Raw genomic sequence first — 107,106 nt, 5'->3', positions numbered from 1 at the left:
TCGATTAAAGACACTTAAGCGGTTAATGTATGGTCGAGCAAGCTTTCAAGTCTTGGAAAAGCGAGTATTGTATCACCTGTAATTATTTTCAAAAAATAATCAGTCAAGACGTAATAGGTTAGAGGCTAACTCCCCGTTTTCGCGTAAGAACCAGTTTTATGATCATTTTTTTAGTTTTATGATCACTTTTCGGAATTTATGAGCGGAATCCAACGTTTATGATCACATTCTTGAGTTTATGAGCGAAATCCCATGTTTATGATCACTTTTCGATATTTATGAGCAATCTCCCTATACTTGGAGGTGTTTTCACCAAAGACTCCTGCTGAATCCGTACATTGGGAAAACGTCCAAAGCTGCAGTTCCATCCTGTCGAACCTTCAAATTTTTTAAACAAAAACCTTGCGCACACCCACACAATTTGATAAGATTAACTCATATGATTCATATACGACTGACATACACGGGTCGTGTAAGGCATCTGTCTTTTACTGGGAAGGCGAGAGCTAACCAGAATAAAAACTCTGTACCAGATGGTCCAGGGCGAGAGGAGAGAGACCGATGAAAGCAGGAATTCACCCAGATTACAAACTATCAACTGTTTCGTGTTCATGTGGTAACACATTCGAAACAGGTTCTGTCAAAGAAGACATTAAAGTAGAAGTTTGTTCAGAATGCCACCCATTCTACACTGGACGCCAGAAATTTGCTGCAGCGGACGGACGTATCGACCGCTTCAACAAGAAATATGGCTTCAAAGAAGAAGGCAAGTAAGAACGGCTTTCCAGTTCCCGTCCGGTGCATTGCGCCGGGCGGGAATTTTGATTTAACTGAATTCAATAGAAGTCCATCACCTCTATCAAGAGCGGGTGATGTGCGAACTTTTTCCTCTTAACGGTGAGGGTTCGAACCTCGGCTGAATTCAGTTAAGGAAAGGCACCCAGATTACGCCGCCTCATGTCGCATCAGCTGCGTAACCGATGCGTAATCCGGGTGCAATTCACCTAAGGCGTAATTGATCGAGCACTACTCCTTATTTTCAAGATAGACGAAAGGGGATTCACCATGTACGTTTCCATGCAAGGCGGATGGGTTGAAGTCATTTGTGGAAGTATGTTCTCCGGGAAATCGGAAGAACTCATCCGAAGAATCCGCCGCTCTCAATTTGCCAAACAAAACATTGCTGTATTCAAACCTGAACTCGACAATCGCTACGCCGAAGAAGCGGTCGTCAGTCATAACGGGACAACCGTTATTGCGATGCCTGTCGCCTGTTCCGCAGATATTGTGACGCAAGTGACCGACGACTGCGACGTCATCGCAATCGACGAAGCTCAATTTTTCGATGACGGGATTGTCGATACCGTTATGGAACTTGCAAATCACGGTTTCCGTGTGATTGTAGCCGGGCTTGATCAGGACTTTCGGGGAGAACCATTCGGTCCGATGCCAAGACTGATGGCAATTGCGGAAATCGTTACGAAACTGCAAGCGGTCTGCACCGTGTGTGGTTCTCCTTCAAGCCGGACGCAACGTCTCATCAATGGAAAACCTGCAGGATTTGATGATCCTATCATCCTGGTCGGGGCGTCCGAAGCATATGAACCAAGATGCCGTATGCATCACGATGTACCAAAAGGGATTTCCATCCAAATGCACGCAGAATAACGACCCGCCAAAGAGACAAGCTGCCTGGCAGATTGTCTCTTTGTTTGCTTTTTCCTAGAGTAACGTTTCCATACAAAGGACTTGCACTACTTGAGCTGTATATTTGCGAGCACGAATGCCGTACAATAACACTAAGACCAAACTAATTAGAGGTGAATCGATTATGTATGACAGACTCCAAGCCGTTGAAGACCGATACGAACGATTGAACGAATTGCTGAGTGATCCTGATGTCGTAAGCGACTTGAACAAACTCCGTACGTATTCCAAAGAACAATCGGACCTCCAGGAAACGGTGGAAGCCTATCGGGAATACAAACAAGCAACAGAAGCAAGGCAGGACGCCAAGGAAATGCTTGAAGAATCGATAGATGCTGATATGGAAGAGCTCATCAAGTCCGAACTCTCCGAGCTTGCGGAAACCATTGAAACACTGGAAGCGCGTCTGAAACTATTGCTCGTACCGAAAGACCCGAATGATGGCAAGAACGTCATCATGGAAATCCGCGGTGCCGCAGGGGGAGACGAAGCTGCATTGTTTGCTGCGAAACTTTACCGGATGTATAGCCGATTTGCAGAACTCCACCACTGGAAAATTGAAGTGATGGACTCAGCACCGACCGAACTGGGCGGTTTCAAAGAAATCATTTTCATGGTCAGCGGTAATGGTGCATTCTCCAAACTGAAATTTGAAAATGGTGCACATCGGGTCCAGCGCGTTCCTGAAACTGAATCTGGCGGTCGTATCCACACATCCACTGCAACTGTAGCCGTACTGCCTGAAGCAGAAGAAGTTGAAATAGAACTGCATGACAAGGACATCAGGACCGATACATTCGCTTCATCCGGTCCCGGTGGCCAATCCGTCAACACGACCATGTCTGCAGTCCGTCTCACTCACTTGCCAACAGGCATCACCGTCTCGTGTCAGGATGAAAAATCGCAAATCAAAAACAAAGAGAAAGCAATGAAAGTCTTACGTGCCCGCGTCTATGATAAATTCCAATCCGAAGCGCAAGCGGAATACGATGAAAAAAGGAAATCGGCTGTCGGGACAGGAGATCGCTCTGAACGGATCCGTACGTACAATTTCCCGCAAAATCGCGTTACCGATCACCGCATCGGGTTGACCATTCAAAAATTGGATCAGATTATCGAGGGGAAAATGGATGAATTGATCGAAGCGCTGACGCTTGAAGACCAAGCTCGCCGGTTAGAAAGCATGGAAGCCAATGACTGAAACGATCCATCACGCACTAAAAGCGTTGGAAGCTGAGCTTGCCCATGAACAACTTGACGTCAACGCAGCGTTCCTCCTGCTGGAGCACGTAACGCAAAAATCCCGGGCATCTCTTCTTGCAGACTTGCGGGAACCGCTCACTGAACAGCAGCAACGTCAATTCGAATCACTCGCATCAGACTTGTTAACCGGCAAGCCGATCCAGCATATCATTGGCGAGGAATGGTTTTACGGACGACCGTTTAGCGTCTCAAAAGACGTACTAATCCCGAGACCTGAGACGGAAGAACTCGTTCAAGGTGCTTTGCATCGGGCATCTAGGTTATTCAGAAACAAGCCGGTACAAATTGCTGATATTGGAACAGGAAGTGGAGCAATAGCAGTGACATTCAAGCTTGAATACCCGAATGCACACGTCACCGCAACGGATATCAGTGAAGCTGCGCTTACTATCGCTCGAAGGAATGCAGAGCGGAATGATGCAAGCATCACCTTTTTACAAGGGGATTTAGCGCAGCCGCTAAAAGACGGGAAATGGGATATCATTTTATCCAATCCACCCTATATAGGTCGCGACGAAGCGTCATCCATGTCGTCCACTGTATTGGATTACGAACCGCATGGAGCACTTTTCGCTGATGAAAATGGACTCGTACTCTATCGAAAGCTTGCAGAAACACTTCCTGAGATGATGAAGAAGCCTGCATTGATCGGGCTGGAAATCGGCTATCTGCAAGGGGCGGAGGTGCAACAACTCTTTCAACATGCTTTCCCGAAAAGCAAGATTGAAGTCGTCCAAGACTTGAACGGAAAAGATCGAATGATATTTTGTGAGATTCAGTGAATAAACCCCTCCTAACCTGTCAACAATGAGGTCAGGAGGGGATGACATGTTACCAGATTATCCACAGTTCGCACAACAACCAACATTAACAATTGAACCGGACCATAAATGGAGAAAACGTCTGATTGCTCTCGTAGAATTCATTCTAATACTTGTGATGCTTCAATCGATTCTCACACTCTTTCAAGAGCACACGAGTGACGAGCCGATTCGTTATCGTATTCTCGCGCACTCGGATGCCCCGGCAGATCAAGCGATCAAAGTTCGGATTCAAGAAGAAATCGAGCCGATGATTGCAGGTGCAATTGCACGGACGACTACTGAAGCAGAACTGCTAAAGGAACTTGAAAGTCTTGAAGCTGAGATGTTAGCTGCAGCAAACTTGCATTCTCCGGATCGCGTCGTTACTCTTGAACGTAAAAATGCTCTGTTCCCAGCAAAGAGGGTAGGCTTTGAAATTTTTCCTCAAGACGTATATGAGGCATACGTATTAACGATCGGAAGCGGACGTGGAGCGAATTGGTGGTGTTCCATTTTTCCAAAAGTGTGTTATGCAGAAGAAGAAGAAGCTGTAGAGAGTGATGGAGAGGTGAAATTCTTCGTGTGGGAGTGGATAACTTCTTGGTTCGAATAAAGTTACCCACTGATGATGTGGATAACTTTTACGAAAGCGTTGAAAAGGAGGATGAAAATATGAACACCCAAACGGTGAAAGTGGATAAAGGTGTGGATAATGACAATAGTTATCAACAAACTGTGGATTGTTTAAGAAATGGAGGTCTTGTAGCGTTTCCGACAGAAACTGTCTACGGACTTGGTGCACTTGCGACGGATCCAGACGCAACAAAAAAGATTTTTGAAGTAAAAGGCCGCCCATCTGATAATCCACTGATTGTACATATAGGAACTAAAGAGGAAGTAAGCACATATGCAGCAGAAATCCCTGACAGTGCCCTCCGATTGATGGATGCATTTTGGCCCGGCCCCCTTACGTTGATTTTCAATGAAAAGCCAGGCCTCATTGCGGAAAATGTCACAGTTGGAAGAGGGACGGTCGGGTTGCGTATGCCGGATCATCCGGTTGCGCTGCAATTGTTACGACTTCTAGGAGCCCCTCTCGCTGCACCGAGTGCAAACCGAAGCGGAAAACCGAGCCCGACGAAAGCGAGCCATGTCGCGAGGGATCTGGATGGAAGAATTCCATTTATACTAGACGGTGGTGCAACAGGAGTCGGAGTGGAGTCGACTGTCATCGATATGACAACAACGCCCCCTGAAATTTTGCGTCCCGGTGGTGTAACCGTTGAAATGATTGAAGCGGTCATCGGTCCTGTCCGATCGGAATCGCATGCAGAAGAGGCGGATGCACCGCGTGCTCCAGGTATGAAATACATGCACTATTCACCCGACGCACCCGTTTGGTTGATTGAACCCGATCAGAACCAGATTGAACAAGCTATACGCGCTTTAACGGATAAAGGACTGAAAGTTGCAGTCATCGGGCCTGATGAGCTGGAATCGAATAAGCCATCCTGGTATTTTGCAACGGGTGCCTATGCGGATCCGAGTCAGTTGGCTGCGCATCTATATGATGCCCTCCGCAATTGTGATGAAACGGAAGCGGATGTGATATTGGCAGTCGAATCCCCTTCAGAAGGCATGGGTGCAGCGGTGATGAACCGACTGAAAAAAGCTGCAGACGGAAAACGGTTTTTGGTTTAAGCAACCGGATTTTTCGATTCGAGTGCCGAAACACATTAAATAAATTTCGTGCATGGCCTCCCCGGGCGCCGCATAAGATGGACTGGCGTAAACTTCGGGGAGGTTCTTCTATTGATAGAAATCATTGCGGCTAGTGTGACAACAATTGATATCCTCGTCATCTACACATTGCTGCACGTTCGAAAAAGGAAATGGCTGATTGCTCTGTGGACAGCGTTCTTGAATGTCGCGTTTCCTCTACTTGGATTTATGGCTGGAGAACTATCTGCCCAACTGTTTTCTGAATGGAGCGGAATTCTCTCGAGTATCCTGCTGGGGCTGATCGGTTTACATATGATACTGCAAGAAGATGACCCGAGTGAAACGAAAGTGACGGGTCCTCTTCTGATTGCTGTTGCAGTTAGTTTAGACAGTTTTTCTGTAAGCATGTCTTTTGGATTAATGCATTTGAATAAATGGCTTTTCATCGTATCAACTGGGGTGATGTCTTTAGTTCTTTCTTACTTTGCATTAAGGATGAACGTGACAATGACGCCACATTCTAGAACGGGTTTACGGCGATTAGCCGGAGTTGTCTTAATCGTTATGGGGATATTGTCATGGATTTCTTAAAAAACTGTTTCGATTTCGGGACAAATCGGTTATGATGAAGATAGGTGATTGTGATGAATATTTGCTTTATTTGTACAGGGAATACATGTAGAAGTCCGCTTGCGGAAGGAATATTGAAATCGAAGCAGCTAGAAGGCGTTTCGGTTCGTTCAGCGGGTGTTTATGCAACAGATGGCGCGCTCATTTCCAGTCATTCCCGCAACCTTTTAGAGGAGCACGGAATGCCGGTGACGCCCACGTCTCGACGTTTTACACAACAGGATTTGGAGTGGGCAGATCTGATACTTACCATGACGGTTTCACACCGGGATATGCTCCGCAGTGCTTATGCTGAGCAGGCAGACAAAATAGTGACATTGAAAGAGTATGCTGGCTCCGCTGAATACGATGTCCAAGATCCATATGGCGGAAATTCCGCCGTTTATCAACAGACTTTTGAAGAGCTGTCCGACCAGATTGATGTGCTAGCGCGCAAGTTAATGGGGGAACACAGATGAGAGAGACAAAGAAAAAGTTCGGATTGAAGTGGAAATTGGTCATATTTGTGACAATACTAGCGATAGTGACGTATTCAACAAGCGCAGTATTCATTAACATCTTACAACCGCAATTCTTCCCGAATGCGAATCCGATGTGGTTCGGAATCATGACCTATGGAATGGGGATTTTTTGGTCTGCGGTGCTCGCAGCACTTTTCAGTACAATCTTAACGAAACCGCTCCATCAGCTCGAACAGGACGCGATGCGTATTGCTGACGGGAAAATCGGTACAGATATAGCACTCCCGAACTCGTCTGATGAAATCCGTTCTGTAGCGGAAGCGTTTCAGCAAGTGGTTGTCAACTTACGAGGAATTGTTGGACAGATTGAAACCAATTTCGAAAAAACTTCCCGCTCCGTAGATGTTTTGCATAACGAAACAGGCTCTGCTTCGAACCAAGCCGATGCGATTGCCTCAACCATTATTGAAATCTCTTCGGGGGCAGAAGCATCCGCCATCGCAATCCAGGAAACGGCAGAAGCGATGGAAGATATCCGTACACTCGCTTCCGACGTCAATAATCGTGCCGATCAATCGTCCAAGCAGTCGAACGACATGCTTGCTGAATTGAAACGGACTACGGATGCCTATCGGACACTTGTGGATGGAATTCGCGACATGTCCACACAAAGTGAAGACTCCCTTTCTACGATCCGGGACCTCGATAGAAATGCCCAGAAGATTGGGGAAATCGTTCAGCTCGTCGGCAACATCGCGAATCAGACAAACTTGCTGGCGCTGAATGCGTCCATTGAAGCTGCTCGTGCAGGGGAACACGGAAAAGGTTTTGCTGTAGTCGCAGAAGAAGTGCGGGTGCTCGCAGATGAAAGTGCAAAATCCGTTCAAATGATCGGAGGTCTCGTCAGCACTATTCAAGCTGACGTCACGAAAGTCGTAAAAGAAATGGAAGCGCAAGTTAAAGCCGCCGCTAAAGAAGCTGGACGAGCAGATGAAACGAACAAAAGTATCATTGCGATGGCAACGACTGTGACGGATATGGCGGGTTCCATCACTGGGATTACAGAACTTGTGGAACATCAGCTCAGTAAGATTGAACAAACCGCTCACCAGTCGCAAGAAGTCGCAGCGATCGCAGAAGAAACTTCAGCAGGTGCCGAAGAAGTACAGGCGGCTACCGAAGAACAAGCGCATTCAATCGAACAGACAAGCGTCTTGGCGAGCGAACTAAAAGGTCAATCCGAAGCCCTTTATGAGGTCATCCGCCAATTCGATACTTCCAAATAATAAAGTCGGCTACGTGCCGGCTTTTTTGTATGGATAAAATTCCATCGAATCAAGAATTACACAGGTGGAATTTGTCCGGAAACAGAAGAATCTCCCACATTGCTTCATGCTGTGTTTTTCCGATGAAGAATGATAGAATAAGTTGTAAGTATATTAAGAAAAGAGGGACGCACATGAAACTCGCGATTTCTTCAGATCATGGCGGGAACAACTTGCGCCATGAAATCAAACAACTACTAACGGAACTAAACATTGAATTTGAAGACTTCGGTCCGGAATCGGGTCAGTCCGTCGACTACCCGGACTACGCAGCAGCTGTAACAAAAGGGGTCGCATCAGGAGAATTCGATAAAGGCATCCTTATCTGTGGAACCGGTATCGGCATGTCCATTGCGGCCAATAAAGTAAATGGCATCCGCTGTGCGCTCGTCCATGACGTATTCAGCGCTAAAGCGACAAGAGGCCATAACGATTCAAACGTTTTGGCAATGGGAGAACGTGTTATCGGCCCTGGACTTGCCCGCGAAATCGTCCAAACCTGGTTGGAAACACCGTTCGAAGGCGGGCGACATGAGCGCCGCATCGAAAAATTGATGAACCTCGAAAACAACTAAGAAAGCGGGGAAGAGACATGGATGCGTACATCTTATGGAGACTGCAGCTGGAACAAACACTTGCAGAACTGGCGGAATTGGCTCCGCCATTGCCGGGAACCCTTTTTGTCGTAGGTTGTTCGACATCTGAAGTGGCAGGCAAAAACATTGGAACGGCAGGTGCACTCGAAGTAGCCCAAGCGCTCTACGAACCTCTCGTTCAATTCGCTTCAACCTACCAGCTGCACCTCGCTTTCCAAGGGTGTGAGCACATAAACCGCGCTCTCACGATTGAGCGAAAAGCAGCGGAAAAGTTTGCGTTTGAACCAGTGTCTGTCGTGCCCGTCCGGACAGCAGGCGGTTCAATGTCCGCTTATGCTTACGAGCATTTGGATGATGCGGTCGTCGTCGAATCCGTCCGTGCAAACGCCGGCATCGACATAGGACAGACCTTGATCGGCATGCATTTGAAGCCGGTCGCAGTACCCATCCGCACATCCGTTAAACATATTGGTGAAGCAGTCGTTACCTGTGCAACCACTCGTCCGAAACTCATCGGCGGAGTCCGCGCGCAGTACGAATAACTCAAGGTCTACAAGCTTTGAGAATGTAAGACTACTAGACGCTAAAGGGGAAATGAACATGGATTTGAGCAATGTGAAACGCGAAGATAGTGCTGTTTTTGAAGCAATAATGGCAGAAAAGAATCGACAGAACGCTAATATCGAATTGATTGCATCAGAAAACTTTGTCTCTGAAGCGGTCATGGAAGCACAAGGTTCCTACTTGACGAACAAATATGCAGAGGGCTATCCAGGTAAGCGCTATTATGGCGGCTGCGAACACGTCGATGTCGTCGAAAACATCGCACGCGACCGAGCGAAAGAGCTATTTGGTGCAGCTTATGCAAACGTTCAAGCACACTCCGGCGCTCAAGCGAACATGGCAGTCTACTTCACAGTACTCGAACCAGGAGACACCGTCCTAGGTATGAACCTCTCGCACGGCGGTCACTTGACACATGGAAGTCCCGTAAACTTCTCCGGAAAATTATACAACTTTGTTGAGTACGGTGTAAGCGAGCAGGACGAGCGTATCAATTACGAAGATGTCCGTCAAAAAGCACTCGAACATAAGCCGAAGATGATCGTAGCGGGTGCAAGTGCATACCCACGCGAGATCGATTTCAAGAAATTCCGTGAAATTGCAGATGAAGTCGGTGCATTCCTTATGGTAGACATGGCGCACATCGCTGGACTTGTTGCAGTCGGTGAACATAACAGCCCAGTGCCGTACGCGCATTTCGTGACGTCCACAACACACAAAACATTGCGCGGACCACGCGGAGGACTCATTTTAGTCAACGAAGAATTTGCAGAGCAATATGGTAAGAAAATCGATAAAACCATCTTCCCGGGCGTACAAGGCGGACCATTGATGCACGTCATCTCTGCGAAAGCGGTTGCATTCGGCGAAGCGTTGAAGCCTGAGTTCAAGACATACATTCAACAAGTGAAAAAAAATGCAGTAGCTCTAAGTGAAACACTTGTTGCTGAAGGCATCGACATCGTTTCTGGCGGCACAGACAATCATTTGCTCCTTTTGAACTTGACAAGCCTAGGTTTAACAGGAAAAGTGGCAGAGCACGTATTGGATGAATGCGGAATCACTGTTAATAAAAATACGGTTCCGTTCGATAAGGAAAGCCCGTTCGTCACATCTGGTATCCGGATCGGTACACCAGCAGTGACATCACGCGGTTTCAAAGAAGACGACATGAAAGAAGTCGGCGCAATCATCGCGAAGCTCTTGAAAAACCACGAAGACGAAGCGGTAAAAGAAGAATCGAAAAAACGCGTCAAAGCTTTGACAGACCAGCATGCATTGTATGCGTAATGGTTAATGCGGCCGCCATCTCTATGATGGCGGTTTTTTGTGCGAAAAAGTGAGAAGGCTTAACTCAGTGGATGGCGACCAATATTGCATGATCGCAGCGGAGTTGTGTCCTGTTATCGACAAATTCGGTTAGGTGTCGGAGAAAATGTAGCGAGTGTCGGAGAAGTCGAGATGACTGAACGAGAACCTGTCGTCGATGCTGGTCAATCCGGTCTAAGTGATTGAGAACGCAAAAACACGCCCTATGGCGGAGCCGGAAGAGGTGGCCCTCCTGAAACAAGCGAAGCGCTACCAATAAATCCCTAAATAAAGTGGGATAGTGTCCCGTTATCGACAAACTTGGCTAGGTGTCGGAGAAAACGTTGTGAGTGTCGGAGAAGTCGCTGTGACTGAACGAGAATCTGGCGCCGATGATGGCCAACCCGGTCTAAGTGATTGAGAACGCAAAAACACGGAATAAGGCGGAGCCTAAAGGGATAGCCCTCTTGAAATAAGCGAAGCGCGACCAATAAATCCCTTAATGCAGTGGAATGGTGTCCCGTTATCGACAAACTTGGCTAGGTGTCGGAGAAAACGTTGTGAGTGTCGGAGAAGTCGCTGTGACTGAACGAGAATCTGGCGCCGATGATGGCCAACCCGGTCTAAGTGATTGAGAACGCAAAAACACGCCCTATGGCGGAGCCGGAAGAGGTGGCCCTCCTGAAATAAGCGAAGCGCGACCAATAAATCCCTTAACGCAGTGGAATAGTGTCCCGTTATCGACAAACTTGGCTAGGTGTCGGAGAAAACGTGGTAAGTGTCGGAGAAGTCGATGTGACTGAACGAGAATCTGGCGCCGATGATGGCCAACCCGGTCTAAGTGATTGAGAACGCAAAAACACGCCCTATGGCGGAGCCGGAAGAGGTGGCCCTCCTGCAATAAGCGAAGCGCGACCAATAAATCCCTTAACACAGTGGAATAGTGTCCCGTTATCGACAAACTTGGCTAGGTGTCGGAGAAAACGTGGTAAGTGTCGGAGAAGTCGCTGTGACTGAACGAGAACCTGGCGTCGATGATGGCCAACCCGGTCTAAGTGATTGAGAACGCAAAAACACGCCCTATGGCGGAGCCGGAAGAGGTGGACCTCTTGAAACAAGCGAAGCGCTACCAATAAATCCCTAAATGAAGTGGAATAGTGCCCCGTTATCGACAAATTCAGCTAGGTGTCGGAAAAAATGTGGTAAGTGTCGGAGAAGTCGCTGTAACTGAACGAGAATCTGTCGCCGATGATGGCCAACCGGGTCCAACTGATCGAGAACACAAAGTCACGGTAGATGGCGGAGCCTAAAGGGATAGCCCTCCTGAAATAAGCGAAGCGCGACCAATAAATCCCTTAACGCAGTGGAATAGTGTCCCGCTATCGAAAACCTTGGCTAGGTGTCGGAGAAAATGTGGTAAGTGTCGGAGAAGTCGCTGTGACAGAACGAGAACCTGTCGCCGATGATGGCCAACCCGGCCCAACTGATCGAGAACACAAAAACCTTGGCTCAGCAACCGTGTAAATCTTCCGCGAATTCCAAACTTCATGCCAAGCAACCACTTGCGCCGTCATTCTGGTATACTGTATTGGATAAAGTAAAAGGAGCGATTCTAATGGCTAAAGTACACGTATTCGATCACCCGCTCATCCAGCATAAACTTACATTCATCCGCGACGTTAACACAGGAACAAAAGAATTCCGCGAACTTGTAGATGAAGTTGCAACATTGATGGCTTTTGAAATCACACGAGAGCTGCCCCTCCAGGAAGTAGACGTGGAAACGCCGGTTTGCATGGCGAAATCGAACGTACTTGCAGGGAAGAAACTCGGGATTGTTCCGATTTTACGCGCAGGCATTGGAATGGTGGATGGGATTCTGAAACTGATTCCTGCAGCACGAGTGGGGCACGTCGGTTTATTCCGCGACCCTGAAACGCTTCAACCGCACGAGTATTTCGTAAAGTTGCCGTCGGACGTTTCCGAACGTGAATTGATCGTCGTGGACCCGATGCTCGCTACAGGCGGAACGGCAGTGGAAGCTGTCAATTCTTTGAAAAAGCGGGGAGCTAAGCACATTAAATTCATGTGTCTGATTGCTGCACCTGAAGGCGTAAAAGTATTTACAGATGCACACCCTGACGTGGACGTTTACATCGCTGCACTCGATGAAAAACTGAACGATCACGGCTACATCGTACCAGGACTCGGCGATGCCGGGGACCGTTTGTTCGGAACCAAATAATTGGGGAAGGCGTGAACACTTTGAAACGTAAATGGAAAGTAATGACGATTTTTGGAACGCGTCCGGAAGCCATCAAAATGGCACCGCTCGTTCTTGAATTGCAAAAGCATGAGGAAGAAATCGAATCGATTGTCACTGTAACGGCGCAGCACAGGGAAATGTTGGACCAAGTGCTGAAAACGTTCGGCATCACACCTGATTTCGATCTTAACATTATGAAAGATCGTCAAACTCTTATCGACGTCGCAACGCGTGGTCTAGAAGGACTTGACGGAATCATGAAAGAAGCACAACCCGATATCGTACTCGTTCATGGGGACACGGCAACGACATTCGTTGGCAGTCTCGCAGCATTTTATAACAAAATCGCAGTCGGTCACGTCGAAGCAGGTCTTCGTACATGGGACAAGTACTCCCCATATCCTGAAGAGATGAACCGTCAGCTAACGGGCGTTCTGGCAGACCTTCATTTCTCACCAACTGAGAAATCTGCGCAAAACCTTATTAATGAAGGGAAGCCGGAAGATCGTATATTCATCACGGGGAATACAGCAATCGATGCGTTGCATACGACTGTCGACGACACGTATACACATCCGATTTTCGAAAAACTCGGTGATGACCGTCTTGTCTTACTTACAGCGCACCGTCGTGAAAACTTAGGGGATCCGATGCGCAACATGTTCCGCGCCATCAACCGCCTGCTCGAAAAACACGACGACATTCAAGTGATCTATCCTGTCCACATGAATCCTGCAGTTCGTGAAGTCGCAGACGAATTGCTCGGAAATAACGACCGGATTCACTTGATCGAACCGCTTGAAGTTGTGGACTTCCATAACTTTGCAGCGCGTTCACATATTATCCTGACTGATTCCGGTGGCATCCAAGAAGAAGCACCTTCACTCGGGAAACCGGTTATTGTGCTGCGTGATACGACGGAACGCCCGGAAGGAATCGATGCAGGAACGCTGAAACTTGCAGGAACCGACGAAGATACGATCTTCAAGTTGGCAGACGAACTTTTGTCGGACCAAAACGCTTATGAATCCATGTCGAAGGCATCCAATCCATATGGAGATGGCCACGCATCTGCACGGATCGTGGAAGCCTTGAAAAAATATTTAAGCGAACAAACAAAATGAATTGAATAAAAGACAGTGAAAAAGCAGAGGCTGACAGTCCTCTGCTTTTTGAGGTTGAATCACGTACCCGTGGTTTTTCACTTTCTTCTATATCGAGATTGAATGAAATAGTGATGAAACTCCATACCGGGATGATAAGTCTTTGCCTCCAAGCTCAGAAAGCGATTCATGACACTTGGAGTATTTTCGATTAAGCGATGTTAAAAACACATCGCTCTCAAACAATAACATCGAAATTGTCTGGAAAATCCGCGCTCGAAAACTAGGGGAATCCCTAATTTTCAGAAATACGGTGATTTACTAGGAAAGTGTGACGATTGTTTGACAGTCCCTATAGTTTGTGAAGAATTTCACGGGAATCAATTGACATCAAAATATCGCTATTGTATGCTTACAGAGGGTAATAATGATAGGGTTTATACATAGATAAATCAGCTAAAACCGCTTGATTTTTTGGCTAAGTTCTATCATCACTCGTAGCCTATCGCACTAAAGTATATGGGCATCAGTGCGATACGTTGGACAACGTGTCCTGGTGAACGCCAAGCAGGCGGCACTTTTCTTACCATTCTTAGTCCCGGTACTTCCCGAGACATCTGATCAGTAAGTGGTTGCCGTACAACTCGGACAAGCCTATGCGCACCAACCTGCGAACCCGCTCATTGTTCGGCTTCTAAACCAAAAGCCGAGCGTTTCAGTTTCTAACTAAACTTATCGTAATAGGAGACTCACCTACCATGCAGACAATGCAGGAAATTTTCACAAGGCAAAAGAGGGCTCTATTTTTTTTGCTCGCATTGCTGATTCTAGGCTGGGCCTTTACGGGAGCGAAGGAGATTTTTGCCGGCCTTTTGCTGGGATTACTCTTCGGATTGTATAATTTTTGGATACTTATCCGTAAAATGGAGCAATTCGACAAGAAACTGGATCAGGGCAAAAAGGTTTCGCTCGGTTCGGGATTGCGTTTCGCTTCCGGAGTGGCTGCGGCCGCCATCGCGATGTCGATGCCAGAATACTTCAATCTGATCAGTACTGTGATTGGTTTGATGATTCCATATGCCCTATTGCTGGCCGATAGGATTTTTTACCATGTGAAGCATCATTCTTAAACTGATCACAAAAGGGAGGTGAACGAAACGTGGAACATGAAAATCCGGAACTTGTCCTCTTCGGTATAAGCTTCAACCCGGCTAACATTATGATGCTCTTCGTCACGTGTCTCATCGTTTTCATCATTGCTGTCCTATCTACACGGAGAATGCAGATGAAACCGACAGGCATGCAGAACTTCATGGAATGGATCATGGACTTCGTGAAGGGGATCATTAAAAACAACATGGACTGGAAAACAGGCGGCCGTTTCCACGTACTCGGCATCACGCTTATTATGTTCGTGTTTGTTGCCAATATGCTCGGTCTGCCATTCTCTATCCAATGGGATCATCAGTTGTGGTGGAAATCACCAACAGCCGATCCAGTCATTTCATTGACATTGGCAGCTACTGTCATAGTCTTGACGCACTTCTATGGGGTGAAGATGCTCGGTATGAAGGGATATCTCAAAACTTATATCCAGCCGATGCCATTCTTGGCACCACTGAAAGTCATTGAAGAATTTGCAAACACGTTGACACTCGGTCTGCGTCTTTACGGTAACATCTTTGCGGGTGAGATCTTGATCGGACTTCTCGCAACACTTGCTGCCGGCAGCTTCGGCGGTTTCATCGGAGCAATCGTTCCAGCACTTGCTTGGCAAGGGTTCTCGGTATTCATCGGGGCAATCCAAGCATTCATTTTTGTTATGTTGACGATGGTTTATATGTCGCACAAAGTGTCGGCGGACCACTAAACATAAAACCCGCTTGCGGGAATACGCACTACCAAACTAAACAATACTAGGAGGAAATAACACTATGACAGGTTCATTAGGTCTATTAGCAGCAGCTATCGCAGTTGGTCTTGGCGCACTCGGCGCTGGTATCGGTAACGGATTGATCGTTTCACGTACAGTTGAGGGGATTGCTCGTCAGCCAGAAGCACGCGGCGTTCTTCAAACAACAATGTTCATCGGTGTTGCATTGGTTGAGGCATTGCCAATCATCGCTACAGTTATCGCTTTCATCGTCATGAACAAGTAATTCAGTCAGAACCGAACCAGGTAGTTAATGAGTTGGATAGGGCCTGGGCTGCTTAGCGGTCTAGCCAGCCTGTATGACTCCCTCTGTTATCTAACCACTTTATAAGAACTTTAAACAATGGCGAAGAATGGAAAATGATCGATCCTTCGCCATTCGTTTATGTCAGCGTATATCGGGCATGTCATATGCTCGAGCCAATCATTCTAACCAAAACGTTTGTAGATCAGACGTAAGTTTTTGAAGGGAGTGAAACAATCGTGTTTTTGGATACCTTCGTCCTCTTGTCAGCAAACGCTGACTCGGGATTCTTAGCCAGCCTGAACCAAAGGCTGAACTTAGGTGATATCATTGCAACAGTGTTCTTCTTCACTCTTCTCATGCTTCTATTGAAGAAATTCGCATGGGGCCCGTTGATGGGGATCATGGATCAGCGTGCTGAAATGATTGCCAATGAAATCGAAGCGGCTGAACAAAGCCGTCTAGACTCACAGAAATTGTTGGAAGAGCAACGCGCTCTTTTAAAAGAAGCACATACAAATGCACAATCAATCGTTGAAAATGCAAAAAAGCAAGGCGAAGCTCAACGCGAAGAACTCATTCAAACGACACGCGCAGAAGTGGGCCGTATGAAAGAAAACGCAGCGCTTGAAATCGCAACAGAGAAAGAAAAAGCAATTGCGGCTGTCCGCGAAGAATTCGTATCTCTTTCAATCATGGCAGCGTCTAAAGTACTCGGTAAAGAAGTATCCGAGGAGGATAACCGCGCATTGATCGAAGAAACGATTGTGAAGGCAGGGGAAGGCCGATGAGCCGTTCTATCGTAGCGGAACGTTATGCAACTGGGTTGTTCAAAGCAGCTCAGGAGCAAGGCGTCTTGCTCGCAGTCCACACTGACGTTCGAGAGCTCCAAGCAGCACTCAGCGGAAACAAAGGCTTCGAGGAGCTTATGAGCTTACCACAACTGTCATTGACCAAAAAACGGGAATTGATCGCTAACATCCTGCCAGGTGCGCAAGAGTTACTGCTCAATGCACTGTACGTGATGCTCGATGCGGATCGTATGGATGAACTTAGTGACGTTCTTGAAGATTTCCATCAGTTAGCGAATGATGCTTCGGGTGTTGCGGAAGCGACAGTCTATGCAATCCGTCCTCTGACTGAACAGGAAGAAACAGCGATTTCCAGCGCGTTTGCTCGCAAAGTAGGCAAACAGTCGCTTCAAATTAAGACAATCATTGAACCGCAATTGATCGGAGGCATCCGCCTTCAGATCGGAAACCGAATCTTCGACAGCAGCATTAGCAGCAAGCTTTCTAAATTGCAGCGTACGTTGATCGGTTAAAATCTTGAAAGATGAGGGGTGACATACATGGGCATCAAAGCTGAAGAAATCAGCACACTGATTAAGCAGCAAATTGCTGGCTATCAGTCTGAGATGGAAGTTAGCGAAGTAGGTACTGTTCTCGCAGTAGGTGACGGTATCGCCCGTGCTCATGGTCTCGACAATGTCATGGCCGGAGAACTTCTTGAGTTCTCTACAGGTGTACTTGGTATGGCACAAAACTTGGAAGCGAACAACGTAGGTATCGTTATCCTTGGGCCATACAAAGACATTAAAGAAGGCGATGAAGTACGTCGTACAGGCCGTATCATGGAAGTTCCAGTTGGAGAAGAATTGATTGGACGTGTTGTCAATTCACTTGGGCAGCCAGTGGATGGACTAGGTCCGATTCATACTACAAAAACTCGTCCGATTGAAAGCCCAGCGCAAGGCGTTATGGCTCGTAAATCGGTTGATGAGCCGCTTCAGACAGGTATTAAGGCGATTGACGCACTTGTACCGATCGGTCGTGGACAACGTGAATTGATCATCGGTGACCGCCAGACAGGTAAAACTACTGTAGCGATCGATACAATTCTTAACCAAGCAGATCAGGATATGATTTGTATTTATGTAGCAATTGGTCAGAAAGAATCTACAGTTCGCGGTGTTGTTGAAACGCTTCGTGAAAACGGCGCACTAGACTACACAATCGTTGTAACTGCATCGGCTTCTCAACCATCGCCACTTCTTTACCTTGCTCCTTATGCAGGTATTACAATGGCTGAAGAGTTCATGTTCCAAGGCAAGCACGTTTTGATCGTTTATGATGATCTTTCAAAACAAGCTGCTGCGTATCGTGAGCTTTCCTTGTTGCTGCGCCGTCCTCCAGGTCGCGAAGCATATCCAGGAGATGTATTCTACTTACACTCTCGTTTACTCGAGCGTGCTGCAAAATTGAACGACTCCCTAGGTGGCGGTTCAATTACAGCATTGCCATTCGTTGAAACACAAGCAGGCGATATTTCTGCATACATTCCAACGAACGTAATCTCCATAACGGATGGTCAGATCTTCCTTCAATCGGATCTATTCTTCTCAGGCGTACGCCCAGCGATCAACGCTGGACTTTCCGTATCCCGTGTAGGTGGATCTGCACAGATCAAAGCAATGAAGAAGGTTGCAGGTACACTGCGTCTTGACCTTGCTGCGTTCCGTGAACTTGAAGCGTTCTCTGCGTTCGGATCAGACCTTGACCCGGCAACGAAGGCGAAACTTGACCGTGGACACCGTACTGTTGAAGTCTTGAAACAAGACTTGAACAAGCCGGTTAAGGTAGAACACCAAGTCGTAATCCTTTACGCACTTACTCGTGGATTCCTTGACGATATCCCAGTTAAAGATATTCTTCGCTTTGAAAGTGAAATCAATATTTGGCTTGAAAGCAACCACACAGACGTATTGGAAACGATCCGTACTACGAAAGGTCTTCCTGCAGATGATGTATTTGCAGCGGCTATCAACGAGTTCAAAAAGAACTTCGCGGTTTCAGGACAATAAGTTAAGTAACGGATTACGGGACTAAAACATAAAGGTGGTGAATAGCCAATGGCCTCATTACGCGAGGTGGAACAACGCATTAAATCGACGAAGAGTACACGTCAAATCACGAAAGCGATGCAAATGGTCTCTGCTTCAAAATTGAGCCGTGCGGAAGCAAACGCGAAGAAATTCGTACCGTATATGGACAAGATTGAAGAAGTGGTTGGATCCATCGCTTCTGTGACTCAAAACTCCGGACATCCGATGTTAGTCACTCGCCCAGTCAAAAAGACGGGATATATTATCGTCACATCTGACCGTGGACTTGTTGGAGGATACAACGCCAACATTCTGCGTAAAGCGAAACGTGCAATCGAAGCGCGCCATGCATCTAAAGATGAAATCGTGCTCTTCGTAATCGGAAGTAAAGGAACTGAGTTTTTTGAACGTCTCGGATTCAACGTACAAGAGAGCCTTGTCGGTGTGACCGATCACCCTTCGTTCGAAGAGATAAAAAACATCGCGAATAAAGCTGTTGGCATGTTCACGGAAGGCAATTACGATGAGTTGTACCTTTATTACAACCATTTCGTCTCCGCCATCTCCAACGAGCCGACGGAACGGAAATTGCTTCCGCTAACTGATCTTGAACCGTCTGGAGTGAGCTCGTCATATGAATTCGAACCTTCTGCTGAAGTGATTCTTGAATCCTTATTGCCGCAATATGCGGAGAGCCTCATTTTCGGAGCGGTCCTTGACGGGAAAGCAAGCGAACATGCTTCCAGTATGACTGCGATGAAGACTGCTACAGATAATGCTACTGATTTGATAGATGACTTGACGCTTGTATTCAACCGTGCCCGTCAAGCTGCGATTACCCAGGAAATCACTGAAATCGTTGCCGGCGTTGCAGCGCTCGAATAGGCGTAACGAAAACGAACGTACCAGTACGACAGGAGGGAAAAGCATGAGTAAAGGACAAATTCTTCAGGTAATGGGTCCAGTTGTTGACGTTCGCTTTGCGGATGGACAACTTCCAGAGATCTACAACTCCCTGAAAGTCCAAATCAATCGCCCGGGTGCTGAAGCGGAAACGCTCACACTTGAAGTGGCCTTGCACCTTGGAGACGATTCTGTACGTACGATTGCAATGTCCTCTACAGATGGTTTGAGACGCGGCGAAGAAGTAATAGATATGGGCGCGCCAATCTCAGTACCTGTTGGAGACGTTACTCTCGGACGAGTATTCAATGTTCTTGGTGAGGAAATCGACCTTGGAGCGCCGTTAGCGGCAGATGTCCAGCGTGATCCGATTCACCGTGAAGCACCATCATTTGAATTCCTTTCTACGAAAGTGGAAATTCTTGAAACGGGTATTAAAGTTGTTGACTTACTTGCTCCTTACATCAAGGGTGGTAAAATCGGTCTCTTCGGTGGTGCGGGTGTAGGTAAAACCGTTCTCATCCAGGAATTGATCAACAACATCGCACAAGAGCACGGCGGTATCTCGGTATTCGCTGGTGTTGGAGAGCGTACTCGTGAAGGAAACGACTTGTACTATGAAATGACGGACTCAGGCGTTATTAAGAAAACGGCGATGGTCTTCGGTCAGATGAACGAGCCACCGGGTGCGCGTATGCGTGTTGCCTTGACTGGTTTGACAATGGCGGAGCACTTCCGTGACGAACAGGGCGCTGACGTTCTGCTCTTCATCGATAACATCTACCGTTTCACACAAGCCGGTTCTGAAGTTTCTGCCTTGCTCGGCCGTATGCCATCTGCGGTTGGTTACCAGCCGACATTGGCGACTGAAATGGGTCAGCTGCAAGAGCGTATCACTTCAACTAACAAAGGTTCTGTTACATCGATCCAAGCGATCTATGTACCAGCCGATGACTATACAGATCCAGCTCCTGCTACGACGTTTGCTCACCTTGATGCAACGACGAACCTTGAGCGTAAACTATCTGAGATGGGTATTTACCCAGCAGTGGATCCACTTGCTTCAACTTCACGCGCTCTTAGTGCGGATGTTGTCGGTAAAGAGCACTATGATGTTGCGATGCAAGTACAACAAACATTGCAGCGTTACCGTGAACTTCAAGATATCATTGCAATCCTAGGTATGGATGAGTTGAGTGAAGATGACAAGCAGATCGTTGATCGTGCTCGTCGTGTTCAGTTCTTCCTGTCACAAAACTTCCACGTTGCCGAGCAATTCACGGGCCAAAAAGGTTCGTATGTGCCGGTTGCTGAAACTGTACAAGGCTTCAAGGCAATCCTTGAAGGCAAATACGACCACCTTCCTGAAGATGCATTCCGACTCGTTGGACGTATTGAAGAAGTTGTGGCTAAAGCGAAAGACATGGGCGTAGAAGTCTAATATAAGGGACCAGGAGGGGAAATTATGAAGATAAAAGTTAATATCGTCACTCCCGACGGCCCTGTCAGCGAAACTGAAGCGGATATGGTGATAGCTGTTACCGAAACCGGTGAGCTTGGTATTTTACCAGGACACATCGCGATGGTAGCGCCACTTGAAATCGGCGCACTTCGTCTGAAAAACGGCAATTCAACAGAACACGTGGCAGTAAACGGCGGCTTCTTGGAAGTCCGTCCGGATGTTGTCACAGTGCTTGCGCAAAGTGCGGAACTTGCTTCCGGCATTGACCTGGCACGTGCTGAACTTGCAAAACGTAAGGCAGAAGTTGAACTCCAGCAGACTTCGAACAAACTGGAGCGTCAAATGGCTGAACTTAATTTACGTAGGGCCATTAACCGTATTAATGTATCCGGTATGTAATGCGGATACGACCGAATCGGACAGAGGAGATTCTTCTGTCCGATTTTTTTAAAACGCTGACAAAAAACGTACTTCATCGGAAGAAGTACGCATCGGGAGTAGATGTCTATGGACGCACTAGGCGTGAATCCATTATTAGCACTCGGGTCACATATTTTTTTCATCGGTGTCTCATTTTTTGCATTGCAAGCGATAATGCCTCAAGCGATCATCCGTAAAAATCGCGTATTTCAAACACAATTACTATTTATTATGTTGAGTATTGCCATCGGATCTTTGGTATCAAATTTCTTTTTAGACATATCCTATTGGTCGGGAAGACTTCCTTTCATCTTTGGATGATCCGTCTTATCGCCGCGAAGACAATCGATGCCTCTGGGGCAATGAGACGAATCACTACATTATAATTTGATGAGAGAGGTTTACCCAAATCATCACAAGGGAACAAAATTGAATGTAACCTTTACGTAATACGGCAGTAATAAATAAATTGTAAAATACCCACACAGGACATCCCGCCTGTACATAATTTAGACTACAGCTATCTTTTGTCGGAAAGGGTCACAATGGCGCTTGTGAATTAATTCGTGCCGTTGTACAATGGACTGAGTTTGGATGATTTTTTACTAGTATAATTTATTGATTTTTGGATATGTAACTCTGTCACGTATGAGAACGAATTATAACTTTGAGTCGGAGGGGCTTGTTTTGGATAAAATTATTATTAATGGTGGACGACAGCTGCACGGTACAGTGCGGGTAGAAGGAGCTAAGAACGCAGTGCTGCCGATACTCGCGGCCGCGTTGCTTGCGTCTGAGGGCGTCAATGTCATCCGCGAAGTACCTAATCTATCGGATGTTCGCACAATTAATGAAGTACTTAAGAGCTTATATGCAAAAACTGAATATAAACCTGAAATTGGCGAGCTGATCATTGATTCCAGAGAGACACTTACAAGTGAAGCGCAATTCGAATACGTTCGCAAAATGCGTGCATCCATTCTAGTAATGGGACCACTTCTTGCGCGCAATGGCTTTGCACGCGTAGCAATGCCGGGAGGCTGTGCAATCGGATCACGTCCTATTGACCAGCACTTGAAAGGCTTCGAAGCAATGGGCGCGGATATTTCGTTTGGCCACGGTTTTGTTGAAGCACGCGTTAAAAATGGTCTTCAAGGTGCAAAAATCTATCTTGACTTCCCAAGTGTTGGTGCAACTGAAAACATCATGACTGCTGCTGCACTTGCAAACGGTACGACATTGATCGAAAATGCGGCTAAAGAGCCTGAAATTGTTGACCTTGCGAACTTCATCAACGAAATGGGCGGCAGAGTCATCGGTGCTGGAACAGATGTTATCCGTATCGAAGGCGTTGAAAAATTAGTAGGTGCTGTTCACAACATCATCCCGGACCGTATCGAAACGGGTACATTCATGGTGGCTGCAGCGATTACAGGCGGAGACGTGACGATTGAAAATGCATTACCTGAACACAATGCTGCATTGATCTCTAAGCTGCAAGAAATGGGCGTTGTCATTACTGAACTCGATGAAGGTCTTCGCATCACAGCGCAGCATCCATTAAAGTCGGTGGATCTGAAGACAATGCCACACCCTGGTTTCCCTACAGACATGCAGTCACAAATGATGGCACTCATGTTGAAATCAGAAGGTACGGGTGTGTTAACAGAAACAGTATTCGAAAACCGGTTCATGCACGTGGAAGAATTCCGTCGAATGAATGCGGATATCAAAATCGAAGGACGTTCTGTTATCATGAACGGACCTTCAAATCTTCAAGGAGCTGAAGTGGCAGCAACGGATCTTCGGGCTGCAGCTGCACTCATCCTTGCTGGTCTTGTTGCAGAAGGCGTTACGAGAGTCACCGAACTTATTCACTTGGATCGCGGCTACGTCAACTTCCATCAGAAACTGAAAGCACTTGGCGCAGATATCAGCCGTGTCTCTAGCGAATCTGAAACAGCAGATTCAGAAGCTGTGCATTCATAATACCGAGCAAAGCTGTCCCTTACACGAGGGGCAGCTTTTTTGCGTATAGATTCGAATATGAAAATCCGGGGTATTTGAAATATCCTGTCGATTCGTGTCATAAGAGATTAAGAATAGGAGGAAGTCAAAAACATTCTCATAATTGATTGAAAGAGAACATACCATACAACATGGACAAACGACTACTAGTAGTATTCATCATTTTCCTGTTTTTTATACCTGTACTTCTAAACTTGAAGTACAACAGACCACTAGACGCCAAGCCACCCGCGGAAATAGCTTGTGAGACCGAAATTACAGTAGAAGGAGAGGACAAGCCGCTGCCGCTCGAAGAGTATATCATCGGAGTTGTCGCGTCTGAAATGCCAGTCGCTTACTCATTGGAAGCTCTTAAAGCACAAGCGATTGCAGCACGCACATATGCACTCAAAGAGACGGCAGAAGGCACAAAACCGATCGGTCGGAGCGTGACAGCACAAGTCTATTCCAACGAAAAAGAACGTAAAGAACGCTGGGGGAAACAGTTCAAAGAAAACGAACTGAAGATACGAAAAGCAGTTGAAGAAACAGCGGGGTCCGTCATCGTACACGACCAAGAAATGATTACCGCCATGTTTTTCTCAACTTCAAATGGCCAGACGGAAACCGCTGAGAACTTCACAGGCAATCCAATCCCATACTTGCAAAGTGTGGATAGCCCGGACGAACAAACCGTTTCTGAAGAAGTCGAACGGACACTCAACATGCCTCTTGCCGAGTGGAATGAAAAACTGGGAACTGCTTGGAAAGAAGAGGACTTCCGTTCGCTCCAGCTCGTTCGGAATGAGACAGGACGTGTGCAGAGCGTCATCTCAGGGGAATTTGAAACAAGCGGCCGCGAAATGCGGGAAAAGCTGAAACTGCCTTCCACCGACTTCAATATTGGGTTCGATGTGACAAACAAAATCGTACACATCACGACGAAAGGTTACGGCCACGGTGTCGGCATGAGTCAAAATGGTGCAGAGGCTTATGCAAAGAAGGGATGGACTGCAGAACAGATTGTCAAACACTATTATACCGGCACGGAAATAAAATCTTTTGAAAAATCGAAAGAGGAATGTTTAAAAAATCCTTAACTTGCAGAGAATAGCGAGTGAGGTGATCATAAATGAGAGAAGAAAAAAAACCGAACGCCCCTTCTCAGAAAAACAAGAGCACGAAAAGCAACTGGTTCTGGCCATCAATCTATGCAAGTTTCGCCCTGCTGTTCGTTGGAATGGTATGGGGATATAATGCATTGACGAAACCAGACGCCGGTGAACAGGCCGCTGTAGACAAAGAAAAGCCACAGGACGAAGTCACGTTGGAAACAAATGCAGCAAACGAACAACTGAAGTATCCGTTTGATGAAGAACTTCTTGACCAAGTTGCGATTATCCAGGACTTCTATGACGCAAAAGCCGATGCAGCTAGTCGAGAAAACGCACTCCTCGTATTTAAACAGACATACGTTACAAACGAAGGTGTGTCCATCGCGGTGGACGGGAAACCGTTCGAAGTGGTCGCAGCGATGAGCGGGAAAGTGGAAAAAATCGTCTCCGATCCATTCAAAGGCAGTGAAATCATCATTTCCCACAAGGATGGATTGAAAACGATCTACCGTTCCGTCACTGGCATTCTCGTAAAAGAGGGTGACGAAATCCAGCAAGGTGAAGCTTTAGCAATGACAGCAGAAAACGAATGGAATCCACAAGCAGGCGTCCACTTGCACTTCGAAGTCCTAAAAGATGATGTCGCTGTGAATCCGCGTTCCTTCTTGGCCTTTTAAATAACTCTTTGAGCCAACCTGCCTCCCTCCCGGCAGGTTTTTTTGTGCGCGTAAGCCGGATGTGATTAGGAATCTTGTGAAAGTGATCTTAAAACCGGATGAGCGCTCATAAAGCATGGGAAGTGATCATAAAACCCGGAAAACGCTCATAAAGCATGGGAAGTGATCATAAAACCCGGAAAACGCTCATAAAGCATGGGAAGTGATCATAAAACTCAGAAATCGCTCATAAAGCATGTAAAGTGATCATAAAACCTGGGAAGCGCTCATAAAGCATGTAAAGTGATCATAAAACCTGGAAAGTGATCATAAAACTCGGAAATCGCTCATAAAGCATGTAAAGTGATCATAAAACTCAGCACGCGCTCATAAAGCATGGAAATCGCTCATAAATCCCGGAAATCGCTCATAAATCTCCACTGAAACAGCAATAAATTCCGCCTTACTCCAGATCAAAATGTGATACCCTTCCCAATAAGCGAAGCGCACCCGATTCATCCAATCCCATTCCTCAGGTGAATTGTGTCCTGTTATCGAGAAACTCCATAAAGTGCCGGAGAACCCTAAGAACTGATTGGTAAAGTGCACTTCAAGATCGAGAACACGCGCCACGTGTCCTACAAAATCCCATAACTGATCGATAACGTGCCCGCGCAGAAAGAACACCTCTACATTCAAAAGGAATAGCCTGCCGCCCCTTCGCATACAGTGAAAGAACAAATGGATTGACGGGAAAGGAAGAGGGTGTGCACGAACAAATTCGGAGACGCTGCGTACGTCTCGGCAACCTGCTCATCGAAACCGGTCTCACTGTGAGAGCGCTCGCAAAAGCGACGGGCTACTCAAAAAGTACAGTACACAAAGATCTGACAGAGCGCCTGCCTAATATTGATGCCCAATTGTCAGAGGAAGTTGCGAAAATTTTGGCCTATCACAAATCGATCCGTCATTTGCGAGGCGGCGAAGCGACACGTCAAAAATGGAAAATCGAACAGCGCAAATTGAATGAGACAGCAGCAACAGAGACGGACTAGCGACTCACGCAGTCCGTTTTTTCTATGGAGACAGTAAAAACCGGAGTTAGCTTCCTATAACCGTGGCAACGCACGAAAATAGCGATTTTTTATGTTCTTTTTCGGAACACTGTGATAAAATGTTAAGTTAGGAGAACGTGTAAACGTACGAGATAACGCCTGAACGAATGGAAGGGGCAGGGATGAGATGTTTGCGAAAGATATCGGCATTGACCTGGGAACAGCTAATGTTTTAATACATGTAAAAGGAAAAGGGATTCTGCTTAACGAGCCATCAGTTGTTGCAGTCGACACGAAAACACGTACATTAAAAGCGGTTGGAGAAGAAGCAAGGCTGATGATCGGACGGGCCCCTAGTAATATCCAGGTAATACGACCATTGAAACACGGTGTCATTGCTGACTTCGATAGTACAGAAGCGATGCTGAAAGGTTTCATTGATCGTCTGAATGTCAAAGGCTGGTTTTCTAAACCACGCATCTTGATCTGCTGTCCCACTGACGTCACTAGCGTTGAACAGAAAGCCATCAAAGAAGCCGTCCAGAAATCGGGCGGTCGGCAAGTTTTTCTTGAAGCCGAACCGAAAGTAGCTGCAATCGGAGCAGGAATGGACATTTATCAACCAAGTGGAAATATGGTGATTGATATCGGAGGCGGCACAACAGATGTCGCGGTTCTTTCCATGGGTGACATTGTCACATCCGAATCCATTAAGATCGCAGGCAATACGTTCGATCAAGACATCATGAATCACATAAAGAAACAACATAAGCTATTAATTGGCGAAAGGACTGCGGAAAACATCAAAATGACCGTCACTTCCGTATTCCCGGATAGCCATAATGACGAAATGGATATTCGAGGGCGTGATATGGTTTCAGGTCTTCCTAGAACGATCACAGTCCATTCAAAGGAAATCACGAAAGCGATGGAAGAGTCCATTGCGTGGATCCTTCATTCAGCCAAAAATGTTTTGGAGAAAACACCTCCTGAACTTTCTGCGGATATTATTGATAGGGGCATCATCTTAACTGGCGGCGGTGCACTTCTTCGAGGACTGGACCAACTGCTGGCAGAAGAGTTGAAAGTACCTATTTTCATAGCAGACGATCCACTTGGCTGCGTCGCTAAAGGGACAGGAATTATGCTGGATAGCTTAGACAAAAAACGGAATCGTTCTTAATCTGTTTGCCACTGGATCATTTGCAACATACCTAAAAAGGAGGCGGGGCACATGTTCCGTGGATTTTACACAGCAGGTTCAGGAATGATTGCGCAGCAGCGCAGAACAGAATTACTCTCTAACAATATGGCCAATGCCAACACTCCAGGCTTCAAGACAGATCAGTCATCGATCCGGTCTTTTCCTGAAATGTTCTTATCCAACTTGGAAGCAGCCAAAGTGCCCGTCCAAAATAGCTTTCAGATGAAAGGCTTGACCCCGATCGGCGCACTGTCCACGGGAACGTATATGCAAGAGACCATGCCGCTGTTTACACAAGGACAATTGCGAGAGACAGGACTCACGACAGATATTGCCCTTGTAGACGGAACCTTGCCAGTCAATCCGGAAACAGGCAACACGGGTGCTGTCTTCTATACGCTGGAAGGCTCCGATGGTGAACGCGCGTACACGAAGAACGGAAACTTCGCGCTGAATCCTGAAGGATATCTGACGACACCTGCCGGGAATTATGTCCTCGATGAAGACGGGCAGCGCATCCAGTTGCCGAACGATGATTTCCAAGTGACAGAAGAAGGCATCATCAAGTACGGTGAAACGGAAGCAGCCGCTCTTGGAATCAGTTACGCAGCGAATCCGGAGACGCTCGTAAAGCGTGATAACGGCCTGTTTTATGCTCAGCAAGACTTGCCGGACGCAAATGCCGCGCAGGGTGTCAGCTATTCATTCCAACAAGGGTTCGTCGAGCAATCCAACGTGGATACATCGCGAACGATGACGGACATGATGACTGCTTACCGAGCATTCGAAGCCAATCAGAAAGTGCTTCAAGCCTATGATCGCAGTATGGAAAAAGCGGTATCGGAAATCGGTCGTGTCAATGGATAATTGCAAGCTTCGCATAAGCGGAAGGAGTCAAACTAAATGATTCGTACGATGACGACAGCTGTCAATACGATGAACCAGCTGCAAAATAATCTGGATATCATCGGCAACAACTTGTCTAATATAGGAACACACGGTTACAAAGCCAATCAGGCAAGCTTTCAGGAAATGCTGTATCAGCAATTCAATAACGACAAAGCGGACACAGCGCCGCGTCAGTCCCCTGAAGGGATCCGTTACGGCGTTGGAGCGATGCTTGGTCAAACGCAGATGAACTGGAAAGTGGGTACACTGCAGCAGACTGGAAGAAACCTCGACTTTGCACTCACTGAACCGAAAAACTACTTCAATGTGATTGTACAAGGTCCAGACGGTCCGGAAACGGTGTATACACGTCAAGGGAACTTCTACCTTACGCCAGGTCAAGGAAACCAAGTAGCACTCGTTGACGGCGAAGGAAATGCAGTAGCAGACCGTGCAGGTAACGGTATCACCTTCAAAGGTCCTGTAGATTCGATTGAACTGAAGACGGATGGTACGTTGGTTGCCCGGTCTTCAAATGGAGCAGAGCAGACTGCTGAAATGGCAGTGACACTAATTGAACGGCCCAACCTTATGACACGACTAACCTCGACACATTTTACACTTCCGACTAACCTGGAAGAATTGAATGTAACGGAAGCCGATATTTTAACAGAAATTACGGGCCCGGAAGTCGGTATACAGCAAGGAGCTCTTGAAGGGTCCAATGTTGACTACCAAAAAGAAATGACAGACCTCATCAACGTGCAGCGAGCGTATCAATTCAACTCGCGTACGGTTTCGATCGCAGATCAGATGCTCGGTCTGGTCAATAATATCCGGTGAGCGAAGTGGGGAGTAATGATATGACAGTTGAAAAAGGAAATCCTGATATCCAGTCCCGCGCGTCTTCCGAGCCGCATGAACCCGCTGCAAAAAGTCGGACAGCCCAGGCAGCAACGGTTCAAGCCGCGTCGGACAATGAGCAAGTAACACGGAGTAAACGAAAAGCCCGAGCGGAATCTGGACAAACTGAAGATACTACACAATTAACCCGGACTAAGCGTAAAGAAACAAGCCAAACAGAAGAAACGACGGAGACAAAACCGGTCCGCTGGGTACAAGTGCGTATTCTTCCGATTTATGTACGCGTCATTCTGGTGATCTTATTGTTGGCAGTTGCTGCAGTAATCGGTGCTCTGATCGGTTATAGTGTACTCGGTGATGGAACTGCAAGCGGAATCTTCCAAAAAGATACGTGGATGCATATTTTTGATATCATGAATGGAAAAGAGAAGTGAATAATAGATTTCAGGGGAACCTAAAAGGAGAATCACTATGCTGACAGCTGAACAAATCCAAGCAATCATTCCGCATCGTTACCCATTCCTATTGGTCGATCGAATTCTCGAACTTGAAGAAGGCAAGCGTGCGGTGGGGATTAAAAACGTAAGCATTAACGAAAACTACTTCAACGGTCACTTTCCAGGATATCCGGTCATGCCGGGTGTGCTGATTGTAGAAGCTTTAGCTCAAGTAGGGGCTGTGGCGATTCTTCAAAAAGAAGAGAATAAGGGTCGCCTTGCATTTTTTGCAGGAATTGATAATTGCCGATTCAAACGACAAGTTGTTCCTGGAGACGTCATCCGTCTTGAAGTGGAAATCACACGCATGCGTGGTTCAATTGGTAAAGGTAAAGCAACCGCAACCGTTGAAGATGAAATTGCATGTGAAGCGGAAATCACATTTGCACTAGGCGCCAAAGAGTAATTGTCAGTTAAAAGTTGCGTCTGACAGAAAAATCCGCTAAAATTTTACATAGTGTGTTTACACACTTTGGCAAGTGCGGAATTGCACAACAAGCCAATCAAGCATGCAGTCGATATAGCATGTACATCGTGGGAGGTACTAAACGAGTATGTTCAAAAGTCTTTCACCCAATTTGAAGAGCAGCATCACGAGGTCTATTACACAGACCTTTGAACAATACATGACAGAAATCGAATGGGATCCGGATCGCTATGACATGGCAGATTTCATGAAGCGCTGGAGTGAGTATATTACAGAAAAAGCGCTCTGGTATGAAAAAATTCCGAATGATGTCAAACATGCCACTCAATTCCACGAGGAAATTGCAGGCCGTATCAATGAAGTCATTCAGAAAGTGCTAAGTGAGCCGCCGTCAGAAGAACAGATTGCTACCATTCAACAAATGCAGGAAAAGCACAATACGAAATACGTCTATGAGTGTAAGGCGGAAGCGGCATTCGTCGAAGCGGAACTCAAAAAACGTTATAACGCATAAAGAAAGAATGGATAGTTCCTTCTTTTCGAGCCAAGCTATGATGGATAGCTACTTGAAAGGAGGGAATTTTTCATGTTGAAAAAAGTATTGCCAGCAGCACTTGCTGCAGGATTCGTACTGGCTGGGTGTGGTAACAACAACAACGATATTCCAGACAAAAACGAGACACCCATGGAAGAATTGAACGACGGTATGGAAGAACGTGCACGTGACTGGACTCCAGATATGGAGGGCAATGCGCCTGATGGTACGACAGGTCCTAATCTCGACGGGGTAGAAGAAAATCGTAACGACGGGATGAACGACGGTGTCCTGAACCGTGACGGTGTCAATGATGATACATTGGAAGGCACTGGTAACGGAGAAGGCGGCACTATGGGCGAAAACAGCACAATCGATGGAGGGAATAGCGCTGGAACTGGTAACAATGGCGGTTCTCCAAAGAAAGATGACAAAGGGATGTCAAACGGAAAATAATGACGAAAAAACCACGGGTCGCATTTCCCGTGGTTTTTCTTGTTCAGTTCTTTTTGAGTCGGGGTCGTGAACGCATATCGCTTTCAAAACGTTCAAGCAGGGCCTGTCCCTCAAAGCCGCGGTCCAGCAGCTCACTTAGCAATTGCTCCGCATATTCGGAACGCTGACGTTTCAATCGGCCTTTCAATAAAACGGAGACGCGGTCCCCAATCTCTTGAATGGTATCTACTGCTAACACAAAGGCGGCTGGTTCGTTTTCAGGGTAAGAAATCACGACTTTCGCTTCCACGAGCTCGTCTTCCGCCTTCAGTTTTTCGAAACGTTCTTTATGTTCCACATCTAGAAACATCTCCAGTATCCACATGCGATGACTGTTCTCCTGGTTGATGATGATACCATCGTGCATAGGTAAATAATCCGCTTTGTCTCCGGAAAGCAACCCGAAAGAAATCATTTTAAACGTCTTCATCCCGTCCGAATCCCCCTTTTTCACCCAGTATACCATAGTCATTCAAAACTCTTTGTAATATGGGTAAAGCCGAATTATCGAAAATATGACACAATTCAAGAATACAGTCCCCCCAATGCTAAACACCTATTCAGCAAAAATATCATTCCTTCAAACTTCACGTTCAGCTATTCAATCCTCTCCAAATCCGGGAAATGCATGTTTGTCCATTCCGAGCCTTGTCCGTATGATGAAAGGAATCCAAAGAGAGGAGGGAACTAGGTGAATCATGTGGCACTTGTCGGAAGGATCACGAAAGATCCGGATGTCCGGATGATAGGGGAGGGAAGGATGCAAGCGAGTTTTACACTTGCTGTCAATCGCAGCTTTAAAAATCATCAAGGCGATATCGATGCGGATTTTATTTTCATTACCATTTGGGGACGGACCGCGGAGAATACCGTGAAACATTGCGGAAAAGGATCGTTAATCGGTGTAACTGGACGTATACAGACGCGTTCTTACGAGCGAGAAGACCGGACCCGCGCGTTTGTCACCCAAGTTGCAGGAGAGGATGTCCGTTTCCTAATCACGAAAAAGCCATCTTCCGCAGGGCATTCAACTGCCCGGACAGAAGAAGCTTCTTCTGCTGACGTACACAGTCATTCTGCGGCAGATCATTTTGAATTGCCTTCGCAAAATCACGAAAAAGAAACATTGCCGATTTTCTAATGGGGTCACCAGCTACATAGGACATTAGAAAAGGGACGCTTAAGGAGGTGGATATAAAAACCAGTAAACCAAAGTAGGCAGGATGTGCGTACTTGCCCATGGAAAGAGCAGTACGTGCAAGAATCGGGGGAAGAACAGGATCATGAGGAGTGGGGATTCCTTCTGGTCCTGAATGGGGAAGCAAGTTGACCAACCGCTGTTACAAGTGGTCAGGCACGGCTAACAGCGAAGCAGTTCCAAGAGGAGCGGTGGTTTTTTACCGCCAATTAACCGCTATTTTGCCGTCGGATCAGAAGAGACCGCTTTTTCTTGGTCCGGCAGCAAAATTGCCTAAAAGGAGAGAAGTACATGGAATCACACCATAAAATAATACTGCGTATGGAATTACAAATCGGTCAGCTGATCCGAATGGTTGCGAATTTGAACGAACGGATGGATCTCCTCGAGCAGAAAGAGAAAGATTTCGAGGTGCGGAAAGTGCTTCAAATCAACGCGTCAGGCGCATCTAACCGGCGATGTACATAAAAAGACCGCAAACCACGGATGTGATTTGCGGATTAAGCGGATGGATCAGCCGAATGACAGCAAGTCATCCAACTCCCGATCGGATAGTTCCGTCAGCCACTGACTGGACTGGATCAGATCAGCAGATAGCGCGGCCTTCTCTTCGAGCATCTTATCGATTTTTTCTTCAATCGTTCCAATCGTCACAAACTTATGGACATGAACGAACTTTTCTTGACCGATCCGGTATGCACGGTCAGTCGCCTGGTTTTCAACAGCAGGGTTCCACCAGCGATCGGCGTGTAATACATGGTTTGCAGCAGTTAAGTTTAAACCGGTGCCACCCGCTTTCAACGAAAGGATGAAAATCGGGAATTCACTTTTTTGGAACGCTTCAACCAGATGATCACGCTGACCTTTCGGCATACTTCCTGTGAGGAAAGGCACTTCAAATCCGTAAAGCTCTGAAAGACTTTGTCGAATGAGCTGACCCATTCCGATATATTGAGTGAAAATCAGGCATTGCTCACCATTGGCAGCGATTTCTGCAGCCAATTTCACAATTCGCTCCAGTTTGTCAGATCTTGATAGCATTTCGTCGGCTTGTGTAAACGGTTCTTTCAAGAACAGAGCAGGGTGATTACACAATTGCTTCAACCGGCTCAACATTTTCAAAATAAGTCCTTTCCGTTCAAAACCTGAAAGGGTCTGCAACTTGAATTTCGTTTCTTCGATAAAGCTTTCGTAAATGGCAGCTTGTTCACTCGTTAGCGGAACGTACTCATTTTGCTCGAGCTTCTTCGGAAGATTGAGCTGTAAATCCGGGTCACTTTTCGTTCTTCGTAACAAAAATGGGTGGATTTTGGAACGCAGGCGACTCTTCGTCCGCTCATCATCATCCCGTTCAATCGGAATAATGAAGTCATCCGTAAATCTACGGAAACTGCCGAAATATCCCCGGTGGATGAAGTCGAAAATCGCCCATAACTCCGCAAGACGGTTCTCGATCGGCGTACCGGTCAACGCGATATGATGACCACCCCGAAGCTGACGGATGGCTCTGGATTGCTTCGTTTGCATATTTTTTATATTTTGCGCCTCATCGAGTGTGATGCTCGCAAATGGAAACTCGATGAGAAATTCGCTATCTTGTGTAGCTGTTCCGTAAGTCGTCAGCACGACATCAGGATTATCCCGGGCTAGAAATTCGCTGAACTGCTCTTCTTTCAAGCGGCCAGGTCCGTAGTGAACTGCCGCTTTCAAAGAAGGGGCAAAACGTTCCAACTCTTTTTGCCAGTTCCCAAGCACACTGGTAGGGCAAATGATGAGTGATGGTGTTGCGTCAGGTTCAGCATGCACCTTCAGCAAATAACTAATCAGCTGCACAGTTTTCCCGAGACCCATATCATCCGCAAGACAAGCGCCGAAGTGCTGTTCACGCATGAACATGAGCCAGTTGAAGCCTTCTTGCTGATAGGGGCGCAAATCGGTTTGTAGCTGTTCAGGTACCTGGACATGAGGCAGCCCTTTTTTGTCCATTACTTGATCCACATAGTGTCTCAGTGACTGCTGCATCGTAAACGCAAGTAGCGGGTCTTCTTCCAGCTCTACGTCTTCGCTCGGTACAATCTCTTCAGGGAGTTCCTGGAACAGCAAATCTTTCACAGTCCACTCCCCATTATCCGCTTGCTCCATCAGTTCTTTGATGCGCTTTAACCAAGTCGGATCGATATGGAACCATTCATCTCCCGTGCGGATGAATTCACGATTTTCATCGACCATTTTTTGAAAGGTATCCCGGTCGATTTCATTACCGGCTAGTGAGAAACTCCAGTCAAATGATAGGACTTCATCAAGGCCGGCAGCTGATTTGTACGACTGAACGCCAGCATCTGTACGGACTTTCATCTTCGTCTCGGTTACGGTCTTCAGCCACGAAGGAAGAAGTACCGCGAGTCCGAACGACTGGAATAGTGGCAAATCATGCTGGATGAACATCCGGACTTCGGTGTCACTCATCGGCATATGAAGAAACGTGTCTTCTTTCTCCGGTTGAATGGACTGCAGGAACGATATCATTTCTGATTGCTGCTCCGTAATAGCAGCGGCAAAAGGTTTCATTTTAGCGGGTAATGCACTTTCGATGGAAGCGTTCCGTTTCGACTTGGCTGGCACCCATTGTGTTCCGCGTTCGTTCAAAATGACGGTTTCGAGTAACCAATCCTCGGTCCGTTCGGAGTCCGGCTCAGTTAAGCGGAATGCAGGCCGCACTGGAATATCCGATTTGGTTTCACCTGGCCATCCGTAGGTTTTTAGATGGGGCAATAAGGCAGTGACCATATCTGCACGAACACCAAGTGTTTGGAACTTGCTGGCGATTGCTTGTTTTGTAAGAAGTGCTGCCGCATCAGAGATGCCAGCTGCGTCCCCTGCGAAGTGGATGACTTGTTCAGCATCAGGCTCCGTATAGGTCCACAAGTCCTTGGATTGCCACAGTTTCGCCGCTTCTTTCGCCGCTTCCAATTGCTCCGCATCCCGGTCAGATGCTCCGGTATATTCGACGAAGGGGTGGCGATTGCCGCTTAACGCCTGGACCCATTCATGAGGATGCAAAAGGACGACGTTATCTTCCGTTGGCACTGTTAATCCGAATAAGGACGTATCGTCGGCAAAGAAGAAAAAGGAGACAAGTCGATCAGCAGGTATCGTTGTTCCATAGTCATCAGCCGCTGAAACCGCAAAGATGCCGCGATCTGTTGGCTGGATGGTCAGTTGTAACTCACGTGCGAGTCGATGTGCAGGTCTCATAATTCAAGACTCCCTCTCTCCATTTCTTCGATTAAAGCGCGCAGCCGGCGGTACTTATCCCGCACCGTTCGGATGTATCGATTCCAGAAATCCGTCTGACCGCTTTTTTTACAAGCTGTCCGCATGCGCTTGAACAGCTTCACTGCGCGACGATAGCTGAGTCGATTCCTTTCTGCGATGAATTGCTGGGCGTAATCATGCAACAAGGGAAGGGCAGCAGCAGGCTGCTCAGCCAGCACGATTTTCAAGTCTTCTTGTTCGATACTGTCATACGGTACGTTGAATCGATGAAGCAGCGCTGCCCATTCTTGATAGCGTTCCCGTTCTATTAAGAAATCCGAATAACGGGGTATCCCGATTTTCCCATACATTGCAAAAACGGTTTCCCGCTCTTCATCAGAAAAATCACCGTTCGCAAGTAGCATATCGATTTCATGCGCAGCTGCCAATTGTTCACTGCGGCTCTTCTTCTGGCTGAAGTAGCCTTCGATAGCCGGGTAAAGACCGCGCGCAATGGAAGCGGCAGTAGGGGCGAGCGCTTCAGTCAGCGCAAATCTTGCAAGCGTCATCCAACTCCCGAAATCGGGCTGCTGTTCTTCAGCAAGGGCACTTTCAAGAACATCCCCGCGTCCTTCGATAATGGCGAAATACATGGCAAACAGACGAGCATCAGTAGAAGCGTCCTGAGCAAGCAGCTGTTTCTCTGCGGCCCGTTCGTTACGGTCAATGAACAACTGTCCCCAAATGGCTTCATAGATGCGGAAACGATACGGGAACAGACCTGTCTGGTGAACACAAACGGAATGGACAAGCTCTTTCAAACGTTTCATGAATGGGTCCGTTTCAAACAACTTCGGTTTGTTGCTGAATGTACCTGCCAATTTTTCAATATCTGAAATTTGGTCGTTAAGCCATGTAGTGACTTGCCATGTCCCATAGGAATGCTGGGACTGGCTTGATGAAAGTATTGAAGAGGCATATTCAAAAGCTGAATCGACTAAGTGCAGGCGATAAAATAAGTCGAACAGAGGCTTCCACTCATATTCAAACGGCATGAGCGGCTTGACGCGGTTCTCGATTTCTGCGCATTCATATGTGAACACTGAAGAGTTGGTCGATAAGGTAAGTTTACGAAGAGGGGAGGTCACTCTCGATAAGACAGCTTCCCAGGCTTCAGGTGTACGCTCGGTCACTTTCAAAGCAAGCTGCTCTTTTTCAGACGTCCGCCATTCTTGAAACCACTCAGTTAACGAATGGAACTGTGAGTACAAGTCAAAGACGACTGTAAGCTGGTGGACACAGCGACCCTTACGACCGCACGTGCAACTTAGCGTTTGTTCATTAAACGAAAAACGGACAAACTCCGAAGCACGATCATTGAGTTGTGCGAGCACTTCACTGTCATCTTGAGAATATCGGTACGACGAAATAGCGCCTCTTCGAACTGCTGTAATGGCGTTACGGATTAGTTCCGACTGCTCCGGATGATCCGGGCGGAATGTATAGTGGATATCATTCATCATCTTTTCGATTTCTCGTTCATGCAAATACGAAATACGTTCTGCAGCGACGCGCAAAATAAAACCACTCCCTAGATAAAGCATTCTTTCTATTATACATCAGTTCATTGACCTTCGTAAATCATCACACGCAGGAAAAGAAAAAACCCTTCAACCTTCTTTTTCAGAAGGATGAAGGGAAGCCGCGTATTGCTCACTTTTTGCAACAAGACTTTTAAATACGGCAAGGTTGGATTTTATCGAATTGAAATAAATGCGACGCTGTTTTGCTGAGAGAGATGCCGCGATTGCAATGATTTCCCGTAATTCGTTGCTCTCCTCCAATAACTGGCGGTGGTGCTCGATGAATTGATCACGATAGTGTTCTCGTATCTCTCCGGTCTTTCCGGCTGATTTAGATGTACCTGACCTGACATCGCGTAAGGGCTCTCCCATCAGCATGGCGATGAAGTAGTCATCCGGAATGTCAAACGTCCGCTTCATTTCCGCGAGCATATCCGGTGTTAAATCACGGTCGGTCCTCTCATAGTTCGAAAGGGCGGAAGAGGAAATGGAAAGACGCTCAGCGGCTTCCAACTGTTTGATATCCAAATATTCTTCACGGTACTCTTTAAATTGCTTGCCGAAGTTTCGATCTTTGCGATCCATGACCATTCCCCCACTTTTTGTCTTACCGTAAAGGAGAATGATGATTTTTTTGGAAAATCCAACGAAACGTGAAGTTTTATTCAACAATTCGTTGGTTTAGCGGCTCGAGAAAACAGTATATGTAAAATGGTATGTAGTTTTACATAATTTCAAAATGATATTAAAGGTGCAGTGGTCATCTGATGAAAGGAGTGAAAAATTATATCCGATCAAATGGTAATCTATATTCCGGGCTTGAGAAAAATGGTTGCCGACCGGGCAAGTGCCCTCCAGACAAAGCTGCAACCTGCAAGCACAAAGGGGATCATTGACGTGAAAGAGCGTCAGACCATGTATATCATTTCCGCTACTTTGGGTGACTCCTATTTTGACTCGATCACAGTGGACTATGCAAAAAATATTATTAGATTCAATCAAGTCGACCGTTCGAAGGGGATCATTGCAGATGCTGTATTGAGAGCATTAAGAGAATTGGAGATTCAAGAATTCATACCACATAGCATGTCGTTCTACATGATCCCTCCAAGTCGGAATACGGAATGACGAATCACTGAAATAGCTTCTGTCCTGCTCACATATAGTTAATTACATCAGGCATTTATCATTCACAAATAGAGCTGGGATGTGATAAACTATAAATAATCGGAATATTCAAATACGGAGGGGATTCAGATGCTATCAGTGAAACGAATGACTCCATTTTATACGAGCAAAGAAGATTTCCGCCTGCGATTAGTATTTGCGTATCAATATTTTTCGATTCTGAAAGGTCAAGAGGTTTTTCAGTTTGTTCCTATTGAAGGAAAGGAAATCGTCATCAACATGAAAAGCTTGCAAGTGGAAAATTTAGGTGAAGTATTTGTCTTTCAGAGAGGCAGCCGGTTCATCCGATTACCGCTGTATCAATTGCTCCTGATTTCTGATTTACACCTTCATTTATCAGGCGTATTAGAGGGCATCTTCCATTTAGCGCCTGAGTTATCTGAGCCGCAAGCGCGTGAGATCGAACAGCTGATCGGGGAACTGGAAACGGAGAATCGATTACGTATGATTGACTTCGCCCTGGAAAACAACGATAAACAACTGTTCACGGAACTGACGGAAGGAATGCGCACACCGAATGTACAAACTGAATAGCTCCACGTAAAAAAACACCTATCAATCTTAGTTGAGATAGGTGTTTTTTAATGTGTATTGAATGATAGTACGTCTGAATTATTCACGTGAGAATTAATAATAGCATAACAAACAATGCGGATCCTAAAAGTCCGAATGCAACATCTTGCCAAGACATGTATGCCATTTTTTGAGTTTGAGTGTTATTTTCCATCGCACATCGCTCCTTTTGTCGATTTCCCGGGAAATAACGAGATATTTCCGAGAAACGGTATCCGTGATCTAATAAAGGATAGCCAACTTGTTGATTAGTTATTCAATACCACAATCAGGTTGCTTAGAAACACGTTTTCAAATAAAAGACTATTTCCTTATGTTTCTCGCATGTATTCTTTGCAAATTTTGTAGATTTTGCTAAAGTAGAGGATAGGAAGTTATTATCAAAATCCGTTTTCCATCTTTGACAAGAAAGGAATTATCCCATGTTTTTCAACTTTTCGTTCTGGCGCTATGTAACGAATCCTTCACAACTCGCGATGAATCATCAAAATTCGGCAATGCGCGGCTTCAACAGACGGATTGTCTTCCTTTTTCTTTCTGGAATCGTAATCTTTGCGTTACGTGACATATGGGGAATGACAACAGAATCACTTAGTCCGATGCTGGCACTTGCAACAGACGGCGACTATACGATTGCACGGTTTGTCTCCGTGATGGGTGCTATTTTATGGGCAGTTGTCTACATAGCTTTTCATCTGTTTTTTGTTTCCTACGTCCTTGGACTTCTTACTTCGATTCCAGTCCGCCGCGTAGTCCCTTTACAACTACTGGTGACTGGTGTTTTGCTCATTGAAAAAGTGCTTGTCTTCCTGGTTTTCCTTGTGAAAGGGGAAGCGACAAACGTGTCATTTTTATCTTTCGGTCCATTATCAGCAACATTTTCGGAGACATGGTTTTTAATCATGTTCCTCAATCAGTTAACGATCATCTCAGCACTCGTCGTTAGTATGCAGTTCAGTTTCATCCGTTCTTACACGAAGACGATGAATTGGAAGAGTTTACTCGCTGTGCTCATTGGCCTGCAAATTCTCTTCGCCCTGTTGACAGCGGCGATCGGATACATCCCATTTGAACGTCTCTTCGATTACGTCATGCAAGGAGGCGCTGCGTCATGAACAAAATTACCAATACAGCCATCGGAGTTGTCGTAAGCGTTTTTGTCGCACTCAATCTCTACTTGATGTATTCCGAGAAAAGCGTAATTCCGAAGTCAGTATATGTGAGCGAGTATGAACATATGTCGTTAAAAGAGTATAAAGAAGTACTGCCCAAAGAGGGATTGGTCGCTCCCGCAGAAATTTTCACGGTTTATACGAGTGACAGCAATGCAATCGACACGTGGCTCGTTCGTGAAGGGGACGCGGTGAAGACAGGGGATGAACTGGCTACGTTACAGACAGAACAAGCGGACGGTCAGCGGGCCGTTTGGGAATCCGAGAAAGAAGCATTGCTCACCCAACAAAGTACAATCCGTTCGACAATTTCCGACCTTGAATCAGGTGATAAAACGGATAGCTCCAACTCATCCAAGTCAGATCGTACTCAAAGTGACGACGATACAAAAGTGGAGCTGAATGTGGATGTGAAAGTCGATGTGAACCAAACCGGCTCATTTGCGCAAGCCATCGCAGAAGCAGAACGCGATTTGGCGGATACGGAACGACGCTTGAAAGTGGTTGAATCGCAATTGGAACAAAATTCATCAACTCCATCCCTAATTAGCCCGACAGACGGTGTCGTTGCACGGATAATCAGTGAAAGCGATCAGCCGAAAATCGTCGTGTATAGTAACGAGCAAGTGGTAGAAACATACGCAGAAGACGAAGAATGGAGCAAGCTTGCGAATGGAGATGCAGCTGTGCTCGATGCGAAAGGGACGGAAGGTCCGCTAAAAGGTTCAGTGGAGTCGATTGATCAAGTCCCAGCCACTCCGAACGAATTTTTAGAAGCTTATAAAACGCTCGCGGATAACAAGGTAACCAATCCATTGGCATATTATAGAGTCCGTCTGATTGCGGCGGATGGAGAAGTTCCAGCTCCATTCGGGACGCACGTGAAGACGGTTATTACAACAAATAGTGCACAAAATGCCGCAGCAGTTCGAACAAAGTGGCTGTCAGACGCTGGTCAGGATAAGGCTTCCGTATGGAAACTGGACGAAAAAGGCTATGCAGTTGCAGCTGAAGTACCAACACCTTTCGAGTATCTCAATCGCACGGTAGTCACGGAAGGTCTCGCTGAAGGAACTGTAGTCGTTTACGACAAATCCATCCGAAATCAGGAAAGTGCACCACGAGTATTCTTCCCTATGCCGCTCGATATGCCTGCAAAAGCGGAATGGAGAGCATTCGGCTGGAAAAATTATTTCAAAGTATTGTTATTGAAACAACCCTAAGCACTTAAAAAGGTTGTGCAAGTAAGACTGCCTGGCGAGTCAGTGCAAACTGATGAAGAGGGCAGTCTTTTTTTATCAGGGAAAGTGAGCGAAGAACGAGGGGAATAGCTTGCTTCTGATCGTGAGTCATGAAGAGATGAATTTCAAGTTTAACCGATCTCATCTATCGTAGTTCATTACAATTAGGTACTCTTACCGTTTCTGTTTAGTTTCTATAAAATACTCTTCGGTTCATAAATCATTCCAAAGACAGATGATTTATCGAATTTTTATATATATTTATAAAAAGCGATTTACAAGATATCTTGAATTCTTGATTAATAGTCTGGGATTCGGGAATAGACGGTTAAACAAATTAATTAGGGACGTGCCTCTTATGGAAAAACAACGGGAAAAAGTACATTCAATGCTGAACCAAGCACCCAAACAAAAGAATATCCGGGTAAGAAAGCAAACGCGAAACAGCAATTATATAACAACTGAAGATTGTCACAAGGATTATATTGTACTGGATTTTGAAACAACAGGTATGCGCGCGGGTGCCGATAAAATTATCAGTGTAGTCGCAATTCGTTATGAAAATCATCAAGAACAAGATCTTTTCGAATCAATTGTGAATCCCCAGCGTCACGTACCTCTTGAGGTGATTCAAAAAACAGGATTGACAGATGAAGAGATTAGCAATTCACCTATTATGGAAGAAATGATTCAACCATTGGTTTCTTATATGGGGGATTTACCGATTGTCATTCATGACAGTTCGTTTGAGATGGGTTTCTTAGAGTCATTTCATGATAGTTCGACATTTAAGTTGCCGAAGTATACTGTGGTCGATACGACCAAATTGGCGCGAAAAGTGGCGAGTCAGTTGAATGATGTCGAAAAGATGAAAAACCTGGCTTTCCTGTTAGGGACTAAGCAGGAATCTATGAGCGGCTTAACAGATTGCCGCACGACTGCTGACATCTATAAGTATTGCTGTGAGCTGAGCGATGAAATGAATAATTGTCAGTAAAGCAAGCACTCCGATAGATCGCGGAGTGCTTTTTGGGGAGATTTATTAATGACGGCCAAGGGGATCTTGATAGTGGAATGAACCGGACAGTCATCCGCTCGTTTCACCCCGCTGCACCCGCTCGTTCTGCCCAAGGACCCGCCCGTTTCTCGATTACACCCGCTCGTCACGCAGAGAAACCCGCCCGTTTCTCCATTGCACCCGCTCGTTCCGCCGAAGAACCCGCCCGTTTCTCGATTGCACCCGCTCGTTACGCCGAAGAACCCGCTCGTTTCTCGATTGCACCCGCTCGTTACGCCGAAGAACCCGCCCGTTTCTCCGCTGCACCCGCTTGCTCCCGGCAAACAACCCATTCATTCCACCGAATCTCCACACACAAAACACCTACGTCAAACGCCCTATATTCATCATCTCAGACATTTATCACGGAATCCGAAGTATCTTGCCCTTCCAACGGACTACTCCGCATGAACCAAATAGATGCCTATTGAACGATTTTTCTGAAAATAGTGTTAAAACATCAAATCCTTGTCTTTATGCCATTCTCATCTCTTCCAATCTATGATATTGTCATTCTGTCACTTAATTCAGTTAAGTTTGACAACAAACACTTTAAGGGGGAAGAGAATTGGCCAATAAGAAATTCACGAAATTTCTAAGTACCTTTCTAGCACTCGTCCTGGTTCTTTCGCTCGTACTGCCATTCGGGAGCAAGGCAAATGCATCTCAGCTGAAGCAGCCGTTTAAGCCGAATTTGCAAGACGAAAGTGTACTCCAGCAAAAAGCGGCAATCGCTCAGCAAACAGACATACTGGAAGGAGAAGCCAAACTCCATAAAGATTTACAAGGACTTTCAGGCAAGAAGGAAGTTGCTGTCATCATTCATTTATCCGAGAAAGCTGTTGGCCTTGAACAAGGGATTCAAAAGCTCAAAGGGAAAAAGATGACACAATCCGAAAAGACTGTGAAAAAAGATAAAATTAAAAAGCAACAAACTTCGGCGCTGAAAGAAATGAACGTCAAGAACGTTCACTTCGACCAAGATTACTCATATGACACAGTCCTCAATGGTCTCTCCGGGACCGTTCAAGCTCAAGACCTCAACAAACTTCTTACAATCGACGGTGTAAAATACGTCGAACCGGATACCACTCTATACGCATTGGAAGGACTGGAAAAAGTGGAACCATCTCTAGATGCAAAGATGGACACAAGTATTCCATTCCTAGGTATTAACAAACTATGGGAAGAGGGAATTGAAGGACAAGGCATCAAAGTCGCTGTCCTCGATACAGGAATCGATGCTTCCCATCCTGACCTGAAAGCCGTTTACAAAGGCGGTAAAAACTTCGTCCCTCACGTAAATGGGGATTACGCACGTCCACGCTCAGACGATGATGGATCTGAGACATCTCCGCTCGATCGTCCGGCAAACAAACCGGAAGTGAATGCGAATGGAAGCACGTTCTACACGACTCACGGAACGCACGTTGCAGGTACAATTGCAGCCCAAGGCAATAACGCGTTCGGTATCAAAGGAATCGCACCGAAAGTGGACCTTTACTCGTACCGCGTACTTGGCGCATACGGAAGTGGTGCGACTTCTGGCATCATTAAAGCGATCGACACAGCAGTCATCGAGAACATCGATGTCATCAACCTCTCTCTAGGTGGCGGTGCGAACTCTGAAGTTGACGGTGCTTCATTTGCCATCAATAACGCCATGCTTGCAGGAACAATTTCAGTTATCGCAACGGGCAACTCGGGCCCGAAACGCGGTACGATGGGGACTCCTTCAACGGCTCGACTAGGAATCGCGGTCGCAAACACCACAAACCCTGAAATTCATAACAAAGCAAACGTCAACGTTACTGCAGGTGACTTCACGTACAACAAAGTGAATGATCTGATGGCAACAACTTTTGGTAAAGATGTCCAAACACAATTGACGGGTAACTATGACCTCGTTGCAGTTCCAGGCGTGGGGAATCTACAAAACTACGCAGGACTGGATGTCAAAGGTAAAATCGCACTCGTAGCACGTGGCGAAATTGCATTTGTCGACAAAGTGGCAGCAGCTAAAGAACAAGGCGCGGCTGGAATCATCGTCCACAACTCTGCATCTGGTTCGGGGGCACCTGGCAAATCGAATGTATTCCTCGGAGATGCATTTGAATTCATCCCGACGTTTGATATGTCATCTACAGATGGTGAAGCATTACGCACAGCACTTGCAGCAGCACCAGGAACTATTTTCTTCGATCAATTCTCAAGTACCAAAACAACGGGAGACGATGTCAACGACTCAAGTTCACGTGGTCCATCCACACCGAACTTCGACATCAAACCGGACGTTTCAGCACCAGGAACAAACATCATGTCAACAATTCCCATGTACGGAAACGACTACCCGGACGCGGATTACAGCGAAGCGTATTCTCGCAAAACAGGTACTTCCATGGCCACACCGCACGTGGCAGCAATCGCAGCACTCGTAAAACAAAATAATCCATCATGGAATGCATTTGACGTGAAAGTAGCGCTCTCCAACACAGCTACACTGCTCGACACAACAAAGTATGACGTCTTTTCTCAAGGCGCAGGTCGAGTGGAAGCGTACAAAGCAGCGCATGCAGATGTCCTTGCTTATGCAATCGACACAGCAAATAATGATGGAACAGTAGTGGAAAACTTAAAAGGTACCGTTACATTCGGGCCTCAAAAGTTGGACAAGAACATCACGGTCACTAAACAGATCCGAGTAAAAGATCTGAAAGCAGCGGGCGGCAATTATACCGTTTCCGTTGATGTAACAAAAGGATTCGGTGATGCGAAAGTGACTGTCGACCAAACCGAGTTCAAATTGAACGGCGAGCAGATGCTGAATGTTACATTGACAGCGTCGAAAGCCGCAGTGAAAGTGGGGGATGAAATCCTTGGCTACATTCACATCACTGGAAACGGCAAAGATCTTTCATTGCCATTCGCAGCAGACTTCGGCGGTGCTGAAGCCGTCGTATTAAAAAACATGAGCATTTCAAAGACGGATCTATCATTTGATGGAGACGGATACAATGATGAATCGCTTCTGTCCTTTACGATTACAGGGGACGTCGGAGCGAACTATGTTGAATTATTCGATATTATGAATCCAGAGGGGCACGTGTATGGAGACGGATATATCGGGTATCTGCACGCAGGTGATGAACTGAAAGCAGGTTCGTATACATTGCCGATCAAAGGTAATTACACGCCTTGGGACAACTCTGGAACGACTCGGATTCCTGAAGGACTGTACACAGTCGACTTCTCAGCGAAACCGAAATCCGGCAACCCTGCAACTATTGGCGGCTATGTAGGTCCAGTGGTCGTAAAATCGACATCAGGGACAATCGAAGGAATGGTTGCAGAGAGTAAAGTAACAGGTAAAATCATCGACAAATACGTCGATTACCAAAAAGAGCTGGTGAAATACGGATTGGGCTACGACATCAACACAAAACTATCAGCAACATACGAAGTGACAGCAAATGATGCAGTCGTGGATTCAGGAGCAGTGAAATTGGCACAGGATGGCACATTCGCATTCGATCTTCCTAAGTTTGATAAAGCCAAAAACAATGTCACTGTGAAGTACGTAGACGCTGCAGGCAACAAAGCAGAAAAAGTGATCTACACAGCAGTAGAAGAACCAGTTGATACAGTTTCTGTCTCAGTCCATCAAACGAAAATCGACTTGAAAACAGGCGACACAGCTCAACTGCACGTCACGGAAACAACAACGAAGCCGGACGGCACATCGACGGACCGCGATGTAACTGCAGAAGCAGCATACCAGTCCAATAATGAAGGCGTGGCGAAAGTAACCCAAGGCAAGATCACAGCAATCGCAGCAGGCGACGCAGAAATCAGCGTTACATTTGGTGAGTTCAAAACGACAGTGAAAGTCCATGTAGAAGACGCTGCACCTAAAGCGATCACAGTTACAGATGAGATGATCAATGTGTTCATCGCGGATAAAAAAGCGAAACAAATCATTATCGAAGTACCAGCAGCTGTAGGTCCAATGGACGTGGAATTCTCAAAAGCGATTTTAAAGAAAATCGAGAAGTCTGAGAAAGATCTCGTACTTAAAGCAGGGAACGCAGTCTACACACTCGAAGACGATGCTGTGGAAGAACTGATGAACCGCTCTGGCGGAGACGCAGTCATCACACTCGGCACATCTTCATCAGCTGCCGTGAAGAATGCGGTCACAGATGTCCACACCATCGAGCTTTCAAGTGGCACAGCCGCTAACAAGTCCGCTCTGAAACAATTCAAAGAAGAGATCGCGGTTGCAATTGGTTTGGATGAAGCCACAGCGAAAAAGTTGAAGAAAGCGGAAGCTCTCAACTTGGACACAAACAAATCAACAAAAGTCAAAGTGAAAAAGAACGAAGCGCAATTTGAAATCGAAACTGCAGGAAGCTACGTAATTGTACAAAAGTAATACCGAAAAGGCTGCCTGCGGGCAGCCTTTTTCATGCGTTTTTAGCGAAGCACTCGCTCCCGCCAACTAACCGGGCCATTCCCGCGGCAAGCCATCTTCTTCAATAAGTAGCCAAGCTCGCGACCAATCCATCTTTCACCGATTTTAAACCAAGACTAATTGGTGTGCTCGCTCCGCTTCGCATTGAATAATGGGGGGAGGGGGGACCCGGATAACTCGCTCATTCCGCCCTGGAACCCGCTCGTTTCCGCGCTCCAGACGCTCGTTTCGCCCTAGAACCCGCCCGTTTCCCCGCGCGCCCCGCTCGTTCCGCCCGGGAACCCGCCCGTTTCCCCGCGCGCCCCGCTCGTTTCGTCCTAGCACCCGCCCGTTTCCCCGCGCGCCCCGCTCGTTTCGTCCTAGTACCCGCCCGTTTCCCCGCGCGCCCCGCTCATTCCGCCCTAGAACCCGCCCGTTTCCCCGCGCGACCCGCTCATTTCGCCCTAGAACCCGCCCGTTTCGCGGCGCGACCCGCCCATTCCGCCCTAGAACCCGCCCGTTCCCCCGCGCGACCCGCTCATTCCCGCTACATCTCACACCCAAAAATCACCCTCCAGTTGACCTCCATACCAAAATGTAACCCACAAGTTGATTGAATCACCCGCTGATTAACATATACTGAAGATAGAACTCCAAAGGGGGAGAGGAACATGCTTCAAATCGGAGCCATCATCCTGCGCGAACGGCAGAGACTGAACATCACGCAAAATACGCTTGCCAGACACTGCCAAGTCTCGAAAGCTTCCGTCTCGAAGTGGGAAAAAGGGCAAAGTTATCCCGACATCACACTGCTTCCGAAACTCGCAGCCTACTTTGATATCACGGTGGATGAACTGCTCAGCTACGAGCATCAGCTTTCCAAGCAAATGATCCAGGATCTATATAACAACTTCTCGCAAATGTTCGGAAAATCACCTTTTCCACTAGTATTCAAAGAAGTGGAAAACCAAGTGAAAACCTACTACCGTGATCCATCACTGCTTCTGCAAATGAGTATTCTTATGCTCAATCATTACCAACTTGCTGAAGACAGCGGGAGCATTTTGAACAAAATTACGCAGTGGCTTGAGCGGATCCGCCAGGTCAGTGATGACGTTTGGGTGCTGAGACAAGTGAACTCCTTGCAAGCTAGCGTTGCGCTCATGCAAGAAAATCCGGAAAAGACGCTCGAACTCCTCGATGGCGTCATCCAGCCAAGCATCGGAGACGAAGTGCTGCTCGCCACTGCCTATGAACAAGTAGGGGACACCGAGGAAGCGAAGCGCGCCATTCAAGTGATGATGTACCAAAGCATCCTTCAACTCGTCGGGAGCAGTCCGATATATTTAAGACTCACCGCGTCCCATCCAGCTGCATTCAATGAAACCATCCGTCGCATCGACGCGTTGATCGACCTATACGAACTCAAAAAACTTCATCCCAATGTATGTCTGCAATTTTATGTAAGCGTCGCACAAGCTGCTTCTACTGAACAAAATCGCGAGTTGCTCTATCACTACCTTACCAAGTACGTCGACGTGTGCGTACACCACTTATGGCCAATCGCACTCCGCGGGGACGCCTATTTCGATCTGTTGGAAGAATGGCTGGAGCAACTGGACTTGGGGAAAAGTGCGCTTCGCAACGATGACCTTATTAAACAGTCTGTCATCGATATTATGAACGCACCCTTTTTCGAACCGTACCAAGAAGATGAGGAAATGAAATCATTGAAAGAGAAATTACGCTGGGGATTGGAGGATAAATGATGAACACAGATTTAGACCTGCTTCTAGAATACTTGCCATTCATCATCCCGCTCGTCATATTGCAATTCGGACTCGCCATTTTTTCTGCGATCCATGTCATTCGCCACCCGCATTACCGCTTCGGCAACCAAGTGATGTGGCTGCTGATCGTACTCTTCATTCAATTCATTGGACCGCTTATTTACTTCATCGCAGGAAGGGGGGACGAAGATGGTCGTGTCCATTAAAGGTGTCACCAAACGATTTGGCGCAAAAGAAGTCCTGAAAAACGTCAACCTGACTATTCCGGAGCACTCCGTTTTCGGGTTCGTCGGTGCTAACGGTGCCGGTAAAACGACACTCATGAAATGCATGTTAGGGCTGCTCCCGGTCACATCAGGCACGATTACAATCGCCGGTCATCCTGTTGCATTCGGTCAAACGAAATCGAATGCCCTAATCGGCTACTTGCCGGACGTCCCGGAATTTTATCCGTATTACAACGCCCGCGAATACTTGCAGCTATGTGCCGTCATCACAACTATGCGGAAATCGGAACGCGCATCGCGCATTGAAGAACTGCTCGAACTCGTCGGGTTATCCCAAACCGAATCACCTATTCGTACCTACTCGAGAGGCATGAAACAACGGCTCGGTATTGCGCAAGCACTCCTGAACCGTCCGAAACTGCTGATTTGCGATGAACCCACATCAGCACTCGACCCAGTCGGACGCGCACAGATTTTATCCATTCTACAGGCAGCTAAATCAGAAACGACTGTCTTCTTTTCAACACACATCCTGTCAGACGCCGAGCAAATCTGTGATCGCGTCGCCATGCTGCACGAAGGAAAAATCATTTTTGAGGATGAACTCGCAGCACTCCAACAGCAAGTGAACCATCAATTCGTATTCACGTTCACCACACCTGCGGAACACGTGCTATCTCAGCTGAACGACCTGGAACACCTTATCTATATAGAAGAAAATGCACTCATCGTACAGTTATCCAGCGAGAGGGAACGTCTGCAATTCATACGCCAGCTCACAGATCGCAATCTTGTCATCCAGTCGATGCATGCCCACAAAAAACCGCTCGAACAAGTGGTACTGGAGGTGCTGAAATGAGTCCCTGGCTCGGTTTTCTCAAGAAAGAATGGACCGAAAGTTTGAAGTCCTATAAGTTGCTGCTGACTCTGCTGATTTTCTCTGTACTCGGCATCATGAATCCATTCACCGCAAAAATCACACCCATGCTCATGAAGAACTTCATGCCTGAAGGCGCGGTCCTGAATCTGCCTGACCCAACCGCACTTGACTCGTGGCTGCAATTCTACAAAAACTTCCCGCAAATGGGGCTGTTCATCTTCATTCTTTTGTTCAGTACGATGATGTCGAAAGAGCTTGAAAAAGGCACGCTCGTCATCCTCCTCACGAAAGGATTGCGCCGCAGTACCGTGATTACAACGAAATTCGTCATGGGAATCCTCTATTGGACTCTCGCATTCTTACTGACTTTCATCATCACTTACAGCTACACCGCATTTTATTGGGATCAAAGCATCCTGCAACATTTATTTCTGGCAGCGGGCTGTGTCTACGTATTCGGAATCCTGCTGTTCACCATCACATTATGGGGTAACACGTATTTCGCCTCTTCATATGGCGGTCTATTAGTGACAGTGATGACGGTCATCGCATTATTCGTCATCGCAATTTTCCCGGATTCCGCCACATGGAATCCGCTTCAGTTGCTGTCAGCTCCACCGGAAATGATCATTGGCGAGATGGCGCCGAGAGAAATGCTGACACCCTTCCTGGTTACAACGGGCATTATCATCTTCTTCTTGATAGGAACCATTCTTCATTTCAATAAAAAACGGCTGTAGCGTTCACCGCGGGCGGATAGTAAAAGACGTGGAGTCTGTTTTGTGCGAGTGTTCCAGGGTATACTAACCATAATAGGTTCGTAGAAGGAGTGCTGCTCAATGGATATCCACGAAAAAGCGATCCGGCTGTTGCAGGAAAAGGCCGAGCAACCAAACCGTTCACGCAAAACAACTTCTCAAAAATATAAAAAAAGCACGAAACCCGTAACCGATTACGTCGTGCTCGACTTCGAGACAACAGGGTTACGGGCCGGTGCCGATCAAATCATTCAGATCGGGGCAATCCGCTACTTCGATCATTGGAAAGATGAGCAGATGGATGTCCTCATCAATCCAAGACGCTATATTTCACCGACCATCAGCCGTCTGACAGGCATCACCAACGAAATGGTGGAAGACGCGCCGACAATCGATGAAAAAATAGGTGAACTGGTGGAATTCATCGGGGAGCTTCCGATTATTGCACACAACGCCTCATTCGACATGGGCTTCCTGTACGCGCTCGAAGGTCTAAATGGCATCACCCTCCCGGAATACACCGTCATCGATACCGTCAAAATCGCACGCCAGAAAATCAAAGACACACCCAACCACAAACTCACGACACTCACACAATACCTGCAACTCGAACACGACGCCCACAACGCAATCGGCGACTGCCTCGCAACCGCCGCCATCTACCAATACTGCACCAAGTAAAAACCCTGCCGAAGCAGGGTTTTTGTATGCAGACAAATCGTTACGCGCTCCATTCATCCTCCTATCCGCTCCATTCATCCCTCTAAGCGCTCGATTCCAAAGCCAAACCGCTCGATTAGCCTATGTAACCGCTCGGTTTATCTATTTAAGCGCTCCATTCCCCTGACGAAACGCTCCATTTCAACCGATCCCGCGGAAACAATCCATCCGCTCACAGAATTTAAGCTCGCGATCAACCCATCCCTACTACGATCAAAACCAATACTAATTGGTGCGCTCCACTCAGCATTTTAAGACTATCACCTGAATCATGGAATTGAATTGTGTCAAAAAGCCAATAATTCGGCTTTGCGACATGCTATATCTTTTCCTTCAAAGACGAGCTACACTAGTGAAAAACTTGAGGTGAGGTCTTTGTTGCACAAACATCGAACTGTTCCTAAATTGTTAAGCGGACTGTTTGCACTAGAAAGGCGGCTACCGCGTCATCATGAGAAATATAAATTCATCACGGAGGAATTATACAACACGCGAGCTGGATACAGTGGAGAATTAGAATACGATCGCTATATGAAAGAAGTACAAACCGATTTTCCTCATGCTGTTCTCCATGATCTATCCTTGCATCATGAAGGTGTTTACTTTCAAATTGATTCGCTTTTCATCACCCCGGACTCCATTTTCATCTCAGAAATCAAAAACAGAGCAGATAGAATCATTGTTACAGCCAATCCCACTCAGTTCTTACAAGTTAACAACAAAGGGGAATCCCAACTTTTTCGCAGTCCAATTGCCGAAGTCGAGCGCAAAGTTCAGTTTCTCCGGAAATGGTTAGGGAGGAGAAACGTCAATATTCCAGTCAAAGGTATCATTGTGTTTGCTTACAACAATCAGATGCAAATTGAAGGGGAGCCTAGGCTGCCTATTTACACTTCTTATGAAGCACCTACTTTTTTCAGGTCACTTAAACCTGAAAAAAAGATTATAGAAAAACGAGATATTTCAAGGATCGCAATAGAGTTAGCTAGATCGCACAGGGAATACAATCCATATCCGCTTGTTACGCATTATAAAATCCAACCTCACACCCTCAAAAAAGGTGTGTTTTGTTCGACTTGTACCGTTCCCTCTATAATGATTTGGACAGCACGTCGGTGGGAATGCCGTTTATGCGGAAAACGGGAGAGCGATAGCCACATGGCGGGAATTGAAGAGTGGTTCATGTTGATGCCTCACAAATTAACGAATCAAGCTTTCTGCGAGTTTACCGGGATCAAAGATCGTCATACGGCGAAACGATTGCTTGCGCGCTCTAAGTTAAAACAACAAGGCATTGGAAGGGGAAGTTACTATGAGCTAATCCCTTAGGTCCTGCTGGGTGGACATCCTAGATTAATTTGTGGTACTTCGCTTTGCGGAGTGTTTTTTCTGAACAAGTAGGTAGACAGAGAGTGTACTATAGTCTAAATACGAAAAGGTTCTCAAGAGAACTTGTAAACTCCCGCGGAGACTGTCCATAATTCAATACTTTTCAAAGCTCGTGAGCAATCGGAATCTTCTTGGTTCAAAAATCAGACTAATCCGTGTGCTTCGATACGCTACGCATTTTTGGGAGATTTGTGTTTATGAAGGTTATTTCGGGGAACTATGGATTTCCAAACTAAGCGCTCGATTCCCGTGCTGAAGCGCTCCATACTGCCGTCGAAGCGCTCAATTCCGGTTCCGAAGCGCTCCATACTGCCGTCGAAGCGCTCAATTCCGGTTCCGAAGCGCTCCATCCCGCCGTCGAAGCGCTCAATTCCGGTCCCGAAGCGCTCCATACTGCCGTCGAAGCGCTCAATTCCGATTCCAAAGCGCTCCATCCCGCTGTCGAAGCGCTCGATTCCCGTTCCGAGTCACCCATCCCTCGGCATCCACCCCAAAATCCCCCTACCCCCAACCCACAAAATAGGATATACTCAACAAAAACCCATCGCCCACTAAAAGGAGGCACCGCCATGCGACCAGACACCCCAAAAATACCCAACTCACCACAGCCCAATCAGCCCAAGCAAGACCCGCGCTTCAAAACAGCGCACAAAGAGGCATGGATCGGTGTGGCACTCGCCATTTTCAACTTCATCTGGTGGTTCGGCTTCGCGTATGGACTCGGTGGCCGTCCCGTCGAAGAATACACTTACATACTCGGACTGCCCGACTGGTTCTTCTGGAGCTGCGTCGTCGGCTTCATTCTCATGTCCATCATCACCGTCGTCCTCGCGAAATTCGTCCTCACCGACATGCCGCTTGACGACGACCCAGCGTACCATCCAGACCCACCAGACACTCGTACCCGGAAAGGACCGAACTCATGAACATCGGCGTACTCATTCCGCTCATCATATTTTTAATTGCAATATTCGCCATCGGGTTCATCGCCTCCAAACAAATGGGCAGTGGCGGCAGCTTCCTGCAAGAATACTTCCTAGGCGGCCGGGAACTCGGAGGTTTCGTTCTCGCCATGACGATGGTCGCGACATACGGCAGTGCATCCAGCTTCCTAGGCGGCCCCGGCACTGCATACACCGTTGGCTTCGGCTGGGCGCTTCTCGCGATGACCCAGGTCGTCACGGGTTATTTCGTCCTGCTCGTGCTCGGTAAGAAATTTGCTATCCTGAGTCGCCGCTACGATGCCGTCACGATGATCGACTTCCTGAAAGCCCGTTATAACAGCCCGGCGGTCGCGATCCTCTCCGCCATCGCCATCATCGTCTTCCTGTTTTCCGCGATGACAGCACAATGGGTAGGGGGCGGCCGTCTCATCGAATCGCTCACGGGACTCAACTACACGACCGCGCTCTTCATCTTTGCGGTCAGCGTTCTCGTCTACGTCACCATCGGTGGATTCCGCGCCGTCGCGCTTACGGACGCTGTCCAAGGGGGCATCATGGTTGTCGGAACACTCATCCTGCTCATCGGCGTCATCATTGCAGGGGGCGGAATTCCAGCCATCATGCAAGATTTGTTAAATGAAAACCCGCGCCTCGTCACGCCATTCGGAGCAGACGGCAGCCTGACTGCAGCCTACGTCTCCAGTTTCTGGATCCTAGTTGGTGTCGGTGTCGTGGGACTGCCGCAAATGGTCGTGAGGACAATGAGTTACAAAAACTCCCGCGCCATGCACCGCGCGCTCGCGATCGGAACCATCGTCACGGGTTTCATCATGCTCAACATGCACTTGATCGGAATTTTCGCACGGCCCGTCATGCCCGGAATCGAAGTGGGGGATAAAGTCATCCCGCTCATCGCGCTCGAAGTCTTGCCGCCTTGGCTCGCGGGCATCGTCCTCGCGGCACCGATGGCCGCGATCATGTCGACCGTCGATTCGCTGCTGATCCTCGTCAGCTCTGCCATCGTCAAAGACGTCTATCTGAATTTCATCCAGCCGGACGCTCCTGAAAAAAAGGTCAAACTGCTCAGTTTCGGCATCACCGGCGTACTCGGAACCGTCGTATTCCTGCTCGCCCTGCAGCCGCCTGACTTGCTGATCTTCCTGAACCTGTTCGCATTCGGAGGGTTGGAGGCCGCCTTCATCTGGCCGATCGTTCTAGGACTCTATTGGAAGTACGGCAACAAATACGGCGCCCTCGCCTCCATGTTCATGGGGATCGCGAGCTATATCGCCATCCATTTCTACAACCAGGAATACGGCAATCTGCTTGGCGTCCACACCGTCACGATCCCGGTGGTCCTCTCCTTATTCGCATATTTAATAGGAAGCCTTGCGGTGAAACGCGAACCCTTCCAATTCTAAAACCAAAACCGCTCCAGGCCAGCAATAGCCTGAGCGGTTTTTCCTTACCTTTTTTGCCCTCAAATAATCCGAACAATGCCCGTCGAACCGAGACATCTGCCAGCAATCCCCATATTCAAATAAATCCAAATACAACTAGTCGTAACACTCTGAAACTGATATGATAGACATGCATGTCCAAACTACTATTCTAGGGGGCAATTTCGAATGACGAAGAAGACTAGATTCATGGCAACGACCATCACAGCGGCGGCTGTCGCAACTGCACTGGCGGTACCAAGCGCATCAGCCGATTCCTCGAAATTCACTGACGTATCGGATCGTTATGCAGACGCTGTCAACTTCCTATGGGCAAATAACGTAACATCCGGTGTAAGCGAAACGAAATTCGATACCACTTCATCTATTAAACGCGCAGATGCCGCGATCTTCATCGCGAAAGTCATGGGCCTGGAGCCAGGTGGTATTTACCAAGAATCGTCTTTCACAGACGTCCCGAAAAATGCCAAATGGGCAGTGAATGCACTCGCTGAAAAAGGAATCATCAGCGGAAAAAGCACAACGAAATTCGGAGCTTCCGAACACCTCACACGCGGTGAAGCAGCCGCAATGATCGTCAAAGCTGCAAAAATCGAAGCGGACAACAACCTGACGAAAACAAAATTCTCAGACGTCAACAAACGCTTCGCACCATACATTCAAGCCCTCGTTGATGAAAAAATCGCGAGCGGGAAAGACGACAAGACTTTCGGTACATCCATGCCCGTCACACGTGGCGAACTCGCTCTATTCCTCAACCGGGGCAATGCGAAATTCGGCTACTTCGACCTCATGGTCATGCACATGAACGACCATCACGCATACCTCGACAACTTCCCGTATATCTCGACGGTTGTCAACGAATTGCGTGCGAACAATGAAAATAACATCCTAGTCCACGGCGGAGATGTCTTCTCAGGCGACCTCTATTGGAATAAGTACAAAGGTCAAGCTGACACTGTGATGATGAACTATCTTGGATTCGATGCTGTCACTTTCGGAAACCACGAATTTGATGAAGGCGGATCGCATGATGCAATGAAAAATTACGTGATGGCCGCTAATTTCCCTGTTCTCGGTGCAAACGTTGATACATCCGCAGAACCTGCTTTTAAAGATCTGCAAAAGAGAGGCGTCTATGAAGAGGCGCAAGGCGGAAGCATTTACGACGGAACCATCAAAACGATAAATGGCGAAAAAGTCGGTATCTTCGGATTAACAACAGAAGAGACCTCGACCATCTCTTCTCCTAACAAGGTGAAGCTTGAAGATTATGTTGAAAAAGCAAAAGCTACAGTTGCCGCGTTTGAAACCAAAGGTGTCAACAAAATCATTGCACTTACTCATCTGGGTATTCATGAATCAGCTGAGTATGGCAATGACCAGGCACTTGCGAAAGCAGTTCCTGGAATCGACGTGATTGTGGGAGGCCATAGTCATACTGAGTTGAAAGAGCCGATTGCTATTTCCCATGAATCAGGTAGCCAAACACTAATTGTGCAAGCTGGCGAATACGCAAATAACCTTGGGACGCTGGACGTCAAGTTCAATCCAAAGGGAGAAGTGTATTGGGAACATGGCGAACTTATCAAAATCGATACGAAAACAATGAAAGTCGATCAAAAAGCTGCAGGAGTTCTTGCGCCGTTCAAACAAGGGAAAGAACAATTGAAAAAAGAGTCAATTGGTGTGGAATCTGAAGTATTGCTGGACGCAAAACGGGATTCCAGCAACGTGGGAGAATCCAGCATCCGTCATAATGAGACAAACCTAGGAAATATTATTGCAGACGCGATGCTATGGAAAGCAAAGTCAATGCCGAATCTTCAAGGTGAAACGATAGTCTCCATGCAAAATGGTGGCGGGATTCGCACAAGTATCGAAGCTGGAACGATTTCAGTCGGCAGCATTGTTCAAGTGCTTCCATTCGGCAATCCGCTTGCGATAGTAAAATCGAATGGTGCGGAAATCAAGCAAGCGCTAGAACGCAGCGTCTTCGCAGACACAATTGAAGGTGGCAAAGGATTGAAGGAGTCCGGCGGCTTCCTGCATGTAGGCGGTATGAAATTCACGTTCGATAGTACGAAGAAAACGGGAGAGCGTGTTCTTGATGTGCTAGTACTAGAAGGCGATAAGTACGTTCCAATTGAAGCGGAAAAAACCTACTACATCGCAACAAATGATTTCACTGCCCGTGGCGGTGACGGGTATGATGTATTCAAAAAAGCAGCTGCTGAAGGCCGCGTCTCGACTCCTGGCTTCTCAGATACACAAAACGCAATTGAATACCTCCAGTCACTAGGCGACAAAATCAGCCCTAAGGTCGAAGGGCGCATCATTGACATATCGCTGGAAACGCAACAAAATGGATATAAAGTTCCAGTTGCAGAGACGAAAAAGTAAATAAAAAATTAAAATAATGCTGGATCATCCCCTAAAAGATGATCCAGTTTTTCTATAATCCGCGTACCTAAGGGGTTTACAGCAAGCGAGCAAAAGAAGCAAGGACTGATTGGCTAGACTCACAGATTGGTAACCTATTAACTTACCCCAATTTAGGTCGATAGAAACATAGAGAAATACAAAGAATTGTTGTATCATTTATGGTAACGACAAATATTTGGAGGATTGTAATTTTGAAGAAACTCGCATTAAGTCTTACATTATCTCTTGCAGCGCTTGTCCCATTCGGGCAAGATTCCAAGGCCGCAGCCAACTTCACGGATGTCGGAACGACGCACCGTGCGCAGGCTGAAATCTATTATCTTGTCGAAGGCGGTATCACAAGCGGAGTCTCTGAAACTCGTTTCGTCCCGGAACAGCAAGTGACGCGCGACCAAGCGGCAGCTATGCTTGGACGTACACTGAACTTGAATGGGGAACAACGTGCGACAAACTTTAAGGACGTTGGTAAAAACAACTTCAGTTCCGGCTACATACAGCAGCTAGTCGACAAAAAAATCATTTCGGGATATCCGGATGGCACCTTCAAACCGAAAAACACGCTGAGCCGCGGTGAAATGGCGATGTTAATCGGACGTGCATTTGATTACAAAGCCAGCTCAGTAAGCGTTGCCGCAAGCTCGCTGATCAACAAAGGGATTGCATCTGGAATCGCGGATGGGTCATTCGGTGAAAGCCAAACGATCAAACGCGGAGACTTTGCAGTATTCCTGGCTCGCAGCATCAACGCAGACTTCCGAACAGCGGATACTGAGAAATTCAACCTCAATGTCTATGTAAACACAAAAGACGGGTCGAAGTTGAACCTCCGTAAGGGTCCGAACACATCGTATTCTTCGATCGGTTCCATCCCGACAGGCAAAATCGTCTCAGTCGCATATTCTGTCGGAGATTGGGCATACATCACGTCTGATAACGTCAAAGGTTTCGTACACTCGGCTTATTTACAGTCGGACAAGCCTTCCGATAAACCAGTCGTGACACCGCCCCCAGTGAAACCTGATCCAACACCACCACCAGTCGTGACACCCCCAGGCAAAAAGCCATTGAGTGATATCACTGTAGTCATTGATGCAGGGCACGGCGGATCGGATCCAGGTAGCTCGGGCAATGGATTTATCGAGAAGAATATTACTTTGAACGTAGCGAAAAAGATGGAAAAGTACTACGCGAAAGTGCCAATGAAAGCTATAATGACTCGCACAGATGACACGTATATTTCGCCGTCCGCGCGTGGTGCTTATCCAAAAAAAGTAAAAGGTGACATTTTTGTTTCCATCCATACGAATTCCCATACGGGAGGGTCTGCTAATGGAACCGAAACTTTCTATTACACACGTTCAGCAGCAGTAAACCCAAACGTATCTCAGTCAAAAGCCCTTGCGCAGTATGTCCAAAACCGTCAACTTGAAGCATGGGGTCTAACAGACCGCGGCGTAAAGGTTATGAACCTAGCTGTACTTCGGGAAAACACAGTGCCGGCTGTACTTGCTGAACTAGGATTCATTACCAACAAAAAAGACATTGGCATTATGGGTACTGAAGCAGGTCGTGAAAAGATGGCGAAAGGATTATTCCTTGCCACACTCGACTATTACTATTATTATGAAAATAGAACCGACGTTTTGCCTTTGTATAGCACGGTAAATGCTACACCGAGTGGCAAACTTCACTAAACAAATCCAATCCACTCGTTCATGAGATCGAGTGGATTTTTATTTGTGGAGACGTGCTCAAAAAGGACTGATTGCGGGTATAGGAATCATATCGTACATAAAGGAGTGATCATGTGAAAAGAATAGTAGTTTCAGTGTCCTTAGCGCTCGGTTTGCTACTTCCTGCGCAAGCACACGCTGAAGAACGGACAGACTGGTTGCTCCATGGCTCGGATACAGACTTGCAGGCAATTAGCCAAAAAGTGAGTCCGTTCACGAAAGAGTTCCAACATGCACCAATTGGAGAAGTTCAGCTTACCCAAAAAGAAGTAGAAGAAATTCGCACTCATTATCCAAACGTCAACATCTATCCGAACAGGGAATATGGAATTGCCGAAACCCCTGTTGCACCAGCACCATCTACCCAGATCACCTACCCAAAACGTTTCGCTCTCATCAATACCGCACCTGAAACAATCGCTCCTTATACAGGAAAAGGCGTCCGTGTCGCGATTTTAGATAGCGGGATCGATGTCACACACAGCAAATTGTCCGTCAAAGGCGGTTTTTGTGCGTTGCCGAAGGACCAATGTGCTGCAGGAACTGTGCCCTACAACGATGATCTTGGTCATGGAACGCACGTGGCAGGAATCCTCTCAGCAGCAAAAGCGAGCAACGGGACGATGGGTGTCGCACCCGGCGTGGAATTATACGCTATCAAATCCATTAATTCTTACGATTCAGGCCGCACGATCGACATCATTAACGGCGTCGAATGGGCCATTAACAACAAAATCGATATTTTGAATATGAGTATCACCACAAATCGAAATGACCCCGCCTTGAAACTGATGTTGGATAAAGCCTATGCAGCAGGCATGATCATCGTTGCTGCAGCGGGGAACGAAGAAACGGGAGATATGATCGACTCGGTCCAGTACCCAGCGAAGTATCCAACTGTTATCGCAACAACAGCCATTAATTATAACAAGGAACGATTTTTAGAAGCTTCCATCGGACCCGAAGTTGAACTTGCCGCACCTGGCGTCGACATTTTAAGCACGTATCCTCGTGCATTCGACGATGACGGGAAAAAAGATGGCTACTACGAGTTGTCAGGGACCTCCATGGCAGCGCCACACGTTTCAGGAATCGCGGCACTCCTTAAAGAGCGATTCCCTGAATTGACCAACGTGCGCTTGCGCTCAATTCTGGCAAACTCTGCAGAAGACCTAGGCGCAAAAGGACGCGACCGGCAGTTCGGATACGGACTTGTCCGTTATCCCGCAAAAGTCGATGAGATTCCGATGATGACACAATATACACAAAACGGCCGTGTCGTGTTTGAACTATCGAATGCAAACAAAACGACAGCACGTCAATTGAAAATCGAGGACCGTACGATTGCCGAGCAATCTCCAGGGAAGTGGGAGACATACTTACTACCAGGGACTTACAAAGGCAAGTATGCCATCATGACAAATACCGGCAAACAAATCCAAGAGGATATCGTGGTGAAGATCGAAGGCACCAGTTATAAAGATGTGTCAGGCGCGAAGTGGTATTCACCGCAAATCGCTTATTTGATGGATAAAAAACTGATCTACGGGTTCGAAGGCAACCTTTTCAAACCTGACCAAAAAATCACACGGGCAGAAGCGGTGGCCATCATGGGTCGCGCCTCAGGATTGAACGGGGAACACCGCAAAACCCAATTCAAAGACGTCAACCCGAACAGCTTTGCATCCGGTTACATTCAATCAGCACGTGAAAAAGGGCTGCTCGGCGGATTCCCGGACGGTACTTTCCGTCCTAACCAACCCGTCACACGAGGCGAAATGGCATTACTGCTTCAAAAAGCATTCAGCCTCCAATACGATGCGAAACAGAAATCACCATTCAAAGACATGACACCAAACGTAACCAGTTACGCTGCCGCGCTCGCATTGACGCAATCAGGTGTCACCAAAGGATTCCCGGACGGCACATTCAAGCCGCAAGAAACCATGACGCGTGCCACATACAGCGTCTTCCTAGCAGGAGCTGAAAACCCAAGTTTGTTCAAATAAAACCCGAACCGCGCAAAAGCCCCCGGCCCGCGCGGTTTTTTCACGCCTTCACCAAGCTAACCTTCAACCGCCCGATTACACTCGATTCAAGCATCCCGAAATGTGATCAAGGCCTAGGGTAATGCGCTCATGCATCCCGTCCCCCTAAAGCTCCACCCCCTCCATAACCCGCAATTAATCAAAACTACCCATTATATCCCCAACTCTATTAAAATAAACTAAACTACTATACTTGTAACACAAATGTAATATTCCTTATCAGTCTTTTCTGATACGATATAGTCATAGCAAGATTACTAGGTAAATAGACGTTGGAAGCAGTCAATCATCCTAAATCGAGGTGGGAAATGAGAAAGCAACTGGTAGTCTTTTTGGCCTTTATATTAATTTTTGCAAGTATGTTCACGGCAGCTCCCCAAAAGAGCCAAGCTGCTGCGTCAGGGGACAGCATCGTCGCCTACGCCAAAAAATTCGAAGGAACTCCGTATCTCTTCGGTGGCTCCACACCTGATGCATTCGATTGCTCAGGCTATATCTTGTACGTCTTCAAGTTTTTCGGCATCACGTTGCCTCGCACGTCAGAAACTCAATTCAATGTTGGAACGTCCGTTGCACGCGCTGACTTGCAAGCTGGAGATCTCGTGTTCTTTGCAAATACATACAAGCCCGGTATTTCCCATACAGGCATTTACATCGGAAACGGAAACTTCATTTCTGCAGAATCCAGCGGCGTCAAAATATCGAATCTGGACACGAACCCTTACTGGGGACCGAAGTACGCTGGAGCAAAACGTGTCTCAGGAATTACTGCAACACCGCCTGTTAAGCCATCAGTACCGACACCACCAACGCCAGTACCGACACCGTCTACATCCTTCAGTGACGTAGCGGCCAAGCACCCGGCATATCAAGCAATCGAAACACTTAGCGAGAAGAAAATCATCAGCGGATTCCCGGATGGCTCATTCCAGCCTGAAACACAAGTTACGCGCGGACAAGCTGCCACGATGATTAACCGCGTACTGAAATTGCGCCCGCGATTCCCACTTAGTTACAGCGATGTCCCAGCAACACACGCATTTGCAAAAGATATCTCTGCAATGAGTGATGCAGGAATTCTAAGTGGCTTTGAAGACGGCTCCTTCGGCATGTACGATCCATTGACAAAAGCGCAGCTTGCCATCATCTTGGATCGCGCATTCAGCATGACGTCAACAGCTTCATCCTTGACTAAGCCGCCGTACCTCGACGTACCAGTCACGTATCGCGCAGCAAATGCAATTGGGGCTTTGAAGAAAATGGACAAGACAACCATCTTCCAAACACCTAATTTCTCAATTGGCGCAAATGCAACACGTGCCCAATTTTCAGCCGCACTTTACAGCGTCTCTGAACTCCGTTAACAAAACAAAATGCCGCCCTCAAGCTCTCGCGAAGGGCGGCATTTCTTGTTCCAATCACAAAAATGAACTCAACTAGAAGGGGGTACCATCCGCATGAAATCACATCAGTCCATGACAAAACTTACGGCAGTCCTTTCCGCTTTACTCTTACTCATCACCCTCGCCCTCCCGGCGTCACCAGCCCAAGCCGACGAACTGACAGGTCGAACACTGGAAAAAGAACTTCGTGAAATGATCGACAAAAAGATACTTTCAGGCTACGACGACGGCACGTACCGTCCTACAGAAAACGTCTCCCGCGGACAATTCGCTGCTTTCATTGCACGCGCGCTGAAACTCCCGGAAGCAGCCGGGAACTTCAACGACGTACCTCAATCCAGCAAACTTGCAAAAGACATTTACAGAGTTCAAAAAGCGGGACTCATGAATGGGTACAGCGGGGGAGTGTTCAAACCCGATGCGCCAATCACCCGTGAGCAAGTCTCCATCACGATGACTAACGTCTTGAACTACAGCCAAATGGTCTTGCAAGAAACACGCATCAACTTCACGGACCTCAACGAATTCCAATCATCCGGAAGTGTGCGCTCAGCCTACTACAACATCCGCTACGGCATCATCAGCGGAATTCCGAACAAAGACGGATCGATTCGTTTCGAGCCAAAATCGAACACAACACGCGAGCAGGCAGCGGCATTCATCTCCCGCTATTTGAAAGCGGTGATTGCATATGAGCCGCCTGATTTACCTGAAATCCCGGAGACACCCGAACAGCCGACACCCCCTGAAGACCCGGTGAAACCGGAACCGCCAACGCCACAGCCGCCAGCTGACAATAAAACCTACTACATGGCAACGATTGAAAACGGCAAGCTGAAAAAGCAGTCACAGGGCTACGCAGACTACTTGAAAGCGGCAGAAAAATTCAATGGCTCGACGGAATTCACGGCTATGTACAAAGGGGAAGAACTCATTCGTGTACGCCGCGGAATGGCCTTCGGGGACAAAAAGTCTCCAGCTGGAGCAAAAGAAAACACAATCATCTACTTCGATCCAGAGTTCAAAAAACAAGCGACATACGTGGAGCAGGGAAGAGAGCTTAAATATCTCGGATCCAATGACCAGTATGTGAAAGTGCAGGTCGGCGCAACAGAAGGGTATGCGAAGCATTCTGAAGTTGACCTGATCCCGATTGAACTCGTTACAGATCGTAATCGTGATTATTACACAGTCAGCCAGTGGGGAACACTTACACACTTCACTTATAACTATATGACCAAGAAGTCCGCATCGTATTACGTACAGCTCGCACCGGATTTCCTGAAAAATAATGGGACTTACCACAGTCCGGACGGCGTCCACTTCTATGAAACGAACGGAAAATTCGTCGGAACGTTCCTGCCGTACTTCCAGTTCCTGTCCGCCCGTTCCAAAACGAGCTACACAGGTGCAGAGCTGGATAACCTGATCGTGAACGTATTGAAGGAGCGCGAACAGAATTATGGAGGACGCTACACAGATGCATTGAAGAAGTCGAAACTGATCGGTCTTGGCTCAAGCTTTAAAAAGCTGGAGAACGACTACAACGTCAATGCACTCCTGATCCTCTCGCTCGCTGTACATGAAGGTGACTACGGCATGAGTGAAACCGCTCTGACATGCAACAACTTGTTCGGCTTATACAAATATGACTCACTGACGAAACTATGCCCGGACAAAGGGACATTCAAGAATCCAGGAGACAGTGCAATCGCTCTCGTCAAAGACTTCCTGAACCCGAACTATATGGATCCGACAAACGCATTGGGCCGGGCTCAAGGTGCAGCATTTGGCAACAAAACAACAGGCTTCAATGTCAACTACGCATCCGACCCGACATGGGGAGCTAAAGCAGGTGCCCATATGTATAATCTGGATAAGGCAGCAGGCGGCAAAGACTACGGCCTCTACAAGCAATTCGCACTGACGAAGCTTGAAATTGCAACTAACGTCCGCACAGCACCAAGCACAACGGCACCGATTCTTTACACTTACAAAGCCCGCTATAACGGTGTGTACAAAGACACAAGCGATGGTTTAGCTCTCGGCTATCCGCTTACCGTCATCCGCTCCGTAAAAGGCAGTGACGGCAAAACCTGGTACGAAGTCTTCAGCGACAAAGCAAGCGCCCAAACAGGCTACGTCAGCGAAGATGTCGTAACGATCATCAACAACCAATAAACTTAACCCCTCACGCCCGTGCGTGAGGGGTTTCCTATTATACAAGGGGAAAGTCGCTCAACCGCTCACTCCAACCGCCTAAGCGCTCCATTCCGCCATCTAACCGCTCGATCCAACCGGCTAAGCGCTCCATTTCGCCATCTAACCGCTCGATCCAACCGGCTAGGCGCTCCATTCCGCCATCTAACCGCTCGATCCAACCGGCTAAGCGCTCCATTCGCCCGTCCAACCGCTCGATTCAACCGGCTAAGCGCTCCATTCGCCCGTCCAACCGATCGATCCAACCGGCTAAGCGCTCCATTCGCCCGTCCAACCGCTCGATCCAACCGGCTAAGCGCTCCATTCGCCCGTCCAACCGCTCGATCCCACCGCCTAAGCGCCCCATACCACCGTCTAACCGCTCTTAACCGCCCCATTCCCGCGGACAGAGCCCACTACCACCCATATCCAAACTCGCGACCAATCCATCTTTCCCAAATTCAAAACCAAGACTAATTGGTGTGCTACGCTCCGCTTCGCATTCAGTACCGGTACATCTCCATAAAAAGTTAATATCGCTCAAGCACCCCCAAAAGTGATCAAGCCTCCAGCAAATCCGCTCAAGCGCTGCGAAAAGTGATCAAGCCCCCAGCAAATCCGCTCAAGCCGCCCAAACAAAAAAACAGGGGCGCCATCACCCCTGTTTCAAATGCTTCGTCACCTTATCGATCAATTCTTCACCCTGATCTTCCAAATATCCAATCTTCGAGTCAATCAACTCATCAAAGTACGCATTCCGCTCCATGTCCATCTCTTCCAACAGACTCTGCGTCTCCACCAGATCCACCAACGTCAACTGTGGATAGTCATCACCTGAAAACGTCCCGTCCGGGCGCGCCTGATACCACAAATCGCCATTCTCACGGATCCAGCCCCCTTGATCGGCTCCGAAGCTTTCGATGCCTTTCATCACACTCTTCGCAGCATCCAAATACTTCGCTTCCTCCGTCTCGCGATATGCGGTCAGCAAAATCTTCAATCCACCCAGCTCGTGGTTCAGTGACGCATGGGGGATATCCGTCTCAGGGTCCTCATCGAAGTAATCGACGATCATGAACCCATCTCCAGCTTCAATCGTTTCACCTTTTTCAATCCGTGACAGCAAGTAATCCGCGTACACCGGCACATACAACTTCGAATCATCGACCTCATCATCGAGCTTCTTCTCTGTATCGTCCAGGAAAAACGCCACGTACTCGTTATACCGCGTATCGACGTAAGGTGCTTTGATGCCGTACGCATTGTTCAGCCACGCACTCGTATACTCCGTCGGCCAGCGGGTCCCGCCGAACTCCTCGATGTAATTCAACAAGTTCACCCGGGAATTCAGCACCAGCGTCTCAAAAAACAACGACTCCGACTTTCCATACCACTCAAGCGCCACATCATCTTCCATCCGTCCGATCACACGGCCATAGCCCATCTTCGTCCCGGGATCGATCGAAAACGGCAGCTTCGTATACGGGCCATCCATCGTCATCCAATTCAATTGAGAAAACTGATTCTCCAAAGCAAAGTCAACATAGTCATTCTCTTCATCCTGCGATTTAAACAGCGGATCAGCCGCTAGCAACACCCAAGATTCCGCAATCTGATGACCACCCGCTTTAGCCCCACGAGTGAACCCATCATCAGTCACCGTCACATCCTGCACTTCCTTGTCGAGTTCTCGGATCCGACTTTCTCCGACATCATACTTCTTCACAAGTTCTTTCGATGTGAATGAATACCCGACAATCGCCTCAGAGACCAAATCATTTCCCTCAACCGTCAACTTCCCGAACGGATTCACAGTCGGATCCGACCCGAACGTATCATGGTGAGGATGATCCACCTTGCGAGGGTTCCAAGACGTTTCCTTCACACGGGCAGAATCCCCGAAGTGATACACCGACTCAATCGAAACCCCAAGCCGCGCGTCATTCGTCAATCGCTCAAAAAGAAACTTCGAACCATTACCCAACGTCCGCTCCGTCAGCTCATACGACCCGATCCTCTTACCAAGCCGCTTCACCGAATATGTATGGATGACATCTTTCGTATTCTCCACACTGCGTTCCGTATCTTTCTCATAGGCAAGTTCAAAGAAGCGGGAAACCTGTACATCCACCTGCACATCCTTACTGGAATACACCCGCTCCGTCGTCGTTCCCTTCAAAAAGATCCCAGCAATCCCCACAAGCACAAGAATCCCCAGTAACACCCCGACAATCCACTTTTTCATGGACCCCACTCCTTTCGATAAAACCTATTGTGATAAAAGCATGGAGGAATGTATATTTTTCGCTCCATTGTTTACCGGCTGCCTCATTCAAAGGTCGGCAGGCTGCGCCACAATTTTCGAAGAGCCGCAAATTGAGGTACAGTCATCCGCCCGCCTTAGTTCTGTTACGCATAGTTCAATGTATCCCCAATCACTTGTAGGTGTAGACAACAGCAAAAGTGATCAAGCAAAGGGGAATTCCGCTCATGCATAGCAAAAAGAGATCAAGCAAAGGTCTAATCCGCTCAAGCACAAACATCCCTTACCATTTACCCCCGTCTCAACATCCCAACAAACCGTTTGAACCCTGCACGATAAAACACGAACAGCATCCCTGCATACACGACAACGCCAATCGGTGCCAGCGTCGCAAGCTGCAGAACTGGACTAAGCGATCCCAATCCGACCACCACTTTCGCAGCCCAAACCACGAGTCCCATAATCACCGTCGGAATGAGCACTTGCGGAACCATCCGTCCGAAGCGTGCCAACTCCACCTTGCCAAGATCCTTATACACGACAACCATCGACACCGCGAAGAAGTACACACTCACAATGGACGTTGCAATCGCAAGTGCCGGATAGCCGAAGCGATCGACCAAAAGCCAGTTACTTAAGAAGTTGATCAAAATCGTCGTTACACTGATCCGGAACACAACAGCTGTCTTGCCGCGTGCATACATCGACTTCGACAGCATGAGCTGCATTCCTTGAAATACAATGACAGGCAGGTATAACATGAGCGCAATGTGTGTTTTATGCGTGTCAGTGGGTGTGAATTTCCCGTGTTCGTAAATGAAGGCAATAACAGAATCCCCGATGACGAATAACCCTGCCGCAATCGGCAGCAGCGTCACAAGCGAAATCTCCATCCCGCGGAAAAACGTCTCTTTGAATTTCATGCGATCTTCCGTCTGTTCACTCATCAGCGTAAAGATGATCGCAGCCAGCGTCGTTGCATAGATCGCATTCGGAATGCTGATGATTAGCGATGCATTGTTCAGGTACGTCACAGCGCCGTCAATTCCCGACGCAAACGCCTTGTTTACGAAAAAGTTCACCTGACCGACGACCGAGTTCAGCAGCGACGGCACAATCAGCAGCAAAAACGCGTTCCGGAACTTGATGTCCATCCGGAATTCCAAGCGATACTTGTAATCAGACCGGAACAAATAATACAGCTGCACGATAACACCAAGGATCGTCCCGAAGATGAATCCATATGCCAAGGAAAAGATGCCCCACTGCTCATTGAACAGCACTGCGAAGATCACCGAAAACAGTGTAGCGAGCAGCTTCGACATCTGCGACGGCACGAAGATCCGCCTCGACTGCAAATAGGAATCTAAAAGTCCACTCAACGCGATCACCGTCATGAACGCGAAGAACACCTGCGTCATCGGAATCGCGATTGTCGCGATCTCGTCCGACATGTTGCCGTACATGATAGGCAGGAAATACGGGGCACCGAACCAGCCGACGAAACTGATGCCGACGAACAGCACCATCGTCCAGTTCAGCAACGCGTTCGCATTATGGTCGCCCGCTTCGCCTGATTTTCGGTTCTTGATATACATTGGTAAAAAGACGTTATTGAAGCCTGTCGAGATCATCGCAACGACGAGGGTGATGAACGGGAACGCGAGGAAGTACGCATCCGTCTCGGACGATACCCCGAATTTCGTGCTGACGATCGATTCCCGCAGCAGCCCCGACAGCTTCAGCACGAGCGCGAGCACTGCCGTCCACAGTGCCGCCTGTTTTAACTTGCCCATAGTAATCCTCCCAAATCACGCCGGCCAATCGGACCGAGCGTGCCGTCTAAACTGCGAAAAGCTCCCTGATTCGCACCAGGGAGCTTCGCAATCAGTGTTTCAATGCTTTCAAGTAAATCGCTTCGTATTTCTCTGCAGCAGCAAAATGTGAGTATTCCGCAATGATCTTCGCACGACCCGCTTTTGCAAGCTGTTCGCCGTAGGCAGGATCTTCCAGCAACCGGATCATTGCATCGCTCAATTGTTCCGGATTTTGCTCTTCAACAAGCAAGCCGTCTTTTCCGCTATCGACAATCTCTTTCAGTCCGCCAACCGCACAGGCGATCAACGGAACACCAGAACCCATCGCTTCCAAAGCGGAAATCGACGTTGCTTCTTCAACACCTGCTGAATAGATCGACGGCACGAGAGCCACGTTCGCAAGTGCGTAATACTGCATCATCACCGAGTGATCGACAGCACCGAGCATCGTAATGTGATCCGATACGCCAAGTTCCGCAGCTTTCTGCTTCATCGGCTCCATCATTTCGCCAGTTCCCGCAAATACGACACGCGCATTCGGGAACTTCTCAACAACAGCAGGGAGCGACAGAATCGGATACATGACGCCATTTTTCTTCGTCAGACGACGCGGCACGAAGAAGATCAGCTCGTCTTGTGAAAATCCATAAGTATCCCGGAACTCCTTACGACGTTCGATCTCGGGCTTGAACGATTCGACATCGATGAAGTTCTTGATCATATGACCCGTCACGCCGGTTTCCTTCAAAATGTACTCCTTGATCCGTGTGTCGACTGTAATCACTTCGCGAGTGGACTTATAGCCTCTGCGCTCAGCCTCTTGGAGTTCAGCCGCTTCCGGAGACCCTTCAATCACAGTTCCTTTAGAAATGCCTTCAAACGTCAAATAGCCATGAACCGTACTTACAACCGGGACATTCGTTTCAAGTGCCGCAAATGTCGTGAACACGTCTTGTGCGTTGATGATGTCGTATTCTTTCTTCGACACCGCTTCTTTGATAAGGCTCGCAAGCTCATCCTGACGGCGTTTCAGCGTCCAGACATAGCCTTTACCTTGTTTCATTTTATTCAATAGGAACGCAGGGCCGCGGACGATTCCGTCACGCTTCCATTTCGGGACGTCCGTGAACGATACGACATCGACTTCATGCCCTCGTGATTCCAGTCCTGCCTTCAATGTTGTCAAGTGGACGGACAGTCCGCCTAAGTGAGGATAATCATATACAGTAGCCAGTAAAATTTTCACCGTTTAACGGCCTCCATTCAAAAACTGTTCCCGCAATAGATCGACATTGCGGATTGCTTCGCTTCGTAATACCTGGACGTTCGGTTCCATCATTTGTTTCAACGCATCGCTGTTATCCAGCGCATAAAGGGATTGTTCCAACAACCCTTCTTTTGTGAATGAACCCAGTTCGAATGAATGCTCCCACATCCCGGAACGCTTCAAGAAGCTCTCGACTTTTCGGTCATAGCTCAATCCGACGTGAGGGACGTTCGACAATGCAGCGAAAATCAGCGCATGCAAGCGGAGTGCAATCGTCAAATCCGTCTGTTCAATGAAGTTATAGAACTGGTTCGGAGTGAAGTGTTCGCCGAGAATCTTCGTCTGATTCGCGTGTTTCATCAGGGCTTGTACTTTTTTCGAGACATTCGTGTCATATGGCGGTTCCATCGGCACAAACACCGGCGTCACATTCCGTTGTTCGATCAATTCATCCAACGTCCACGCCATCTTTTCGATATATGCATCTTCATGCTCGAACCAAGGACGCGGGGCAACGGCAACTAACCGTTCTTCGCCCGTAAGATCTAGTGAATCATAAGCGGAAGTATCCGGATCGGACTTGAAAGCGAACACGATATCCGCTGTGACCACCGTCTCTGGCTTCGTCACACCCAAGTTCTCCAAGTACGTCTTCGAATACTCGTCCCGAACCGTGACGAAGTCCGCTTTGTTCGCAAGTCCTTTCATTAAGGTCTTGCCCCAGTTACTCGTAACAGGACCAATCCCTTGAGAGAAGAACATCACCTTCGTTCCGCAAAGTTTGGCTAAGAGGACGATGAGCAAGTAGTAGGGAAGGGGACCGAAGAGGAATTTCGTCGGGTACGTATCCTGCAGCAACCCGCCGCCTCCGGAAATGAGCAAGTCCGCTTTCCGAAGTGCTTTGACCTTCTCCTTGTTGCCATGACGCCATCCGCGATACACAGCAGAGACGCTGTGATCGGATGCTGTCTTCTCCGGAGAAAGTGAGAACACCGTAATCTCCGGATTATCCAACTCCGCACGCAAGTTATCGATGATGGCCTTCAAAATCGCCTCATCCCCAGTATTTCCTAATCCGTAAAACCCGGACAGTACAATTTTCAAATTAATGATCCTCCTTAGATGTATATGTACATTGTAGATGAATGAACGACGGTGTTTCTCTGCGCTGCAGGTGGACGCTTTCCGTGGGGCTTGGTGGGGAGCCTCCTCGTGCGCTGCGCTTCTGCGGGGTCTCCCCACCAAGCTGATCCCACAGGAGTCGCCACCTTCCGCTCCGTTCAACGGCTATTGCTATATATAACGTCCCTCATTGAAGAAGGATGCTTATTACGACACTTAGGTTTTCGGAGGCGTCCGCTCGACTCCTGGGGAATCAGCGAAAGCCGTGACGTAGGACGGCTTTTGCGAGTAAAAGCGAAGCGTTAGGAGCAAGAACGGGCTGCCTTAATTTCTACAAAAACTTAGAAATACGGCAAATCGAACTCTTCGTTGTTCGATTGGCTGAGATCGAGCCCCTAGGAAAGCGAGCGGTAAGCAGCCGAAAACCGTGGCAGAGGAATCTCTATATAGTAATAAATAATCAACCCAAGTCAGCACACTATCGGGCTAATTTTAGCACTATCTGAACAGGCTGTGCAACCTGTTGAGGTTTCTGCTATACTAAGACAATTGAAAGTAGCAACTGAGTGGGGGCACCCGAAGATGAAAGAGAGTTATTTAGGCGTGGACGTATCGCCTTTGACATACGAAGGAATCATTGAAGAAATCCGTCAGCGGATGGCGCAGAACGAACAATCGACAATCATCGCAGTCAACCCGGAAAAGGTCATGACTGCGCAGAAAGACCAACAAGTGCGCGAACTCATTAACGGCGCGACGTTCCAGATCGCGGACGGCGTCGGGATTTTGCTTGCGTCCAAATTGAAAAAAGGCACGATTACTTCCCGCGTAACGGGGGTAGATATGATGGCGCGCTTGTTGAAATTCGCACAAGACGACCAGCAGCCCATTTATCTTTACGGCGCTAAAAAAGAAGTGGTCGAAAAAGCGGCCGCATCGATCGCCAATGACTATCCTGGCATTCCCATTGCGGGGATGACCGATGGCTATGAAAAAGACGAAGAAGCGCTCGTGCAGCGCATCCAAGAAAGCGGTGCGCGGATCCTATTCGTCGCCCTCGGTAGTCCGAAGCAGGAATTATGGATTCGCCGCAACATGGACAGACTCCAAAACGTCCTAGTTTTTCAAGGAGTCGGTGGCAGTTTTGATGTGTTCTCAGGGACCGTTAAACGGGCACCGTCCTTTTTTCGGAAGACAGGTACGGAATGGTTCTACCGTCTGTGCAGTGATCCGAAACGCATCAAAAGGCAGCTCAACTTGCCGCGCTTTCTCGTGCGTGTATTGACAGACAAATCACAGTAAGCTCCAAAAGTAAGCAAGTAAACAATATATAATGAAGGAAAGAGGCAAATACCAATGAAAAAAAGCATTTGTATCGTAGGTCTTGGCTATATTGGACTTCCAACTGCCGTCATGTTTGCCAACCACGGCCATAAAGTTCATGGAATGGACGTCAACGAACCTGTCGTCAAGAAAATCAGCAACAAAGAGTTACATATAGAAGAGAATGGACTGCAGGAGTATTTGAACGAAGCGATTGACAGTGGCATGCTGACCGTATCGACAACACCGCAAAAAGCGGACGTCTTCATCCTGGCAGTTCCGTCACCGATCAAACCTGACAAAACAGCGAATCTTGAATACATCCGTTCAGCGGCGAAATCCATTGCACCGTTTGTCGAAAAAGGGAACCTGGTCATATTGGAATCTACAGTCCCACCAAAGACTGTCCAAGATATCGTCATTCCTGAACTCGTTCCAACCGGACTTGAAATCGGAACAGACCTTCTCGTGTCGCATTCCCCTGAACGCGTCATCCCGGGCAGAGTGTTCGAAGAGCTGGTCACGAACGACCGGATCATCGGGGGAGTCAACGAAGAATCAGCACGTGCCACATCGGAGCTGTACCGTTCATTCGTCAAAGGCCAGCTACACGAAACGGACGATACAACAGCTGAACTCGTGAAAGTTATGGAAAACACATACCGGGACGTCAACATTGCGTTTGCCAATGAACTTGCGAAACTGGCAGAAACGATCGATGTCGACATTTGGGAAGCGATTCGCCTTGCGAACTTCCACCCAAGAGTCAACATCCACCAGCCAGGCCCAGGAGTAGGCGGACACTGTATCGCAGTGGACCCATGGTTCCTAGTTGAATTGAATCCCGACCTAGCAAAACTGATCCATCTTTCACGTACAACAAACGATGGCATGCCGGAATATACGGCGCAGCTCACTGTGGATCTATTATCTGCATTGAACGCCGAGAATCCGAAAGTGGCGGTACTAGGGCTGGCGTTCAAAGGCAACATCGACGACATGCGCGAAAGCCCATCACTCGACGTCATTGAAGAGATGAAAGCAAAAGGTCTTGCAGTCTCAGCATACGATCCACACATTAAGACCAACAACATCGACGCACAGACTCAAGAACTGGAAGAGGCCTTAGAAGGCGCATCAGCAGTCGTCATCCTGACAAGCCACGACAGCTTCAAGCTGCTCGATCCAGAAAAAGCAGGCGAACTCATGAAGGACAAGCTCCTCATCGACGCCAAAAACTGCATCGACCGCACCAAGTGGGAACAAGCCGGCTTCCGCACACACGTACTAGGAAACTCGAAGAACTAATAGTAGTAAGATTTACCTCTATAGTAGCTATTCAATGAACGTTTCTATGTAATACACAACCCGTTGATTGAAGCGCAGGGCGGCGACTCCGGAGGGACCAGCGAAGGCTGAAGACCCCGCAGAAGCGAAGCGCCGAGGAGGCTGAAGTCGAGCCCCTCGGAAAGCGTCCGCCCGAAGCGCAAATCAACACAGTCTATACACTACCACTCACGAACTCATAATTAACCTAAACCATATACGAAAGAGGAACCTGTCCCAATGGAACTTAACCGACACAACATCATGCTCGCGCTCGTCGCTTTCGTCATGATCCAGCCGATCATCGACGTACTCACGACAGCGTCGCTCTTGTTCATCGACCTTCCGTTGACACTAGGCGTCATCATCCGACTCGCCTACCTAGGCATCATGGCCATCTGGATCGTCAACGAATCACGGAAAAGCAAACGCGCGCGGATGTATCTGCTGTACTTAGCAGGTCTCGCCGTATTCGTCATCATCAACTTCATCGTCGGATACACCGTCAAAGAACCGTTCTATATAATGCAAGAGCTGACGTACTACACGAAAGTCGTCTACTTCCATGTATTGCTCTTCGGTTTCATATTATTACTCGAATCGATGAAAAAAGAAGATGGCTCCGACAATGCACGGCAGCTCGTCAACTATTTCCTCATCGCATCCCTTACCATCAGTGTCGTCTTCATTATCGCGCACCTGACGGGTACAAGCATGGCAAACTATGCGCGTTCAAAAGAAGGATGGACGGGCTGGTTCTATGCCGGGAACGAAATCGGTGCATCGATGTCGATGCTCTTGCCGATCACAGCGCTTTTTGCAGTCTATAAAACAACGACGACTAGAAAGCTGTTGCACTGGCTGCCGTTCGTCCTGTTGTCAGTAGCCATGCTCGGACTTGGAACGAAAGTCGGCTATGGCGGAATCTTGATCGTCTTACTGAGTATCTTCTTCGGAAGTCTGCTATTACTCCTTACGACAAAAGAATATCCGGCTCGACAACGCGTGAAGGCGAATTCATTCGTCTCGTTGATTCTACTCATCATGCTGATTGTGGCAACGCCATTTACGCCAGTATTCGGCAATATGTATGCCCACCTCGACATTCTCGGGATTTCCCTTGAAAAACCGCCTGTTGAATTGGACTCAGAAGGTAACGAAATTCCTCCAGTAGAAGGAGAAGAGGAAGAACCGCTAATCTCAGGCGAACAATTTGAGAATCTAGTATTCAGCAGCAGGGAAACGTATAAAGCGAACTATGTCGAACAGTTCAAAGACGCGCCGATCAGTCAGAAACTTTTCGGAATGGGCTTCGCAGGAAACTACGATGCGCCACAACCGCATAAGCCGTTGAAAATGATCGAAATGGACTTCCATGACTGGTTCTTCTCATTCGGAATTCTCGGCTTCATTTATATGGTAGCGCCGATCGTGTGGTTTGCAGGAAAGTTCATCGTGAAACTGGTGATGAACCTTAAACAAAACTTCAATTACTTTAGTATTCTTACGGGAATCTCTTTCCTAGTCGGAATCGGTATCAGTTATACAGCCGGTCACGTCCTGACAGCGCCTTCTGTGTCGATCTGGTTGGCATTCTTGCTGGCAGTTGTCACAGTAGTATCGCGTGACGGAGATATACGACCTGAATTGTAAAACGAATTAAAAACAGCCCCTAATCGATTTTTCGATTAGGGGCTGTTTTTTCATGACAAAAAGTGAAGTGATTTGAAGCAAAAAAGGAAAGGATTTCTAGAGTTGAATAAGAGTTACTATTACAATCCTATCAAGCTTTTGCATTGTAATAGAAATATATAAAGGAATTTGTAACAGAATAGAAATGTTTAAACCCTCTTAAACTATTTGCAATCATTTTTAGGTTATGTATAATAGAATTAGAGTTAAATTATGACTATTTGTCTGTAATTCTTGAAATCTTTTTGAAGATTTGTAGATTTATAAGACAACTAATGTTATAGTTAAACTGTGCTTCACCGTCAATGGCGACATTGATGAAATTGGATTACCTAAAACAGGGAGGAATACCACACAATGGCTCAACAATCTTACAAAAAGTTCGTAGCATCAGCTGCGACAGCAACTTTAGTTGCATCTGCACTTATTCCAGTAGCATCGGCAAACGTAACGACTTCTGCATTCACGGACGTACCTGCTTCTTACAAAGATGCTGTAGATTTCGTAGTATCAAAGAACATCGCTTCAGGTAAAACTGAAACACAATTTGGCATCAGCCAGCAAATCACACGCGGTGACGCGGCAATCATGATCGCTGCAGCAGCAGGATTGAATGACAAAGACGCACCATCTGCAGGATTCTCTGACGTACCAACACGTGGTGCATTGGCAGTGAACTCTTTGAAAGCAGCTGGAGTGATTAACGGTAAAACAGCTACGAAATTCGGTTTCACTGACAACATCACTCGTGGAGAAGCAGCAATCATGCTTCAAAAAGCTTTTAAACTTGAAGGTGGCGACACTAAAAACTCATTCACTGACGTTAAAGACAGCTACGACGCTGCAGTTGACGCACTAGTTGCTAACAAAGTAACTAATGGTATCAACAAAACTCAGTTCGGTACTGGAAACCCTATCAAGCGCGGCGACTTCGCTAAGTTTGTATATGCGTTGAAAGACCAAATCAACATCTACTCATTGGATGTTAAAGAATTGAAAGCAAACAGCACAACTGAGTTTGAAGTGAAACTAGCAGAAGCACTTCCAGCTGACGAAGACGTTGCTAAATTGCTTAAAGTTAAAGTTGTTCTTAAAGATGGAAAAGTAGTTATGCCAGAAGCAACTAAAGTAACGCTTTCAACTGATCGCAAGACAGTTACTGTTGAACACAAAAATAACGACCTTGCTGGATTAGCTGGTACTTTGACAGTTAATGGTAAGAACCTTGACTTTGATTACGCTTCAACTGTAGGAGTTGAATCAGTAAAGGCGACTAACGCTAAAACTCTTACAGTAACATTTAATAAAGGGCTTTCTGTTGATGAGCAAAAAGCAGTAGCACTCACTGCAAAAAGAGACGGGTCTTCTGTTCTGGTTAAGTTCGACAAGTTCGATGGTAAAACAGCTACTATTGTAAGAACAAATGGTGCTGATTTCGCTAAAGGAACTTACGTTCTAGATGTAACAGGTCTTGGCGAAGCTATGACTGCAACTGTAGTTGTTGACGAAAAAGCAGTTACTAAAGTTGAAATTACAAACGAAAACTTGCTTGACGGGACATCAAAAGCTAAACTAGGCTTCGGTCTGAAAGATCAGTATGGCGAAGATGTTAAGTTCAGCACTAGCGATGTTACTTATACTGGTTATAATAAAACTAAATCTAGTAATGTAGCAATCCAGTATAACTCAACTGATGGTTACTACGTCGATACAGCTAGTAATGAAAAAGCATTTGAAGAAGGCGACATTGTAACTGTATCTCTTGTTCACGACAAAACTGGTAAATCTGTTGCTAAAGATTTGAAAGTTGTTGCTGGAGCACAATTGAACTCAGTAACTCTTGGAGCAATCAAACTTCCAGATAATAAAACTCTTCTTACGGAAGATTTGAAAGATGTAATGGTTCCTTATACTGCTTACAATCAATATGGAACTGAAATGAAGCTAGTAAATGACGGAAATATTAAGGTTATTGTTACTGACGAAACAGTACTTGACCCTGCTAGCGTTAAATTTAAAACAGATGCTGATGGTAAAAATTACATCAATATTGATGCATTCAAAAAAGCTGGAATGACTAATGTTATACTTCTTAACAAAGTTACAGGCGAAACAACTACTCTAGCACTAGAAGTTAATGAAAAAGCAGGCGTTGCTTATAACGTGCAATTAGCTGAAGGATCTGTTGACGCACCTGCTGGTGGAGTTAAATATGTAGATCTAGTCGTTACTGACAAATACGGTAATAAAGTTGAACCTAAAGATTACGCTGTAGCTAACAAATTTACAGTAGCTACATCAAATGAAACAGTTGCAACTGCTGCAATTGTAACAACTCCATCTGATGACAATTATGGTAAACTAAAAATCACAACTGTCGGTGCGGAAAAGAATCGTACTGCTAAAATCACTGTAACATTAAATGCAACTGGTAAATCATCTGTTGTTGATGTGAACGTTGCGGAAGCAGCTACACCATTCGATTTGACAATTTCTAAAGACAGTAAACACGCTAAGTCAATTGTTGAAACTGGAACTACAACAGTTAAGTTCGATGTATTTGACCAGTACAACAACAAATATGGAGCTACTCAAGCAGGATACACAGTTTCATATAAACTAGCAGATGCTAAGCAAAATGAATTTGTGCAACTAACAGATGCTGAAGGCTCTGTTGAAAAGGCTAAAGTTTCAGTAAAAGGTTTGAAAGCTGGATCTGCAACTGTTGTAGCTGAATTGAAAAATTCAACTAATGAAGTTGTTGATACTGTAGAAGTACCATTTACAGTAGTAGCTAACTCTTCAACTAAGTTCACTTATGCTGTTAAAGACATCCCAACTCTTTATAAAACGGGTGCAGGTGCTGATAACGTATTACAAGCAGCAGAAGTTGCTGGGAACGATTACTCAGAAGAAATTAAAGTGGATGCAGTTGCAGCTGACGGTTCACTAGTATCACTTCCATCTACAGCAATTCTTAACGTGGCAAGTGCATCAAGTGATGCAAGCGTTATAAAGAAAGATGGAAAATGGTATGTTACAGGTTCGAATTCAGCTCTTACTGAAGATAAAACAGTTGCTCTAACACTTAATGTGAAAACAGACGAAGGTGTTAAAACAATCACTAAAAATGTAGTAGTATCTGGACAAAAAGCTATGGTAAAAGAATTATCATTGATGGATAAGCCTGCTGCTTCTGGATATGATACTGCTAAAGAAGTTGAATCAATCACTACATCAACTTATGAAGGTGCTATCACTTTCACAGGTACGCAGAGTATATGGTCTGTTGACCAATTTGGTGTAGCAACTGATTACGTTGTTGCAAACGGTACTACAACTGCTAGTGCATCTGCATTCAACGGATTGAAGATGACATCTGATGACACGTTCACTACTGGAGCGAATACTGTAACAGTTACTGATGTTAATGGTGACACTGTTGCACCGGCTGGTTCAACGTACAAACTTTCAATTATTGACACAGCGACAGGCGCATTACTTGAAGTTCCTGTAAAAGTTACTAATGAAAAAATGCAATCAGATGCTTTTGCTTCAAAAGCTGATCTTGCAGCAGCTACAATTGATCCTATTACTGTAGCTTGGAATACAAACGACAGCACAACTAAAACTGATGTACTTACAGCAGTTGAAGCTGCAGTTAATGCTAAATTGCCGAAAGGTAGTGTGGTAGCTTCTTTCGCTGACGCACCTACATTTACATCAGCAGGAAAAGAAGCAACTAATTATGTGTTTAGCTTAGCGATTACTGGTACAGATTCGTCAACATCAACTGGAACTAAAACAGTTACAGTTACAGTTACTCCTTAATAAAACTAAACGAAATGTTACTATACAAGCTAGTATACTAGTGAAGTTAGTGTAACTATAACCCCATAAAAGATGACTTAGTAAGTCATCTTTTATGGGGCTTAGTTATAACTGTTACGGTCTAATTATTCGGTGTAATTCCGAATCTTGCTAAACAGTCTTAATGCAAGTGCCTAATCCTCCTGGGTCCAGTGATGCGCTGAGGAACTACGCAAAAGGGATTAAGTCAGGTAAAGTCGTACTCGGTAGTGCCGAGGCGGGGCTCCTTAAAAGACAACTATGGTCAGGAAAACGAATCCATGTAGGCAGGGTGAGGTAGTGGGTGTCGCGAAATTAAGCTAGGGGTTCGGCACTCATCCTTCCATATGAAATAATGGGATGGAGATTAGTGAAATTGACTGTTAAACTATTCTTTCTCTCTCCTGAATAGTGGAGATCTAAGGTTGTCAAAACAAGGGATGGACGTAACGGAACGTTTGAAGTCTTAGTAGGCTAGGTGATTCAGCACCCGTAATCCTATTAAGATGGCAGCAGGTTCGTAGTAGTGTGGATTGTTGGCCGTTTGTACTTGTAGGGTAACCTATGAGGAGGATAAAACCAGCAGGAGCGAAGGAACCTAGTCAGTGGTACGTATTCGAAAAGCTTATTTCCCTAAAAATAGCTTTCTAATAGAATAGTAGGGCCAATCACTTATATGTGATTGGTCCATCTATTTACCATTTACATAGGTATATTTTAATGGATTCAAAAGAATCATTAAAATCCAAGGGAATTGGCAGGAAATGAATACGACTGTTGATGGCACGCCGTATGCGATGAAAGTCGCTTGTCCGGTGTAGGCCCTAATCGAAAGCTACAGATGTGTAGTATAAGAAGGGAATAGCTTAAATGCAAATGCACTAAATACAGCTGGCACATATTCAGGTAACTATGAAGTAAAAACTTTGGGAACATATGGCCCAGGAACATCTACCACATTAAATGGCAACCTTTATGTTAATTCCAATGCTACTTTACAGAACCTAACAGTAAATGGAACTGTTTATGTAAATCCAGGTGACGATGGTACGGTTACGTTAAATAATGTGACTGCAACTAATATTGTAGTTTTATCTGGCGCCACTAACAGTATTCATCTAAATAACGTTACTGCAGATAGCCTAACTGTGAAAAATGATGATAGTGTTCGTATCGAATCAAATCCTGGCACAGCAATTACAAGCACAATCGTTCAATCAGGTGCAACTTTAGATGCTAAGGGTGGTTCATTCGGTACGATTGAATTGGTTCCAGCTACATCAGCTGCAATTGAGCTAAGAGGAGATTTTTCTGGAAGTTCAATTACTGTACCATCGAATGCAACAGTTGGTCAATTAGTAGTTGCATCAGATGCGAATGCTGTAACAGTAAATAACCAAGGTGCTATTTCAGAAGTTAAAGCAGATGCAGCTGTTAATATAACTGGTAATGCTCCTGCTAATAAGGATGAGTTTGATGCAGAACAAGGATTGATTACATTTTTAAACACTGCAAAAGGTTATAATTATACTGTTGACACTCCAGCAAAAGGTAACTACAAAGCAATTGCTGATTTAGAGGTTGCTGGAAATACAGTAACTATGAATATTAATGCATCAACTGATGTGGCTGCTATTGAAGCTATTGGAGCAAAGTCAGGTATGCAAGCTAAAGCAGATGCTGCGGGGAAAAAATTAGACGCTTATGCTACAGATTTATACGCTATGAATACACTTGCTAGATACCTTGGATCATTATATCGATTAGATACAGGTGTAACGATTGAAACAATCATTTATAACGATAAAGAATATACTTGGAATACAAGTGGTACTAACATAGCTAGTAACTGGGAAAATAACGGGAAAACTTTAGTATCTGAAGTTGTTGATAATAGTGTTAATCGTTCAGTTAGAAACGTTGATTTCAAAATTGTAAATGCTGATGACATACAGGTGCCTGTTAGTTACAAAACTGTATTACAGTGATACTTTCTGTTGAAAAATACTAGGGAACACTAAAATTATAAGCTAATCAGGTATTTCTATAAGTAAATGTTAGAAATAGTCCTCTAATCGTGCAATCGGTTAGAGGGCTTTGTGTGCTTGTCAGCTCTTATTTCTAATAAATAAAAGTCCCTCGTATACATGTAATGATTAGAAATGCTTAACTGACTGATACTGCTGGTGCCGTGAATTTCGTGTGGAAGGGTTAGAAGGGGAGAATCCTAATAGATGTCACATTCTCTGTGTTGATAGTATTTAGGGCTAACTTTATTGGAAAATGAAATTGACCTGTTGATGCAAATCCCATTTTATATACTGGTGGCGGTAACAACTTGTATCACGAAAGAAGGATAAGCAATGGGAAGCTGCAATATATTTAACTTACCGGATAGATTTATGAGAAACATATAAAATTATGCATGCACCTTGAGTCTTTAATAAAAAGGAGAATTTAAATGGCCATTGAATTAACAATACATTTATCAATGCAGGGCAGAAGGAAACCAGTTAAGATGAAACAAGATTATCATGGTAATCTGGACGAGTTGTTAGTAGGTAGTAAAATAATAGTGAATGCAATTACATGGAATAAATTTGATGAAGAAGTAGCAGTGAAACTGTCTTGTGATATTACAAAAGTTGAAGACGATAATATTTATGTACAAGTAGATGAAAATGGAGAAAAAGACTATAAGGATGCGAGAGAATCTGGACAAGAAGTCGAAATAATAGATTTTGAGGAGTATAGAAAAAATAAGTGTAGATGAAACTAATAGATATTTTGTCGGAATGTGAATCTGGTAGTTCATAAGCTGAGCCAGGAGTTTAAATAAATATGGAAATCTGATGGGCCATCTACATTATCAAGATGATTGAGCGAATCAAGATCTAAATGTTCTATGAAAGACAGAGATAAGATAGTATGTTATACTGGAACCATACCTAGTGCCATTGTGTCTTAGGTAAACTGGTGGCTGTATAGCATCCGTTTCAAATGCGATTCGCACAATAGGTAAAAATAAACCAACCTTATGCTTGCAGGCTCAGAGGCGGTTTATTTTTTTTGCCGGAAAACAGACACAATCTATGTATTGGTATGTATGTTGCTGTTGGCTTGCAAACATCAGGATCCCTGTAGTTTGCCTCTATTTCGATACGTCTCGTTCTACATACAAAACCAGATAACCTATGAGCCCTTTAACCAATTAATTGGTTGAAGGGCTTTTTGCTGTTCTTGCTTCATTGTAAAGTGCAATCCGCTCGTCGTTAGAAAAATAGAATATCATACCAGTTTATTCAGCGAAATGAAAAAGCTAGTGGTTCTTGCCTGACAACTGTTGCACAAGAAAAGCCTCTCTTGTAAAGAGCTTCTTATAACACTCTTAAAACCACAATAAAAGGAATTATCCACTGTAAAGAGCATGTCTTATCTATAAATCTTTTAATAAATCTCACGTTAGTATAAATACCGCAATCATGGGTCATATTGATAGTAACGAAGATGGCGTGATGAAAAGAGGGGAATCAAACTGAGTGAAACGAACACCTATTGGGAAAGTACCGCTGGTCATTTACTAGCAGAAACACGACAAGCATTAAATGAGTATTTACTAAGCCTGAAGTTAGCTGATAAGGCGGAAGCAACCATCGAGAAGTATCGCAGGATTATCGAAGCTTTTTTCAGGGAGTGCACCCTTCCGCTAGAAGAGATTACGAGTGACGATGTGTTAATGTGGTTAACCACTTTTTCGGAAGGGAAGAAACCACGCACGGTTGATTTGTATCTATCCGCGGTCTCTTCATTTTTCAGCTTTTGTTTAGAAGAAGAGTATATGGAAATCACCGTCGTAAAAAAACGGTGGCGACCTAAGATTCCTCACTCGTTGCCGAAGTACTTGGACGAATTTGAATATGCTCGTGTGAAAGTGAGTGCTGAACAGCTATCGATTCGAAATCGTGCCCTGTTGCTATTCCTTTTTTCTACGGGATGTCGTGTCTCAGAAGTCGCTAGTTTACAGGTTCAGGATATTGATTTTAACAAACGAAAAGTGGATGTTACGGGGAAAGGACGAAAAATAAGACAGATTTATTTTTCTGAGGAATGTGGACTTGTCCTGCAAGACTATTTGGAAAAGCGTTCAGCTGAACCATCCGATCCGTTATTCATGAATAAATTTGGTAAGGGTCTTCAAGTACAGGGGATTCGAAAAGTGTTGAAAAAGGTGGGTGGTGAAGCTGGACTCGTTCAATCCTTTCATCCCCATATGTGTCGCCATACATTTGCGACCAATATGCTCGCAAGAGGAGCCGATTTACAGTTCATCGCAGACGTATTAGGGCATGCCGACCTCAACACCACACGAATTTATGCACAAATCCCAACGGAAGAGATGCTGTTAACCTATCAAAATATTATGGGGTGAAAATGTGAATCAAGAAGTCATTAAACAATTCTTTCTAGATAACCACAATCAATTCAGTCCAGAGACCGTACGTGCGTACAACTTAGCGCTCTCTCAATTCTTTACCGTGTGTGATAAGGGCGTGGAAGATGTGAAAGCGAGAGACATCCGGAACTGGTTAGAAGTCATGACGAATGATGGGCTTCAGTCGCGTAGTATCCAACTTAAGCTCGTCGCGCTAAAATCTTTCTACCGTTATTGTATGGAAGAAAACAAAATTAATAAGAATCCGACTTTAAAAGTCGTTACACCGAAAAAGGTTGATTCTCTTCCTTACTACCTATCAAAGCGACAACTGGCCATGCTGCAGGAGCACACAAAGGACAATATAAGAGAGCGGGCAATTATTGAAACATTGTATGCCACGGGGGTACGAGTAACTGAATTACTGAATATTAAACTCGAAGATATCAAATGGGAAACCAGACAGATCACGATACGAAAAGGAAAAGGAAACAAAGGTCGAATTGTCCTCTTTAGTCATGCCTGTGCAGAGCGATTGGAACGATATCTTGAAATTAGGAAGTATGATGGTGACTACCTATTTTCGAATAAAAGAGGACAACCCATTAGTCGTGACTTAGTTCAAACGAAGTTTCGCGAGTACTCAGAAGCACTCGGTTTCAAAGTGAGCCCGCACACATTAAGGCATACATTTGCAGCAAACTTAGCGGAAAAGGGAATGGATTTTACGTATATTCAAGAATTACTAGGGCATTCCAATATTAATAGTACTAGAATCTATACGCGTTTGATGAATCCTGAACGGAAGAAAAAGTATGATCAATATCAACAGTAAGAAAAGGGGATGTAGAGATGGCAGAGCATTGGGAGGTGAATTGTAAAGGGCTGTTGGAAGAAAACCACACGATACTCAATTTATTTTTACGTAGTCTAAAAGAGAAGAATAAAAGCCAAGAAATTTTGAAACGCTATCGGGCTGCTTTACAATACTTTTTCTTAGCACATCTAGTTTCGTATAAGGTGGTTACTGGAGATATGCTTGAGGTCTGGCTTACCAAACAGAGAGCACAAAAAAAAGATCGCACCGTGAACGAATATCTAAAAGCACTACGTGCCTTCTATAATTTTTGTGTACAGGAACAGCATCTTGATACTTTTCCGCTCGATGCGAGTCTGCAGGTCATATCTAGTAAAGAACGGTACTGGGAATTGAAAAGCACGCTTCCGAATCCAGACAATCAACTAATCGTGAATCAGTTCTTGCTTCATATGAAATCGCTAGGAAGAACAGAGCATACGATTGTGTCGATGCGAATTTATTTACAACGGATCTTCAAGGAGATCGATCAATCACTTCGTCAGCTAACACGGGAAGAAATTGAACAACGTGTGGTAGATACGCATCAACAACGTAGCGAATCGGCGAGGAATGGGATGTGGAGTACATTGCGGTCCCTCTATGAGTATTGTTGGGAGAATGAAATTCTGGATGATACACCGCTACGTAATAAAAGGAAGTTTGCCGAAGCCACCGATCTCTACTGGGAACTTAAAGGACGATTCACCGTGGAAGAGAACAAGGATGTGGTCAATGCGTTCTTATTATATTTGAAGAATAAGAGACGAACAAAAAAAACGATTGTTGAATATGGAATCTTCCTGCAACGTTTTTTTGGTACGAATCCTGTCAACTTTAGACAAGTGAATCGGAAGCAGATTAAGGAGTGGTTTTCCCTGCAAGACCCAGACTGGAGCATGCGAACCATCAACAACTACAAGCAGGTGCTGCGTTCATTTTATTTCTTCTGTGTCCGTAAGGAGTATATGGAGAAATCGCCCATCCACTACTTCTGGGTGGAGAAAAATGCGTCCAAAAAGTACTGGGTGACAGATAAGACTTTTAGTAGCCCAACCAACAAGGAAGTCGTGAATGAGTACTTGCAGTCTATGAAAATTTCGAATATGAGTGAACAGACAATTATTCTTTACAAGCGCACGTTAGAAGTCTACTTTGTACAGAAAGAGGAAGAATTTTCAACGATATCTTTTGATGAAGTCTTGCAATGGGTTATTCAGCAACAAAAGGTTGTCCAAGCGACCACGGTTAACGGACGGTTATCGGTGCTTGCTGCTTTTTTCACGTTTTGTGTGGAGGAGGGCTATATGGAGTGCGTTCCCATTAAGACGAGGTGGTATATGCGAGAACCGAGGCCGATACCGAGGTATCTTGAAAAAGGAGAGCTGGCAAAAGTACGCCAACAAGCGGAAAAGGAACTCCTTCGCAATCGAATTATTATAGAATTCCTACTATCTTCAGGGTGTCGCATACGCGAACTCCATCTACTGGATAAAAAAGATGTGGACGTAGATACCCGAACCGCCTGCGTGTTGGGCAAAGGCGGAAAAATTCGTGAGGTGCATTTTTCCGTAACATGTGCGCTCTTATTGGAACGATATTGGGAGATGGAAGAGGTAAAGGAAGAAGAACATCCTGCCTTATTAGTGTCAAGAATAGGAACGAGGCTCGGCATGTCCCGTATGCGGAAAATCATCAATCAACTTGGGGAAGGTTCAGGAATCAAGGGTTCCTTATACCCGCATCGCTTCCGCCATACATTTGCGACTGAGTTATTGACTAAGGGTGCTGAACTTGATTTTATTGCGGATGAACTTGGTCATGCGAACTTAGAAACGACGAAAATTTATGCACGGATTCCGAAGTGGAAATTAATTCGTTTATACAGAAGATATGTGGGATAAGAAAGAGGAGAGAATAATGACGAATGATACTATTGAGCAGTTTAAAAACGATTATCAGCTTCGATTGGCATCCACCACGATTCAAAATTACCAATTTGACATCTACCAACTATTCGAACAGACGGGGAAGCCGTTTCAAGAGATAACCCGAAAAGATATTCGAAACTGGTTGATGTGGTTAGAGGAAAAAGGCTACAAACCGACTACTATAAATGGTAAGTTAATCGGGGTCAAAACCTTTTTTAAGTATTGTTTGGAAGAAGGATGGATTGCCACGAATCCCGTCCAGTCGATCCCGTACCCAAAGATTCCTGACAAAGTACCGATCTATTTATCGAAATCTGAACTTGTGCAACTCCGTGCCTGTGTCCAACATAGTTTGTTGGAACGGGCCATCGTCGAAATGTTTGTCTCAACAGGGATTCGAATGAGTGAGCTGGTCGCAATGAAAAAAGAAGACATCAATGAAACGGATCGAAGTATTCACATTCCGGATGGCAAAGGAAATCAAGGGAGAATCGTCTTGATCAGCCTGGAGAGCCTTCAGTATGTTCAGGCATACTTAGCAAGTCGGACCGATGAATTGCCGTATGTGTTTATTAATCATGACGCAACTAATCGAATACGTCGACAAAAAATTAATGCGAACTTCCAGGTATATTCCGAACGGTTGGGGTTTCATGTACATCCACATATGCTACGGCATACGTTCGCTGCACACCTTGCTCAAAAAGGGATGCCCGGCGAAGCCATTCAACAGCTGCTTGGACACCAGAGGCCAGCGACCACTCAACTGTACGCTCGATTGTTTAACCACGCCCGAAAAGAAATGTATGACAAATGGATGTAAGTTGAAGACACATGCAGGGGACAGCCATGCAGGTTTCTACATTGTCATTCTTCAACCGCATCATTCGGTTGAGGTGGACGGTACAGGTTTTGCAAAACTATAATATTGTTATAAATGCGCGTGCGCTGCACAATTCAAACACTAATTAGTTATTTTAATATGTGAATGAAAGCGAAGGACCTCTAATCGAGAAATCGGTCGGAGGGCCTTTCTATTTAACTTTCAACTCTACATTCACTTATTATAGAACTATTCTTTTGCCTTCACATGCGAATCAACCAGCATTTCAAGCAGATATTAAAATCAAGAATACAAGTAACGTCATCATCCATTCAACCGGGTGAGGACGATATCTAATTTAGGAGGTTTTGTAGACAAGCAAGAACTAAATAGAATCCACTTAGATTGTTATGCGAGTCTAAGTTATGATTTATTTAAATTTCTTTGACACGTGGCAATCATCTGGCCAAACTATCTGACCCAGGAAGTAATGAATTCAACGCCTATGGATCTGTAAAACCCATCGGGGAAGTTGTATCAGGTAGTTCTGTAGGTTCAACTGATTCTCATTGGCAGTTTCAAAAATGCTGTAAGTTTTCAGGAACAATATGATATCAGAGGTAGACGGGTGAGAACTGGGGATATTTGGCGATTAAGTCATTGACAATCTATTTTAATATATTGGGAGTATAGGGGGGAAAGGATACATTTGATATGAAGATTCTTTTAATATTTATAAATGGACAATTCTGATATAATACTAATAAAAGAGATTAATCATAGTATTCAACAATTGGGCCGTGTATTTATGGAACAATTTTTATATAGCGTAGAAAACTAAATACTGAACAATATTTATTTTGAAATTAACATTTCTTTAATTTGATTCTCGGTTTGTATTTCTTATAGTAACCAAATAGGAGTGGGAAAATGGCTAAAACGTACGACTTAACAAAAGTTGATCAAACTGTAATTGCTATTGATGAAGAAACTTTTATAGGAGATGTAGATGTCCGATATTCTTTAACAATTCCATTTCTTAACCGAAGAGAGGGTTTGTCAGTAGGTATTGTATTAATGAACCCATCAGAAGCCAACGCGAATACATCAGATAGTACCGTTAATAAACTAATAGATTTTTTTTATGACTATCAGGTACATAAACAACCAATTAAAAATATTACCATTTGTAATGTTTTACCCGTTTATGCCAGTAATACAAAATCGACTAAAACAAAAATTAGGGATTTACACGTAGCAAATGTTCTAGATAGAGTTCAAAAACTAAATGAAGCCAAGCTGAAAGTGGAAATGGAGAATAAGAGCCTAATTGTATTAGCTTGGGGGAAACCAGAAGTTAAAACTATTCCTAATTTGTTTTATTACAAAGAAGTTCTGCGCATTGTTGATTTACTTTCTACATTACATGAAGACAATCTATATGTTTTAGACATTAAGAATGCTATTAGCACTTTTACTGAGCATGGGGATCCGCGGCACGCTGGACGTTCTGTTACTTTAAAAGACTTAAAAAAGATAAAAATCTCAGATTTATTTGGTCTATAAAAGTTGTTGTAACAATTTTAAAGACAAATTGACTGACTTGTTATGTAATAGGGAGCGATAATGGGTGCGAAATGCTCCTAACTCAAATGAAAAGTGGCCACACAATTTCGGTAAAGATTTGTCAGTTTTAGGTTTCCTAAAAACGGAAGGGGTATATCGAGAAGTCGAATGAGGAGGTAACGCTCTGAAAGGCTTCCTCTGCGTCGAGACAGGCCAGTTAAATAAGAACATTCTAGGTAATCAGGAAGGGGCAAGAGCAATGGATAGATTTGTATTGCCTCACATGTATTTATTTTTTGGAATCATAGTATTTATTTTGGCAGAGTTCACGGTTCAAGCAGGAGGCTTTTATTGGCTTATACTTTACATTTCAATATCATGCATTGTTATTGGATTGATATGGAATGTCATATTATTGTTTTTTAAAAAGAGAAGTTAATCGTTTAGCATAACTTATACCAATGAATTCTACTATCGGGGGGAACTGCAAAAGGTTATTGCTCGAAAGCTTCCCATGCTAATTTAATTTGCGATTTTATAAAACCAAGTGGCTTTTTTACCGATTCTTCTACATTCACATATCTGATGATCATGGCTAATTCAGATTCAGCCTGATCTTAAACAATAAGTACTTAAAACAACAACAAACAAAAGCAGTTGGTGGTGTTGGTTAAAAATCAGGAATATTCATTTCCCTTTTTCTATCAGAAATCAAAGCTAATATTTTCAAAAAGAGAGTTACTAGAAAAAAGCATGTCCAACTCTTAAAGTTTACTAGATATAGCTGTGAAAACTCACAGTAAGCTCATAGAGAACCTTTGAAATAAAATACGAGTGTTTATATCATTTTAAGTTGCAATAGGGTTATAAGGGACTTGAGAGGTGTTTTAAAAGCTGCAAAGAAAACAATGAAATACTGACCGCTTACTTGAGTTAATTTATTGATTCACAAACTATGATTTGATGTTTTCCAACAAATTTTGTTACAATTAAACTATATTCATAGTATAAACAAAAAAACCTTACTAATTTAGTAAGGTTTTTTTGTTTATACTACCATGAAAATCCAATATACTAATGTTTTAGCGTCACTCTTAGGGACTCCAGCTTTAATTAATTGTTTTTCTATATATGCTTTACTACCGTTTTCCGGTTTTGCCAATACGTTTGATATCTGTCTGCTGTATCTTTTTACCAAAACACTGTATTTTTTGCTAAATGGTTTTAATAACCAAGAAAGAGCAGTACCTCCATGTTTAACTGTTACGCCTAAAGCTTTTAAAGCTTTAAGAGGAGCAGTAACAACGCCTCTTGCTTGAACTTCATCTTTGTATGTTAGTCCAATGCTTGAGTAGTATAAGCCTTTTGCTTTTTCTAGATCAGCAAGAAAGTTCGGGTTGTCCTCTAAACTTTCTTGTAAAAGGTTTAAATCAGTGACTAGCGCTTCATTACCTGTCGACTCTATTGAACTAGCACTTGCTTTGGTTGCAAAACCAGGTAAAATAACGCTTAGAGTTAACATGGCAATAAGACTGAAAATAATAGATGTAAAAGCTGTCTTGTTTTTAAGTAACGTATTCAAATCAAAATTCTCCTTTTTATAAATATTTTTTTGGAAATAACTACAAAATAACCGTAACTTTGGAGGGATAATTTGTCAACTACTAAAAGTAATAAAAGGGATATCGCGTCTATTCTAGCAATTATTACCGTATCATTAATTGTTATAATTGTTACTATGGCGTTTTTAATACTTCCCTTTTTCGGGATGTATGGCTTATATGAAATGTTTAACAAAGCTAATTTGATTGAGATTACATTTTCAGATAGTTTTATGAAAAATGTAATGTATTTTGGTTTTATATTGCTTGTGATATATCTCATTACACTTATTTTAGATATACTGTCTAAAATTATAATTTTTATTAAGAAGAAAAAAATAGCTGTATCAAAGGGAACTATGATTTTTAATTACTGCATACAAGCGATATTAAGCACTTATATATTTAAATTGCTGGTAGATAACTATTTTTCAAAGATTGATATTTCTTTACTAGGATCGTTCTTATCCTTTGTAGTCGTGTATTTGATTTATTATGCGATAATTGATGATTATGAAATTGAACAACAGAAGTAGAGTCAAACTTAATCAAGAGGATTTAATTAAAGAGTTCTTATTCATTATGCATTCAAAAAGACAATCGGTCATTAATCCGGTTGTCTTTTTTGAATGTAACTAAGCTCATTCGGCATTCTAAAAGGTTTTGTAAAAGTCTTATAGAATTGAATTGCGAGGTGAAATAAACCTATGGAAAATGAATTTGGGTACTTCTCAAAAGATGTTGCCATTGAATTGGAAATCACGACATCGACGCTTAGAAGGTGGTCCATCGAATTGGAGAAACAAGGGTACTCATTTCAACGCAATGAAAAAGAGCAGCGTATCTACTACGAACGCGATTTTAAAGCGTTCAGAGAACCGAAGAAACTTCTCGTCAATTCAGTCCCATTCAAAGACTCCATAAATGCAGTAGCAACAAGAGATTTTGAGAATGAAAACGCCCAAAAGATGCCTAGCGTTTATTCTGAAACCATGCGTTTATCAAAGCGTGAAGTAGAGGATATTGTAAAAAAGGCAATTGAAGACGAGAGGGAAATCCTTCTGGATGCATTGGAAAAAAGAATGAGCGACACGATTGAAATGCGTGATCGATTATTAACGCAACAATTGCGTTCAGCGATAGATGAAAGCCAAAAACAACTTGCTGCTGCTTCAGACACACCAGAAAAAAAGTCATGGTGGCAACGATTGTTCAAAAAAAAAAAGTAGATTTGCAAATAACTTTCTAAAACTGTCTGGCCAATATCAAATGCACACACATCAAAAGCCCTCAGGAGCTCTTAAAAGCTCCTGAGGGCTTTTGAAATACTTTCCCCTTACCTCTGGAATCTCCTGTCTCTGATCTCCGTATCTAAAAACGCTTGTAAGGGGGAGCGTCAGAAAAATGCTGATTTACAACGATAAGCATTTATGGGGCATTGAAAGATGATACAATTCAACAAACGGGCCAGTTTATTGAGAGACGTATTGTCTCGTTCTTTATGTAAATAAGCTGACAGAAAATGTGTTTGGGAAATTGGAGTGGGGAATTTGAAAAGAAGAATAGCAATCCTCATATCTTTGTTATTTGCAAGTCTTGGCTTTGGTGTAATTACCAAGTACTTAGATTCCGTGCCTTACTTTAGTGATGTATTCACCAGATTGGGCATTTGGGTATTTATCGGGACATTAATAGCGGCATATAGTAAAACTCCAATTCGAGCGGGCATCCATACAATGATTTTCTTTCTAGGAATGCTTAGTGGTTATTACGTATACTCTGCGATGTTGTTTGGTGTTTTTTCGACAAGTTATATTTTATACTGGGGCGTTATAGCCTTAGCTTCCCCTTTTTTAGCGGCTATTGTATGGTTCGCTAAAAATAACAGTCGCTCAGCTTTTATTTTACCTGCATTTCCCATGGGATTAATGTTAAGTCTTTCAGTGGGAGTGGGTATATTCTATGTGTATCTGAATTATATTACAGAACTAATTATGTATTGCGTTTTATGTATAATTTTTTATAAAGAGCCGAAGCAGATGATGTTGATAATACTTTTTTCTGTTTTACTAACTTTTATTATTAAACAGTCACCATTGTCATGGTACACCGCATTTTAACAGTTATTGATGAATTAGGGTATCACTTCAAACGATCCAAATTATTCAAGATGGGAAGCATCTTAAAATAAATAAGGGGGAAGTCATGAAATATGCCGTTCAATACTTAATAGCCTCAATGCTATTAGCTTTTTCAACGTTTATAGCATGGTATGAAGGGAGCGCAATTAAGGACGTCCCGTGGGAGTGGAAGCACACTGCATTATTTTCAACAGTATTTAATGGACAGATTACAAATAACTCCGATATATCACAATTAGACTATTTTATCTATGCAGCAAAATTTCATCCTGTGTATCCTATATTAATTCTATTTAGCTTATCTTATATCGCAACTTTAAGCGGTTACTTACTACTTAAAAATAACATCAAAAGATTAACAGTCTTTCTTTCTGCAATTAGCATAATCCACGTTTTATTAGGTTTAACAATATATAGTTCACCAACAGTAGGAGGGAAATATTTCACCTTTGCTTTTCTTTTTAATGGGTTAATCAATCTATCTCTTGCTATTTTGTTCTTTTTGAGGATGCGAAAAGGTACTAAGAAGAAAGGGGATTTTATATTTTTTACTTAACAAGGCTTAATCGCATAACTTTGGCCAGTTGTGGAAGATTGTATTTTAATTTGAAACTTCCACCAATAAATATCGTCAAATTTATGAATGGAAAATTGTTGTGGAATTCGTAACTTTTGAAAGGGTGGGACTAGAAATGATTGAAAAAGCTATAATTTCAGGAGTATTGTTCAGTTCAATTTTTTTAGTTGGGTGTAATGGAGAGAAAGAAGAAGCATCAGAATTAGTATTGACCGATAACGAGCAGGAAGTAGTAGTTGATGATCAGGGGGATGCTGAATTATTAACAGAATTACAAAATGAAATAATAGCAGCTATTACAGAAAAAACAGAGATTGATAGTGAGTCAATAGCAATAACGTTAGGTGGTAATGTTAAAGAAATTTCTGTATCAGTAGGTTTCCCAAAGGATGTAAAAGTTGATGATACGATGATCCAACAAATAGTTGAGGATTCTATAAAGAAAGTTTCTGAAGCAGAAAACGTAACAATTAGCGAAGAAAATATAACAATAAAAATCGAGAAATACTAATGGGGAACTTAAGCAAACGGGCGCGATTGCGGAATAAGTCTAATTAAAAAAAGATTTCCTATCGTTTGTGAGGAAATCTTTTTTTGCTGTAAGCTACTTAACATTGTGAATCCGCATTTCCCTGACTGTACCCCTGTAAGGCTTTCTAGTAAACAACCTATGCCGAAAGACAAAATCACGAAGTTAAAACTGAGTGCCCATATATACGCAGTGATTTTTTCTAGGAAAATCACTGCGTATATTGGGTTTCCTGCAGGGGTTAAAAAATAGAAATCCAAAAGAATATCAAAGATGAAAAACAGACCTTGCCCCTTCGAGACAAACAAATACGTTCTTCCATTCCATGTGGTCTTGACACGCAAGAACCTTTTCCGTGAGTTTCGCGAGCCAGAGCCACCTTATAAAAAATGAAGGCGGCTCGCTAGTAGAAAGTTTATCACGGAAAATTGCATGTCAAGGCAGACCTGCAAGCAGGCACATTCCATGGATCATTCCGTTTGTTATGTTCTTCAAACGGTCCATTCCTTTTCACATCGTTTTAAAGCCCTTTTAAAGCCCCTTGATTGCGCTTTAGCCTTTTCCTTATCTTATAAATACCTTTAAAATATTTAAAAGCCCTTAAAAGACCTGTAAAAGTCCTTTAAAAGCTTTTAATTTTAATTCTCATATTCATTTTGCTTCAAAGACCAAATAAAACGTTGTCTGCTGCGTCTCCAATCTGGTGACTTAATCCAGGGATGTTTTCCTTCGTACGTTTCAATATCACTTTCCAAATACAAAGCAGTTCGTCCATTTCCAACAAACTGAATCGGCTCCGGAAAATCATTACCGTCCTTTTTCTCATGGCTACTTTGTCTTGGCATTTCCCATCGAGTAGACAAATCAGCAATTGTTAAAACCTTTGGAAACTGCATAACTCAAATCTCCTTTCTGTTAACTAGGATCACTCTGAAAAGGGCGAGTGCCCATCTATACACTGACACTTGTCAGGTGCTCCGAAGGGCGTCCTCCGGCTGTAAATAATGCTCCGCATTTTACCCGCAGAGGCTGAGAAAAAGAGAAACTAATACCGCTCGTTAATAATCAGATACCCGATAAATTTCGATAGCTTTCGGAACACATTTCAAATCAAATTTTCCATGAATTGTTCTTATCAATTCCTTAATTTTCTCTTCTGTCGCTGTAAATCATCCGGAAACTGCTTTTGTAGTTTCTGGGCACATAGGTGATAAAAATTATCCAGCAACTTTGTTCAAATAATTTAGGAATAAGCTACATTTACCACGTTTATTTTCTTCTCAGATCTTCCAATTTCTTTAGCAAACCTTGTCGCTTGTTCTCCACTTCAGCATCAGATTCTTTTTCATTTGACTCGATGCCATCATCTTTTTCTTTAAACCAATCAGGGATAATTTCTTGTCGGCCAGTCACTAAAATAACGCTTTACTGCTTAACTTTTTTATCATTTTGTTTAATAGTAATAGGATTCATATTACTAGCCATATTTTTCCCTATACAAGATATAGATCTTGTAAGTAGTTAAGAGCTGTTGGAGCTTCAAAAAGAATATGCGATAAACTATCCCATCGGAACAGGGTTATTCTACTTAGGTCTGTTTCTAATAATTGTAGTAATTATTCTAGTCATTACTAAGTTAATAAGATCAAAAAAAGTAATAAGTATTCCTTAATCGGGCCAGCTTAAGAAGCTATTAAAATCTAGATTCTTTGAAACTGTCGATTGAAAATGTGAATAAAGGGAAAATATTATCTGAGTAGTTTATTCAGAGGAGGGAGAAAATGAAAGGTATATATAAATATCGGTGTATATATGCCGTAATTGGTGTTGTATTTGCTTTTATCATTACTCAATCCAGTCTTGATGATCGAACACAACGCTGGGTATTGGTAACTTATATTGTATTGGGAATTATAGTTGCGGAATATATTGGGAGAAAAATTTTGAAGAAAAAAGTAAATGCAAAAACTGATCACAAGTGAATTGAAAACCCTTATTTGTCTTAAATTAACGGGCGCGATTCTTGAAGAAGGATTTGTCCTCTTTCAACAAACGGGCCAGATTGTGGGAGAAGAGTTATCATTGGTGCATTTGACGAACAGTTCAGAGGTCATGTGATTGACCATAAATCGTTGTATTTAGTGATGATTAGACCGATACATGTATTGCATATTCTATCAAGTGCAATTACAAACAGCAAATTCAATAAAACGGACATAGTTTTCAGTAGTTTCAGTGCTGATTATATGAATAAAGGGTTTCCAAATGGAGACCTTTTTTATTTATTTACAAATCGCCAAACTTTTTGCAGACTAATTACGAATATACTTAAGAGACAATGATATGTGGAAAGCATGTGGTGAATCATGGACAAAGAAAAACGATTGATTAAACAAATACAGACGAATGTGAGTGAATCAGCAGCAAATGAACTCGTTTCCAAGTATTACAAAGAAATCTATTCATTTAGCTATAAACAAACATTGGATCATGAACTCTCACTGGATTTGACACAGGAAATATTCATCAGTGCATTGCAATCCATTCATACATATGACCGGAAAAAAGCTTCGTTTCGGACATGGCTTTACAGGTTGGCGTCGAATAAAATCGTGGATTACTATCGGTCTAAATCTTATCGATACACGCAAATGGCTAGACAAATTGATGACTACAAGATTATGGACGAAGTAGATATGGTAATTTCACTTGAATACAAAGAAGATGTTGAAAAAGTGACTGCAATCGTAAACGAGTTAGAATCTAGCGCACAACAGATTATCCGACTTAAACTGTTCGGAGAGTACACTCTGAAAGAAATCGCTACAATGGAATCCATTCCTTTGTCGACAGTGAAAACAAGATACTATGCATCCTTAAAAAGGATACGTACAGAAATGGAGGAGAGGAACGGTGAATAAGGAAAGATTTAACGTCCCTGAATTGGATGATCAAACTGTTCGGATTCAGATTGAGAAGATTGTATCTGTAGGCGTGAAACCTAAACAAAATTTCCATTCGTATTTGAAGTCAATGATGCAGCAAGTCGGCTTACGGCATATATTCTCTGATCGTTTGGAAATCACATTCATTACATTACTAGTTACAATGATGATCGGATTGATTGTCTTTCTTCCATACTATAGTGAAATTCATGAAATGTATGGCTACATCTTTTTACTATCACCAATTCTGTTTCTGGTCTTATCAATCTTCACGTATATACGGAAAACGCAGAATCATACGTATGACGTGGAAATGTCTTGTAAATATAACGTCTATCAAATTATCGCATTTAGGATGCTCGTTTTCAGTGTGTTTTCCATTGTGCTAAATACGATTGCCGTAGCAATTCTAGCTATACAATATGAAGAAATTCAATTCATGCGGGCGTTTCTACTTTCGATTACTGCTTTATTTTTGTTTTCCATTCTTTTACTATTTGCGTTGATGAAGCGAAGAACGACAGTAATTGTTGTCGGCACAATTATAGGATGGACAATCGGAAATCTCGTTTTACAGTCGATAAATGTCAACTTATATAATGATTTGCTTATGAAAACACCGATTGTTGTCAATGCAGTAGTTTTACTCGTAATTGTATTTATGTATGTACGGTATTTGAAAAAATTAATACAGTTCAAGCAGACGGAAGGGGTATTCGAATGATTGTTGTAAAAGATGTAAGCAAGCAATATGGGGACTTTACTACATTACAAAATGTGAATCTCGAGTTCGGGAATGGTCTTTATGGTTTACTAGCACCGAATGGAGCTGGAAAGACAACGTTAATAAAAATGTTGGCGACATTGATATCCCCGACCAAAGGGGAAATTTTTTATAACGGAAAGAATATTAACGAAATGGATGACCGATATCGGGAATGTCTCGGCTATTTACCGCAGCAATTCGGCTACTACAAAAACTATTCACCTAAGCAATACTTGCTCTACTTGGCGGCGCTAAAAGGAATTGGGAAAAAAGAAGCCCTCAGTAAGATTGACGAATTATTAGAAAAAGTGGCGTTAAGTGAAGTGATGAATAAAAAGATGAAGAAGTTTTCTGGTGGGATGATTCAACGTGTCGGCATTGCGCAAGCGTTACTGAATGATCCTGAAATTCTTATTTTGGACGAGCCGACAGCGGGACTGGATCCGAAAGAACGTGCACGTTTCAGGCATTTGCTAACGGATCTTGCTCGTGATCGTCTTGTCATCATATCAACGCATATCGTATCGGATATTGAATCGATTGCAAATGAAATAATTATGATTAGAAATAAACAGTTGCTCTATAAAGATTCGGTTGCAGACATATGTGCGACGTTAAATGGGAGTGTTTTTGAAACAACCATCGACTTTGACCAGTTGGAATACTTTCGACAAAAATACATCTTACTTTCCGAAAAGCAGGAATACGGAAAAATGACCGTTCGTTTTATTCATAAAGGAAATTCTGAAGATGATTGGACATCTGTTCCTCCGCAACTGGAGGATGTATTCTTATACGAATACCGTGATGAGTTAGAAGGGGAAAACTAATGCGCATTTTCCTTCATGAATGTAAAAAGGCACTGACATCGCCTATTTTAATTGCATTACTTATCGTCTTCTCTGCTTTTAATATCTTCATCATCGTCAGTTCATCCGACCATAAAAAAGAATTGAAAATGGTGAATGAAATTATTGATCGATATGGCAGAGAAATAACAGAGGAATCGCTGAAGCAGTTTGAAATAGACATTCAAAGTGACCTCTCAGGGTTAACGGAAATTACCGGTAAGCAATTTGAGAGTATCTATGATTTTTTGGATGGTTTAAGTTATGAAGAGCAAGAGCTTTACAGTGATAAAGAATGGGATTTCTTCAATAGCTTGCAGTTGAAGGAAATGTACTTTAGCATGGCAAATTCCATTGACGATAGTTATGCGGAAATTGATGTGCAAGATGGGGCACGTGGTGATCTAAAAGGTTATGGGATAAGCGGAAAAGCCGCTGAAACTTATTTGCGAGAAAATGAAGAGTTTGCGAAACGTTTTAAGGAAATGATCAAAAACGAAGAGCATAAAGAGTGGTTTTTTGCAGGTAAGCCGTATTTCATGCATAGTTTTCTCTTCAAGACGATATTCATGCACATCATAATTGAGTCACTGCTGTTGATAGTCTTGATGACCGCGCTAATTACGACGTATGAGTTTGAGAACAGGACACAGCTGCTTACATACTCGACACGCCGCGGCAGAAGATTAATGAAGGACAAGTTGGCTGCTTCATTGGCAGTTTCTACAGTTATTTCGCTATTTTTATTCACAATTACGCTCGGAACATATTTCTTCCTATTCGATTACTCACATGTTTGGAAAACGTCGATTAGCAGTGCGTTCAATTGGGAAAATCCTTTTCCTTATGTCTCCTGGTGGGATCTATCCGTAGGTGAGTTTTTAGTGGGAGTACTTATACTTGTTTTTATCATCCAGTTACTATTTTCAGGTTTGACCTTTTCCTTAGCTGTCATAGTGAAAAACAGTTACATTACATTTTTTCTCGTTGCAACTTTATTTATCCTAGCATGGCTTTTACCAACCTTCATGCCGAAGTCCTCCAACCTGTTTTTCGTATCATCATATACATTATCAACACTAACGATGGCAATATCGCAATCGTTCATGGGAAGCAGCGGATTGATTCTGTTCAAAAACTTTGAATGGATGACAATTAGCTACTGGACGATTATTACGATTATTTTTTGTACCATAACGTATAAACGCTTTAGAAAAATGGACATTCAGTAAGGGGGTAGTGACAATGCGTGTATTATGGAATGAATTGAAGAAGATATTGACGTGGAAGATGCTTATATTGCTTATTTTTATTAACAGTGTGCTCTATTTTCTACTCATTGAGTTCGATATTGAATACTTCCCAAATGGCAGTGACAGTTATTATTATAATTTGGGGATTGAAATGGTTGAAAAATATGGTGCGACCATGGATGAAGATGAGTTTATCGACTTTAAAAAGACATATGCTGAGGAAGTTAAGAAGGCAGACGACTATTTGCAGTCCAGAGAAGAATACGTTAAAGAGGGACTGGAAACGTATGGAAAACTTCGAGATTATGACTGGGTGAATCTTTCGGGAAAAGCAAGTGAGCTTCGTGATGATTTGTTTTTCAATCAATCGACCGATTTGTTTTGGGAATTACAGGCGAGAGAGCATGTGCTTGATTTCTTTGAGTATAAAGAAACCATTACAGAAGAATTTAATAAGCGACAGAAAAAGCGTTTCGAAGAATTGATTGCACAAGAAAAATTTGGTGTATATACGAGTAGTGCAATAGAAAATTTTCAAAGTTTTATTGCAAATGTTGGTATCGCGATACTATTCAGCGTCGTACTAGTCATCTCTCCAACTATCTTGAAAGATCGTTCGAGACAACTTGTGCCACTACAATATACAACAAAAAAAGGACGAAATCTTTTTAAAACAAAAATCTTTGCAGGAGTCATTGCGACATTCATTGTAATTACAGCCCTGCTCACCGTGTATTTTAGCTTATATTCTTTGAATAACACATCCATGTTTTTTGACGTTCGAGTTAATACCTTTATTGGAAATGTCTCTTGGTTCGACCCGACATTCTTCCAATTCATATTGCTGTGCATTGCAGGAATCTATATTATCGGGCTAGTCTTTGCATTACTTTCCATGGCATTTTCAAGCTTAGTTCCGAATATGGTTTCATTGATAGGCATCCAAATTCCTTTTGTAGTCGGATTTCTAATCATTGGATTGTATCCTTTGCTACCGAAAATGATTTCCATATGGAATCCGAAGTGGCTGTCACTTATTTCTTATTGTGCGATGATTATCATAGTGATTATATTTACCGCGATTTTATGGAAACGAGAAAAGAAATTAGATATTTTATAATGAATGAACGAGATCCCACGAAAGTTTATGTTTTTTTGTTTTGATAAATAATAATTTTTTAATCAATTCGATTAATTCATGTAAGAGTTTGATACAATTAACATGAAATGATAGTTTATTTAGTACAGCAATCGGGCGCGATTGCTTAATAAGTGATCGCTCTATATCTCAATCAGACCAAGTTGTTGAGTATTTTAGATATACAAATTTTGATATAGCTACTCGCCCAATGTTGCTGAATGTACTTTATACTTATTTGTCATATTTTTAATAAAAGGTAATCAAAAAGTCGCAGAGTAGATGCGCTGCTAATAAAAAAGGAGGTAAATACTTTATGAGTATGTCTGCCAAAATGTTTGGAGAAGTTTTAGGCAAGACAGCAAGAGAGGTGAATTTACTTTTGAAAGAAAGGGGTTTACTCGATGGTAAACCAGGAAATTGGAATTTAACAGAACTAGGTAAGCAATTTTGTGAAGTTAGGAAAAAGTACAATGGTTATGGAGGATATGCTGCACGTAAATGGGATTTTCCTATGTGGGAGGAAAAAATAGTCGATAAGTTACAAAATAAATAATCCTTAAACGAATAATTCGGCTATTCGAAGGGATGGAAAGTGAATGTGTGATGTTTGTAATATAAAGGGATCTGTAACTGTTGGAACAGTAGTAAGAATAGTTAGAATATGTAAAATGCGGATTGAAAAGGATAAGGGGAGGCATTTGGCGGAAAAGCAATCCCTTGTTTACGTGACAGATATTGCTAGTAAAGGAGAGGGCTTTTACGGACATGTCATAAATCTTAATAAAAATAAACTTCAAAAGACCAATGCTCATTTTAGGGATTGCGAATTTAAATCGACAAACTATAAATGGAATAATGACAATACATTAACATCTTCAAGTCACTCATCATAAAAAGGTATTGTGCCAGAAGTAGGGACAATTCATGAAGAAGAATTGAGTCATAGTTAGTAGTGGAATCTGAAGAGTTACGTAAAGCAAGGGGATGGCTATGAATAATTTTCAACGAGTAAATTCTATCAGTAATGCACACGTTGGAAGGGATTTTGAAGAAGTAGCGCGACTATACTTTCAAAAACAAGGGATTATGCTCAGTAAATGCTTTGGTTTACCTGTTGGTGTTAATGATTTCAAAATAACCATGCATTTGATTTAGGGAATGCATCAAATGAATTTGAAAAAGTTATTGTAGAATGTAAATCGCATAGATGGACTTCGGGCGATAAAGTACCAAGTGCCAAGTTGACTGTCTGGAATGAAGCAATGTACTATTTTTTACTAGCGCCAGCAGAATACCGTAAAGTATTTTTTATTTTAAGAGATTACAGTGTAAAGCGCCAAGAAACACTGGGTGAATATTATTTGAGGACATATAAGCATTTGATTCCAGATGATGTGGAAATTTTAGAGTATGACGAAATACAGATATCCGTTCACATAATCAAAGGCTCTAATGATTGATAAAAGAGAGTTGCTCAAGAGATCATTTTTATTTAAATAATTGTTAGGCTTCTTCTCTAACTATTGGGTGCTGCGGGGCTCACAGTATCTTTCTAATAAATTTGAACGTGAATATACCCCATAGTATCGTCTTCTAATCCAGACAATGCTATGGGGTATAGTTTTGTTTATTATGGATACTATAAATGGATAGCTTCTAGAAGGGGATTGGAGTAGATCTCTGATTCGCAGTAAGGATTTCTAATCATTCTATCGCTCCTGTCAGGCTAAGAATGATTCTCGCCCGCAATTGTTTTTCATTTTCATTTGAAATCTCTTCTGTCAACTTGCAAGCACGAACGGATGAAAATTCACGAATGATACTGTCATCTTCCACAACTACTTCTGTAGGAGCACTGGTATCAATATTCAATGCATGTCTTAATTCCTGAAAAATATTACTTCATCTTAATTCATTGTCGTTACGAGGCATTCCCAGAATTTTCAAATCCCATTCCATTTTTCTAACTCACCTATTCACTTTTAGTTCTCTCTGCGGGTTGTTTATCCATTTTCTTTAACACCTCTCGTTGTTCATCCTGCGAAAGGTTGGTGTAGAGCACTGTAGTTTCTATCGTACTATGCCCCAGTTGATCACGAAGAGCGACGTTAACGTGATTTTTGAAAAAACATCAAAAGCTCCAATCCTTTGTGCCACAAGGGATTGGAGCTTTTTTGTAGTTAGCGGAACGAGCGGAAAAGGCGATTAACACTAAAACACTAAAAGTTGACTTCAATAAAGCAATTGACACTTCAGCAGCTAAATTTGAAGTTAAACGTGGATCCATTGTTATTCCTGTTACAGCGAAATTCAGCGATGACAAAAAATCTGTGGAATTAACTTCTTCTGTTGTACTTCCAGCTGGTGATTATACTGTTGCTGTTAGCGGTGTTGAACTTGCAGAAGGTAAAGACAAAGGTTCTGTAACTGTAGCACCTGAACGAATTGAAGAAGTTAAACTTGCAGTAAATGGATATAGAGATGCATCTGCCCCAACTACTGTTAAGTTAGCATATACTGCATATAACCAATATGGTGAAGACATTACTACTAACTTCACTAAAGAAAAGTTTGCAGTTACTTCAAACAGAGGAATTATTACTGCTAATGAACCATCTGATAAAGGTGTAATTACCGTAACAGGCGTATCTAATGATGTTACAACTTTATCTTTAACACTTGTTGACAAAACTTATGGAAAAACTACAACACAAACTGTCAATGTTCGTGATTCAAAAGCTCTTGGTTCTATTGAATTAAGTCAACCAGTTTTGAAAGCTAACAAAACTTCATTAGAACAAGTTGACACAAATGTCGTTATTCCGCATACTGCTAAAAATCAATTTGGTGAAGGTGAAAAGTTGGTAGTCGGGACTGCTGCGGCTAATGGTTTCACTATCATTTCTTCTGACAACACTGTAGTTGATCCTTCAGATGTAAAAGTTGACACAGTCGATGGTAAAGCTCAATTAGTTATTGCTAAATTCGGTTCATTCAGTGGATCTAAATCAGTAACATTGACTGCTATAGCTAATGCTACTGGTACATCTTCAAAAATTACTTTCTCAGTAAATGGTGCATCTGTTGCTGACGCACCAGTACTTGTTGCTCCAACAAGCAATCCTGGTAAGGGTGAAAACCCAGTGTATGTAGAATTGAAACTTACTGATAACTATGGTAAAGAAATGAAAGCAAGCGATATCGTTGCTGCAGCTTCTGGTTTAACTGTAGTTTCGGGTAACACAAGTAAAGTATCTGTTAATTCACAAAAAATTGTTGAAATCGACGGTAAAGCTTATATCTCACTTAAAGCTGAAGACAATGGTACTGCTAATGTAACAGTTACAGTTAACGCAACTGGTAAATCTGCTACTCTTCCTATTACTGTTGTAGATGCTAAAGTTCCAGCTGGTGTTACAGTTTCAACTGATGCAAATTACGCTGAAGTTGGTGGTGTAGTTAATCTAAAATTCGCATTTAAGGATCAATATGGCAATGCTATCGATACTTCTACTAACAAGGTTACTTTCACTGTAGAAGGAACAGCATTCACTGGTCTTACATCAGGTGATAAAACAGTATCTGAATTGAAAGATGGACTTGCATTAAAAGCTACTGCTAATGATAAGACTTTCAAAATTAAAGCGGAGTTGAAAGATGCTGCGGGTGCCGTAGTTTCTACTCAAAACATTACTTTACAAACAATCAAATCCGATGATGTTTTAACTTACTCAATTGAACAAGTTCCTACATTATATGGTGTTTCCACTAATGATAAAGATTCTGACCATGCAGTAGATTTGAAATTAGTAGGATTACTATCTGGAAACAAAGTTGCTCTTCCAAAGGGGTATGCAACATTTACTTCTACAAACTCAGCAATCAAAGCTGATACAACAGATATGAAGGTTTGGGCTGTATTCCCTCAAGGAACTCCAGCAAATGTTACTGAAACTGGAACAATTGCTCTATGGCAAGGCGCTACTAAATTAGCTGAAACTACTGTTACTGCTAAATCCGAAACTCCTGTTATTACAACAGCTACAGCTGAGAAAGCTAAAATTACAGTTGATGGCTTAACAAAAGAGCAAGCACTTGAAGCAATTAAAGCTAATGTTGAAATTAAAGATCAATACGGAGTATTAGTAACTCCAAAAGCTGGAATTAATGGTTCTTGGACATCCACAAAAACTACATTAACATTTACTGGGGATGCAATTCAAACATACTCAGCAGGTACATCTACAGTAGGATTTGTAACTTCTAACGGAAAAGTTGTAACTTTTGAAGTTTCTGTTCTTAACCCAGCTTCATAAGATGCTAAATTGACATAATTTAAAACCCTCTAAGTTACGATTTAGAGGGTTTTATCTTTTTAGGAGAATAGATTGTTATGCTTTCAACTATTAACATAAATCCTCAATTAACTAGTCTTGAAATAACAGAATACTTTAAAAGGTACGATGACCCTTTTTATTTCTCCTTTTCTATAAATGAATATAGAAAAAATTTAGATTTTGGCAATATCCAATATTCAGTAGCATTAAATCCCATCAAAAATATAGATTTGAAACAATTCAATCACTCTGTTGAAGAGGGTCAATCAGAAATACACTTAGAGATAGAGAGTATTAATGGGAAATACATCTTAGTTGCTTTAACCTTAATTAATAATACGCAAGCGCCAATACAACTATCAAATATTGCGTATAAAATAGTTGATAAATATGATAATCTAGTTTTTAATTCCTTATTGAAAAGTGATATTTATGAAGCTAAGGAAAAAACATACAGTAAATATCGTATACAAATACTAAATATAACTTCTTTAAAACCTTTTGAAAAATATAACATTTTTATTGGTGGATAATATTCTTTCTTAAGATTGGAAAATCCCTGCTTAAAATATTATGCCTATGCACTGTAGAATTAATACACTAACTGCATAACTTGTTATGTGAATGAATTGGGAATTCTTTTTACTGAACTGCCCGGTAAATGTTAGACACCAACTAACATTTACGGGGTGTTTTTTTAGGTTTCCAGATCATCTACTTAGTCCTTAATCTTCCTCTTCACTTGAAAACCTTTAGGTGCCAGGTATTCGGACTGCGCACAATTAAAATGCTAATCAGACAATTTGAGATATGAATGAATAGAAGAGTCCTCTATCGAGCAATGAATCGAGCCCCAAATGAAAGTCACTTAAAAAAAGTGACCCCATTTGGAATTCGGTTCAGAGACTGGTAGAAGGCTCTTCTTTTTGAATAAGGAAAAATGGTGCATCAACAAATCTTTACATAGTGACTTGTCAGCTCTTCTAGTATTGACTCATCCACATCAATTCCAAGCCCAGGCGTTTCTTTAAGATGGACAAATGGAACTTGAATGTCTAATGTGGCCACATCTTTACTGAACATGAGGGGTCCGACGAGCTCGTTACTTTTGATGCGTTTTTTTGCTATTGAAATATGCAAACCTGCGGCTGACGCTATGGCGGACTCTACCATCGAACCGATCTGGCATGTATAACCGGCCAGTTCGGCTTGGTGAACGAGTTGAGTTGCTGGATAGAGGCCGCCACATTTCATCAATTTAATGTTGATCATATCTACTGCGCGTTTCACGGTAATTTCATTCATTTCTTGTTTGCCATGTAGTCCTTCGTCTATCATGACGGGTACTGTTGCTTTTTGTTTGATCTCTTTTAAGCCATCTATATCTGAAGCAAGTACTGGTTGTTCAATCCAATCAATCTCGCACGCTTTGATCCGGTCAAGGACGTACATGGAATCCGCGCTTGTTTCCCATCCTTGGTTGGCGTCTACTTTAATAGATATGTCGAATCCTACTGCTTGACGTACAGATTGGATGCGCTCAATATCAAGTTTCTTATCGATTCCGACCTTTAATTTTAGGATTCTGTATCCTTCTTCAACAGCCAGCTTCGCTTCTTTGGCCATTTCTTGTATTTGGCAAGTAGAAAAT

General features: G+C 44.4%; 101 protein-coding genes. 84 read left to right on the top strand and 17 right to left on the bottom strand.

Translation table 11 applies throughout. From position 1 onward, the window contains the following. Positions 1–561: 561 nt before the first annotated feature. The 29 genes from rpmE to ABE021_RS13860 all read left to right on the top strand — a co-directional run bounded on the left by rpmE (position 562) and on the right by ABE021_RS13860 (position 25,393). Positions 562–774 (top strand): 50S ribosomal protein L31, encoded by a 213-nt coding sequence (gene rpmE, locus ABE021_RS14000; RefSeq protein WP_430289483.1) that lies wholly within the window; start codon positions 562–564, stop codon positions 772–774. 291 nt (positions 775–1,065) lie between these two features. After that, positions 1,066–1,668 (top strand): thymidine kinase, encoded by a 603-nt coding sequence (locus tag ABE021_RS13995; protein ID WP_430289482.1) that lies wholly within the window; start codon positions 1,066–1,068, stop codon positions 1,666–1,668. 163 nt (positions 1,669–1,831) lie between these two features. Further along, on the top strand, positions 1,832–2,908 hold the full coding sequence (prfA, locus tag ABE021_RS13990; protein ID WP_430289480.1) for a peptide chain release factor 1: 1,077 nt from the start codon (positions 1,832–1,834) through the stop codon (positions 2,906–2,908). Continuing rightward, on the top strand, positions 2,901–3,752 hold the full coding sequence (prmC, locus tag ABE021_RS13985) for a peptide chain release factor N(5)-glutamine methyltransferase (protein WP_430289478.1): 852 nt from the start codon (positions 2,901–2,903) through the stop codon (positions 3,750–3,752). The genes prfA and prmC overlap by 8 nt, the downstream gene beginning before the upstream one ends. A gap of 46 nt (positions 3,753–3,798) precedes the next feature. Then, positions 3,799–4,386: a stage II sporulation protein R gene (locus tag ABE021_RS13980; RefSeq protein WP_430289476.1), complete on the top strand. Its 588-nt coding sequence runs from the start codon at positions 3,799–3,801 to the stop codon at positions 4,384–4,386. Positions 4,387–4,445: 59 nt separating this feature from the next. After that, a complete protein-coding gene (locus ABE021_RS13975; protein ID WP_430289475.1) occupies positions 4,446–5,474 on the top strand; it encodes an L-threonylcarbamoyladenylate synthase in 1,029 nt (342 codons plus the stop codon). A 111-nt stretch (positions 5,475–5,585) separates the two neighbouring features. Continuing rightward, the gene (locus ABE021_RS13970) at positions 5,586–6,086 is read left to right on the top strand and encodes a manganese efflux pump MntP family protein (RefSeq protein WP_430289474.1); all 501 of its coding nucleotides are present in this window, start codon (positions 5,586–5,588) and stop codon (positions 6,084–6,086) included. A 53-nt stretch (positions 6,087–6,139) separates the two neighbouring features. Beyond that, a complete protein-coding gene (locus ABE021_RS13965; RefSeq protein ID WP_430289472.1) occupies positions 6,140–6,583 on the top strand; it encodes a low molecular weight protein arginine phosphatase in 444 nt (147 codons plus the stop codon). Next, the gene (locus tag ABE021_RS13960) at positions 6,580–7,872 is read left to right on the top strand and encodes a methyl-accepting chemotaxis protein (RefSeq protein WP_430289470.1); all 1,293 of its coding nucleotides are present in this window, start codon (positions 6,580–6,582) and stop codon (positions 7,870–7,872) included. Before ABE021_RS13965 ends, ABE021_RS13960 begins: the two co-directional genes overlap by 4 nt. A 173-nt stretch (positions 7,873–8,045) precedes the next feature. After that, entirely contained in the window at positions 8,046–8,486 is a 441-nt protein-coding gene (gene rpiB / locus ABE021_RS13955) for a ribose 5-phosphate isomerase B (protein ID WP_430289468.1), read from the top strand. Positions 8,487–8,503: 17 nt separating this feature from the next. After that, positions 8,504–9,049: a TIGR01440 family protein gene (locus ABE021_RS13950; protein WP_430289466.1), complete on the top strand. Its 546-nt coding sequence runs from the start codon at positions 8,504–8,506 to the stop codon at positions 9,047–9,049. A gap of 58 nt (positions 9,050–9,107) precedes the next feature. Then, the gene (glyA, locus tag ABE021_RS13945; RefSeq protein WP_430289463.1) at positions 9,108–10,361 is read left to right on the top strand and encodes a serine hydroxymethyltransferase; all 1,254 of its coding nucleotides are present in this window, start codon (positions 9,108–9,110) and stop codon (positions 10,359–10,361) included. Positions 10,362–11,536: 1,175 nt separating this feature from the next. Next, positions 11,537–11,689: a hypothetical protein gene (locus tag ABE021_RS13940; RefSeq protein ID WP_430289461.1), complete on the top strand. Its 153-nt coding sequence runs from the start codon at positions 11,537–11,539 to the stop codon at positions 11,687–11,689. Positions 11,690–11,750: 61 nt separating this feature from the next. Continuing rightward, positions 11,751–11,903, top strand: a complete 153-nt coding sequence (locus ABE021_RS13935) for a hypothetical protein (protein WP_430289459.1) — start codon at positions 11,751–11,753, stop codon at positions 11,901–11,903. Positions 11,904–11,994: 91 nt separating this feature from the next. Next, entirely contained in the window at positions 11,995–12,624 is a 630-nt protein-coding gene (upp, locus tag ABE021_RS13930; RefSeq protein WP_025785593.1) for a uracil phosphoribosyltransferase, read from the top strand. 41 nt (positions 12,625–12,665) lie between these two features. Next, positions 12,666–13,769: a non-hydrolyzing UDP-N-acetylglucosamine 2-epimerase gene (gene wecB / locus ABE021_RS13925; RefSeq protein ID WP_430289486.1), complete on the top strand. Its 1,104-nt coding sequence runs from the start codon at positions 12,666–12,668 to the stop codon at positions 13,767–13,769. A gap of 737 nt (positions 13,770–14,506) precedes the next feature. Next, positions 14,507–14,878 (top strand): ATP synthase subunit I, encoded by a 372-nt coding sequence (locus ABE021_RS13920; protein WP_430289458.1) that lies wholly within the window; start codon positions 14,507–14,509, stop codon positions 14,876–14,878. A 29-nt stretch (positions 14,879–14,907) separates the two neighbouring features. Next, complete coding sequence (gene atpB, locus ABE021_RS13915) at positions 14,908–15,618, top strand: F0F1 ATP synthase subunit A (RefSeq protein WP_191691099.1); 711 nt, start codon at positions 14,908–14,910, stop codon at positions 15,616–15,618. A 64-nt stretch (positions 15,619–15,682) separates the two neighbouring features. After that, entirely contained in the window at positions 15,683–15,907 is a 225-nt protein-coding gene (gene atpE, locus ABE021_RS13910; protein WP_040287550.1) for a F0F1 ATP synthase subunit C, read from the top strand. A 257-nt stretch (positions 15,908–16,164) separates the two neighbouring features. After that, on the top strand, positions 16,165–16,716 hold the full coding sequence (gene atpF / locus ABE021_RS13905; protein WP_430289457.1) for a F0F1 ATP synthase subunit B: 552 nt from the start codon (positions 16,165–16,167) through the stop codon (positions 16,714–16,716). Further along, complete coding sequence (locus tag ABE021_RS13900) at positions 16,713–17,249, top strand: F0F1 ATP synthase subunit delta (RefSeq protein WP_430289455.1); 537 nt, start codon at positions 16,713–16,715, stop codon at positions 17,247–17,249. The genes atpF and ABE021_RS13900 overlap by 4 nt, the downstream gene beginning before the upstream one ends. Before the next feature lie 27 nt (positions 17,250–17,276). Then, the gene (gene atpA, locus ABE021_RS13895) at positions 17,277–18,788 is read left to right on the top strand and encodes a F0F1 ATP synthase subunit alpha (protein WP_191691093.1); all 1,512 of its coding nucleotides are present in this window, start codon (positions 17,277–17,279) and stop codon (positions 18,786–18,788) included. Positions 18,789–18,836: 48 nt separating this feature from the next. After that, positions 18,837–19,694, top strand: a complete 858-nt coding sequence (gene atpG / locus ABE021_RS13890; protein ID WP_191691091.1) for an ATP synthase F1 subunit gamma — start codon at positions 18,837–18,839, stop codon at positions 19,692–19,694. Positions 19,695–19,737: 43 nt separating this feature from the next. Beyond that, the gene (gene atpD / locus ABE021_RS13885) at positions 19,738–21,153 is read left to right on the top strand and encodes a F0F1 ATP synthase subunit beta (RefSeq protein ID WP_430289453.1); all 1,416 of its coding nucleotides are present in this window, start codon (positions 19,738–19,740) and stop codon (positions 21,151–21,153) included. 21 nt (positions 21,154–21,174) lie between these two features. Next, positions 21,175–21,573 (top strand): F0F1 ATP synthase subunit epsilon, encoded by a 399-nt coding sequence (locus ABE021_RS13880; protein ID WP_430289485.1) that lies wholly within the window; start codon positions 21,175–21,177, stop codon positions 21,571–21,573. Between the two features lie 108 nt (positions 21,574–21,681). Next, a complete protein-coding gene (locus ABE021_RS13875; RefSeq protein WP_430289452.1) occupies positions 21,682–21,915 on the top strand; it encodes a DUF1146 family protein in 234 nt (77 codons plus the stop codon). A gap of 366 nt (positions 21,916–22,281) precedes the next feature. Beyond that, positions 22,282–23,583: a UDP-N-acetylglucosamine 1-carboxyvinyltransferase gene (gene murA / locus ABE021_RS13870; protein WP_430289450.1), complete on the top strand. Its 1,302-nt coding sequence runs from the start codon at positions 22,282–22,284 to the stop codon at positions 23,581–23,583. Positions 23,584–23,753: 170 nt separating this feature from the next. Next, complete coding sequence (spoIID, locus tag ABE021_RS13865) at positions 23,754–24,701, top strand: stage II sporulation protein D (RefSeq protein ID WP_430289449.1); 948 nt, start codon at positions 23,754–23,756, stop codon at positions 24,699–24,701. Between the two features lie 32 nt (positions 24,702–24,733). Then, a complete protein-coding gene (locus tag ABE021_RS13860) occupies positions 24,734–25,393 on the top strand; it encodes a peptidoglycan DD-metalloendopeptidase family protein (protein WP_430289447.1) in 660 nt (219 codons plus the stop codon). Positions 25,394–25,759: 366 nt separating this feature from the next. Here ABE021_RS13860 and ABE021_RS13855 read toward each other — a convergent pair whose 3' ends face one another. Continuing rightward, positions 25,760–26,071, bottom strand: a complete 312-nt coding sequence (locus tag ABE021_RS13855) for a hypothetical protein (protein WP_430289446.1) — start codon at positions 26,069–26,071, stop codon at positions 25,760–25,762. Positions 26,072–26,139: 68 nt separating this feature from the next. On the opposite strand from ABE021_RS13855, the gene ABE021_RS13850 reads away from it, so the two are divergent. The 8 genes from ABE021_RS13850 (at position 26,140) to ABE021_RS13815 (ending at position 31,298) form a co-directional block, all read left to right on the top strand. Next, complete coding sequence (locus ABE021_RS13850; protein ID WP_116017965.1) at positions 26,140–26,427, top strand: sporulation transcriptional regulator SpoIIID; 288 nt, start codon at positions 26,140–26,142, stop codon at positions 26,425–26,427. Between the two features lie 187 nt (positions 26,428–26,614). Beyond that, positions 26,615–27,610 (top strand): rod shape-determining protein MreB, encoded by a 996-nt coding sequence (gene mreB / locus ABE021_RS13845; RefSeq protein WP_430289444.1) that lies wholly within the window; start codon positions 26,615–26,617, stop codon positions 27,608–27,610. A gap of 51 nt (positions 27,611–27,661) precedes the next feature. Then, the gene (locus ABE021_RS13840; RefSeq protein ID WP_430289443.1) at positions 27,662–28,498 is read left to right on the top strand and encodes a flagellar hook-basal body protein; all 837 of its coding nucleotides are present in this window, start codon (positions 27,662–27,664) and stop codon (positions 28,496–28,498) included. 36 nt (positions 28,499–28,534) lie between these two features. After that, positions 28,535–29,362, top strand: coding sequence for a flagellar hook-basal body protein (locus ABE021_RS13835; protein ID WP_430289441.1), 828 nt, complete (start codon positions 28,535–28,537; stop codon positions 29,360–29,362). Positions 29,363–29,382: 20 nt separating this feature from the next. Then, positions 29,383–29,817, top strand: a complete 435-nt coding sequence (locus tag ABE021_RS13830; protein ID WP_430289440.1) for a DNA-directed RNA polymerase subunit beta — start codon at positions 29,383–29,385, stop codon at positions 29,815–29,817. Between the two features lie 37 nt (positions 29,818–29,854). Next, a complete protein-coding gene (gene fabZ / locus ABE021_RS13825) occupies positions 29,855–30,286 on the top strand; it encodes a 3-hydroxyacyl-ACP dehydratase FabZ (RefSeq protein WP_430289438.1) in 432 nt (143 codons plus the stop codon). Between the two features lie 148 nt (positions 30,287–30,434). Beyond that, complete coding sequence (locus tag ABE021_RS13820) at positions 30,435–30,821, top strand: hypothetical protein (protein ID WP_430289437.1); 387 nt, start codon at positions 30,435–30,437, stop codon at positions 30,819–30,821. A gap of 72 nt (positions 30,822–30,893) precedes the next feature. Beyond that, complete coding sequence (locus tag ABE021_RS13815; protein ID WP_430289436.1) at positions 30,894–31,298, top strand: hypothetical protein; 405 nt, start codon at positions 30,894–30,896, stop codon at positions 31,296–31,298. Positions 31,299–31,341: 43 nt separating this feature from the next. On the opposite strand, the gene ABE021_RS13810 is transcribed toward ABE021_RS13815, so the two are convergent. Beyond that, positions 31,342–31,767, bottom strand: a complete 426-nt coding sequence (locus ABE021_RS13810; protein ID WP_430289434.1) for a YwpF family protein — start codon at positions 31,765–31,767, stop codon at positions 31,342–31,344. Positions 31,768–32,028: 261 nt separating this feature from the next. On the opposite strand from ABE021_RS13810, the gene ABE021_RS13805 reads away from it, so the two are divergent. Both ABE021_RS13805 and ABE021_RS13800 read left to right on the top strand, forming a co-directional pair. Then, positions 32,029–32,478 (top strand): single-stranded DNA-binding protein, encoded by a 450-nt coding sequence (locus ABE021_RS13805; protein WP_430289432.1) that lies wholly within the window; start codon positions 32,029–32,031, stop codon positions 32,476–32,478. A 348-nt stretch (positions 32,479–32,826) separates the two neighbouring features. Next, positions 32,827–33,003 carry a hypothetical protein gene (locus tag ABE021_RS13800; protein WP_430289431.1) on the top strand — a complete coding sequence of 59 codons (177 nt, stop codon included), beginning with the start codon at positions 32,827–32,829 and terminating at the stop codon, positions 33,001–33,003. Between the two features lie 45 nt (positions 33,004–33,048). Here the strand turns inward: ABE021_RS13800 and ABE021_RS13795 are convergent, their stop codons facing one another. The 3 genes from ABE021_RS13795 to ABE021_RS13785 all read right to left on the bottom strand — a co-directional run bounded on the left by ABE021_RS13795 (position 33,049) and on the right by ABE021_RS13785 (position 37,958). Then, positions 33,049–35,790 carry a DEAD/DEAH box helicase gene (locus tag ABE021_RS13795; protein ID WP_430289429.1) on the bottom strand — a complete coding sequence of 914 codons (2,742 nt, stop codon included), beginning with the start codon at positions 35,788–35,790 and terminating at the stop codon, positions 33,049–33,051. Beyond that, complete coding sequence (locus ABE021_RS13790; RefSeq protein WP_430289427.1) at positions 35,787–37,367, bottom strand: hypothetical protein; 1,581 nt, start codon at positions 37,365–37,367, stop codon at positions 35,787–35,789. The genes ABE021_RS13795 and ABE021_RS13790 overlap by 4 nt, the downstream gene beginning before the upstream one ends. A 93-nt stretch (positions 37,368–37,460) precedes the next feature. Further along, positions 37,461–37,958, bottom strand: coding sequence for a helix-turn-helix domain-containing protein (locus ABE021_RS13785; protein ID WP_430289426.1), 498 nt, complete (start codon positions 37,956–37,958; stop codon positions 37,461–37,463). 312 nt (positions 37,959–38,270) lie between these two features. Between ABE021_RS13785 and ABE021_RS13780 the strand changes: the two genes are divergently transcribed. From ABE021_RS13780 to ABE021_RS13760, 5 genes are all read left to right on the top strand, one after another. Further along, positions 38,271–38,501: a hypothetical protein gene (locus ABE021_RS13780; RefSeq protein ID WP_430289424.1), complete on the top strand. Its 231-nt coding sequence runs from the start codon at positions 38,271–38,273 to the stop codon at positions 38,499–38,501. A 129-nt stretch (positions 38,502–38,630) separates the two neighbouring features. Further along, complete coding sequence (locus tag ABE021_RS13775) at positions 38,631–39,095, top strand: transcriptional regulator (protein WP_430289422.1); 465 nt, start codon at positions 38,631–38,633, stop codon at positions 39,093–39,095. A gap of 461 nt (positions 39,096–39,556) precedes the next feature. Then, positions 39,557–40,249, top strand: coding sequence for a hypothetical protein (locus tag ABE021_RS13770; protein WP_430289421.1), 693 nt, complete (start codon positions 39,557–39,559; stop codon positions 40,247–40,249). Beyond that, on the top strand, positions 40,246–41,529 hold the full coding sequence (locus ABE021_RS13765) for an efflux RND transporter periplasmic adaptor subunit (RefSeq protein WP_430289420.1): 1,284 nt from the start codon (positions 40,246–40,248) through the stop codon (positions 41,527–41,529). The genes ABE021_RS13770 and ABE021_RS13765 overlap by 4 nt, the downstream gene beginning before the upstream one ends. Before the next feature lie 376 nt (positions 41,530–41,905). Next, on the top strand, positions 41,906–42,544 hold the full coding sequence (locus ABE021_RS13760) for an exonuclease domain-containing protein (protein WP_430289419.1): 639 nt from the start codon (positions 41,906–41,908) through the stop codon (positions 42,542–42,544). On the opposite strand, the gene ABE021_RS13755 is transcribed toward ABE021_RS13760, so the two are convergent. Next, on the bottom strand, positions 42,538–42,897 hold the full coding sequence (locus ABE021_RS13755) for a hypothetical protein (protein ID WP_430289418.1): 360 nt from the start codon (positions 42,895–42,897) through the stop codon (positions 42,538–42,540). The genes ABE021_RS13760 and ABE021_RS13755 overlap by 7 nt on opposite strands. Before the next feature lie 275 nt (positions 42,898–43,172). Here ABE021_RS13755 and ABE021_RS13750 point away from each other — a divergent pair, with 275 nt between their 5' ends. The 7 genes from ABE021_RS13750 (at position 43,173) to ABE021_RS13720 (ending at position 52,758) form a co-directional block, all read left to right on the top strand. Next, positions 43,173–47,036 carry a S8 family serine peptidase gene (locus tag ABE021_RS13750; RefSeq protein WP_430289416.1) on the top strand — a complete coding sequence of 1,288 codons (3,864 nt, stop codon included), beginning with the start codon at positions 43,173–43,175 and terminating at the stop codon, positions 47,034–47,036. 689 nt (positions 47,037–47,725) lie between these two features. After that, positions 47,726–48,823, top strand: a complete 1,098-nt coding sequence (locus ABE021_RS13745; RefSeq protein ID WP_430289414.1) for a helix-turn-helix domain-containing protein — start codon at positions 47,726–47,728, stop codon at positions 48,821–48,823. Then, the gene (locus ABE021_RS13740; RefSeq protein WP_430289412.1) at positions 48,823–49,050 is read left to right on the top strand and encodes a PLDc N-terminal domain-containing protein; all 228 of its coding nucleotides are present in this window, start codon (positions 48,823–48,825) and stop codon (positions 49,048–49,050) included. The genes ABE021_RS13745 and ABE021_RS13740 overlap by 1 nt, the downstream gene beginning before the upstream one ends. Then, positions 49,034–49,930 carry an ABC transporter ATP-binding protein gene (locus ABE021_RS13735; protein ID WP_430289410.1) on the top strand — a complete coding sequence of 299 codons (897 nt, stop codon included), beginning with the start codon at positions 49,034–49,036 and terminating at the stop codon, positions 49,928–49,930. The genes ABE021_RS13740 and ABE021_RS13735 overlap by 17 nt, the downstream gene beginning before the upstream one ends. After that, positions 49,927–50,691: an ABC transporter permease subunit gene (locus ABE021_RS13730; RefSeq protein ID WP_430289408.1), complete on the top strand. Its 765-nt coding sequence runs from the start codon at positions 49,927–49,929 to the stop codon at positions 50,689–50,691. Before ABE021_RS13735 ends, ABE021_RS13730 begins: the two co-directional genes overlap by 4 nt. Before the next feature lie 99 nt (positions 50,692–50,790). Continuing rightward, positions 50,791–51,390 (top strand): 3'-5' exonuclease, encoded by a 600-nt coding sequence (locus ABE021_RS13725; RefSeq protein ID WP_430289406.1) that lies wholly within the window; start codon positions 50,791–50,793, stop codon positions 51,388–51,390. A 417-nt stretch (positions 51,391–51,807) separates the two neighbouring features. Further along, positions 51,808–52,758, top strand: a complete 951-nt coding sequence (locus tag ABE021_RS13720) for a nuclease-related domain-containing protein (protein ID WP_430289404.1) — start codon at positions 51,808–51,810, stop codon at positions 52,756–52,758. Positions 52,759–52,988: 230 nt separating this feature from the next. Here the strand turns inward: ABE021_RS13720 and ABE021_RS13715 are convergent, their stop codons facing one another. Then, a complete protein-coding gene (locus ABE021_RS13715; protein WP_430289401.1) occupies positions 52,989–53,252 on the bottom strand; it encodes a hypothetical protein in 264 nt (87 codons plus the stop codon). 135 nt (positions 53,253–53,387) lie between these two features. Here ABE021_RS13715 and ABE021_RS13710 point away from each other — a divergent pair, with 135 nt between their 5' ends. From ABE021_RS13710 to ABE021_RS13680, 7 genes are all read left to right on the top strand, one after another. Continuing rightward, positions 53,388–53,744, top strand: coding sequence for a YhdT family protein (locus ABE021_RS13710; RefSeq protein WP_430289398.1), 357 nt, complete (start codon positions 53,388–53,390; stop codon positions 53,742–53,744). Beyond that, positions 53,741–55,183 carry a sodium/pantothenate symporter gene (gene panF, locus ABE021_RS13705; protein ID WP_430289396.1) on the top strand — a complete coding sequence of 481 codons (1,443 nt, stop codon included), beginning with the start codon at positions 53,741–53,743 and terminating at the stop codon, positions 55,181–55,183. The genes ABE021_RS13710 and panF overlap by 4 nt, the downstream gene beginning before the upstream one ends. A gap of 207 nt (positions 55,184–55,390) precedes the next feature. Further along, positions 55,391–57,625, top strand: coding sequence for a 5'-nucleotidase C-terminal domain-containing protein (locus tag ABE021_RS13700; protein WP_430289394.1), 2,235 nt, complete (start codon positions 55,391–55,393; stop codon positions 57,623–57,625). 233 nt (positions 57,626–57,858) lie between these two features. Then, positions 57,859–59,361, top strand: a complete 1,503-nt coding sequence (locus ABE021_RS13695; RefSeq protein ID WP_430289392.1) for an N-acetylmuramoyl-L-alanine amidase — start codon at positions 57,859–57,861, stop codon at positions 59,359–59,361. 113 nt (positions 59,362–59,474) lie between these two features. Beyond that, positions 59,475–61,409 carry a S8 family peptidase gene (locus ABE021_RS13690; RefSeq protein ID WP_430289390.1) on the top strand — a complete coding sequence of 645 codons (1,935 nt, stop codon included), beginning with the start codon at positions 59,475–59,477 and terminating at the stop codon, positions 61,407–61,409. Positions 61,410–61,756: 347 nt separating this feature from the next. Then, positions 61,757–62,812 carry an NlpC/P60 family protein gene (locus tag ABE021_RS13685; protein ID WP_430289388.1) on the top strand — a complete coding sequence of 352 codons (1,056 nt, stop codon included), beginning with the start codon at positions 61,757–61,759 and terminating at the stop codon, positions 62,810–62,812. A gap of 93 nt (positions 62,813–62,905) precedes the next feature. Next, entirely contained in the window at positions 62,906–65,032 is a 2,127-nt protein-coding gene (locus ABE021_RS13680; RefSeq protein ID WP_430289386.1) for an S-layer homology domain-containing protein, read from the top strand. 65 nt (positions 65,033–65,097) lie between these two features. Here the strand turns inward: ABE021_RS13680 and ABE021_RS13675 are convergent, their stop codons facing one another. From ABE021_RS13675 to csaB, 5 genes are all read right to left on the bottom strand, one after another. Continuing rightward, on the bottom strand, positions 65,098–65,448 hold the full coding sequence (locus ABE021_RS13675) for a hypothetical protein (RefSeq protein ID WP_430289384.1): 351 nt from the start codon (positions 65,446–65,448) through the stop codon (positions 65,098–65,100). 257 nt (positions 65,449–65,705) lie between these two features. Beyond that, positions 65,706–67,295 (bottom strand): hypothetical protein, encoded by a 1,590-nt coding sequence (locus tag ABE021_RS13670; RefSeq protein ID WP_430289382.1) that lies wholly within the window; start codon positions 67,293–67,295, stop codon positions 65,706–65,708. A 308-nt stretch (positions 67,296–67,603) separates the two neighbouring features. Then, entirely contained in the window at positions 67,604–69,061 is a 1,458-nt protein-coding gene (gene murJ, locus ABE021_RS13665) for a murein biosynthesis integral membrane protein MurJ (protein ID WP_430289380.1), read from the bottom strand. A gap of 139 nt (positions 69,062–69,200) precedes the next feature. After that, positions 69,201–70,376: a glycosyltransferase family 4 protein gene (locus ABE021_RS13660; protein ID WP_430289377.1), complete on the bottom strand. Its 1,176-nt coding sequence runs from the start codon at positions 70,374–70,376 to the stop codon at positions 69,201–69,203. A gap of 3 nt (positions 70,377–70,379) precedes the next feature. Beyond that, the gene (csaB, locus tag ABE021_RS13655) at positions 70,380–71,501 is read right to left on the bottom strand and encodes a polysaccharide pyruvyl transferase CsaB (RefSeq protein ID WP_430289375.1); all 1,122 of its coding nucleotides are present in this window, start codon (positions 71,499–71,501) and stop codon (positions 70,380–70,382) included. 600 nt (positions 71,502–72,101) lie between these two features. Between csaB and ABE021_RS13650 the strand changes: the two genes are divergently transcribed. The 11 genes from ABE021_RS13650 to ABE021_RS13600 all read left to right on the top strand — a co-directional run bounded on the left by ABE021_RS13650 (position 72,102) and on the right by ABE021_RS13600 (position 89,317). After that, entirely contained in the window at positions 72,102–72,821 is a 720-nt protein-coding gene (locus ABE021_RS13650; RefSeq protein WP_430289373.1) for a WecB/TagA/CpsF family glycosyltransferase, read from the top strand. 54 nt (positions 72,822–72,875) lie between these two features. Next, positions 72,876–74,150, top strand: coding sequence for a nucleotide sugar dehydrogenase (locus tag ABE021_RS13645; RefSeq protein WP_430289371.1), 1,275 nt, complete (start codon positions 72,876–72,878; stop codon positions 74,148–74,150). A gap of 258 nt (positions 74,151–74,408) precedes the next feature. After that, positions 74,409–75,821: an O-antigen ligase family protein gene (locus tag ABE021_RS13640; RefSeq protein WP_430289370.1), complete on the top strand. Its 1,413-nt coding sequence runs from the start codon at positions 74,409–74,411 to the stop codon at positions 75,819–75,821. Between the two features lie 396 nt (positions 75,822–76,217). Then, on the top strand, positions 76,218–79,691 hold the full coding sequence (locus ABE021_RS13635) for an S-layer homology domain-containing protein (protein WP_430289368.1): 3,474 nt from the start codon (positions 76,218–76,220) through the stop codon (positions 79,689–79,691). Between the two features lie 944 nt (positions 79,692–80,635). Beyond that, on the top strand, positions 80,636–81,697 hold the full coding sequence (locus ABE021_RS13630) for a hypothetical protein (protein WP_430289367.1): 1,062 nt from the start codon (positions 80,636–80,638) through the stop codon (positions 81,695–81,697). Positions 81,698–82,170: 473 nt separating this feature from the next. Further along, positions 82,171–82,482, top strand: coding sequence for a hypothetical protein (locus tag ABE021_RS13625; protein WP_430289365.1), 312 nt, complete (start codon positions 82,171–82,173; stop codon positions 82,480–82,482). A 756-nt stretch (positions 82,483–83,238) separates the two neighbouring features. Continuing rightward, a complete protein-coding gene (gene xerA / locus ABE021_RS13620; RefSeq protein ID WP_430289484.1) occupies positions 83,239–84,138 on the top strand; it encodes a site-specific tyrosine recombinase/integron integrase in 900 nt (299 codons plus the stop codon). Between the two features lie 4 nt (positions 84,139–84,142). Continuing rightward, positions 84,143–84,976: a site-specific tyrosine recombinase/integron integrase gene (xerA, locus tag ABE021_RS13615; protein ID WP_430289364.1), complete on the top strand. Its 834-nt coding sequence runs from the start codon at positions 84,143–84,145 to the stop codon at positions 84,974–84,976. A gap of 17 nt (positions 84,977–84,993) precedes the next feature. After that, entirely contained in the window at positions 84,994–86,901 is a 1,908-nt protein-coding gene (locus ABE021_RS13610; protein WP_430289363.1) for a tyrosine-type recombinase/integrase, read from the top strand. A 16-nt stretch (positions 86,902–86,917) separates the two neighbouring features. After that, the gene (locus tag ABE021_RS13605; protein WP_430289362.1) at positions 86,918–87,751 is read left to right on the top strand and encodes a tyrosine-type recombinase/integrase; all 834 of its coding nucleotides are present in this window, start codon (positions 86,918–86,920) and stop codon (positions 87,749–87,751) included. Between the two features lie 930 nt (positions 87,752–88,681). Next, positions 88,682–89,317 carry a DUF1643 domain-containing protein gene (locus ABE021_RS13600; protein ID WP_430289360.1) on the top strand — a complete coding sequence of 212 codons (636 nt, stop codon included), beginning with the start codon at positions 88,682–88,684 and terminating at the stop codon, positions 89,315–89,317. Between the two features lie 1,048 nt (positions 89,318–90,365). Here the strand turns inward: ABE021_RS13600 and ABE021_RS13595 are convergent. Beyond that, the gene (locus tag ABE021_RS13595) at positions 90,366–90,899 is read right to left on the bottom strand and encodes a hypothetical protein (RefSeq protein ID WP_430289358.1); all 534 of its coding nucleotides are present in this window, start codon (positions 90,897–90,899) and stop codon (positions 90,366–90,368) included. A 72-nt stretch (positions 90,900–90,971) separates the two neighbouring features. On the opposite strand from ABE021_RS13595, the gene ABE021_RS13590 reads away from it, so the two are divergent. The 5 genes from ABE021_RS13590 (at position 90,972) to ABE021_RS13570 (ending at position 94,147) form a co-directional block, all read left to right on the top strand. Next, complete coding sequence (locus ABE021_RS13590; protein WP_430289356.1) at positions 90,972–91,454, top strand: SepA family multidrug efflux transporter; 483 nt, start codon at positions 90,972–90,974, stop codon at positions 91,452–91,454. Between the two features lie 171 nt (positions 91,455–91,625). Further along, a complete protein-coding gene (locus tag ABE021_RS13585) occupies positions 91,626–92,147 on the top strand; it encodes a MerR family transcriptional regulator (protein ID WP_430289354.1) in 522 nt (173 codons plus the stop codon). Positions 92,148–92,459: 312 nt separating this feature from the next. Beyond that, complete coding sequence (locus ABE021_RS13580; protein WP_430289352.1) at positions 92,460–93,038, top strand: DUF6518 family protein; 579 nt, start codon at positions 92,460–92,462, stop codon at positions 93,036–93,038. 85 nt (positions 93,039–93,123) lie between these two features. Continuing rightward, a complete protein-coding gene (locus tag ABE021_RS13575; protein ID WP_430289350.1) occupies positions 93,124–93,615 on the top strand; it encodes a YjdJ family protein in 492 nt (163 codons plus the stop codon). A gap of 136 nt (positions 93,616–93,751) precedes the next feature. Further along, positions 93,752–94,147 (top strand): topoisomerase, encoded by a 396-nt coding sequence (locus ABE021_RS13570; RefSeq protein ID WP_430289347.1) that lies wholly within the window; start codon positions 93,752–93,754, stop codon positions 94,145–94,147. 656 nt (positions 94,148–94,803) lie between these two features. On the opposite strand, the gene ABE021_RS13565 is transcribed toward ABE021_RS13570, so the two are convergent. Beyond that, entirely contained in the window at positions 94,804–95,061 is a 258-nt protein-coding gene (locus ABE021_RS13565) for a hypothetical protein (RefSeq protein ID WP_430289345.1), read from the bottom strand. A 373-nt stretch (positions 95,062–95,434) separates the two neighbouring features. Further along, a complete protein-coding gene (locus ABE021_RS13560) occupies positions 95,435–95,578 on the bottom strand; it encodes a hypothetical protein (RefSeq protein WP_430289344.1) in 144 nt (47 codons plus the stop codon). A gap of 368 nt (positions 95,579–95,946) precedes the next feature. Here ABE021_RS13560 and ABE021_RS13555 point away from each other — a divergent pair, with 368 nt between their 5' ends. The 8 genes from ABE021_RS13555 to ABE021_RS13520 all read left to right on the top strand — a co-directional run bounded on the left by ABE021_RS13555 (position 95,947) and on the right by ABE021_RS13520 (position 101,671). Further along, positions 95,947–96,147, top strand: a complete 201-nt coding sequence (locus ABE021_RS13555; protein WP_430289342.1) for a hypothetical protein — start codon at positions 95,947–95,949, stop codon at positions 96,145–96,147. Continuing rightward, positions 96,125–96,283 carry a hypothetical protein gene (locus ABE021_RS13550; protein ID WP_430289340.1) on the top strand — a complete coding sequence of 53 codons (159 nt, stop codon included), beginning with the start codon at positions 96,125–96,127 and terminating at the stop codon, positions 96,281–96,283. The genes ABE021_RS13555 and ABE021_RS13550 overlap by 23 nt, the downstream gene beginning before the upstream one ends. Before the next feature lie 248 nt (positions 96,284–96,531). Further along, a complete protein-coding gene (locus ABE021_RS13545) occupies positions 96,532–97,086 on the top strand; it encodes an RNA polymerase sigma factor (protein ID WP_430289339.1) in 555 nt (184 codons plus the stop codon). Further along, positions 97,079–97,834 carry a hypothetical protein gene (locus ABE021_RS13540; RefSeq protein WP_430289338.1) on the top strand — a complete coding sequence of 252 codons (756 nt, stop codon included), beginning with the start codon at positions 97,079–97,081 and terminating at the stop codon, positions 97,832–97,834. The genes ABE021_RS13545 and ABE021_RS13540 overlap by 8 nt, the downstream gene beginning before the upstream one ends. Then, positions 97,831–98,706 carry an ABC transporter ATP-binding protein gene (locus ABE021_RS13535; protein WP_430289337.1) on the top strand — a complete coding sequence of 292 codons (876 nt, stop codon included), beginning with the start codon at positions 97,831–97,833 and terminating at the stop codon, positions 98,704–98,706. The genes ABE021_RS13540 and ABE021_RS13535 overlap by 4 nt, the downstream gene beginning before the upstream one ends. After that, complete coding sequence (locus tag ABE021_RS13530) at positions 98,706–99,956, top strand: hypothetical protein (RefSeq protein ID WP_430289336.1); 1,251 nt, start codon at positions 98,706–98,708, stop codon at positions 99,954–99,956. Before ABE021_RS13535 ends, ABE021_RS13530 begins: the two co-directional genes overlap by 1 nt. Before the next feature lie 13 nt (positions 99,957–99,969). Further along, positions 99,970–101,097, top strand: coding sequence for a hypothetical protein (locus ABE021_RS13525; protein WP_430289335.1), 1,128 nt, complete (start codon positions 99,970–99,972; stop codon positions 101,095–101,097). A gap of 334 nt (positions 101,098–101,431) precedes the next feature. Beyond that, the gene (locus ABE021_RS13520; RefSeq protein WP_430289334.1) at positions 101,432–101,671 is read left to right on the top strand and encodes a hypothetical protein; all 240 of its coding nucleotides are present in this window, start codon (positions 101,432–101,434) and stop codon (positions 101,669–101,671) included. A 1,151-nt stretch (positions 101,672–102,822) separates the two neighbouring features. On the opposite strand, the gene ABE021_RS13515 is transcribed toward ABE021_RS13520, so the two are convergent. After that, positions 102,823–102,990 (bottom strand): hypothetical protein, encoded by a 168-nt coding sequence (locus ABE021_RS13515; protein ID WP_430289332.1) that lies wholly within the window; start codon positions 102,988–102,990, stop codon positions 102,823–102,825. A gap of 458 nt (positions 102,991–103,448) precedes the next feature. On the opposite strand from ABE021_RS13515, the gene ABE021_RS13510 reads away from it, so the two are divergent. After that, positions 103,449–105,434 carry a hypothetical protein gene (locus tag ABE021_RS13510; RefSeq protein WP_430289331.1) on the top strand — a complete coding sequence of 662 codons (1,986 nt, stop codon included), beginning with the start codon at positions 103,449–103,451 and terminating at the stop codon, positions 105,432–105,434. Positions 105,435–105,511: 77 nt separating this feature from the next. After that, positions 105,512–105,988 carry a hypothetical protein gene (locus ABE021_RS13505; RefSeq protein ID WP_430289329.1) on the top strand — a complete coding sequence of 159 codons (477 nt, stop codon included), beginning with the start codon at positions 105,512–105,514 and terminating at the stop codon, positions 105,986–105,988. Between the two features lie 415 nt (positions 105,989–106,403). Here the strand turns inward: ABE021_RS13505 and ABE021_RS13500 are convergent. Then, on the bottom strand, positions 106,404–107,106 hold a 703-nt coding region (locus ABE021_RS13500; RefSeq protein WP_430289328.1), incomplete at its 5' end, for a mandelate racemase/muconate lactonizing enzyme family protein.

Source organism: Sporosarcina gallistercoris, from assembly GCF_050459885.1.
Lineage (GTDB): Bacteria > Bacillota > Bacilli > Bacillales_A > Planococcaceae > Sporosarcina > Sporosarcina gallistercoris_A.
This window is presented reverse-complemented; position numbering and strand designations above follow the sequence as displayed.

Bases quoted from the DNA above. Each gene is read 5' to 3' on its own strand.
- ABE021_RS13650 (WP_430289373.1), top strand. From the start codon at position 72,102: ATGAAAGAGAGTTATTTAGGCGTGGACGTATCGCCTTTGACATACGAA.
- ABE021_RS13740 (WP_430289412.1), top strand. From the start codon at position 48,823: ATGAACACAGATTTAGACCTGCTTCTAGAATACTTGCCATTCATCATC.
- ABE021_RS13770 (WP_430289421.1), top strand. From the start codon at position 39,557: ATGTTTTTCAACTTTTCGTTCTGGCGCTATGTAACGAATCCTTCACAA.
- panF (WP_430289396.1), top strand. From the start codon at position 53,741: ATGAACATCGGCGTACTCATTCCGCTCATCATATTTTTAATTGCAATA.
- ABE021_RS13785 (WP_430289426.1), bottom strand. From the start codon at position 37,958: ATGGATCGCAAAGATCGAAACTTCGGCAAGCAATTTAAAGAGTACCGT.
- ABE021_RS13550 (WP_430289340.1), top strand. From the start codon at position 96,125: ATGCAAAAACTGATCACAAGTGAATTGAAAACCCTTATTTGTCTTAAA.
- ABE021_RS13610 (WP_430289363.1), top strand. From the start codon at position 84,994: ATGGCAGAGCATTGGGAGGTGAATTGTAAAGGGCTGTTGGAAGAAAAC.
- ABE021_RS13730 (WP_430289408.1), top strand. From the start codon at position 49,927: ATGAGTCCCTGGCTCGGTTTTCTCAAGAAAGAATGGACCGAAAGTTTG.
- ABE021_RS13860 (WP_430289447.1), top strand. From the start codon at position 24,734: ATGAGAGAAGAAAAAAAACCGAACGCCCCTTCTCAGAAAAACAAGAGC.
- prfA (WP_430289480.1), top strand. From the start codon at position 1,832: ATGTATGACAGACTCCAAGCCGTTGAAGACCGATACGAACGATTGAAC.
- glyA (WP_430289463.1), top strand. From the start codon at position 9,108: ATGGATTTGAGCAATGTGAAACGCGAAGATAGTGCTGTTTTTGAAGCA.
- ABE021_RS13520 (WP_430289334.1), top strand. From the start codon at position 101,432: ATGAGTATGTCTGCCAAAATGTTTGGAGAAGTTTTAGGCAAGACAGCA.
- rpmE (WP_430289483.1), top strand. From the start codon at position 562: ATGAAAGCAGGAATTCACCCAGATTACAAACTATCAACTGTTTCGTGT.
- ABE021_RS13840 (WP_430289443.1), top strand. From the start codon at position 27,662: ATGTTCCGTGGATTTTACACAGCAGGTTCAGGAATGATTGCGCAGCAG.
- ABE021_RS13675 (WP_430289384.1), bottom strand. From the start codon at position 65,448: ATGGGGCGGTTAAGAGCGGTTAGACGGTGGTATGGGGCGCTTAGGCGG.
- ABE021_RS13505 (WP_430289329.1), top strand. From the start codon at position 105,512: ATGCTTTCAACTATTAACATAAATCCTCAATTAACTAGTCTTGAAATA.
- ABE021_RS13585 (WP_430289354.1), top strand. From the start codon at position 91,626: ATGGAAAATGAATTTGGGTACTTCTCAAAAGATGTTGCCATTGAATTG.
- fabZ (WP_430289438.1), top strand. From the start codon at position 29,855: ATGCTGACAGCTGAACAAATCCAAGCAATCATTCCGCATCGTTACCCA.
- ABE021_RS13950 (WP_430289466.1), top strand. From the start codon at position 8,504: ATGGATGCGTACATCTTATGGAGACTGCAGCTGGAACAAACACTTGCA.
- ABE021_RS13575 (WP_430289350.1), top strand. From the start codon at position 93,124: ATGAAATATGCCGTTCAATACTTAATAGCCTCAATGCTATTAGCTTTT.
- ABE021_RS13735 (WP_430289410.1), top strand. From the start codon at position 49,034: ATGGTCGTGTCCATTAAAGGTGTCACCAAACGATTTGGCGCAAAAGAA.
- ABE021_RS13980 (WP_430289476.1), top strand. From the start codon at position 3,799: ATGTTACCAGATTATCCACAGTTCGCACAACAACCAACATTAACAATT.
- ABE021_RS13815 (WP_430289436.1), top strand. From the start codon at position 30,894: ATGTTGAAAAAAGTATTGCCAGCAGCACTTGCTGCAGGATTCGTACTG.
- ABE021_RS13800 (WP_430289431.1), top strand. From the start codon at position 32,827: ATGGAATCACACCATAAAATAATACTGCGTATGGAATTACAAATCGGT.
- ABE021_RS13975 (WP_430289475.1), top strand. From the start codon at position 4,446: ATGAACACCCAAACGGTGAAAGTGGATAAAGGTGTGGATAATGACAAT.
- ABE021_RS13570 (WP_430289347.1), top strand. From the start codon at position 93,752: ATGATTGAAAAAGCTATAATTTCAGGAGTATTGTTCAGTTCAATTTTT.
- ABE021_RS13625 (WP_430289365.1), top strand. From the start codon at position 82,171: ATGGCCATTGAATTAACAATACATTTATCAATGCAGGGCAGAAGGAAA.
- ABE021_RS13760 (WP_430289419.1), top strand. From the start codon at position 41,906: ATGGAAAAACAACGGGAAAAAGTACATTCAATGCTGAACCAAGCACCC.
- mreB (WP_430289444.1), top strand. From the start codon at position 26,615: ATGTTTGCGAAAGATATCGGCATTGACCTGGGAACAGCTAATGTTTTA.
- ABE021_RS13635 (WP_430289368.1), top strand. From the start codon at position 76,218: ATGGCTCAACAATCTTACAAAAAGTTCGTAGCATCAGCTGCGACAGCA.
- ABE021_RS13795 (WP_430289429.1), bottom strand. From the start codon at position 35,790: ATGAGACCTGCACATCGACTCGCACGTGAGTTACAACTGACCATCCAG.
- ABE021_RS13960 (WP_430289470.1), top strand. From the start codon at position 6,580: ATGAGAGAGACAAAGAAAAAGTTCGGATTGAAGTGGAAATTGGTCATA.
- ABE021_RS13835 (WP_430289441.1), top strand. From the start codon at position 28,535: ATGATTCGTACGATGACGACAGCTGTCAATACGATGAACCAGCTGCAA.
- ABE021_RS13535 (WP_430289337.1), top strand. From the start codon at position 97,831: ATGATTGTTGTAAAAGATGTAAGCAAGCAATATGGGGACTTTACTACA.
- rpiB (WP_430289468.1), top strand. From the start codon at position 8,046: ATGAAACTCGCGATTTCTTCAGATCATGGCGGGAACAACTTGCGCCAT.
- wecB (WP_430289486.1), top strand. From the start codon at position 12,666: ATGACGATTTTTGGAACGCGTCCGGAAGCCATCAAAATGGCACCGCTC.
- ABE021_RS13810 (WP_430289434.1), bottom strand. From the start codon at position 31,767: ATGAAGACGTTTAAAATGATTTCTTTCGGGTTGCTTTCCGGAGACAAA.
- atpD (WP_430289453.1), top strand. From the start codon at position 19,738: ATGAGTAAAGGACAAATTCTTCAGGTAATGGGTCCAGTTGTTGACGTT.
- ABE021_RS13775 (WP_430289422.1), top strand. From the start codon at position 38,631: ATGCTATCAGTGAAACGAATGACTCCATTTTATACGAGCAAAGAAGAT.
- atpA (WP_191691093.1), top strand. From the start codon at position 17,277: ATGGGCATCAAAGCTGAAGAAATCAGCACACTGATTAAGCAGCAAATT.
- ABE021_RS13995 (WP_430289482.1), top strand. From the start codon at position 1,066: ATGTACGTTTCCATGCAAGGCGGATGGGTTGAAGTCATTTGTGGAAGT.
- ABE021_RS13765 (WP_430289420.1), top strand. From the start codon at position 40,246: ATGAACAAAATTACCAATACAGCCATCGGAGTTGTCGTAAGCGTTTTT.
- ABE021_RS13830 (WP_430289440.1), top strand. From the start codon at position 29,383: ATGACAGTTGAAAAAGGAAATCCTGATATCCAGTCCCGCGCGTCTTCC.
- ABE021_RS13725 (WP_430289406.1), top strand. From the start codon at position 50,791: ATGGATATCCACGAAAAAGCGATCCGGCTGTTGCAGGAAAAGGCCGAG.
- upp (WP_025785593.1), top strand. From the start codon at position 11,995: ATGGCTAAAGTACACGTATTCGATCACCCGCTCATCCAGCATAAACTT.
- ABE021_RS13670 (WP_430289382.1), bottom strand. From the start codon at position 67,295: ATGAAAAAGTGGATTGTCGGGGTGTTACTGGGGATTCTTGTGCTTGTG.
- ABE021_RS13745 (WP_430289414.1), top strand. From the start codon at position 47,726: ATGCTTCAAATCGGAGCCATCATCCTGCGCGAACGGCAGAGACTGAAC.
- prmC (WP_430289478.1), top strand. From the start codon at position 2,901: ATGACTGAAACGATCCATCACGCACTAAAAGCGTTGGAAGCTGAGCTT.
- ABE021_RS13755 (WP_430289418.1), bottom strand. From the start codon at position 42,897: ATGGGTTGTTTGCCGGGAGCAAGCGGGTGCAGCGGAGAAACGGGCGGG.
- spoIID (WP_430289449.1), top strand. From the start codon at position 23,754: ATGGACAAACGACTACTAGTAGTATTCATCATTTTCCTGTTTTTTATA.
- ABE021_RS13710 (WP_430289398.1), top strand. From the start codon at position 53,388: ATGCGACCAGACACCCCAAAAATACCCAACTCACCACAGCCCAATCAG.
- ABE021_RS13645 (WP_430289371.1), top strand. From the start codon at position 72,876: ATGAAAAAAAGCATTTGTATCGTAGGTCTTGGCTATATTGGACTTCCA.
- ABE021_RS13545 (WP_430289339.1), top strand. From the start codon at position 96,532: ATGGACAAAGAAAAACGATTGATTAAACAAATACAGACGAATGTGAGT.
- ABE021_RS13875 (WP_430289452.1), top strand. From the start codon at position 21,682: ATGGACGCACTAGGCGTGAATCCATTATTAGCACTCGGGTCACATATT.
- ABE021_RS13920 (WP_430289458.1), top strand. From the start codon at position 14,507: ATGCAGACAATGCAGGAAATTTTCACAAGGCAAAAGAGGGCTCTATTT.
- ABE021_RS13530 (WP_430289336.1), top strand. From the start codon at position 98,706: ATGCGCATTTTCCTTCATGAATGTAAAAAGGCACTGACATCGCCTATT.
- ABE021_RS13700 (WP_430289394.1), top strand. From the start codon at position 55,391: ATGACGAAGAAGACTAGATTCATGGCAACGACCATCACAGCGGCGGCT.
- ABE021_RS13685 (WP_430289388.1), top strand. From the start codon at position 61,757: ATGAGAAAGCAACTGGTAGTCTTTTTGGCCTTTATATTAATTTTTGCA.
- ABE021_RS13820 (WP_430289437.1), top strand. From the start codon at position 30,435: ATGTTCAAAAGTCTTTCACCCAATTTGAAGAGCAGCATCACGAGGTCT.
- ABE021_RS13680 (WP_430289386.1), top strand. From the start codon at position 62,906: ATGAAATCACATCAGTCCATGACAAAACTTACGGCAGTCCTTTCCGCT.
- atpE (WP_040287550.1), top strand. From the start codon at position 15,683: ATGACAGGTTCATTAGGTCTATTAGCAGCAGCTATCGCAGTTGGTCTT.
- ABE021_RS13965 (WP_430289472.1), top strand. From the start codon at position 6,140: ATGAATATTTGCTTTATTTGTACAGGGAATACATGTAGAAGTCCGCTT.
- ABE021_RS13555 (WP_430289342.1), top strand. From the start codon at position 95,947: ATGAAAGGTATATATAAATATCGGTGTATATATGCCGTAATTGGTGTT.
- ABE021_RS13605 (WP_430289362.1), top strand. From the start codon at position 86,918: ATGACGAATGATACTATTGAGCAGTTTAAAAACGATTATCAGCTTCGA.
- ABE021_RS13715 (WP_430289401.1), bottom strand. From the start codon at position 53,252: ATGGAGCGCTTTGGAATCGGAATTGAGCGCTTCGACGGCAGTATGGAG.
- ABE021_RS13600 (WP_430289360.1), top strand. From the start codon at position 88,682: ATGGCTAAAACGTACGACTTAACAAAAGTTGATCAAACTGTAATTGCT.
- ABE021_RS13900 (WP_430289455.1), top strand. From the start codon at position 16,713: ATGAGCCGTTCTATCGTAGCGGAACGTTATGCAACTGGGTTGTTCAAA.
- ABE021_RS13565 (WP_430289345.1), bottom strand. From the start codon at position 95,061: ATGCAGTTTCCAAAGGTTTTAACAATTGCTGATTTGTCTACTCGATGG.
- ABE021_RS13525 (WP_430289335.1), top strand. From the start codon at position 99,970: ATGCGTGTATTATGGAATGAATTGAAGAAGATATTGACGTGGAAGATG.
- atpG (WP_191691091.1), top strand. From the start codon at position 18,837: ATGGCCTCATTACGCGAGGTGGAACAACGCATTAAATCGACGAAGAGT.
- ABE021_RS13640 (WP_430289370.1), top strand. From the start codon at position 74,409: ATGGAACTTAACCGACACAACATCATGCTCGCGCTCGTCGCTTTCGTC.